Annotated in this window: 89 protein-coding genes and 2 tRNA genes (1 of these 91 only partly in view); 34 read left to right on the top strand and 57 right to left on the bottom strand. The window is 52.8% G+C overall.

Features of this window, described 5'->3' with window-relative positions:
- The first annotated feature begins 58 nt into the window (after window positions 1–58).
- Window positions 59–1207, top strand: a complete 1149-nt coding sequence (locus EI42_RS09685) for a Gfo/Idh/MocA family protein (RefSeq protein WP_111321305.1) — start codon at window positions 59–61, stop codon at window positions 1205–1207.
- Between the two features lie 44 nt (window positions 1208–1251).
- Here the strand turns inward: EI42_RS09685 and EI42_RS09690 are convergent, their stop codons facing one another.
- The 5 genes from EI42_RS09690 to EI42_RS09710 form a co-directional block, all read right to left on the bottom strand.
- Window positions 1252–2346 carry a Glu/Leu/Phe/Val family dehydrogenase gene (locus tag EI42_RS09690; protein WP_111321307.1) on the bottom strand — a complete coding sequence of 365 codons (1095 nt, stop codon included), beginning with the start codon at window positions 2344–2346 and terminating at the stop codon, window positions 1252–1254.
- A 156-nt stretch (window positions 2347–2502) separates the two neighbouring features.
- Window positions 2503–3693 carry a class I SAM-dependent methyltransferase gene (locus EI42_RS09695; protein WP_111321309.1) on the bottom strand — a complete coding sequence of 397 codons (1191 nt, stop codon included), beginning with the start codon at window positions 3691–3693 and terminating at the stop codon, window positions 2503–2505.
- Between the two features lie 205 nt (window positions 3694–3898).
- Window positions 3899–4861 (bottom strand): aldo/keto reductase, encoded by a 963-nt coding sequence (locus EI42_RS09700; RefSeq protein WP_111321311.1) that lies wholly within the window; start codon window positions 4859–4861, stop codon window positions 3899–3901.
- 119 nt (window positions 4862–4980) lie between these two features.
- On the bottom strand, window positions 4981–7857 hold the full coding sequence (locus tag EI42_RS09705) for a winged helix-turn-helix domain-containing protein (RefSeq protein ID WP_111321313.1): 2877 nt from the start codon (window positions 7855–7857) through the stop codon (window positions 4981–4983).
- Window positions 7858–8015: 158 nt separating this feature from the next.
- On the bottom strand, window positions 8016–8411 hold the full coding sequence (locus EI42_RS09710) for a DUF2267 domain-containing protein (protein ID WP_111321315.1): 396 nt from the start codon (window positions 8409–8411) through the stop codon (window positions 8016–8018).
- A 360-nt stretch (window positions 8412–8771) separates the two neighbouring features.
- On the opposite strand from EI42_RS09710, the gene EI42_RS09715 reads away from it, so the two are divergent.
- The 4 genes from EI42_RS09715 (at window position 8772) to EI42_RS09730 (ending at window position 14213) form a co-directional block, all read left to right on the top strand.
- On the top strand, window positions 8772–9683 hold the full coding sequence (locus EI42_RS09715; RefSeq protein WP_111321317.1) for an aminoglycoside phosphotransferase family protein: 912 nt from the start codon (window positions 8772–8774) through the stop codon (window positions 9681–9683).
- A gap of 527 nt (window positions 9684–10210) precedes the next feature.
- On the top strand, window positions 10211–12826 hold the full coding sequence (locus EI42_RS09720) for an NACHT domain-containing protein (RefSeq protein ID WP_170142508.1): 2616 nt from the start codon (window positions 10211–10213) through the stop codon (window positions 12824–12826).
- A gap of 89 nt (window positions 12827–12915) precedes the next feature.
- Window positions 12916–13146, top strand: coding sequence for a mersacidin/lichenicidin family type 2 lantibiotic (locus EI42_RS09725; protein ID WP_111321320.1), 231 nt, complete (start codon window positions 12916–12918; stop codon window positions 13144–13146).
- 92 nt (window positions 13147–13238) lie between these two features.
- Window positions 13239–14213, top strand: coding sequence for a threonine ammonia-lyase (locus tag EI42_RS09730; protein ID WP_111321322.1), 975 nt, complete (start codon window positions 13239–13241; stop codon window positions 14211–14213).
- 30 nt (window positions 14214–14243) lie between these two features.
- On the opposite strand, the gene EI42_RS09735 is transcribed toward EI42_RS09730, so the two are convergent.
- From EI42_RS09735 to EI42_RS09755, 5 genes are all read right to left on the bottom strand, one after another.
- Window positions 14244–15113, bottom strand: a complete 870-nt coding sequence (locus EI42_RS09735; protein ID WP_211326103.1) for a 3-keto-alpha-glucoside-1,2-lyase-like domain-containing protein — start codon at window positions 15111–15113, stop codon at window positions 14244–14246.
- Window positions 15114–16017: 904 nt separating this feature from the next.
- The gene (locus EI42_RS09740) at window positions 16018–16866 is read right to left on the bottom strand and encodes a class I SAM-dependent methyltransferase (RefSeq protein WP_111321326.1); all 849 of its coding nucleotides are present in this window, start codon (window positions 16864–16866) and stop codon (window positions 16018–16020) included.
- A 277-nt stretch (window positions 16867–17143) separates the two neighbouring features.
- Window positions 17144–18241 (bottom strand): YsnF/AvaK domain-containing protein, encoded by a 1098-nt coding sequence (locus EI42_RS09745; protein ID WP_111321328.1) that lies wholly within the window; start codon window positions 18239–18241, stop codon window positions 17144–17146.
- 359 nt (window positions 18242–18600) lie between these two features.
- Entirely contained in the window at window positions 18601–19824 is a 1224-nt protein-coding gene (locus tag EI42_RS09750) for an ATP-grasp domain-containing protein (RefSeq protein ID WP_246046376.1), read from the bottom strand.
- A gap of 52 nt (window positions 19825–19876) precedes the next feature.
- Window positions 19877–20161 (bottom strand): hypothetical protein, encoded by a 285-nt coding sequence (locus EI42_RS09755; RefSeq protein WP_111321330.1) that lies wholly within the window; start codon window positions 20159–20161, stop codon window positions 19877–19879.
- 208 nt (window positions 20162–20369) lie between these two features.
- On the opposite strand from EI42_RS09755, the gene EI42_RS09760 reads away from it, so the two are divergent.
- Entirely contained in the window at window positions 20370–21062 is a 693-nt protein-coding gene (locus EI42_RS09760) for an HAD family hydrolase (RefSeq protein ID WP_111321332.1), read from the top strand.
- A 53-nt stretch (window positions 21063–21115) separates the two neighbouring features.
- Here the strand turns inward: EI42_RS09760 and EI42_RS09765 are convergent, their stop codons facing one another.
- Complete coding sequence (locus EI42_RS09765) at window positions 21116–24235, bottom strand: alpha-mannosidase (RefSeq protein WP_170142510.1); 3120 nt, start codon at window positions 24233–24235, stop codon at window positions 21116–21118.
- Between the two features lie 161 nt (window positions 24236–24396).
- Entirely contained in the window at window positions 24397–25929 is a 1533-nt protein-coding gene (gene murA / locus EI42_RS09770; RefSeq protein ID WP_111321336.1) for a UDP-N-acetylglucosamine 1-carboxyvinyltransferase, read from the bottom strand.
- Window positions 25930–26172: 243 nt separating this feature from the next.
- Here murA and EI42_RS09775 point away from each other — a divergent pair, with 243 nt between their 5' ends.
- The 3 genes from EI42_RS09775 (at window position 26173) to EI42_RS09785 (ending at window position 29788) form a co-directional block, all read left to right on the top strand.
- Window positions 26173–26631, top strand: coding sequence for a M67 family metallopeptidase (locus tag EI42_RS09775; protein WP_111321338.1), 459 nt, complete (start codon window positions 26173–26175; stop codon window positions 26629–26631).
- A 99-nt stretch (window positions 26632–26730) separates the two neighbouring features.
- A complete protein-coding gene (locus EI42_RS09780) occupies window positions 26731–28248 on the top strand; it encodes a spermidine synthase (RefSeq protein ID WP_170142511.1) in 1518 nt (505 codons plus the stop codon).
- A 244-nt stretch (window positions 28249–28492) separates the two neighbouring features.
- Complete coding sequence (locus EI42_RS09785; protein WP_111321342.1) at window positions 28493–29788, top strand: adenylosuccinate synthase; 1296 nt, start codon at window positions 28493–28495, stop codon at window positions 29786–29788.
- 6 nt (window positions 29789–29794) lie between these two features.
- Here the strand turns inward: EI42_RS09785 and rsmG are convergent, their stop codons facing one another.
- The 10 genes from rsmG to EI42_RS09835 form a co-directional block, all read right to left on the bottom strand.
- A complete protein-coding gene (gene rsmG, locus EI42_RS09790) occupies window positions 29795–30514 on the bottom strand; it encodes a 16S rRNA (guanine(527)-N(7))-methyltransferase RsmG (protein ID WP_111321344.1) in 720 nt (239 codons plus the stop codon).
- Window positions 30515–30551: 37 nt separating this feature from the next.
- On the bottom strand, window positions 30552–31427 hold the full coding sequence (locus EI42_RS09795; protein ID WP_111321346.1) for a DinB family protein: 876 nt from the start codon (window positions 31425–31427) through the stop codon (window positions 30552–30554).
- 127 nt (window positions 31428–31554) lie between these two features.
- Complete coding sequence (locus EI42_RS09800) at window positions 31555–33711, bottom strand: VWA domain-containing protein (protein WP_111321348.1); 2157 nt, start codon at window positions 33709–33711, stop codon at window positions 31555–31557.
- Between the two features lie 12 nt (window positions 33712–33723).
- On the bottom strand, window positions 33724–35127 hold the full coding sequence (locus EI42_RS09805; RefSeq protein WP_111321350.1) for a MoxR family ATPase: 1404 nt from the start codon (window positions 35125–35127) through the stop codon (window positions 33724–33726).
- A gap of 313 nt (window positions 35128–35440) precedes the next feature.
- Complete coding sequence (locus EI42_RS09810; RefSeq protein WP_111321352.1) at window positions 35441–36709, bottom strand: sensor protein KdpD; 1269 nt, start codon at window positions 36707–36709, stop codon at window positions 35441–35443.
- A 17-nt stretch (window positions 36710–36726) separates the two neighbouring features.
- The gene (gene kdpC, locus EI42_RS09815; protein WP_111321354.1) at window positions 36727–37344 is read right to left on the bottom strand and encodes a potassium-transporting ATPase subunit KdpC; all 618 of its coding nucleotides are present in this window, start codon (window positions 37342–37344) and stop codon (window positions 36727–36729) included.
- Between the two features lie 64 nt (window positions 37345–37408).
- On the bottom strand, window positions 37409–39532 hold the full coding sequence (kdpB, locus tag EI42_RS09820; protein ID WP_111321356.1) for a potassium-transporting ATPase subunit KdpB: 2124 nt from the start codon (window positions 39530–39532) through the stop codon (window positions 37409–37411).
- 3 nt (window positions 39533–39535) lie between these two features.
- Window positions 39536–41269, bottom strand: a complete 1734-nt coding sequence (gene kdpA / locus EI42_RS09825) for a potassium-transporting ATPase subunit KdpA (protein WP_111321358.1) — start codon at window positions 41267–41269, stop codon at window positions 39536–39538.
- 22 nt (window positions 41270–41291) lie between these two features.
- Window positions 41292–41387 carry a K(+)-transporting ATPase subunit F gene (gene kdpF, locus EI42_RS09830; RefSeq protein ID WP_111321360.1) on the bottom strand — a complete coding sequence of 32 codons (96 nt, stop codon included), beginning with the start codon at window positions 41385–41387 and terminating at the stop codon, window positions 41292–41294.
- A 101-nt stretch (window positions 41388–41488) separates the two neighbouring features.
- Entirely contained in the window at window positions 41489–41929 is a 441-nt protein-coding gene (locus EI42_RS09835; protein ID WP_111321362.1) for a response regulator, read from the bottom strand.
- A 383-nt stretch (window positions 41930–42312) separates the two neighbouring features.
- On the opposite strand from EI42_RS09835, the gene EI42_RS09840 reads away from it, so the two are divergent.
- Entirely contained in the window at window positions 42313–44349 is a 2037-nt protein-coding gene (locus EI42_RS09840; protein WP_111321364.1) for an APC family permease, read from the top strand.
- A 9-nt stretch (window positions 44350–44358) separates the two neighbouring features.
- Here the strand turns inward: EI42_RS09840 and EI42_RS09845 are convergent, their stop codons facing one another.
- Window positions 44359–45063: a response regulator transcription factor gene (locus EI42_RS09845; protein WP_111321366.1), complete on the bottom strand. Its 705-nt coding sequence runs from the start codon at window positions 45061–45063 to the stop codon at window positions 44359–44361.
- Window positions 45063–46742, bottom strand: coding sequence for a sensor histidine kinase (locus EI42_RS09850; RefSeq protein ID WP_111321368.1), 1680 nt, complete (start codon window positions 46740–46742; stop codon window positions 45063–45065). Before EI42_RS09850 ends, EI42_RS09845 begins: the two co-directional genes overlap by 1 nt.
- A 149-nt stretch (window positions 46743–46891) precedes the next feature.
- Here EI42_RS09850 and EI42_RS09855 point away from each other — a divergent pair, with 149 nt between their 5' ends.
- Both EI42_RS09855 and EI42_RS09860 read left to right on the top strand, forming a co-directional pair.
- Window positions 46892–48220: a hypothetical protein gene (locus tag EI42_RS09855; RefSeq protein ID WP_111321370.1), complete on the top strand. Its 1329-nt coding sequence runs from the start codon at window positions 46892–46894 to the stop codon at window positions 48218–48220.
- Window positions 48221–48241: 21 nt separating this feature from the next.
- Window positions 48242–48439, top strand: coding sequence for a hypothetical protein (locus EI42_RS09860; protein WP_111321372.1), 198 nt, complete (start codon window positions 48242–48244; stop codon window positions 48437–48439).
- Between the two features lie 73 nt (window positions 48440–48512).
- On the opposite strand, the gene EI42_RS09865 is transcribed toward EI42_RS09860, so the two are convergent.
- The 6 genes from EI42_RS09865 to coaE all read right to left on the bottom strand — a co-directional run bounded on the left by EI42_RS09865 (window position 48513) and on the right by coaE (window position 56079).
- A complete protein-coding gene (locus EI42_RS09865; RefSeq protein ID WP_111321374.1) occupies window positions 48513–49220 on the bottom strand; it encodes an ABC transporter ATP-binding protein in 708 nt (235 codons plus the stop codon).
- A gap of 43 nt (window positions 49221–49263) precedes the next feature.
- Window positions 49264–50307, bottom strand: a complete 1044-nt coding sequence (locus tag EI42_RS09870) for an ABC transporter ATP-binding protein (RefSeq protein ID WP_246046375.1) — start codon at window positions 50305–50307, stop codon at window positions 49264–49266.
- 24 nt (window positions 50308–50331) lie between these two features.
- Complete coding sequence (locus tag EI42_RS09875; protein ID WP_137686242.1) at window positions 50332–52335, bottom strand: branched-chain amino acid ABC transporter permease; 2004 nt, start codon at window positions 52333–52335, stop codon at window positions 50332–50334.
- A 57-nt stretch (window positions 52336–52392) separates the two neighbouring features.
- The gene (locus tag EI42_RS09880) at window positions 52393–53409 is read right to left on the bottom strand and encodes a branched-chain amino acid ABC transporter permease (RefSeq protein WP_111321378.1); all 1017 of its coding nucleotides are present in this window, start codon (window positions 53407–53409) and stop codon (window positions 52393–52395) included.
- 159 nt (window positions 53410–53568) lie between these two features.
- Window positions 53569–54900 carry a branched-chain amino acid ABC transporter substrate-binding protein gene (locus EI42_RS09885; protein ID WP_111321380.1) on the bottom strand — a complete coding sequence of 444 codons (1332 nt, stop codon included), beginning with the start codon at window positions 54898–54900 and terminating at the stop codon, window positions 53569–53571.
- 573 nt (window positions 54901–55473) lie between these two features.
- Window positions 55474–56079, bottom strand: coding sequence for a dephospho-CoA kinase (gene coaE, locus EI42_RS09890; protein WP_111321382.1), 606 nt, complete (start codon window positions 56077–56079; stop codon window positions 55474–55476).
- 241 nt (window positions 56080–56320) lie between these two features.
- Here coaE and EI42_RS09895 point away from each other — a divergent pair, with 241 nt between their 5' ends.
- Window positions 56321–58117, top strand: a complete 1797-nt coding sequence (locus tag EI42_RS09895; RefSeq protein WP_111321384.1) for a tetratricopeptide repeat protein — start codon at window positions 56321–56323, stop codon at window positions 58115–58117.
- 5 nt (window positions 58118–58122) lie between these two features.
- Here the strand turns inward: EI42_RS09895 and EI42_RS09900 are convergent, their stop codons facing one another.
- Complete coding sequence (locus EI42_RS09900) at window positions 58123–60039, bottom strand: ABC-F family ATP-binding cassette domain-containing protein (protein ID WP_111321386.1); 1917 nt, start codon at window positions 60037–60039, stop codon at window positions 58123–58125.
- Window positions 60040–60654: 615 nt separating this feature from the next.
- On the opposite strand from EI42_RS09900, the gene EI42_RS09905 reads away from it, so the two are divergent.
- Window positions 60655–61038, top strand: coding sequence for a DUF6220 domain-containing protein (locus EI42_RS09905; protein ID WP_111321388.1), 384 nt, complete (start codon window positions 60655–60657; stop codon window positions 61036–61038).
- A 15-nt stretch (window positions 61039–61053) separates the two neighbouring features.
- Window positions 61054–61461: a cupredoxin domain-containing protein gene (locus tag EI42_RS09910; protein WP_111321390.1), complete on the top strand. Its 408-nt coding sequence runs from the start codon at window positions 61054–61056 to the stop codon at window positions 61459–61461.
- Window positions 61462–61500: 39 nt separating this feature from the next.
- Here EI42_RS09910 and EI42_RS09915 read toward each other — a convergent pair whose 3' ends face one another.
- From EI42_RS09915 to EI42_RS09975, 14 genes are all read right to left on the bottom strand, one after another.
- Window positions 61501–62478 (bottom strand): COX15/CtaA family protein, encoded by a 978-nt coding sequence (locus EI42_RS09915; RefSeq protein ID WP_111321392.1) that lies wholly within the window; start codon window positions 62476–62478, stop codon window positions 61501–61503.
- A gap of 364 nt (window positions 62479–62842) precedes the next feature.
- Window positions 62843–64099 (bottom strand): MFS transporter, encoded by a 1257-nt coding sequence (locus tag EI42_RS09920; RefSeq protein WP_111321394.1) that lies wholly within the window; start codon window positions 64097–64099, stop codon window positions 62843–62845.
- 471 nt (window positions 64100–64570) lie between these two features.
- A tRNA-OTHER gene (locus EI42_RS32435) sits at window positions 64571–64644 on the bottom strand.
- A gap of 9 nt (window positions 64645–64653) precedes the next feature.
- A tRNA-Ala gene (locus EI42_RS09925) sits at window positions 64654–64728 on the bottom strand.
- An 81-nt stretch (window positions 64729–64809) separates the two neighbouring features.
- Entirely contained in the window at window positions 64810–66462 is a 1653-nt protein-coding gene (locus EI42_RS09930) for an SDR family NAD(P)-dependent oxidoreductase (protein WP_111321396.1), read from the bottom strand.
- A 214-nt stretch (window positions 66463–66676) separates the two neighbouring features.
- Window positions 66677–68464, bottom strand: a complete 1788-nt coding sequence (locus tag EI42_RS09935; RefSeq protein ID WP_111321398.1) for a thiamine pyrophosphate-requiring protein — start codon at window positions 68462–68464, stop codon at window positions 66677–66679.
- 374 nt (window positions 68465–68838) lie between these two features.
- Window positions 68839–70317, bottom strand: coding sequence for a restriction endonuclease (locus EI42_RS09940; RefSeq protein WP_170142513.1), 1479 nt, complete (start codon window positions 70315–70317; stop codon window positions 68839–68841).
- A gap of 227 nt (window positions 70318–70544) precedes the next feature.
- Window positions 70545–72824, bottom strand: a complete 2280-nt coding sequence (locus EI42_RS09945; protein WP_111321402.1) for an LUD domain-containing protein — start codon at window positions 72822–72824, stop codon at window positions 70545–70547.
- Entirely contained in the window at window positions 72821–73396 is a 576-nt protein-coding gene (locus EI42_RS09950) for a LutC/YkgG family protein (protein WP_111321404.1), read from the bottom strand. Before EI42_RS09950 ends, EI42_RS09945 begins: the two co-directional genes overlap by 4 nt.
- An 18-nt stretch (window positions 73397–73414) precedes the next feature.
- Window positions 73415–74191 carry an SDR family NAD(P)-dependent oxidoreductase gene (locus EI42_RS09955; protein ID WP_111321406.1) on the bottom strand — a complete coding sequence of 259 codons (777 nt, stop codon included), beginning with the start codon at window positions 74189–74191 and terminating at the stop codon, window positions 73415–73417.
- 82 nt (window positions 74192–74273) lie between these two features.
- A complete protein-coding gene (locus tag EI42_RS09960; protein ID WP_111321408.1) occupies window positions 74274–75029 on the bottom strand; it encodes a hypothetical protein in 756 nt (251 codons plus the stop codon).
- A 168-nt stretch (window positions 75030–75197) separates the two neighbouring features.
- Entirely contained in the window at window positions 75198–76496 is a 1299-nt protein-coding gene (locus EI42_RS09965; protein WP_211326105.1) for an alpha-L-fucosidase, read from the bottom strand.
- Window positions 76497–76537: 41 nt separating this feature from the next.
- A complete protein-coding gene (locus EI42_RS09970; protein WP_111321412.1) occupies window positions 76538–77839 on the bottom strand; it encodes an L-fuconate dehydratase in 1302 nt (433 codons plus the stop codon).
- A gap of 31 nt (window positions 77840–77870) precedes the next feature.
- Window positions 77871–78626, bottom strand: a complete 756-nt coding sequence (locus EI42_RS09975; protein ID WP_111321414.1) for a FadR/GntR family transcriptional regulator — start codon at window positions 78624–78626, stop codon at window positions 77871–77873.
- A gap of 292 nt (window positions 78627–78918) precedes the next feature.
- Here EI42_RS09975 and EI42_RS09980 point away from each other — a divergent pair, with 292 nt between their 5' ends.
- Window positions 78919–79776, top strand: a complete 858-nt coding sequence (locus EI42_RS09980) for a PP2C family protein-serine/threonine phosphatase (protein WP_170142514.1) — start codon at window positions 78919–78921, stop codon at window positions 79774–79776.
- Between the two features lie 88 nt (window positions 79777–79864).
- Entirely contained in the window at window positions 79865–80491 is a 627-nt protein-coding gene (locus EI42_RS09985) for a TetR/AcrR family transcriptional regulator (RefSeq protein WP_170142515.1), read from the top strand.
- On the opposite strand, the gene EI42_RS09990 is transcribed toward EI42_RS09985, so the two are convergent.
- Window positions 80397–81491: a zinc-dependent alcohol dehydrogenase gene (locus EI42_RS09990; protein WP_211326106.1), complete on the bottom strand. Its 1095-nt coding sequence runs from the start codon at window positions 81489–81491 to the stop codon at window positions 80397–80399. The two genes, EI42_RS09985 and EI42_RS09990, sit on opposite strands and share 95 nt — an antisense overlap.
- A 316-nt stretch (window positions 81492–81807) precedes the next feature.
- On the opposite strand from EI42_RS09990, the gene EI42_RS09995 reads away from it, so the two are divergent.
- From EI42_RS09995 to EI42_RS10005, 3 genes are all read left to right on the top strand, one after another.
- Window positions 81808–82638, top strand: coding sequence for a 3-keto-alpha-glucoside-1,2-lyase-like domain-containing protein (locus EI42_RS09995; RefSeq protein WP_111321422.1), 831 nt, complete (start codon window positions 81808–81810; stop codon window positions 82636–82638).
- A gap of 227 nt (window positions 82639–82865) precedes the next feature.
- On the top strand, window positions 82866–83339 hold the full coding sequence (locus EI42_RS10000; protein ID WP_111321424.1) for a CBS domain-containing protein: 474 nt from the start codon (window positions 82866–82868) through the stop codon (window positions 83337–83339).
- Window positions 83340–83581: 242 nt separating this feature from the next.
- Window positions 83582–84004 carry a response regulator gene (locus EI42_RS10005; protein ID WP_111321426.1) on the top strand — a complete coding sequence of 141 codons (423 nt, stop codon included), beginning with the start codon at window positions 83582–83584 and terminating at the stop codon, window positions 84002–84004.
- A gap of 22 nt (window positions 84005–84026) precedes the next feature.
- Here the strand turns inward: EI42_RS10005 and EI42_RS10010 are convergent, their stop codons facing one another.
- From EI42_RS10010 to EI42_RS10025, 4 genes are all read right to left on the bottom strand, one after another.
- Entirely contained in the window at window positions 84027–85736 is a 1710-nt protein-coding gene (locus EI42_RS10010; protein WP_111321428.1) for an HAD family hydrolase, read from the bottom strand.
- Between the two features lie 150 nt (window positions 85737–85886).
- Complete coding sequence (locus EI42_RS10015) at window positions 85887–87209, bottom strand: alkaline phosphatase (RefSeq protein ID WP_211326107.1); 1323 nt, start codon at window positions 87207–87209, stop codon at window positions 85887–85889.
- A gap of 150 nt (window positions 87210–87359) precedes the next feature.
- Window positions 87360–87986: a P-loop nucleotide/nucleoside kinase family protein gene (locus EI42_RS10020; RefSeq protein ID WP_170142517.1), complete on the bottom strand. Its 627-nt coding sequence runs from the start codon at window positions 87984–87986 to the stop codon at window positions 87360–87362.
- A 138-nt stretch (window positions 87987–88124) separates the two neighbouring features.
- Window positions 88125–88751, bottom strand: coding sequence for a DoxX family membrane protein (locus tag EI42_RS10025; protein ID WP_111321432.1), 627 nt, complete (start codon window positions 88749–88751; stop codon window positions 88125–88127).
- 508 nt (window positions 88752–89259) lie between these two features.
- Between EI42_RS10025 and EI42_RS10030 the strand changes: the two genes are divergently transcribed.
- The 6 genes from EI42_RS10030 (at window position 89260) to EI42_RS10055 (ending at window position 97585) form a co-directional block, all read left to right on the top strand.
- Window positions 89260–89982, top strand: coding sequence for a response regulator transcription factor (locus tag EI42_RS10030; protein ID WP_111321434.1), 723 nt, complete (start codon window positions 89260–89262; stop codon window positions 89980–89982).
- Between the two features lie 167 nt (window positions 89983–90149).
- A complete protein-coding gene (locus tag EI42_RS10035) occupies window positions 90150–92174 on the top strand; it encodes a PAS domain-containing sensor histidine kinase (RefSeq protein ID WP_170142518.1) in 2025 nt (674 codons plus the stop codon).
- A 250-nt stretch (window positions 92175–92424) separates the two neighbouring features.
- Window positions 92425–93828: a cytochrome ubiquinol oxidase subunit I gene (locus EI42_RS10040; RefSeq protein ID WP_111321438.1), complete on the top strand. Its 1404-nt coding sequence runs from the start codon at window positions 92425–92427 to the stop codon at window positions 93826–93828.
- Window positions 93829–93844: 16 nt separating this feature from the next.
- Entirely contained in the window at window positions 93845–94858 is a 1014-nt protein-coding gene (cydB, locus tag EI42_RS10045; protein WP_111321440.1) for a cytochrome d ubiquinol oxidase subunit II, read from the top strand.
- 217 nt (window positions 94859–95075) lie between these two features.
- Window positions 95076–96383 (top strand): sensor histidine kinase, encoded by a 1308-nt coding sequence (locus tag EI42_RS10050; protein ID WP_211326108.1) that lies wholly within the window; start codon window positions 95076–95078, stop codon window positions 96381–96383.
- A complete protein-coding gene (locus tag EI42_RS10055) occupies window positions 96380–97585 on the top strand; it encodes a sigma-54-dependent transcriptional regulator (RefSeq protein ID WP_111321444.1) in 1206 nt (401 codons plus the stop codon). The genes EI42_RS10050 and EI42_RS10055 overlap by 4 nt, the downstream gene beginning before the upstream one ends.
- Window positions 97586–97619: 34 nt before the next feature.
- On the opposite strand, the gene EI42_RS10060 is transcribed toward EI42_RS10055, so the two are convergent.
- Together EI42_RS10060 and EI42_RS33170 are read right to left on the bottom strand one after the other, a co-directional pair.
- Window positions 97620–98183, bottom strand: a complete 564-nt coding sequence (locus EI42_RS10060) for a DUF305 domain-containing protein (protein ID WP_111321446.1) — start codon at window positions 98181–98183, stop codon at window positions 97620–97622.
- Entirely contained in the window at window positions 98180–98359 is a 180-nt protein-coding gene (locus tag EI42_RS33170; RefSeq protein ID WP_211326109.1) for a hypothetical protein, read from the bottom strand. Before EI42_RS33170 ends, EI42_RS10060 begins: the two co-directional genes overlap by 4 nt.
- Window positions 98360–98505: 146 nt before the next feature.
- On the opposite strand from EI42_RS33170, the gene EI42_RS10070 reads away from it, so the two are divergent.
- Complete coding sequence (locus EI42_RS10070; protein WP_111321450.1) at window positions 98506–99144, top strand: zinc ribbon domain-containing protein; 639 nt, start codon at window positions 98506–98508, stop codon at window positions 99142–99144.
- A 60-nt stretch (window positions 99145–99204) separates the two neighbouring features.
- Here the strand turns inward: EI42_RS10070 and EI42_RS10075 are convergent, their stop codons facing one another.
- Window positions 99205–102438 carry a bifunctional cytochrome P450/NADPH--P450 reductase gene (locus tag EI42_RS10075; RefSeq protein WP_111321452.1) on the bottom strand — a complete coding sequence of 1078 codons (3234 nt, stop codon included), beginning with the start codon at window positions 102436–102438 and terminating at the stop codon, window positions 99205–99207.
- A gap of 138 nt (window positions 102439–102576) precedes the next feature.
- On the bottom strand, window positions 102577–103206 hold the full coding sequence (locus EI42_RS10080) for a TetR/AcrR family transcriptional regulator (protein ID WP_111321454.1): 630 nt from the start codon (window positions 103204–103206) through the stop codon (window positions 102577–102579).
- A gap of 287 nt (window positions 103207–103493) precedes the next feature.
- Between EI42_RS10080 and EI42_RS10085 the strand changes: the two genes are divergently transcribed.
- Window positions 103494–103970 (top strand): ArsR/SmtB family transcription factor, encoded by a 477-nt coding sequence (locus EI42_RS10085; RefSeq protein WP_111321456.1) that lies wholly within the window; start codon window positions 103494–103496, stop codon window positions 103968–103970.
- A gap of 48 nt (window positions 103971–104018) precedes the next feature.
- Window positions 104019–106403, top strand: a complete 2385-nt coding sequence (locus tag EI42_RS10090) for a heavy metal translocating P-type ATPase (RefSeq protein WP_111321458.1) — start codon at window positions 104019–104021, stop codon at window positions 106401–106403.
- A 51-nt stretch (window positions 106404–106454) separates the two neighbouring features.
- On the opposite strand, the gene EI42_RS10095 is transcribed toward EI42_RS10090, so the two are convergent.
- Entirely contained in the window at window positions 106455–107366 is a 912-nt protein-coding gene (locus EI42_RS10095) for a phosphotransferase family protein (protein ID WP_111321460.1), read from the bottom strand.
- Window positions 107367–107617: 251 nt separating this feature from the next.
- Here EI42_RS10095 and EI42_RS10100 point away from each other — a divergent pair, with 251 nt between their 5' ends.
- Genes EI42_RS10100 through EI42_RS10120 form a run of 5 tightly spaced genes read left to right on the top strand, consistent with a single transcriptional unit; the run spans window position 107618 to window position 112499 of the window.
- The gene (locus EI42_RS10100; RefSeq protein ID WP_170142519.1) at window positions 107618–108568 is read left to right on the top strand and encodes a ferredoxin family protein; all 951 of its coding nucleotides are present in this window, start codon (window positions 107618–107620) and stop codon (window positions 108566–108568) included.
- Between the two features lie 15 nt (window positions 108569–108583).
- On the top strand, window positions 108584–109564 hold the full coding sequence (locus tag EI42_RS10105) for an ABC transporter substrate-binding protein (protein ID WP_111321464.1): 981 nt from the start codon (window positions 108584–108586) through the stop codon (window positions 109562–109564).
- Between the two features lie 5 nt (window positions 109565–109569).
- Window positions 109570–110619 (top strand): FecCD family ABC transporter permease, encoded by a 1050-nt coding sequence (locus EI42_RS10110; protein WP_111321465.1) that lies wholly within the window; start codon window positions 109570–109572, stop codon window positions 110617–110619.
- Window positions 110612–111649 (top strand): FecCD family ABC transporter permease, encoded by a 1038-nt coding sequence (locus EI42_RS10115; protein WP_111321466.1) that lies wholly within the window; start codon window positions 110612–110614, stop codon window positions 111647–111649. The genes EI42_RS10110 and EI42_RS10115 overlap by 8 nt, the downstream gene beginning before the upstream one ends.
- A 13-nt stretch (window positions 111650–111662) precedes the next feature.
- Entirely contained in the window at window positions 111663–112499 is an 837-nt protein-coding gene (locus tag EI42_RS10120) for an ABC transporter ATP-binding protein (RefSeq protein ID WP_111321468.1), read from the top strand.
- Window positions 112500–112633: 134 nt separating this feature from the next.
- On the opposite strand, the gene EI42_RS10125 is transcribed toward EI42_RS10120, so the two are convergent.
- Window positions 112634–113590: an ABC transporter permease gene (locus EI42_RS10125; RefSeq protein ID WP_111321469.1), complete on the bottom strand. Its 957-nt coding sequence runs from the start codon at window positions 113588–113590 to the stop codon at window positions 112634–112636.
- 541 nt (window positions 113591–114131) lie between these two features.
- A protein-coding gene (ulaA, locus tag EI42_RS10130; protein ID WP_111321471.1) for a PTS ascorbate transporter subunit IIC crosses the window boundary here: on the bottom strand, window positions 114132–115343 show its 3' portion. 198 nt of this gene lie beyond the right edge of the window; 1212 of the gene's 1410 nt are visible here — the last part of the coding sequence; its start codon lies beyond the right edge, outside the window; it ends in the stop codon at window positions 114132–114134.

The following is a 115343-nucleotide window of genomic DNA, read 5'->3' on the forward strand; positions in this document are numbered from 1 at the left end:
GGAGGCATGCATGCCTCCCTCATACGGCAGCATTTGATGAGGAAGGAGATGAGAGACGATGGCTCGCGATGTAGCAAATAGACGATTACGCGCCGGTATTGTTGGAGGCGGCCCGGGCTCCTTTATTGGCGCAGTGCACCGAGTAGCCGCTGAACTGGACGGACAGGCGAGCGTGATTGCAGGCGCGATGTCCCGAGATCCGCAAAAGGCACAGGAAGCCGCAGCCGCCTGGTATCTTCAGCGCTCATATGCCAGCTTCCAGGAAATGGCTGAAGCTGAGGCAAAACGCGAAGATGGCATTGACTTTGTCATTATTGCCACACCAAACTATATGCATTTCCCGGTAGCGAAGGCGTTCCTGGAACAGGGCATTCACGTGGTGTGCGACAAGCCAATGACCCTCACGCTTGAAGAAGCGCAGGAACTGGTCAAACTGGTCGAAAGCAAGCAGATTATTTTCGCGCTTTCGCATAACTACACGGGCTATCCCGCAGTGCGTCAGGCCCGCCAGATGGTGCGGCAGGGAGCGCTTGGTGACATCCGCAAAGTGCTGGTCGAATATATTCAGGATTGGCTCATTGAGCCGGTCGAGCGTTCAGGCAACAAGCAGGCACAATGGCGTACTGATCCGAGCAAATCGGGGGTCGCAGGCTGCGTCGGTGATATCGGCACGCATGCGGAAAACCTGCTTGAATTCATCACTGGCCTGAAAGTGACCTCGCTGTGCGCCGACCTATCCACGTTTGTTGAGGGGCGCGCCCTCGACGACGATGCCAATATGCTACTCCGTCTGGAGAATGGCGGCAAGGGCGTGCTCACCTGCTCCCAGATCGCTGCTGGAGAAGAAAACAACCTCTCCATTCGCATCTATGGCAGCAAGGCAGGCCTTGAGTGGCACCAGCAAGAACCGAATACCCTGCTCTTCAAGCCCTTCGGTCAACCACAACAGGTCTATCGAACCAACATGGGCTTTATGAGCGACGAGTCAAAGGCCCTTTCGCGCCTGCCCGCAGGACATCCCGAAGGCTTCTATGAGGCTTTTGCTAACATTTACCGGCTTGCCATTGCCGATATTCGGCGCCTTGAAAGGGGACAGCCGCTTGAGGGAGGCTACCCCACCGTTCAGGATGGCTTACGCGGTCTACAATTCATTGTCAAGGCCGTCGAAAGCTCACAACACGGTGCCACCTGGGTCTCTCTCGATTAACAGAAAAAAGAGCCGGTAAAGCGACAAATGCTTTACCGGCTTCTTCATCGAGTAAACGCGTCGGCACCATTCGCCACAGAACGCACCTGTTTCATCATCTCGATTCGCTTTCGTGCCAGCAGAGCCGCAGCACGATTCGTGGAAACATGCTGCTCTTTCGCCAGTGAGATAACCTGTTCTACCGCCTGATACAGTCGCCTGACCGCGGCTTCCGCACGTTGCTGCTTGTACCCACCGGGCAACAGACTATCAGCGCCGACAATTACCCCACCCGCGTTCACAATATAATCTGGTGCATACAGGATGCCACGCTGCTCCAGAAGCTCCCCGTCTTGCTCTTCCTGCAATTGATTATTCGCTGAACCACAGACAATCTCACAACGCAACGTAGGAATCGAGGTCTGATTGAGGACACCACCCAACGCACAGGGACTGTAAATATCAACTGGCAGCGTCGCGATCTCACCTGGCGCAACCACTGTCACCTGCTCATGTGTTGCGACACTCCTGACGCGCTCTTCGTCAACGTCGGCAATCGTAACCAGCGCACCGGCCTGTACCAGCAGTTCCACAACATGCGAGCCAACCGCGCCAACGCCCTGCACAGCAACGTGCCGCCCCTGGAAACGCTCATCACCGTAGACGGCCTTCAAACAGGCTCTCATCCCGGAGACAACCCCGAGTGCGGTCGCAGCCGCCGTATCGCCCGGCCCACCAAGCGCCTCGGAGTAGATCGTGACATAGGGGCATTCCTGCCGCAGAATGTCCATATCCTCAAGGGTTGTGCCAACATCCATCCCGGTAATAAACAGGCCATTAAGCCGCCGGATAAATCGCCCCAGGACGCGCAGCAAGGCCTCCGACTTGTCCCGCTGTGGATCACCGATCACAACACACTTACCACCACCCAGATTCGCCCCCGCCGCCGCACACTTATAGGTCATCGCTTGTGCCAGCCGCAACGCATCCCTGATCGCCTCCTCTTCCGTGGCATATGGCTTCATCCGAATGCCGCCAGCCGCAGGGCCAAGCGTCGTATCATGAATAGCAATAATCGCTTTGAGGCCGGTACTCTGCTCCTGACAGAAGAAGAGATGTTCATAGTCGCCCTGTTCCATCGCTTGAAAGATAGACGTCATTGTCTTCCCCTTCTTTTTGAGAACATGCCATCAATAAATCTCTCTCCAGATTGTACCCCCAGAAGCAGGTATTTCTCAAATCTGCCAGAAGAAAAGGAGAGCAACACAGGAACCGGTTACTCTCTTTTCTACTCAAGATATGCTGCTTATCACGGCTTAAAGATAGCGGGTAAACTGCTCACCCAGGAGCTTTTCGAGAAATGGCGTCACCTGCCAGAATGCTTTCAACGCCTTATATTCCTCGACAAACTGCGCCTCTCCCCGCTCAGCACGCCTGATTGCACGGATCATCAGGTTTTTAGCTGTATGCTCTGCCGAGATAAACTCGACCACATCCGTTTTATATCCCATGATGCGCAAGATTAACGCTCTGAAGGTATCGGTCAACAGATCAGCCTGCCGCTCCTTGAGAATGCCATAGCGCAGGACAGGCTTGAATAGTTCCGGAGGATTCGCTGTGATCTGCTTATTGAGATCATGATGACAGCAGGGCACAGCCAGAATCATCTTTGCACCCAGTTGAATGCCCTTTGCCAGCGCATCATCTGTCGCGGTATCACAGGCGTGCAGCGACAGCACGATATCCGGTCTCTGTTCGGGCTGATACTCGGCAATGGGCGAAGGAATAAACGACACATTGAGCCAACCAAGCTCTCGGGCAAGGGCGGCATTCTTTTCCATCAACTCGCGATTAATATCGACCCCGACCAGTTGCGCAGGCACTCTTCGCACGGCGTTGAGATAATGATATACCGAAAACGTGAGATACGATGAGCCACAGCCACAATCCAGAATGTGAACAGGACCATGCTTGCCCAGATGCTCCACCTCACCGGTATGTTCCAGCATCTTCAGGAACTCATTGACCTGATAGTATTTATCCCGCATATCAGGCTTGATATTGCCCTGCGCGTTCATGATCCCGACGCCCTGAAGAAAGGCCCGGGCACTCTCTTCAGCCAGCGGTTGCGGTTTCGGACGATCATGCTGTAGAGACACTTCCTGCTTCTGCTCAACAGCCTGCCGATGAATGATCGCTTTCCCTTTCTTTGTAATTTGAATAGAGATCTGCGCATCGGTCAGTTGCAGCGTAATATGCCGCAGAGGAAGGGCCAGCGCCTCATCTAGTTTCTGCTTGAACTCTTCATCCCGATAATTTTTGGTAATATCTTTCCTGGCATCGAAGTAAGAAAACTGCATATGCCTGGCATTCTTAATAAGCACAGGACGCATCACAATTTTCTGCCATCCGGCTACATTCTCGGCACACTTTGCAGTCAGCCGGACAAACTTCTCAGTGTCCTGTATCGCTTCACGTACTGTTGCTTGATAGGTCGTCTCACTCACCTTGCTGGCTCCTTCTGCACAAAGGGGATTTTGCGTTGAAAGACCCGTAACCTTTGTATATTCTCCTTGTCTGCAAGTAGGTCACGGCATATCTGCCCGCCCGATATTATAACACCCTTGTATAGAGCTCGCATGAAACGGTGCTACCAGCTCCCACACGATGAATAGCCGCAAGAGGCGGACTATGACAGCCCGCCTCGATAGCTCAGGCACTGGCAGCATTCAAGCGCTCAAGCTGTTCCGCACTCAAGCGAAGCTCAAGCGCCCCGAGGTTCTCCCGCAATTGCTCGCTTTTGCTGGCCGCACTGATCGGGATCACTCGTGGCGATCCCTGTAGCATCCACGCAAGCACCACCTGATTGCGTGTTGCCTCGACCTCTTCGGCGACCTCTGTCAGTACCTGTAGCCGTCGCTGGGTGTCGGGGCCCACATATTGCGCTGGCAACTCAACATCGTTGCGTGTGTATGAGCCGGACAGCAAGGGAGAATATGCCAGCAGCGAGAAGTCTGCATGCACACGACAATAGTCGAGCAACTCGTCATTCACACATAGCTGAACGCCGAAGTCAGCTCCCGGTTTGGGGCGCAGATAGCTATACCGCTGTTGAACACACTGAAACTCTGCCCACTGGTGAGCCCGGCTGACCTGCCGCGCCTCCTCTATCCGCCACGTCATGCGATTGCTACAACCAAGCATAGAGACTTTTCCTTCTCTTACCAGACGATCGAGCGCCTCGAGCGTCTCTTCCAGCGGGGTCGCGCGATCCTCCATATGGGTATAATAGAGGTCAATGTGGTCTGTTTGCAGACGCTTCAGGCTTCCTTCGATTGCCTTTATAATTGTCCGAGCTGAAAGCCCCTCGGCCTGATCTAAGCCGCCGCCCGGGACAGTCGGTCTGGCTCCCATCTTCGTCGCGACAAAGATCTGATCCCGATTGCGCCGCTCCTTCATCCAGTTCCCCAGGAGCGTCTCGCTTTCGTCGCCAGTTGCTCCCTCAACCCAGAAGGCATAATTATTCGCCGTATCAACAAAGCAACCGCCCGCCTCAACATAGTCATCCAGAAGCTGATAGGCGATTTCCTTCGGAATCCTTGTGCCAAAGAACATACACCCCAGACAAATCGCGCTTACCTGTACGCCTGTTTTTCCCAACGGAACCTGCTGCATTTTTCTGATCCTCCTGATATTTGGTAGGCGTATCATATCCCGCTTCTCCCTTCGCCACATCCGCCCGCAGCAGCAATTTCGGGATCATCCTATTCGTTCTGTTGGGTAAGTTTTGGATCTTACAGCAGATTCAGTTCTCGGGCCCGTGCCACCGCTTGCAGCCTACTCTGAGCCCCAAGCTTCTGACAGAGATGGCGTACATGCGACTTGGTTGTGCTGAGCGCCAGACAGAGCTCGTCCGCTATCTCCTGATTCGACAGACCCGCCGCCACAAGTCGCAACACCTCCACCTCCCGCTTGCTCAAGCGCTCCGTTTCTGCTCGCGGTACCACCTGAAATCGGGCGGCATAACGTCTGAGCACTGGATGCTCCAGAAGCACAAGTAGAGAATCATGCACATCGAGGAAAAGCCGCCGATACCCCGCTGTTTCCGCAGCAGCCAGCGCCTGACGGAGGAACGAAAGCGCCTGCTTCTGTCTGCTCAACTCGTTCAAGGCCAGCGCTTGCATCGTTCGGGCAAGCAGGGCATTTCTGAGATGCTTTTCCTCCTGGGCAGTCTCATACACGCCCTCAAGCAGCTGCACCACATCCTCATAGCGTCCCTCAGCCAGCCAGACCCGTGCCAGCAGGAGACGGAAGTCATCACGTTCTGGAAATGGAGAGTCATCAATCCCGAGCCTGTACAGAGCGCGCTTTGCACTCCCCACATCCTTCTGAGCGAGCGCTACCTGTACCGTCGTGGCCACAAGTTGATCATGCAACCACGGTACCTGTCCAACAATAGCCACCTGTTCGGCCTTCCACAGTAATTCCCAGGCATGCTCAGGCTTTTTGAGCGCAGCATAGATCAGCGCCTGGATGCAACAACCAGTCAGCACCGCTTTGATTTCACCGCTCTGCTCACCCAGTTCAACGCCCATTATTGCCTGTTGCAAGGCCGCTTCAAGCTCATTGCGCTCATAGAGCAGTTCGGCAAGCCCCACATGCACAACCGCCGTTACCGGGACCCGATCCTGCTCCCGCACACCAGCAATATGAAAGGCCTGAGCAAGAAGCGTCTGCGCCTCGACGAGCCTCCCCTGATTGACACAGTTCGCTGCCAGATAGCGACTTGCGAACAGAGCCGAGCGCAGGCTTCCCGCCGCTCGACTGCTGCGCAACGCCTCGGTTAGCAAGCGATAGGCCTCATCAAGATGTGCATATGCGCCTGCAAGCCCAAAAGCAATATCAGCTCGCAGAAGCGCACGCTCCATTGGCAGCAGCTGTAAGGCCTGTTGGGAGAAGTGTACTACAAGCTCATGCTTCTGCTGAAAGGCCGCAAGGCGTGCTCGTAGCGCGGCAATGTCTCCCTGCAACGATGCAGAGCCAGCAAGGCACGTCAGCAGCGCTTCCAGTTTCGATACCTCACCTTTACCACTCAATAGCAAGGTCCAGGCATACCAGAGATCCAGCAAGGGACGCCGTCCAGAGCCAATATCCGGTACACGCAATAGCCACCCCGATAACCGCCCGACCTCGCCGCGCTTCCAGATGAGTTCTTCACCATAACGCTCTATCAGCGCACAGGCATCCTCGATCTCGCCGGCAGACAGAAAGCCTTCTATCGCTTCATCCCATGCTCCCTGCTGAGCATGCCAGCGTGCGGCTCGCTCCTGAAGCAGCGTTACCTGCTCTGGAGCGCTTCGCCTGAGCTTCTCTTGCAGGAATTCAGCGAACAACGCATGATAGCGATAGTGCTGCCGCTCCTCATCCAGCGGGACCAGAAACAGATTCGCCCGTTCAAGTTCCAGCAACATTTCAGACCATATCTGGTCATTCCCGGTCGCAAGCACCGCGGTACAAAGGGCGGGTGTTAGCCTCGTCAAACAGGCAGTTGAGAGCAGAAAATGCTGTATATCGGGCTTCTGTTGCGCAAAGACCTCCTCAGCGAAGTAGGCAAAGAGCGAACGCTGACTGCCCGTGAAGCAATCCAGCACCTCCCCCGGTCGCTCCTGCCCCTGTAATGCCAGAGCCATCATATGCAGCCCGGCAATCCAACCATCCACCCGCGCATCTATCAAGGCATATTCCTCAGCCGTGAGCCGCTCACCCAGTGTCAACTGGAGAAACTGTTCCACCTCGTCAGTCTGTAACCGGAGATCTTCGGCCCGAAGTTCAACTAACTCCCCATACATTCTGGCTCGTCCCAGAGACAATGGGGGCACAGTACGACTGGAGAGAATCAGGTGAAGATCAGGAGGCATATGAGCAAGCAGAAACTCAAGCCCGGCATGAATACGCGGCTCTGTGATGACATGGTAGTCATCGAGCACCAGTACACCGCGTGGTTGATTGTTCAGCAAGGAAGCCAGCACCGTTTCAGGGCTCATCTGTGGGGTTGAATACAACTGCGTCGAAAGCGCCACCCCTCGACAGCGCAATAGCGCGTTCCAGATCGCATCCCAGAAACGAGATAACTCATTATGCCGCGCATCCAGCGTCACCCAGAACAGCGGAAGCCGCTCACGTTGTGCGGCATACCACATCGCGAGCAGCGTTGTTTTGCCAGAACCAGCCGGAGCCGTGAGCAGCGTGAGTTTGGCCTGTATACTGTGCTCAAGCCGCTGAAGCAGGGCGCGACGCTCAAGTAATGATTGATGATGCCTGGGAAGAGGGGGCGGCCCAAAACCAGAGAAAAGAACATCCTGTTCATTGTATTCGGGTTGCGACGATCCGATAAGCCGCTGCATTGCCTCATACAGACGCTCTAACGTCAGGTCTTCGCTGCGCCCGAGATACTTTTTCGAGAGCTTGCCCCGGCGGCTCTGATAGGCAATCCAGTACCAACCGCCACGCTTTCTCCGCTCTTTTCGGGCTGTAAATGATCCCGCCTCGTGGTGAAAGAGAAAGGCGTTGTTTGCTTCAAGCCATTTGAACCACAATGGAGAGCCAACCGGAATAGCACTGGTATTATCATGTAAAGTGTTGCGCTCAATACGCGGAGTTCTGTGAGCCATACACGCCCTATTCTACCAGAAAGATGATCCTGTACGAAAAAGCATAGCAGTTTGCTTTCACGTCTGTCAATCCATGCGCGGATGGCTCAGCCACAAAACAAAAAGAGAGAGGGAGAAAACAGATAGACGCTTCCTCCCTCTCTCATTGATCCAGGCGCTTATGGTTGCTTTGCACTACCAACAGCAAAGAGGCTACTATATTCTGGCGGCAACTGTGAACGAATATCGCGCAACTCTCCCTTTGTGATTGCCTCTTGCAGCACGCTCATGACAGCCTTTGCATGGAAGGTCGCTTTCGGCAGGTCAACCCCTTCCCGATCGGCAACACGCAGGAAGAACTCATCAAGATTGAACCGTTCACCCATACCAGCCAGACCGGAGAGTACATATTCAGCCATTTGCGAGGGGAGCTGAGAAGCCAGGTCTTTTGCTTCTCCTCCCGCCAGGCGTTCACCGAGCGTTTGCAAGGTCGCGCGTACCGCTGCCTCCGCATCGCCCCGTGAACTCATCCGTCCTCTATGCTGCACCTGGCCGATAAATTCATCATGTTGCATACTATACCCTCCTGCATCGGAACTCTCAACAATGGGATCCACTCTCTCTGAGGCACACGCATCACCGCTGCTCAATGTGACTCAACATTTATCGTCTGCTTGACAAAGCCACACCGAACCACGTATGCTTGAAGTACATCAGAATGTAGCCCACGAGAGGAAGCATAGCATGCATCAATATTGACGCTGATACCTGATAACCTATAAGCTCTGTCTTCCCTTCATCTACCCTCGTGTACATGAAGCGTTTTATTGTGTCCTCCGCCCCAACCGGGCCCGTGCCCCACCTACTGGCATTCCTCTCTGACTCACCTCACAAAATCAGCTTCATAGACACACGAAAAAGGAGAAACCAAACATATGATCATGCTTCCAGAAGAGTTTCACCATCACATCCTTAAGTATCATGAAGAAGAGGGGGCAGCGTGGCTGGAGCGCCTACCAACTATTCTTGAGACCTGCATTCAGCGCTGGAATCTCTCGCTTGAGCCACCTTTTGGTAATCTTTCCTTTCATTATGTTGTTCCTGCGACACAATCCGACGGCACGCCAGTTGTCTTGAAGGCCTGCGCCCCGACAGGAGAGTTTCAAGAGGAAGTTGCGGCTCTGCAACACTTTGCCGGTAAGGGCATGGCCAGATTGCTCGCCTTCGATTCCGATACAGAAACAATGCTGCTGGAGCGCCTGCTTCCCGGTACCATACTCAGCACCATCCAGGACGATCAAGCTGCAACTTCCGCTGCTGCTGCCGTCATGCGGAAGCTCTGGAAGCCAGTCTCATCCGATTATCCTTTTCCGACCATCCTGGAGTGGGGGCAAGGGCTCACCCGCCTGCGAGCCCACTACAACGGTGGTCATGGACCCTTCCCCGCTGCCCTGCTCGAAGAGGCGGAGGCCAATCTGACCGAGCTGGGTGCCTCCATGCCCGAACAGGTCTTGCTGCATGGCGACCTGCATCACGATAACATTCTGTCAGCCCACCGCGACACATGGCTGGCCATTGACCCCAAAGGCGTTGTAGGTGAACCGGCCTTTGAAATCGGGGCCTTTCTGCACAACCCGGGAACCCTGTTTGAGCGCCCTCATCCAGAGCGGATTATTGCACGCCGTGTCGATCAATTTGTAGATGAGCTCGGCCTGGATCGTAAACGGGTTCTGGGCTGGAGCATTGTACAGTCGGTGTTAGCCGCGTGGTGGGGCGTTGAAGACGCAGACCAGCTCTGGGAAGAAGCCCTGCGCTGTGCAGAGATCCTCTCGACCCTCAAACGCTGAATGTCCGATTTTACGCAGGAAGTGGCTCTCTTCGAGCTACTTCCTCTTCCACAGATCACACCTTTCTTTCTCCACATATATAGTGCAAGCAAGCGTTCAAGTATAACAGTGCATAAATGCACTATTGCCTGAAGATCTTAAATATGCTATACCTTTATATATACATATCTGTTTGCAAGAGTGTCTGGAAACAATCGAGCAGTGTGCAGCCAACAAACAATATCGACACGCTTCATCTTACAATAGATATTTTAACTGTAACTGCACTCTCGCAGAAAATAAAGTATAATAATAACAGAAATACTAACAGCAAGCATAGGGGTCAAGAATTGCTGTTAGCGAACGGTTACTCGTAGAGATAAGTGTTTGCACAAAAGATGCTTGCTTTCCTGCATCTTCATATCCGATGGAACTTCCAACCCGGCGCGCACCGGTTCTTCCTTTCCAGGTGCTCGCAAGCCTCGTATTCCCTGCACAGGAAGAGGCTTCAGGTTTTCAAGGATAGGGAATCTTTAGAGGGAGAACAGATGGAAGAAAAAGCATGGTCCAAGAAGAAACGTCACCCAAACCTGCAATTAAAAATGGAACGTGAACGCCGTTTCTGGACACTCGAAGATGTTGCCACGCGTATCAGCAACTTGCCAGATTTCGGACCAGGCGAGCCCGACCCGCGTACAGTCGGACGCTGGGAACGTGGCGTGTCTTTTCCGAGTCCACGCTATTGTCGAGCTTTGTGCACCATTTTTGAAAAGGAAGCCGATGAGCTAGGATTGATTCCTCCCTCTGTCGAGGCCAAAGGCACAAAGCCACTCGGACAAGCCGCAACGCCAAACCAGACCGATGCACCCGAGTCGGCCACTACTCAGAGTGCTCTTTCGCCGGATACGGCCATACCGGAGACACCCGATCTGGTAGAAGACCAACAGACAGAGAGCACCATTGCGCCTCAGGTCCTCCACGAGGAGCCGGACCCCAAAAACCGACTTCACCTGCTCAAACGCGTGCGTTCTTTCTGGATCGTTGGTGTCCTCGAGCACTCGCTGCACAATACGCCTCATCTGGCATTACGCCTGAAAACCCGGCCCGATGCGATCGACAACCCCTGGCAACATGTTATACAGGAATGTGCACAACCGTCCAGGCTTCTGCCCGCCGGGACAAGCATCTTGCATCTGTATGACGATGCCGATGGCTCCTTGCTTCTCCTGGGAGAACCAGGGGCAGGCAAAACGACGCTGTTACTGGAACTGGCAAGCCATCTCCTTGATCGTGCAGAAAGAGATGCCTCGTTCCCGGCTCCCGTCGTCTTCCACCTCTCATCCTGGAATAACAGGCACACAACGCTGACTGCTTGGCTTATTACTGAGCTACACGAAAAGTATCAGGTACCGCGCCATCTGGGCCAGCAGTGGATTGAACACGGACACATTCTGCTTCTGCTTGATGGGCTTGATGAGGTGGCCGGACCTCATCGCGCAGGCTGTATCGAGGCGATCAATGCCTATCAGCGCGAGCATGGCATGGTTCCAATAGTTGTCTGTAGCCGCCTGCATGAATACTTCGCGCTCCCTGTCCGGTTGCAACTGCGCAGCGCCATTCATGTTCAACCACTGTCACTTGAGCAAATCGACGAGTATCTTGCAAAAGCCGGGCCCAACCTTGAAGCCGCCCGCACCGCCCTCAGCAATGATCCGATGCTCCGCGAGATTATGGCGTCACCTCTGATGCTAAGCATCCTCACGCTTGCGTATCAGGAGACACCGCTTCCCGAGCTGGATCAGAAAAACTCACTGGAAGCTCATCGTACCCATATCTTCTCTGCGTATGTTCAGCGAATGCTTGAGCGTCGTAGCCTTGACACGCGCTACCCGACCTCCCGAACCATCTACTGGCTTGCGCAGCTCGCTCGCCATATGAAAGAGCACAACCAAACCATCTTCTATATCGAGACGTTACAGCCTGACTGGCTCCAGAACAGCAAATGGCAGCACATCTACACCTTTCTTGCCACCAGACTGATCGGAGCACTCATCGGCATTTTCGTCAGTATCATCATTAATCTTCTTCTCTTTACAGATACCCCCATCGATATCTTGATCGATGCCTGTGCCGGGGGCCTGCTTGGCTCTCTTATCAGCGGGAGTACTTACCAGACGCTCAGGAAGAGGCTTCCCTATTTTCTGCACAGGTTCATTCCAGCAAGCGACCCCGGGAAGCGCCGAGGACTGGTCAAAGGGAGTGTCTGGCTGCTTCTCCTGTATGCATGTAGCTGTTTTGTGTTTTATCTGGTCACGACGTTTCTGGGGCTGGGCTTCTTTTTGCACTATCCGCTGAGCTCTATGCCACCACATATTCTCAACTTTACGCTTACCACCCTGTTATTAAGTATTCAGCTTCCCGGCCTCGGAGAAACCATTCGTCCCACAGAGATCATACGCTGGTCACGGCAGGCGTTTACCACGCGCCTTCTGAATCGAACTCACGGGAAAAACGCTCTCTTAATCAGCGCACTGACAACCCTCATCATCGCACTAACCTTTGGCTTTATGCCCAGGCCCCTGCTGGACTGCCTGGCTCAGGGAACTGCTGTCGGGCTCAGTCTCGGGCTGAATTACTGGCTGCTGTTGGCAGTCTTTCAGGGGCTTTCCAGTAACACCCTTTCTGAAGAGCACCGGGCCACACCCAATCAAGGTATTCATTGCTCGATACGCAATAGTCTGATCGTTTGCCTTGTCAGCGTAATCACAGTTGCGCCGGTCTACATGTTCAGTAGTGTGCTAGCGCACCTGCTCTATACCAGGACCCTGACGAGTCACGAGCTATTCCTGCTTCTGCCATATAGTATCGCTCAGGGTCTGGCTATCGGCATACTGGCCGGGCTTCTCAACGGTGGTCTTGCCTGTATACAACATGGCATCCTGCGCGCCATTCTAACGCGACGCGGCATCATTCCCGCGCACTTTCCACACTTTCTTGAGTATGCAGCCGAGCGTGTTCTGCTCCGCAAAGTTGGCGGGGGCTACATCTTTATCCACCGCCTGCTTCTTGAGTACTTTGCCGGATTGCCCAAAAACACGCAATCCAGCATCTGCCTTGCAGAGCAGCACCTGGTAGAAAAGCAAGCGATGATACCGTTACGCTAAATCGCCCCTTGCTTTTCGTATAGATTGTTTAGCTACTCCTGATCCCATTTCCGGACAGGAAGCACATCATCAACAAAGGAGAAACGAATATGACCACTGAGATGATTGTTCAGGCATGGAAAGATGATACCTTTTTGACGGAGCTTTCCGGCGAAGAACAGGCCAAGCTTCCCGCAAATCCAGCGGGAGACATCCAGCTTGAGGAGCTACATCGGCTCTTGCAGGGGAACGGCTCTCAACTCCATCACCTCGATTACACCGTGACAACCTGCCTGTCGCTCTGTCATCGGGGGCTCCCCAACATGCTGAACACCTTCTAAAAGAGTTGCATGCGCTAGTCTCCTTTCGCGCACAACGACTTGTCTCCCGCGAGGTATGATACAATGCATATCAAAACTCCTGGAGGCAAGTCATGCCACACCGCTACCCATTCGCCCCGGAACTCACTGATACCTATCTCGATACAGTTTGGAGCAGGCTTAGGCCGCATCTGCGTACCACATTTCTCCTTCCGAGCCCGGCCCTGTCTGACCTGTGTGGCTGTGAAGTTACTCTGGCCTGTGAGACCTTTCAACACACGGGCAGCTTTAAATTTCGCGCCGCCTACAATCTGGTCTCCGAAACCGAGAAACAACAGATCATCACTGCATCCTCCGGCAACTTCGGGCAGGCCATTGCGTATGCGTGCAAGCTGCTCAAAAAGAAATGCATCGTCGTCATGCCTGCTACCTCCGCTCAAGTCAAGATCGAAGCAGTCAGATCTTATGGTGGGCAGGTCGATCTGATCGACACGAACCGCATCAGCCGGGCAGAGCGCGTCGCGCAGCTCATGGAACAGTACCCGCACGCATTACAGGCCTCTGCCTATGACGACTTCAGAGTCGTTGCCGGAAACTCCACACTTGGACGGGAAATCTTGCAAGCGGCTCCCTTCGATGCAATACTTGTCCCGGTAGGTGGCGGCGGCTTAAGTTCAGGGCTCGTCGTTGCACGCGACCGACTTCAGGCCACGACAGAGATCATCGGCGCAGAGCCACAACCGGGAGATGATGCCGCCCGCTCTCTGCGCTCAGGCCAGCTTGTAAAAAACGAGCGTGAGCCCGCCACTATTGCTGATGGAGCACGTACCATCAGCCTCGGTGAACTCAATTGGAATATCTTGCGGCACGGTATAGCGGATATTATCCCGGTTCCTGATGCCTCAACGCTTCAGGCGCTCCGTACCTGCTTCCGTACAGTGAACCTGAAGGTCGAACCGACCGGCGCACTGGCCATTGGCGCATTGCTCCAGGCAAAGACTCGCTTTGCCGGAAAGCGCGTCTGTTGTGTCGTCAGTGGGGGAAATGTTGATCCAGCGGTCTACGCGAAGCTGCTAGTAGAGGGATAGGGCGCGTTCCTTGCGCCTTATCCCATCAGGTCAGAGAGGAAAAAGAGAAAAATTCGAGAATTGGGCTTGCGCTCCTGAAGACGTATCGGGAAGATCAGAAACAAAGAGCGCAATTGATCCGCTTTTATATGACGAATCATCGATGGTTGCCAATGTATAGCCATTGACAATCAAGCTCATCGATGACCCCTTTGCCGCAATCACGATGTGGTTCATCTTGCCCATCGGACGAATGGCCCCGTGCGACCCTCCTTTCAGCATTGTCATCGTCTGACCGGTTTTATCAGCAGTATGATGCTTAAAGATCTGATAGGTTCCATCGCCGTAGAGCTCAAACCGATAGGATTGGGCGAGATCACTGTTCGGAGAAGCAGTACTCCGAATAAAGACGCCATAGCCGCCCCCACCCTTTTCTGATGCCCCTTTTGTTAGCGTCGCATCCACAAACAGCTTGAAGTCTCCATACTGCTTGGAGCCGGGAACCATGACCCACATCACTTTTCCATCGTCATGTTCAAGCGTCAGATAGCCATTGCCAGCAGATGCTGAAAACTTGTGTACAGGATCAGATGTTACATCCCATCCCTTATCGTTATTCTGGAACGCATCAGCAAAAAGTGGCTCTCCTGCGGGCGTGGGCACCGGCTTTACCGGGAACGGAGAATTCGCCTCTTCTAACTGCGGTTTCAGCACATATGTATATCCGGCAAAAGAACCACCTCCTAGCAGCACCAGCAGTGCCAGAACCACCCCGAGCACAACCATTGGTCGCTTCTTTGTTCTGGAAGAGGCGGAAGCCGACTTGCTGCTATGCTTATCGGTCGAAGGCTCAGTTAGTTTTGGGAATGTATCTGTACTGGGCAGCGAGGGCTGAGGTGATTTAGCCGGTATTGATGTCACAAGAAAAGAGGCGGCTTGCTGCTGAAGCATACCTGAGGAAGGCTGTGGAGCGACAGAAGATGTCGACAATGGCTGAGAGACATTCCACTGTACCTGCTTTGTTTGACCCCACTGTCCTGTGACTGAAGCGTGCTGTTGCCCCGCTTGTGTTCCAGAAGGAGGCGTAGCTGTGGTTTCCTGTGGAAGTGACTGTGACGAGAGATACTTGTTCCATTGAGATCCTGGTTTCGATTTGAACAGGCCCGATGTGTTAGGGCCTGACGATTGCTGCGGTGGCTGTTTCAATTGTCCCCAGGAAGCGCCTGCAAAGTGACTAAGTTTTAAACCAGAAGATGGCCTTTGTCCGGAGGAAGACCCAACCCCATACGGTGTGGACGCAGCGACAAACCCACAACTCTGACAGGCTCCCCCTCCGGCAGGGAGTATCGTACCGCATCGCTGACACTTCTGAATCGAATCACCTCCGAAGGGAGAAACAGGTGAGGACATATCAAAAACCTCCAGAACAACCTACAAATTCTCTTTTTTTCAAATGTTTTCATTTCTACAAGAAACATCGTCCTCCTCCCCTTGCCGTCACGCTCTTGAGAAAAATACCCTATTCTCTCTCCTTCTATCTTCCCATCCGCTGCGGTCTGCGTTTTCTTACTGGTAGCGGTTCATTTCAACCATTCTACAAGAGGCAAGATAGACCGTCAACACATACAAGACACCACATAGGAATATATTCACACATTATGAATAACGGCACCTGCCTATAGATGAGTTTTTAGCGCTGCCCTCGCGCTTTGAATCCTATAGATGCTAAACGTTTCTCTTGTTTGGCCTCAAGAGAGATGACCATAAAAAAGGCCTGCATCTCCCTGTCTCGACAGATGCAGGCCACCAGGAAGCAAAGCATGCTTCAAGGTTTCACGCCCCAGACTGTCTGGCAATACCAGAGACAACAGAATGTATCCTCTTCAGCCTCATCAAGCATGCGTGCATAAAGAACATCCAGTTCCTCCTGAGTACTCAAGCCACAACGTATGATAAGCGGCTGCAAGAGCTTGAAACCGGTACGCCAATCATCCATGATCGCGTCATGGGCTGGCATTCCCTTCGAGCCGTTGAGAGCGTGCGCCTGCGCTTGAATCCGGGTAAAACCCGCTTCTGCAAGCAGGCGATGCTGAACAGCGGTAATCCCGATAGAGATCCCTTCCGGAGAGAAACATTTCCCCGTACGGCGCAGCGCTTCCGCAAAGAGCCCGGTATACCGCGTCATGGCCGGGGCTGTTGTCACGCCTAGCTCGCTTTCATTGCTGCATAAAATGCCCCCGGGGCGCAAAATACGATAGCATTCCCGCAAGACAGGCACCCAATCATCAGTTCTTAAAAATGACGACATCAGACGTGTGTACACAATATCAAAGGATTCTGAAGGAAAATCCAGCTTCTGGCGGGCATCCATAATCTGAAAGCGTGCATTGCTCACGTCCTGGTCTGCCGCAATCGTATTCGCATAGGCAGTCATCGTCTGACTGATATCGATCCCCGTTACACTGAGATGTGGATAGTGACGAGCCACCTCCAGTACCCATTCACCCGGGCCACTCCCGATATCAAGCACACTCTGCGCTTTCTCCAATGCGCCCATATCTGGAAAGAGTCCAATAGCTTCGGTGAGCATCCGGGCCTGCTTGATGAGACGCGCCATTTCAGCTACATTCTCTGCATCCATCATATAGCTTGTAGGACTAGTTCCCTCACTCATTGTAGACAATTCCTTTCTTTACGGCATCCATTTCTTTTCTCAGTATACTATATTAAAAACCTATTTTGCCCTAGAGGTACATGACTACCTGTACTTTTATCTACACGGGCACACTTCTCGAAACACTGTATCCAATACAAAAAGCAAGAGAAGCTTGTCCTTAGCAGGCATGTCTACAGGAAAAAAAATAACCAGAAAGCGGATATACAGTCCACTTTCTGGCTCTCAGATGCGAGAAAAAGGAGAGCGGCCATATTCTACCGCTCTCGTCGTCTCTTCATCGCTCTTCCGGACGCTTCTTTTCCACGCCCTCACTCTTAATGTGCGGATGCCCTTCCCGCTGGATTCTCGGCTCCTCGTGCCTGACAGTTTCCGTGATGTCCTCTTCACCCTGCACTTCTCGCTTTTCCGCCGTCACTTCACCTCCAACAACCGTTTCTTTCGAGATATTCACGCGCTCTTCGCTGAGTGGAATGTGAATGGTCTCGCCCTCACCAATCTTCTCAGAGGTGGGATGCTCGCCAGAGACCGGATGCCGTTCAATAACGACCTCCTCGTGTGAGACCGGGACTTTGAAGTGCTTCTCTTCGCTGACAACTTCCTTCCCGATGGTCACTTCACCGCTTTCTACACGCTCCTTTCCCAGGTGGACCTGCTCCTCACGCAGAGGAATTGATTGTCCGGTTTCTGCTTGCGGACCTCTTTGCTGCGTCGTCTCCACGTCGCGCTGCTGGCTGATATTCCCGGGCCGTTGCGTCGTTTCTGCTCGGCCCTGTACGTTCCTCTGCTGCGCGATTCTGGCCTGCTCACGGGCGGCAGCTTCAGAAGTCCTCGTAGAGGGCCTCGTCTCCTCAGCCTCAGTCCTGTACCCTAACTTATGCTCGGATGCCTCTTCAGTGGCACCTCTTTGCGCCGACAACGGCTCTCCGGTGCGATTGACAGCACCCCTGATACCAGCTCCAGCAGTGCCTGCGGCTCCTGCTGCCCCTCTCTCACCCATTGTCGAACGCGTTTCCTGCTTTGCGGTCTCTGCCTGCTTGGTGGGATGTGCGTATCCGGTCGGAGCACCGCCAACAATATTATCCGCTCCGCAGGTAGTAAGAATACTGGCAGCCTGTTGTTCTCGTCCCTCGGCTCTGACCGAGAGGACCTGACGACCAGCACGGAACTCCTGATCATAGAAATCAGCCTGTGCTTCAGGAACGCCCAGATTCATCAGATCTCGCTTCAGGTCCACGGCCATCGCGCCGCCTTCATTCCACGCCAGACCAAGCTGATTCTGCTCAAAGCCGGCATCCCTCAAGCTTTCAAGCGCTTTCTTGGCCCCTGCCTCGTCTTGAAAGACTCCTATAACCAGAGGATGTCTGGCAGCCATAGCCTATACTCCTTTCTCTCAGCACAATGTAGCAAGAATGAAAGATTGTCATCTCCTTGTCCTGTAGACAGCATGAGCTAAATACATTCAGGAAAATCTCCCTTCAGCGCGCTCAGCCTGAACAATGACAAGCACCCATGCCATCTCTCCCCTTTACACGCGCACAGTTTATAGATTGATACACATGCATTTGAGTATAAATACTCTTACCATGAGCAATAGTGTTTCCCAAATTACAGGATATATCAAGAGGCAACAAAAAGCAGGGGCACGGCTCGGAAATGGCAGGCGCGCATCAGGAAGACAAGGGAGTGAGCATACCTGGCACAGCCAGAGCTCACCCCTCTTCACACCCTGTCCTAGCGCCTGGTTACCATCGGGATCTCACGGCGAATATCAAATCGTAAACAGGCATGTGCACGCCGGATCGCCGCTTCCACAGCCTCAGGCGTCTCTCCGCGCGAGAAGATAAAGCCCAGATAACTCGCGCCTTCAGGCAGCGGCACCAGCGGGTGATGCAGCTTGGCCGTAATCTCGACCCCGGTAATCAGCGGGACCGCCCGCGCCTCTTCCACACCATGAACGCCTTTAAGCATACCAGCGGCAGGAATCGGGATCATCATTACTCCGGCAGCATTTCCTGCCCGCTCAATCATGCGTACCTCTTCGCCAATGGCATGGCGCAAGATCAATTCTTCCAAACACATGCCCGTCCCAAATTCCAGCACAGAGGAGCACAACCCACCGATCGAGCGACCGGCAATTTCAAGCATCCAGGGTCCCTGCTCATTGATACGCAGTTCTGCATGAACCGGACCATGACGTAACCCGAGCGATGCAGCCGCCCGGGTCACACAATCTGCGATCGCCTCTTGTGTCGCCCGAGGAAGCCGTGAAGGGGTGACGTAAATAGTCTCTTCAAAGAACGGGCCATCCAGAGGATCTGGCTTATCGAAGAGCGCCAGCACTTTGAGCTGACCTTGCGTGAGCAGCCCTTCGAGGGCTACTTCACCTCCGGGAATAAAGTCTTCTACCAGAAAAGTGGTATGCTCCTCATCATAGCCCTCTTGCAAAAGAAGACGCTTGAGACGATAGAAGGCCGTCGTAAACTCCTCTGGATTGTTTGCGCGAATCACGCCTCGACTCCCCGAGAGACGGCGTGGCTTTAAGACGCAGGGATAGGTTACCTGGGTGGCAAGCTCGGAGGGATCGGAGCTCAACGGGAAATTACGAAAGACAGGGCAGGGCACGCCAGCCGCCGACATCAGCCTGCGCATAATCCACTTATCGCGGGCAGCTTCGGCAGAATCAGGCGTGTTATGTGCCAGATGGAGTGCAGAGGCCGCATGAGCCGCCAGTTCCGTCGCGCTATCATCGACGGAAAGCACAGCCGTCAGGGGGTGCACACGCGCATAGTCCACAATCATTTGCACAGATTTGTCGATATCAGTAAAATCAAGCCCGAGCGGCACATGCCAGTATTCCGCCAGTTGTTCGGGCATATCCACGCCGAATACCGGTTGAAGATCCAACCGCTCGGCAGCACTCAGAAACGCCCCGGCCCGATAGGTTGCCGGCGACATCAAAAGCAATACTCTTTTTTTCTCGCGCTTTTCTGTATTCATACGTCTTATCTCAATCCTGCGCAACATCCACGGGCAGCCCCTTCGCTTTCAGGGCCGCAGCCAATCCAAAAAGGCGGGCATCACCCTCCACTACCCAGATAATCTCACGGGGTGATGTCGCATATTTTGGGCGCTCCTCGGGGCGCTCCCAATGGCATTCATACGTTCCCTGCCAATCGCGATGCTTCACGCGTCCCTGATAGCTCCAGGGATCATGCATCGGACGCCGATTGACAAAGCCAAAACCGGCCCCCTCGATACTGGCAAAGTCTTTGCTACGGAAGATTACTTTCATTGACTCTTTATCTCCAACGGTCTTGACCGGTATAGAACAGGCTCACTTACTTCACTAAAGATAGCAAATGGGAGCAAACAAGGCAAGAGAGAACGCCCTCTGCTGACCTTCGTTATATAATAGGGGCAGTCGATCACGCCACCTTCCGCTTCGCCTCTGCCACGCGAAGCTGAAAGAGCGTATCAGTTTTCTGGAAAGAAGGCCCATCATGGACAAACGAGCACTCGTTTTTTGGATAGATGTTGATAATACACTACTTGACAACGATAAAGTCAAAAAGAGCTTTGACGAAGTGTTACGCGTTAACGTCGGGGAAAAGCTTACCCGGCGCTTCTGGGAGCTCTATGAGGAGATCCGGGCAGAGAAAAGCGTTATTGATATTCCGCTAACTCTCGAACGTCTGCGCGCAGAAACACCGCAATCCGAAATGGACGACTATACCTATCAGCATATTCACTCCATCTTCGAGCACTATCCCTACCGCGAAACGCTGTATACGCACGCACTTGATACCTTGCATCACCTCTCAACACTTGGCACTACTGTCATTGTATCAGATGGCGACCCGGTCTTTCAGGCGGAGAAAATCGTCAATAGCACCATTGCGGACGCCGTCGAGGGGCGTGTTCTGCTGTATGTACATAAACAGGAAAACTTGCAGGATATGATCCAACAATACCCGGCAGATCACTATGTAATGATCGACGATAAGCCCACCATCCTCGACGACATGCATCACTTGCTTGGCTCACAGGTCACCACCGTTTTTGTCAAACAGGGGAAATATGCCAGCCAACCACTTCCCGCGGGCTTCACACCCGATATTAGCGTTGAGCACATCGGTGACCTGCTCACCTTCAGCAAAGAACAATTTCTGCCGCACCCGACACCCCATAAGTAAAAAGGATGTGAGGGAGAAACACAGCTTCTCCCTCACATCCTGAAATGCTCCGACTAGATTTCCAGTTTGACACGGAACGTCTTAATCTCGAACGGGCGCACCTGGAACTGCAAAGCATTCCCCTGGTACGAGGCGTCCGCAATAGTTTCTTCCAGCAGGTTACATTCCTGAGCCGAGGCAATCGGTGCAGAGAAGGTAATAGAACCTTTACCACGCTGGTTGTGAGCCTCATAGAGACGCACAATAAAGCCATCGCCATCCTCAGCGGGCTTGACGGTATCGATGACCACATGCTGACAATCAGTCTGCATAAACGAATACGCCGCAATGCGTTCCTCCGCCGAAGAGGTCGAGGTGCTGCCGGTCACCGCCAGAACAGGAACGTTCAGCTCGTAAGCGCGGCGCACAACCTCTGCATCACGCCAGTCACCCCTGTGCGGAAGCAGGCTGTAGGTGAAGCGATGAATGCCCTGATCAGCAGTTGGGTCAGGCACGATACCAGACTTCAGCAGGGTCAGGCGCATGACATTATCATGAATGTCATGACCATACTTGGCATCGTTGAGCAAGCTGACGCCATAGCCCCCCTCACTCAGATCTGCCCAACGATGAGCACAGACCTCGAAGCGAGCCAGATCCCAGGAGGTATTGCGATGGGTCGGGCGTTGAACATTACCAAACTGAATCTCGTAGGTCGCCTGTAACGCATTGATGTCGACCGGGAACGCAGCTTTCAGCAGAGTCTGATGCTCGTGCCAATCAATTTCGGTTGAGAAATCAATGCGCGGCGAATTGCGCCAGAGCGAGATGCGCTGTTTCACAGTGGAGGCCATGAACGGGCGAATCACTTCCACGGTCACGCGAACCGGGCCCTCTTCAATCACCCGGATCTCCGACGCCTCGTGCAGCGGATATGGCTTCTCTTCATAGTAGAGATCGATATCCCAGGCATCATAGTTCATCGGGCGATCTTCGTACGCGATCAACTGGTTACCGTTCTGTCCTGGAACCAGGACATCACGCTCGGCAACCTTATCATAGATGCGGCTGATTTCGCCATTGGCAGCAAAGGTCAGATCATAGTACTGGTTGTGCAGCGCAATCAGGCCATCGGTAGTACGCGAAATGCTGCAAGGCACTTCGCTGGAAACGCTTGCTGCCTGATCGGCCAACACAGCGCCAACCGCCGGGATCTGCAAGCCATCAACCAGATAATACTTGTGGCCATCCCAGTCCTCGACCTGCTGTGCGGGCAGATTGTTCACCTGCAACTCCGCTGGAATCTGAACCGGGTCAGTACGCTGCCATGCCAGCGTGTTCATAAGCACAAGATCACCTTTACGCCAACCGAAGCGCTCACCCAGCACAGAGCAAGCCTCGTCGCGAACCTTCTCGCCAAGAGCGCGCGCCTCGGCGTGAATCCTGGTTGCGTCCTCGTACACTTCGGTAATCGAGGAACCAGGCAGAACATCATGAAACTGGTTCAGCAGGATACCGCGCCAGCCCTTGTTCAGCTCTTCCTGGCTGCCAGTCAGGCCAGCCCAGGTGCTCAACAGCTCTGCGTCACGATAAAGCAGCTCATTGCGGCGGTTTGCCAGCTTGGTTCGTCCCTGAGAGGTGTAGGTACCACGATGATACTCAAGATAGAGTTCACCGGCCCAGGTCGGCAACCTGGGATCATCCCAGACACGCTCATACAGATCGCGGAAGAACTTCTCGGAGCGATCCCACCGCACTTCAGGATAGCCGGGCAGACTCTTCATGGCCTCGGCACGCTCCATCTGGTGCTCATCCGGGCCGCCACCGCCATCACCCCAACCACACAGGTACAGGATCTCATCGTTGATTTTCTGCTGGCGATAGTTCTTCCAGATACCGACCATATCGCGAGCGCGGAACGGGCCGTTATAGGTGTAGAACCAACCACCATCATCAGAGACAGGAGCCGTGACAAAGTGCGTCAGAACCTCGGTACCATCGATACCACGCCAGCGGAAGGTATCATTTGGCATGCGGTTGAACTGGTTCCAGCTAATCTTGGTGGTCATAAAGACGGGGATATCAAAGCCCCGCATAATCTGCGGCAGCGCGGCGCTATAGCCAAAGACATCGGGCAGCCAGATGTTATTGGGTTTATAGTCAAACTCTTCTTTCAGGAAGCGTAGGCCCTGCATAATCTGCCGGACCAGCGATTCGCCAGAGGGCAGGTTACAATCAGGCTCAACCCACATGCCACCAACAAGCTCAAAGCGACCTTCCTTCACCCTCTGCTTCACGCGCTCAAACACTTCCGGCGCATCCTCTTTCACCCACTGCAATGACTGTGGCTGGCTATGGCTGTAGTGGTAATCGGGGTAGCGCTCCATAAGCGCGAGAACTGTGGAAATAGTATGCACAGCCTTCTGTCTGGTTCGCCAGTACGGCCACTGCCAGGCCAGGTCAAGGTGCGCGTGACCGGTTACAACAACGCGGGGACGGTTGCCATCTTCCAGCCCATCCCGCAAATGCTCTTGCAGATAGGCGATTGCCTCTTTTGCAGAAGCAACGAAGCGAGCGCTTGAATACCCTTCGCGCAGATCAAGCATATTGTACGCCGCATTGAGGCGCTCGATCAATGTATGACGAACAATGTCATTCTCATCCAGAGCAAGAGCAGCATCTAGAACGGTCTCGATCACATGATAGAGCTTCCAGGCTGTCTCATTGCGGTTATGAATGGTGAGGCCGCGGAAGGGAATCGGCTCTGAGGTATAGACCTGAATTGTCACCTCATGTGGCTGACCATCAGCGGCATGAGGAGGCAATTGAAGTTCTTTATGATAATAGTCAAAAGCGCCAACTGCGATCCCATCCAGGAATGCGGTCGCTTCCAGACGCAAGATAAGACCATCCGATGATGGAGAATCCCAATGGAGCTGAAGGATCACAGGATCATTCCGCATCGGCTCGGGAACCTGAAGCTCTGTCTTCAGCCAGACAGTAGCATGCTTCCTGCCCCAGAGCTGACCGACCTCAACCGGCTGCCACTCCTCGGACGCCGGAGATGGTGGGGGAGTCATAGGACCAGTGGCGGGCGCAACCAACACAGGAGAGAGCGGGTGCCGTTCTCCTGAGTATGCCTTGCGCAGGTAATTTGCAAGATGTGCTTGCAGCTTCTTCTCAGTAAAAGGCATATAAACCAAATCCTTCTCTAGTAGAAAAATGGCTCCTTCATTGTATCTTCCAGGCAAGCAGGCAGTAATGAATGTAGCCATTTTCTCTTATAGAGCCCTGGTACTATCCAGCCAGCAAGGCGGTCAGCACAGCGTTTCTACACAAGAAAATTTCTATCTATCTATTTACTCCTGCTCAAAGCAGAGAAGAGCTTTGTGTACTCACGCTCTTCCTGAATAGATAGGCCAAGCTGACTGAGACGACGAACGACCGCGCTGCATCCACGCTCAATCATCCATGCATTGTCAATGACCGTCTCTCCCTCTGCCGTCGCAGCCGCGATAATGAGCGCAGTTCCAGCACGAATATCATGAGCCGTGACCTGCGTTCCCCGCAATTGAGCCACCCCGGAAACGACTGCGACTCCCTCTTGAATCTCTATTGTAGCACCCATTTTCTGCAATTCCTGTACCGCAGAGAAGCGTTCCTCAAACAGCGTCTCACGCAGATACGACCTTCCTTCGGCCAGACAGGAAAGCGCCATAATCTGCGGCTGCAAATCGGTCGGATATCCTGGATACGGCCAGGTGATGACATTGACCGGCCGCAAGGGAGCAGTGCGCCGCACGCGAATTACCGAGCCATCCTGCCAGAACTCCACTCCCATTTGTTCCAATTTTGCCCGAATAACTCCCAGATGCCGCAAGTTTGCCCCAACCAGCGCCACATCACCTTGCGTCGCTGCTGCCACCATTGCCATCGATCCCGCATCCAATCGATCAGGCATAATCGTATATTCGACCGCAGAGAGCTCCTTCACACCCTCGATATGCAGCACGCCGGTTCCGATGCCCGAGATCCTGGCTCCCATGAGGTTCAAAAAGTGCGCCACATCGGCAATTTCGGGTTCCAGCGCCGCATTCTCAATTGTGGTCTCTCCCTCAGCCAGACAGGCCGCCATCATCAGGTTTTCGGTGCCGGTATGGCTTGGCGTATCCAGATAGAGATAGGCCCCCTTGTAGTCCTGCATCTTCATCGAGATGCGTTCGTTGTCTTCCGTTACCTCGGCTCCCAGACGAGCAAATCCCCGGTAGTGGAAGTCCAGTCGACGTTTGCCCAGCCTACACCCGCCAACCGTGGCAATAGAGGCCTTACCGGTTCGAGCCAGCACCGGTGCAAGGAAGAGAATCGAGCCACGAAACAGTTCGGTGAATTGAGCTGGAAGATCGCTCGTCTTAACGTCTGATGCATCGATAATAAGGACCTGGTCCTCTTCATGCAGCGTCACCTTCGCACCAAGCTCGCGAGCCAGAGAAATAGCGGCGAAGATATCTCGAATCAAGGGAACATTACGTAGAATCGTCTGCCCCTTTCGGGCCAGCAGCGAGGCAGCGATGATCGGCAGAGCTGCATTTTTCGCTCCTTGAATCACAACTGAGCCTTCCAGCCGCTGTCCGCCCTGCACCGTATAGCGCACCGCCTGACTGCTCAATACTCCATAAGGCGCTTCTTTAATAAATTGCTGTGGAGCAACCCTGAGCCAATCACAGAGCTGTAAAAACGTTTCAACATCTACCATCTTGCCATGCTCAACCCGAGAAAGGGTCGCCGGGCTGACATTGCCAATCTCTTCCGCCACCTCACGCAATCCGCGCTCGCCACGTTTTGCTTTTAATAACTCAGCCAGATAAAGGGTGTCCAGAAAACTTTTCATCGAAGAATCTCTATACGTTTAATCTATTAAACATTGTCTGATGTGTTAAACAGTATACAGTAGACGAAACAGAAAAGCAAGGGAACAAAAAAAAGGAGTGCGATGAAATTCCTGTTCAGATGGAGAAGCCCTTTACACCGGCAACCAATCAAGCTATGCTCTCTCATAGAGATACAATCAAAATAGGTGGAACTCGTACATTCATGACCCACAACACGTCCACAAGAAGAAAGAGCTTGACTGATGGCACGACAACGCGTCACCTTGAGTCTTCAGGCCTATCAGGAGATCCTGACCGATATCTACACACGGCCTCAGATTGAAGCCTGCGGGCTCCTTCTTGGCAGAATTGAGCAGGAAAAACACTGGCATGTATGCGGGGCAAAAGCACTCCGCAATATCTTTCAGTCACCAGTGTACTTTGAGTTTGCTCCGGAAGAACTCCTTGAGGCAGAACTAACCTATCCTGAACAGATCATCGGTGTCTATCATAGCCACCCAACCGGCTATCGCAAAGCCAGCCAGACAGATCGCACGAACATGCAGCGGGTCAACGTGGAACAGCAGATTCCCTGGATCTGGCTCATCGTCTGTGGCCCCTTTGAGCAGTCTCCGACAACACAGCATCCAATCCTTGCCTACTATCATGACGCCCACGCTGGCCTGCAACACCTCTCTCTCACGCTTGAACACCATCTCTGATCCCGGTTTGACAGCGGTCAGACGTATGTCTACAATAGCATACAGTGCTATTTTTTTATACGTGTGCGCCACACTAGCGGCATGGATGGGAGTTCATATTTGAAACGGAAACATATCTATCTTCTCATTCTGGTCTTCATCGGAGGCCTGAACAGTCTCGCGATCGAAATGTGTGCTCAACGCCTCTTAGGAGCGTATTTCGGCAGCTCTCTGTATATCTGGGCGGTACTGATCGGGCTCATTCTGATTTATTTAACTGTCGGCTACTATATTGGCGGCAAACTAGCCGATCGCTACCCCTCTGAAAAAGCGCTTTGCCTCAGTACTGCTATCTCCGCTCTCTTTATCACCCTGATTCCCTTTGTCAGTCAAAGCGTGCTTTCCTGGTCGATTGACGCGATCGCGCATATCTCAGTCGGCGCTTTTCTGGGTTCACTGCTTGGAACAGTGCTCCTCTTCGCGGTTCCGGTTATTTTGCTTGGTCTGGTCTCACCCTTCGCAATCCGACTTGTGACACAAGAGCTTGACCGCAGCGGGCGCATCAGCGGCTCACTCTACGCCATCTCAACAGCGGGTAGTATCCTCGGGGCCTTTCTTCCTGTACTCTGGATGATCCCCACTTTCGGTGTGCGCCGGAGCCTCCTTATTCTGGGTGCACTGCTCTTTCTTGCCTCGCTCTGGGGATTACGCCCCTACTGGCGGTTTGCCGTGGTGATCCCGCTGATCGCAGTCGTTCTTCCTCTGGGACCCTTGAAAGAGATTCCCAACCTGATATACTACCAGGAATCGTACTATAATTACATTCAGGTCACAAAGGAAGCAGATGGAAGCCATCGTCTGATTCTCAATGAGGGGCAGGCCATCCACTCCATCTATTACCCGGACCTGAAACAGCAACCCCTGACAGGCTGGTACTGGGACTACTTTCTAGCCGCGCCCTACTTCAATAAAGGCTTCAAGCCCGAACAGCTCAAACGGGTCGCTATCGTTGGTCTGGCAGGCGGCACGATCGCCAAACAGATCACCCAGGTGTACGGCCCTGTCGCAATCGATGGAATTGAGATCGACCCTGCGATTGTTGAGGTCGGACGAAAATACTTCGATATGAACGAGAAAAACCTGACGGTCTATGAGCAGGATGGACGCGCGTTCTTCTCAACCACGCAAGCCAAGTACGACCTTGTGGTGATAGACGCATTCCAGCAACCCTATATCCCGTTCCAGCTCACCACAAAGGAGTTCTTCGAGGAGATTAAAGCGCATCTCACACCAACCGGCGTCGTTGCAATCAATACAGGTCATACCGAGACAGACTACCGTCTGGTGCAGGCATTCGTCAACACCATGTCCACGGTCTACCCGAGCGTGCACACCTTTGACGTGCCCAATACGATTAATACCGAGGTCATGGCGACCATGCAGCCCACCAGCAGCGACACCTTCCGCGTCAATATGGCCCAATTCGACCGCTCTACAACAATGGGCATTGTCGCCAGCGAAATGCTCCCGGCGATGAAAGAGCGAGCACCAGATGGCGGCCTCGTCTTCACCGATGATCGTGCTCCAATTGAACAGATTACAGATCAGCTTCTACTGAATTACATTCAGGGACCATAACGTGTTTCTGTGCCATACACGACGCAGAATATTGTATGTACAATGAAAAGATTAAGTAAGAGAAGTGCAATCACTTCTTCGGTGTATTATAGTATTGACAGAACACCACCTCAAACAATAGAATAAAAGAAGCAATCAGAGTCAGAATAATGTACTGTTTTGCTTCTCCAGGTGGTATGCTAATACAGATTGCACCCACGTATAGCAGAGAAACACAACTAGAAAGCAAAGAGGATAGACGATAATGGTGGCAGTCGCAGTCATCGGCGCACAATGGGGAGACGAAGGGAAAGGCAAAATTGTTGACGAGCTTTCAATGAAAGCCGATTTTGTGGTGCGATATCAGGGCGGCACCAACGCCGGGCACCGTGTCGTACACGAAAAGGGGGATTTCTCTTTTCGGATTGTTCCCTCCGGAATACTCTATCCTAATACAATCTGTGTCATTGGCAATGGTGTTGTGGTTGATCCCAAAAGCCTCATCATGGAAATGGAAGAGTTGCAGCAGCGGGGAATCGATATTTCACGCCTCTACATCAGTGAGCGCGCTCATGTCATCATGCCGTATCACTTCGTCCTAGATAAACTGGAAGAGGAAGCACGGGGGACTGAAAAAATTGATAGCTCGTTGCGCGGTCTGGGGCCAGCATACGTCGATAAGCATGCCCGCAGTGGTATTCGCATGGCAGATCTGCTCGATGTCGATACCTTCCGCGCCAAGCTTTCAACCATTTTGCAGCAGAAGAATCGCATGATTACCCAGATCTATGGGCAGCCGCCACTCTCACTGGAAGAGATCCACGGCGAGTACTTCGGCTACGGGCTCAAGTTGCGACCCTATATTGCAGATACCCAGAAAATGCTGCGCGATGCCCTCAGCGAGCACAAGATTATCCTGCTTGAAGGCACACAAGGCGCGCTGCTCGATGTCGATTTCGGAACCTATCCCTATGTGACCTACTCTTCCACTCTGGTAGCGAATGCCGCTGCCGGTGCAGGTTTGCCCCCTCGCTCCATTGATCGCATTATCGGCGTCTACAAAGCCTATACCACGCGTATCGGCAGCGGTCCTCTACCAACAGAAATCTTTGATCCGGTCGGACTGGAAATGCGTAAGCGGGGGAAAGAGCATGGCCCCAATGACAGTCTCGAACGACGCTGTGGCTGGTTCGATGCTGTCGCAGGGCGCTTTATCTCAGAACTGAACGGTCTGGATGCAGCCGTCATTACCAAACTGGACGTTCTAGATACCTTGCCAACCATTAAAATCTGTACTGCGTATAATCTCCGAGGGCAGATTGTTCACAGCCTGCCCGCAACTCTGAGCGACCTTGCAGCCTGTGAACCCATCTACGAAGAGTTGCCGGGGTGGCAGTGCGATACCAGCAATATCAGCAACTATGAGCAACTCCCCCGGGAAGCTAAGGCCTATTTGAGACGACTGGAAGAGCTCCTTGAGACCCCTATCTATATGATTTCGGTCAGCCCTCAGCGTGGTCTGACCATTCAACTTCAAGATGTTCTGGCCCCCGAGAAATAGCACAGATCAGCGGCCTAGCGGTTTCTTCGCTATGGCCGCACCAGTCCGAGGATACTGAGCCGGGCAGCGTTTGCGCTGCTCCCAGACAAGCAACCTTCGTCCATCATCTAGCCCCGGAAGCTGAACCGGAACGTCCTCCTTGAACGCAGCTCCCACCATTGCGGCAGCACGCTTTCCGCTGGCAAGCTCTTCGCTCAGGTCGCCCTTTTTCGGCAACACAATCATACCCCCCACCTGACAGTACGGGGCGCAATATTCCAGCAAGACCGGCAGCGCTGAGACCGCCCGCGCCGTCACTATATCAAAGGAGGCACGATACTCGGGCTTCTGTCCCAGTTCTTCAGCCCGCCCGTGAATCACTTCGACGCCTTCAAGATGCAACATCTCTACCATATGCCGCAAGAACGTCACCTTTTTGTTAGTCGCCTCCAGCAGGGTGACCCGCCACTGTGGACGCACAAGCTTGAGCGCCAGCCCGGGGAACCCTGCCCCCGTCCCGATATCAAGCAAACGCGCCTCCTGCTGCTTACACACCAGCAACAGGGACAGGGAGTCCAGAAAATGCTTGATCAGGACCTCTTCCGGGTCTTTAATCGCTGTCAGGTTAAAGCGTGTATTCCAATCAAGCAGCTCGTCCCGGTAGCGCAGGAACAGTTCGACGGATCGTTCATCGATTCCAAGCTGTTGCAGGCCGGCAAGAAAATCATTGTATAAGCCTTCAGCCATCTCTCTCCTCAATCATCTTCATTCTCTCTTCTTCTGGCTACAGATCATGTGCGCGGCGAATAACGCGGATCTCATCACAGTGCTCCATCCAATGCCGTACCAGGATCCCGATCATCGCTCTGACGGATAGACGCCGCATATGCTCACCCTTTCCCAGAAAGACAAAGCGCTCCCAACTATCGGGCACCAGACGTACGATCTGTGCTATTCGCTGCCGATGAGCACGGATAAATGCCAGAGAAGGCTCAAGCGCACGTCGACCATACGCAAGCATTTCAGGCCAGAGCTTCTGATCATAGGGCCCCTCTTCAAGCGTCGCCCCGGATTGAGCCAGCGCGACCAGGATAGGCATCATATACAACCCCTCCACTTCTGCCAGATGGTGCACATTATAGCGTATTGACCACTCTTCTGGCGCCTTTTGGAGATCCAGTTCCGCCTCGGCCAGCCCCTCTAGTACCTGTGTCAGTTCTCGCATGCAACCCGTTTCATACCAGTCAAGCAGATGCTCAAGTGAACCCAATGCAATAAACTTGAGCGTGTAGCGATCCGGCATTTCAATACAGACATGCCGCTCCCCCCAGGGCCTCGTTTCAATCGAAAAGCCCGATGATATCCGCTGCCGGATGCTCTCTGCATCTCTGAGCCACGGTATCCCTTCCCCACGAAACCCGACCGTATCTCCCGGCTGAAAAACAAACTGCGTTCCGACCAAATACGCCTTCACATCCTCAACAGCAGCATCAGCCAGTAGCAGCGGGTCGCCGTCAGAGTCCAGCAGCAGCACCACCCCCTCGTCAAAACGCGCCTCCACTGTCTGAAAACCGACGCGTTCCACAAGAAACGAATGAAGCGCCTTCAGACTATGCACCTGCATAGCAATTGAAGGCGCTGGCGAGAAACCATTTACCACGCACACAGCTCCTTATAAGCAAGCAAAATAACGATGTTATCAAAGTATAGAGGAAAAATGAGCTTCCGGTAAGCCCCCAAAAAAAGAGAGCGGCGGATAGCAATAGTATCCGCCGCCCGCTGAAAGTCTAGTGCACAAATTTACGCTTACTGTTGAGGTAGTCAACCAGCAGGTATTCACCGAGGTTATCACGATCAGCATAGAACGTCCGTCCCCGGTTGATCTGGGATAGCTGGTTGACAAAAGCGATCATATAATCATCGTCGTACAGCATAAAGGTATTGATGGTAATGCCTTCACGCGTACAGCGCTGTGCTTCCAGCAAGGTCTGCTGTTCCGCGTAGGGACTCGGGAACGCAAACTGCCAGCCACCATAGCGCTCTTCATACCAGACGGTCGGGCCTCCATCGGTAATCATGATGATCTGCTTGTTGACGCCACGATGGCGCGCCAACAGTTGCCGCGCAAGCATCAGACCATGCGCCATATTAGTGCCACGGTCATTATCATAGCGACTGAGCTCAATCAACTCATGCGGCTTGTACTCACGCGCCACAAATGAGAAGCCCACCACATAGAGATTATCTCGCGGGAACTGTGAGCGAATCAGGCTTTCAAGCGCAATAGCGACCTTTTTGGCCGCCTGCTGACAACCGTTATACACCATACTCAGGCTCATATCGATCATCAGCACCGTGGATGACTGGGTTGAATACTCGGTTCGGTAGACCTCAAAATCATCCTGCGTGAGCCGGACAGGCGTTCCTGCCCCCTGACGAGTCACTGCATTCATCATCGTCTTTTCCAGATCGAGCAAGAACGGATCACCGAACTGATAGGGCTTACTCTCATCGGTTCGATCACCACCAGTGCCACGATAGGGAACCACATGTCGCCCGAAACCATCTCGTTTGAGCTTATTGAAGATATCCTGAAGCGCCTTCTGACCGATCTTCCGGATTGCCCGGGCCGTCAGTTCCCAACGGTTTCCGCGCTTCTCGATATAACCGGCCTCTTCCAGCATCTTCATCAACTCTTTCAACTGCTCAACGGACTGGTATTCTTCATCTCCTAGCAGTTCCTTGACTTTCTGGCTGTCAATCGCCTCCAGATCATCCAGACGACGGGCCTCCTGAAGCTCATCTTCCAGCCCCTCCATCTGCTGCATGCGCCCCATCATGCGCAGGGCCTCGTTCAGTGGCAGGGTTTCATTGCCTCTGAACGGGAACCGGGTGCGGATATCATCCATTGGAGCCAGGGCTTCCAGATGCGCAAACATCTCCATCATATCAACGCGAATCCGGTCATCTCCCAGCAGTTGATCTGACAACTGTTGCAGTTCCTCGCGTTGTTCAGGAGAGAGATTATCGAGAATGCCCTGCATCGCTGCCGACTGCATCTGCATCTGCTCGATCAGATCATCCAGAGAATTAACCCCCGGGAAGTACTGACCATGCTTTTGCATAAACGAATCGAAATCCGGCTCGTGTCCCTCGCGGCGCTCACGCAACATCTTATTCAGGTCGCGAATCATCTCGCGCAACCGGGTCACATCTTCCTGACTCATTGAGCGCAAGGATTGCTGCATTCCCTGAAAGAACTGCTGCATCATCTGCTGTTGCAAGCTATCCATCAATTCCTGAAACTTCTGGCGGGCCTGTGCATCCATAAAGTCATACTCGGAGAGCTTCTTCATCTGCCCCGGGATATCTTTTGGCAGGCTGTCCAGATAGTCCAGTTTGCGTTTTGCGATTGCTTCCAGCATGCGGCGCTTCTGCTCAGGAGACAGGCCATCACCCGACTGCTCCCCTTCAGAGGATTGCTGCCCTTCCTCACCCTGCTGCCCTGCACCTGACTGCTCCCCTTCAGAGGACTGCTGCATTCCCTCACCTTGCTGCCCGTTGCTCTGTTGTTCCTCCGCTGGCGACTCGGCGCCCTGGCGTTCAAGGCGTTGCTGAATCCCAGAGCGCTCCATCTGTTTAATCTCATCCAGCTTTTGCCGGAGATCATCCATCACGCCTGACGCCATGTTGTAGCGATTGAGCATCTCATTGCGCTGGCGGCGCAGGCGATCCATAAGCTCGCGCAAGCCCATTGCGCGGCGTCCATCTTCCCCGCGTACCCCTTCCTGCATCAGGCGTTTCATGGCCTGTTGCAGATTTCCATTTTCCAGGTAGTCATCTGAGAGGGCTTTCAGGATATCATCAGCATCGAGTCCCTCTAGCTGCTGCGTCCCATCCCAGCGTGAATACCCGTAACGTCTGCGAAAGAAGCGTTCTAGCATAAACCATGTCCTTTAGCGGCGATAGCGCACTTTTCCACGGACATCATCCTTATTGAGACGGCGATTCAGGTGCAATCCCTCAAGAATAAACTCGACGGATGATGCAATAGTCGCGGGGCTTCCCCGGCCTTTCAGACGGTCAATCGCTTTGCTAAGACCGCCAACCTTTGAAAGCTGATTCACATATTCCATCGCGGGCATGTCATCACCGACCTGAACGTGCAGCCCCCGCTCAAATCCAGCCAGCAATTGATCAAACTCACGCGCCTCAAAGTACTGGCCGAAAACGTTCAAAATTGCCATATTAATCAGCTTGCGCACAACGCGCTCTTCCTGCACATCGCCAATTGCATCCAGCTCAATCTTGCCACAGGTTGAGGCAAGGATAGCTGAAAGATCGCTCACCCGAGGCGCCACCTGACGCTCACCGAGGCGTAACGCACGGCGACTGGCGTTACTGAGCACATTTTCAAAGTTCGCCACCGAAACACGCACGCTTACCCCCGAGCGCTGGCTGATATCGGTACTTCGCCGCGCCAGATGGGTAATCTCCGCAATCACTTCTTTCATAAAGTCCGGAACGAGGACTTCCAGCCCCTCCGTCTCGAAGTGATTGCTCTCCGACTCCATAATCCGAATCTCGTGTTCAACATCTGTCGGGTAGTGGGTGCGAATCTGCGAGCCGATACGGTCCTTCAACGGGGTGATAATGCGACCACGATTGGTATAATCTTCCGGGTTCGCACTGGCAACAACAAAGGTGTCCAGCGGCAACCGGATTTTATAACCGCGGATCTGAACGTCACGTTCCTCCATGATGTTCAGCAGACCAACCTGAATCCGCTCGGCAAGGTCTGGTAGCTCGTTAATACAGAAGATTCCACGGTTTGTGCGAGGAATTAAACCGTAGTGAATCGTCAGCTCATCAGAGAGATACCGCCCTTCAGCGACACGAATCGGGTCAACTTCACCGATCAGATCAGAAATGGTGATATCGGGCGTTGCCAGCTTCTCGCCATAGCGCCGCTCTCGGGGAATCCACTCGATTTCTGTTCTATCACCCAGTTCCGCGACTTTATCGCGCGCGTACTTGCTGATCGGCTCGAACGGATTGTCATTTATCTCGCTCCCGGCAATAATCGGGACATATTCATCCAGCAAATTGACCAGGCTTCGCGCCATACGCGTCTTTGCCTGACCACGTTCACCGAGAAAGATAATATCCTGACCGGAGAGTATCGCGTTCTCGATCTGGGGTATTACCGTCTCTTCATAGCCGATAATCCCTGGAAACAACTCTTCGCCTTTCCGAATTTTCTCTATCAGATTCTTGCGCATCTCTTCCTTTATGGAGAGCACTTTATAGCCGCTATCGCGCAATTCACCAATTGTCCGAGGTCGAGTAGTAATTGTCATTCAGTGCATAACCTTTCTTGGGGGACCGGCTTTGAGACGCATGCCTGACTCTGAGGAATGTTGCCCTATCAGACATGGGTCCCACAATACAAGAAACTAGTGGAACCAGTACTAGATTCTACACAGTCCGAGAAGATAAATGCAAGTCAGGCCGGTTCAAGCTGGCAGACAAAGGGCTATCTACTAGCTCGTCAACGGGCAACTGAGGCCGAACGAGCGCCTTACCTGCGAAAAAAGAAGGATTTGACGACAGAGAGCAACGTCAAACCCTTCCCAGAGGTCGAAACAGCGGTTCAGAAGAGGGATACCAGCGCTACAGATCTGGACCCTCTTCTCGTTTCAGGGGTACGATGTGGATATCCACATCCGGATTCAGGCGGAGAAGACGATTGATCACCGATCCATAGAGCATTTCTTCAAACCGGGTATGCGCGGGCTGGCCGACAACAATCTGTGTCGCTCGCTTTTGTCGCGCGATCTCAGCCAGCAAAGCTGCGACATCATCCCCCTTAATGCGCAACACCTCCGCCCCCAGATCTTCAGCCAGCGTCATATGCTCCTCCAGGCGTTTCCGCGCCTCCGCACGATGCGCCTTGATCGCGCCGCGATACTTCACCAGCGCAAACAGACGGCGCAAGAAGGCCCGATATCCGCCAACCTCAATGGAAACTGCAACAAAGTCGGCATGCAGGCCATGTGCCAGCCGCCAGGCATCCCGAATAATCGAGCGGCTCTGCGGTCGATGGTCAAAGCCAACCAACACCCGTTCATTGGTCTCCCAGGTTGTAGCCTGCATTGCATGTTCATCGAGATATTGCTGTAACTGGGACTCGGTTTTATTGGCGGTCAATCGGAGCGCGATTTCGCGGAGCGCCGTCAGGTTCCCCTCACGGAAGAAATTATTCAGCGCGGTCTCAATGCGTTCTGGAGGGTAAATATTGCCGTGTCGCATCCGCTGGCGCAGCGCCCGAGGAGCGATATCGATCAGCTCAACCTCATCGGCCTGATCGAGCACCCAATCAGGCAACGTCTCGCGAACTGTGATCCCGGTAATGTTGGAGACAAGGTCATTCAGGCTCTCCAGATGCTGGACGTTCAAAGTGGCAATCACATCAATCCCTGCCTCCAGAATTTCCAGCACATCCTGATACCGCTTCTTATGCTTTGAACCAGCCGCATTGGTATGTGCCAGCTCGTCAACCAGCGCCACTTCAGGGTAACGTTTCAGAATGGCATCTGTATCCATCTCCTCAAGCAGTACCCCCTTATAGAGAATCTGCTTGCGTGGTATGATCTCAAGGTCTCCTATCTGGGCCTCGGTTTGGGAGCGCTTATGCGTTTCCACATAGCCAATCACAACATCGGTACCGCGTTCCTTGCGCCGCCGCCCCTCATTGAGCATGGCATAGGTCTTGCCGACACCAGCCGCCGCGCCCAGATAGACACGCAGACGCCCTCGCCTGCGTGTCTGTCCTATCTCGGTACTGACCTGCTCCTCCTCATCAAGATGATACCGCTTGAGCAACGCTTCAGGATCAGGACGACCATCCTCACGCTGGAACTCTGGTGGCAGATCTGTCATACGCCAATGTTCTCCCGCTATTGCTTGAGCGCGTCCAGGGCAAGATTCAGCTCAAGCACATTGACATGCGGCTCACCGAGGAAGCCCAGGAAGCGGCCCTGTGTATGCTCCTTAATCACCTGCTCAACCTGTGCTTCGCTGATTCCCCGGGCCTTCGCGATACGTGGTACCTGATACTCCGCACCCGCAAGGGTAATGTCGGGATCAAGTCCAGAGCCAGAAGCAGTCACCAGATCAACCGGAATCGGCGTTCCCGGCTTCACATCAGGATTCTCCTTTTTCAGCTCTGCAATACGCTCCTCAACCGCTTTGGTCAGATTCTGGTTGGTTGGTCCCTGGTTGGAAGCGGTCGAGTTCTGTGCATTGTATGGCTCACTCCTGGAGCTATCCGAGACGCTCACTGTCACAGAAGGGCGTCCGTGAAAGTACTTCGGCTCGGTCCAGTACTGCCCGATCAGGTCTGAACCGATAGGTTTCCCATTTACCATATGAATGCTGCCATTCGCCTGATACGGGAAGAGAAGCTGCGCCAGTCCGGTGACTATTCCCGGATAAATCAGGCCGGTGATTATTACCAGAAGAATTGTAATCAGGACAGCGGGACGAATATAGTTTTTAACGGCACTCACAACCATGATAGCGTTTCCTCTTATCCTCAGCGGTAGAGCAACCCTGCGGGCCGCTCTACCAGTTCTCTGTTCAGGCCAGATGTAACAGCACCAGGACCAGATCGATAAGCTTGATCCCGATAAACGGAACAATCAAACCACCAAGTCCATAGAGCAGGAGATTCCGCCGTAGCAGGGTTCCAGCTCCGAGCGCTCGATACTTCACGCCCCGTAAGGCCAGCGGGATCAGGATGATAATAATGATAGCATTGAAGATCACCGCTGAAAGCACTGCACTATGCGGCGTCGCCAGATGCATAATGTTGAGCGCATTCAACTGCGGGTAGGTGGCACTAAACATTGCCGGGATAATCGCGAAGTATTTCGCAACGTCGTTCGCGATACTGAAGGTAGTTAACGCGCCACGCGTCATCAGCAACTGCTTCCCTACTTCAACGACCTCAATCAGCTTGGTTGGGTTCGAGTCCAGATCAACCATGTTGGCGGCCTCTTTTGCGGCCTGTGTCCCGGTATTCATTGCCAGACCGACATCAGCCTGAGCCAGCGCGGGTGCATCGTTGGTTCCATCTCCGGTCATCGCAACCAGACGGCCACCGGCCTGCTGCTCCTTGATCAGCTTCATCTTGGTTTCAGGAGTTGCCTGCGCCAGGAAGTCATCAACGCCTGCCTCTTTCGCAATCGCCGCAGCGGTCAGTGGGTTATCGCCTGTGATCATGATCGTGCGAATACCCATACGGCGAAGCTGCTCAAAGCGCTCACGCATACCGCCCTTCACAATGTCCTTCAGCTCAATCACCCCAAGCAGACGCGCCTGTCCTTTCCCTGCACCTTGCGTCACCATCTCAGCAACCACCAGCGGCGTACTGCCGGAACTGGCGATCTCTTTGACCAGCGCATCCAGCTCTTTGCTGCGCTGCCCACCATTCTCAATCACATATGTATTGACGGCATCGGAGGCACCCTTGCGGATCATGCGGACACCACCACCCTCGTTCAGATCAACGCCACTCATCCGTGTCTGGGCGGTGAAGGGAATAAAGGTAGCTCCAGTCTCCTCGGTTGCGTGCAGCCCATAGCGATCTTCAGCCAGCTTGACAATCGAGCGACCTTCTGGCGTTTCATCGGCAAGGCTGGAAAGCAGTGCCGCCTGCGCAAGCTCTCGTTCATGAACGCCCTGTGCAGGAACAAAGCGGCTGGCCATACGATTTCCCAGCGTAATCGTCCCGGTTTTATCGAGCAGCAGCACGTCGACATCTCCAGCCGCCTCGACAGCACGTCCACTCATTGCCAGCACATTGCGCTGAACCATGCGGTCCATACCAGCAATACCGATCGCTGAGAGCAGACCCCCAATTGTTGTCGGGATCAGACAGACCAACAACGCAATCAGTGTCGTGATCGATACCGCGTTTCCTGAATAGATCGCAAACGGCTCCAGCGTCACGACTGCCAGCAAGAAGATGATCGTCAGACTTGCCAGCAGGATATTCAGTGCGATCTCATTCGGAGTCTTCTGGCGGGCCGCACCCTCAACCAGTGAGATCATACGGTCAAGAAAGGTTTCACCAGGGTTCGCGCTGATCTTGACCACGATCCAGTCAGAAAGAACTCGTGTGCCCCCTGTGACTGCACTGCGATCACCGCCGCTCTCACGAATGACAGGAGCCGACTCACCAGTAATCGCCGACTCATCAACAGATGCAACCCCTTCGATCACCTCGCCATCACCCGGGATCACATCTCCCGCCTCAACCAGGACAACATCACCCTTGCGCAACTGTGGTGCCGAAATCTCTTCATAGGAGCTGTCACGCGAGGCAGAAGCCAGGCGCTTCGCCATCGTTGTCGTGCGTGTCTTGCGTAGCGCGTCGGCCTGTGCTTTGCCCCGGCCCTCGGCCATTGCTTCGGCAAAGTTTGCAAAGAGCACTGTAAACCAAAGCCAGAGCGTCACCCCTAGCACAAACCACATCTCGGCAGCAGGACCGGTAATGATCAGGCGAACCGCCTCAATAGTCGTGATGACGCTCCCGATCTCCACCACAAACATCACCGGGTTCTTCATCTGCCAGCGCGGATCCAATTTCTTCAATGCATCCAGCATCGCCCGACGCAGAATCGCCCCATTGAAAATGGAACTCGCATTGTTCTTCTTCTGAGATTTCCACTCTTTAGATTCTAAAGTACCGATACTCATTGCTTAAAACACCTTGCCCGAAAGCATCAGTAAATGCTCGACAATTGGCCCCAACGAATAGGCGGGGAAGTAGGTCAAAGCCCCAACGATCACAACTGTACCTGCCAGCAGGAAGACAAAGAGCGGGCCCGTAGTTGGGAATGTTCCCGGTCCAGCGGGAACCACCTTCTTCTTGACCATCGAACCGGCAATCGCCATTGTGGGTACAATAATCAGGAAACGTCCTAACAGCATCGCGAAGCCAATCGTCCAGTTGTAGAACGGCGTGTTTACGGCAAGCCCTCCAAACGCAGAGCCGTTATTTCCAGCACCAGACGTGTAGGCATACAGGATCTCTGAAAGTCCGTGCGGTCCCGGGTTCGCAATCGAACTGGTGCCAATTGGCAGTACAGCCGCCACAGCGCTCATAATCAGGATAGTTGCAGGCATTACCAGGATTGCCAGGGCAGCCATCTTCATTTCTTTCTTCTCGATCTTCTTGCCGAGATACTCAGGCGTACGGCCAACCATCAGACCAGCAATAAACACTGCGATAATGGCGAACAGGAGCATCCCATAGAGACCGGAGCCGACGCCACCGAAGATAACCTCACCAAGCGCGATATTCGCCATCGGGATCATACCACCAAGCGGGGTATAGCTATCATGGAAGCCGTTCACCGCGCCACAGGAAGCAACCGTTGTCACGACAGCAAAGAGTGCGGATTGCGTAATTCCAAAGCGAACCTCTTTGCCTTCCATGTTGCCGCCCGCCTGCAAATCAGTTACAGACAGATTCGCTCCTGCCTTTGTCAGCAACGGGTTCCCGGCTTGCTCGGCTGACATGGCAACCGCAATACCGATCACAAAGAGCAGCGCCATTGCAGCCCAGATGGCCCATCCCTGCTTTGTATTGCCGACTGAGCGTCCAAAGGTGTATACTAGTGCGGCAGGAATGACCAGAATGGCCAGCATCTCAATCATATTCGTCAGCACATTGGGATTCTCAAATGGGTGTGCCGAGTTCGCATTGAAGAAACCACCGCCGTTTGTGCCAAGCTCTTTAATAATCTCTTGCGAGGCAACCGGCCCCTGTGCAATAACCTGTTTCACGCCCTCAAGCGATGTCACCTCAACATAAGGCTGAAAGTTCTGCACCACCCCCTGCGAGACCAGCACCAGCGCCCCTACTATACAGATAGGAATCAATATATAAAGCGTGATACGTGTCAGATCTACCCAGAAGTTCCCGAGTGCCTGAGCGCTCTTGCGCGAAAGCCCACGGATCAGAGCAACCGCTATTGCGATGCCAGCAGCCGCAGAAACAAAGTTCTGGAACGCCAGCCCTGCCATCTGGGTCAGATAGCTCATCGTTTGCTCACCACCATACGCCTGCCAGTTGGTATTTGTTGTAAAACTGGCCGCCGTATTAAAGGCCAGATTTGGCTCGACAGCGCCAAATCCCTGGGGGTTCAAGGGAAGCCAGCCCTGAATGCGTTGAAGCAGATACAGAAACAGCATACTGGCCAGGCTGAACGCAAGCATGGAGACGGTATATCCGGTCCATTTCTGCTCCTCATCAGCCTTCACACCACAGATCCGGTAGATCAGATTCTCTACGGGCCGCAGGACAGGCGTAAGCCAGGTCTTCTGACCATTAAACACGTAGTACATATACAGGCCAAGCGGCTTCGTGAGGAGCAGCAGAATGACCAGAAAAACAAGGACCTGCAAGATCGAGTTCACCATTACAGGCATAACCAAAACACCTCAACAACAGCTAAAATTTCTCCGGTGCAAGCAAAGCGACAAAAAGATACACCCCGAGCACCAGGGCAACAATACCAACCAGAACGTATTCAACGGGAGTATTCATTCTCTGGTAGTCCTCCTACAAGCGGTCACATGCATAGGTAAATGCAACACAGAGTAGAAAAAACACAACAGTCGCAAGAACAACGAGCAGATCCAGCATTCTCACGCCTCCTCATCTGCACGGCAAGGGATTGAATTTGAAGTATAATGACGATCAGATGCGGCCTCAGCAGCCAGCCGGAGTAACGCATCCATCACGAACGGCTTGGGCAAGTAGGCAAGGGGGCGAAATTCCGCCAGGCGTCGTGGACTGACGCGAACCGCTGAGAGCACGACCACTGGAAGCTTACCCGCATGGTTTCCCTCTGGCAGCGGTTGAAGCACTCGCTCCTGTAAGGCACATCGCAGCACATCCCAGCCCGTTTGATCTGGCAGGTTGATATCCAGAATAATCAGATCAAACGTCTGTGTCCGCAGGCAATGCAACGCCTGTTCCACGTCAGTGGCGCTCGTAGTCAGATGCCCACGAGCCCGCAGGTTCCGCATAATGAGCTGACAGAGCATTGCATCATCTTCAACCAGTAGCAGACGTGCCCCTTGCATACTCACCCCTTTCTAGCGCTTCATACTCCGAAAGAACTTCCGAAAGCCACATCAGAAACTATACCCCCTGTTCGCTCAAGGTGGTATAAAAAGAGTAAAGAGGATTCTCAAAATTTGCTCAAGATTTCTATGGAGAGGACCGAAAGCATTTGATCTTTCTCAATTGGACTCGTTCTTATCATGGAAGAGGATTCTCAAGTTGTACTCAAGAAAAACAGTAGAATCCTTAAAATTTTCTCAGAAATTGGCACGAAAAAACCTTACTTGTTCCGTTGGGCTATGCTAAACTATGTAGATACGTGACCAGAAGCGAACTCATGGTCAGAAGCGAGAAACGTCATAGGCAAAACACAACCATTCTTTTTAAAGGATGACACAACAACATGGCACAGGAATCTGTGGCACCAACAACAGCAGACGTAACACATGGAGACGAGCAACACGGCAAACAAAATGCTCTCGGCCCTATTCTTTGTTGGGCCGTCGTCTTTGCCGATATAGGAACCTCTATTTACTACACCCCGGGTATTCTGTATCACAACGTACAAGGATTGGCAGGCTTCTTTGTCTTTCTGACAATGGCCGTCTTTGTGCTATTGACGCTGAAATACACTGAGGTTTCTCACCGCTTTCCGCAGGGCGGTGGTGTCGTAACGGTTGCCGCTCATGCCCTGAACCCCTGGTTTGGCGCATTGGGCGGTATGTTTATTCTTGTAGACTACTTTTTGACGGCAACAATCAGCTGTCTCTCGGGTGTTATCTACCTGAGCGTCGTTTTTCCGGCCCTACATCCCTGGGCGGAATGGGTCACTATAGGTGTGCTCATCCTGCTTGGCCTGCTTAACTGGGTCGGTATCAGTGAGAGTGCCAAAGTCAGTTTGATTGGCGCGGCAATTGCATTTGTTAGCGATATCGCCATTCTCATCACGGTATTCACACACATCTCATTTGGTGAATTCCTGGCGCTCTTTCCCCGGATGTTCCAGGAATCTCATCTGACGTTTCCTGCTTTACTTGTGGGCTTCGGGAATGCCTTCCTTGCGTTCTCGGGATTGGAAAGTATCTCGCAGCTTTCCCCGGTAATGAAATTACCTCGGAAGAAAACCGCAGGGCTTGCAATGTTCCTGGTGGTGCTAACGATAGGTATAACCAGCCCACTGCTCACGACCCTCTCAACGATGCTGCTCAAAGATGCAGCTCAGGATCCCGTTCGCAATGAGCAGATCATCTCGCTCCTGGCCGGTCACTGGGGCAATACGATCCTTCAGGCAGAAGTCGCGATCAGTGCAGGTGCCTTGCTGATCTTCGCCAGTAATACCGCGATTATTGGCGCATACCACGTGTTTATGGCGCTGGCACGGATGGAATTTCTTCCATCTTTCCTGCTCAAGCGCAATAAGCTACGCAATACACCGCATTTCGCGATCCTGCTGGCGGTCGGTGTCCCTATTGCGGTCCTGATTCTGGTCCAGGGGAATCTGACAATTCTTGGCGATATGTACGCCTTCGGTCTCTTAGGCGCCTTTGCCCTGACCTGCCTGGGTCTGGATATCATTCGTGCCAGAGACTGGAAGAAGGCACGGGAAGCGGAGGAAGCAGAAGAATGGGGAAGATTACTCGGTCCTTCAGAACCATTGACTGGTACAGATGGGCAACGAGAAGTAACAACCACGCACGATTTACAGCTTTCGGGCACTCCACAGCCACAGCGCACCGGTGCACTAGCAGCCAATACCCAGGAAGCAGAGGTTATGGCTTCGGAGGCCGAAACCAAAAGCCTGTGGTTTAAGATTGATTACTTCCTGGGTATACTCACCACTCTTCTGGTAACGATAGCCTGGACTACCAACCTGGTAACCAAGCATCTGGCAACAATTTTCGGCGGCGTTATCACCATCATCGGTATGGGAGTAGCGTATCTGGTCTATATTCGCGCCAAGAAGGTAACAGGACGCGTCCCTGTGCCTATCGTCGTCACGCGGATCGAAGGACGCATCCCGAATTCAGTGCTCGCTATTCTTTTGCCGGATAACGAACACAACAAGGCGGTTATTCGCGCGGCTATCACCAACGCGGATCAGGAGAAGCCAATTATGTTTGTCTATCTGAGTAACCGCCAGCCACGCCAGCAAACGCCTCGGATGATGGAAATTGTTGATCCGTATCTGGAAGACACGCAGGCGAAACAGTACTTCGGTCGCGCCGAAAGCCTCGCACAGCAGGCAAAAGTACCACTGCGCCGCTATGTGTATCTCCAGGGTGGCCCTGAAAGCGTCACACACATCTGGCAAATCGTGAATCCGCATGATACGGTCATTGCTGCCTCGGATAACGACTATATCAAAGACATCAATCCTGACCGTATTCGTTACGAGCTTACGCCTTACGGGAAAGTGGCTCACCTGCTGAAGACGTGGTAAACGCTTGCTTTATTCTCGCTCTTCGCTACTAAAGCGATAGCCCACGCCTGAAATGGTAAGAATAAAGCGAGGATGAGCGGGGTCTGGCTCTATTTTGCGACGCAACTGCCCGATATATACGTGCAGATAATGCGCCTCAGAGCCATACCCTGCGCCCCACACCTGCGAAAGCAACATCTGCCGCGTCATAATCTTCCCTCGATTGTTCACCAACGCCTTTAACAGATCATATTCGGTTGGTGTCAACTTCACATCTTTCCCGTTCACCTGTACAGCCCGCAGGGCAAAGTCAATCCGGAGCGGCCCGGACTCAAAAACAGGCTCGGTCCCTGCCTGCACCTGTGCCGAATGCCGTAAGGCCACTCGCACCCGCGCCAGCACTTCATTGATCCCGAACGGTTTGGAAACATAGTCATCCGCTCCAAGATCAAGCGCCAGCACTTTATCACGCTCGGTATCTTTGACAGATAAGATAATAATGGGCAGATTGGATTGTTCGCGCACCCGCTTACATACTTCCAGGCCACTGATCCCCGGCAACCCGAGATCCAGCAGAACCAGATCAGGCCGGTGACGCATGATCTCATCCAGTGCCTCTTCACCACTTCCCGTTGTAAAGACCTCGTAGCCATGCGCCGTTAAACTGCGCTGCAATGCCCGCACAATCTCGATCTCATCATCAACGACCAGAATACGTGCACCGCTTTTACTCATTATCCCTCCTGTACTCCCTTTTCTAAGGGTAACGTAAACCGGAAAAGCGCGCCTCCGCCTTCCCGATTCTCGGCCCAGATTCGCCCTCCATGTGCCTCAACCAGCCCGCGACAAACCGCCAGACCCAGTCCAGAACCCATAATGCTGGTATTCTTGCGCTTTGTTTCCAGTACCCGGTAAAACTTATCAAAGATGCGCTCTATATCTGCCGGAGGAATGCCCGGTCCGTAATCGCCAACACTGATCAGGAGGTCTTGACTGCGAGCCTCAACAGAGACCTCAATTGGTGAGGCGGGTGGCGTATAGCGCACCGCGTTCTCGATCAGGTTGGTAAGCACCTGATCCATCTGCAAGTAGTCAATCTCAACCGGGGGCAACTCATCCGGGATCGTCGTTCGAACCTCGCGTCCTCGCAGCATGGGGCTTAAACGCTCCAGCACGTCATAGATCAGCTCATTAACGAGATACCATTCTTTCTCTGGCTTTAACGCGCCTCCCTCAATGCGCGACATATCAAGCAGATTCCCGACCAATCGATTCAAGCGATCTGCTTCCGTCTCAATCGCTTGCGCAAAACTACGCCGCTCTTCCGGGTTCCATTCCACGTCCTCCTGAAGCAAACTACTGGCAGCCGCTTTAATCGAGGCCAGTGGCGTGCGCAAGTCGTGCGACACCGAGGAGAGGAGCGCGGTTCGTAAGGCATCCGTTCGGCGCAATAATTCTACCTGCAAGTTCTCCTGTTGTAAACGCGCCCGATCGATGACCGCTGTCGCCTGATCCAAAAAGGTCCAGAAAAAGGTTTGCTGTGGATCTTTCCGCACATCGCTGATCCGCAAACTGCGTGCCAGCGAAAACCGCCGCGAATCATCCTCAACCAGCAGTCGCGCCACGCCTATCACGCGTACCCCCACACGAAGGGGCAACATGCGCACATATAGATTTCGTTGTCGCCCTTCGCGTAGATCACGCCGAAACCAGTAGGAAGAGCTTGAATGAGGCCCGTTATCTTCTAAATAGAGATCGACAATCTTTCCTTCGCGCATGGCCGACTCCGCCGTTATCGCCTCATCAGCGGAGAGCCGCATATGCTCGGCAACATGGCAGGCGTCGGCCCGCAAGGTCAACACCCCACGCTCATCGGGCAACAGAATAGCGCAATCACGCACTCCAGCAGACAAGAACACCTGTAGAATAGAGTCTGCCACCACCTGAAGCTGTCGTTCAAGATTCTCTTCATCCAACGTTGCTCGCACCAGATTATAAAGGGCTCGCGTTTCCCCCTCACGCTTTTTAGCCTCCTCCGCCTGTTGCCGTAGACGAGCAGCCAACTGACCGGTAATCACCGAGATCAACAAGCAGATAAAAAGCGCTAACCATTCTTCAAACCGATGAATAGTAAAGGTATAGATCGGATCAACGAGCAGATAATCAAACGAGAGAAAGGCAACAATGGTCGCGACCAGCGCTGCATAGAGCCCGCGGGTTGTTGCCAGAAGGAGTACCGCCAGCAGGTACAGAAAGGTGATATTCGGAATCTTCGGATACAACCCGAACAGGAGGATAATACCCGAGAGACACAGCGCACTCACCAGACCAAGCAGCGTATCGATCAAACAGCGCTCTTTTCTTTCACCCCTTCTCGCCCCTAAAAATAATATCTGCTCAATAGACTTCTTCATCACGTCACCAGCGCAATCACAGTTCTCTCTGCCTGTCAATCAGGCAGTTTCACTGCCAAGCATATCACACAACAATGGACAACGAAAAATCCTTCCTCGCCCCGAGAAAAACACTGACAAGAAGCACGCTCTATGTTATACTCAGACTCATGGGAAAGCCACGCGTTCTTCTTATCTTGCTGCTTCTGCTGGTCGGATTGTCAGCCTGCGCACCCGGGCACACAGGAACGAACGTCCTTGCGTATCTCCGTGATGGGAAAGTATGGACAGCAGATCCTGACGGGAATAACGCCTTTGCGGTGATTTCTCCAAATACGGAGGTCATCGGGTATAGCTGGTCGCCCGATCATCATATATTCGCGTTTCGCAGTCTGGACCCGGAGTTTGCCAAAACGCCGGCGGCCCGACAGATCGCACGTCATCCGCTTACGGGCCTGGTCGCTGACATGCCTGCACTGGTTCAAACCGTTGGCGTTGACGGAGGCTACCCTATAGCCGTAGCGTTCTCCAATCCGCATACGCAATATAGCAATCCAGAATGGAATAAGGCGGGCACACGCCTTGTCTTCCGACGCTCGCAGGTCTCGGAGTCGGTACCGCTGGAAAGCCGTACCTGGCTGGTCACCCAGAACGATCAGCCCGGCGAAATTGCCGCTCGCTATCTCCCCGGGACATACTCCATACCTTCACTCTCATACCAGAACAATCTTGTGGCGGCAAACTCCGAACAAGGCTTGTACACAAGTACGCAGGAAGCGACTGATCAGCACTTCTTGACTCGCGAAGTGCTGCCCGGACACCCACTCCCGGCCTCGCTGGAACGCGTTCTCTGGCAACCCAACAGCAATGATAGCAGCGTCCTGTATGCCATCAAAGCGGGACCACAAAAAGAGGGCGAACGTTTACAGGTTCAGCTTATCCTGCACACCCTCTCCTCTGGAAAGACCACGACCTTGACAACCTGTACCTGCACACAGTTCGCCTGGGCACCAGACGGAAAATCCATTCTGTATAGTGATAGCAATGACCTTTTCCTGCTTGATCTTCAGACAAAAGCAACCCTGACCTTGCCCAAAGCAGGCAATAGCGTGCCCTACTGGTCACCAGATAGCCGCTTCCTCCTGCTCGATGGCGACAACTCCCTGCAAATGGTCGAGCCTGCACAGAAACGGATCACCACCCTCTTGAGCGCCGAGCATTCCAAGAAGCAGGCATCATCAGTGATATTGTCTTCGCCTGAAGCACTCCTTCAGCCAGTGACAAACAATATCTGGTTCTCCAATAGCCGTCAGTTTCTCTTTCTTACCCGAGATCGCTTGCTCTGGCAGGGACACCCCTTGCAACAGGGAAACGGATTGTATACTATCACTATTGATACGACAGGCAACCCACAGGGTCAACCGGTACAGGCCGCAAGTGGCAACATCCAACAAGCCGGGTGGGCCTATCAGGATGCAAATACATCTTTCCTGTTTTAAGGAAAAGAAAGCAGGTGCATAGTGGATAAGGACAAAGAACGCTTCAGGATTATTCATTCAGCAGACTTTGAAGACGATGAAGAAGAATACAATGACATGGAGCTTCTTGAGCGCCTCGAATCGCTCCGAGAAGATATGGAAGAGCTTGGTGTATCCTCATTAGCGGATGTTGAGCGCCGCATTGAAGAGCTTCATCACAAATTGGAGCATCACTTCTAGTTTGAAACCAACTAACACAAAATGCCTGCCGAACATTTCCATTCGGCAGGCACAACGTTTCAGCCAGGGTATATCAAGCACCACCAAGATACGCCTGACGGACAAGGTCATTGGTCAGTAGATTCTTTGCAGTATCACTCAGAACAATCTTGCCTGTCTGTAACACATATCCTCTGTCGGCCAGCTTCAATGCCATCGAGGCGTTCTGTTCTACCAGAAAGATCGTCTTTCCCTCTTCCCGAATCCGTAAGATGGTCTCGAATACGGTCTCAACCATCAGTGGAGACAATCCCATAGACGGCTCATCCATGCATACCATACTGGGACGGGAAAGCAAGGCACGTGCCATTGCCAGCATCTGCTGTTCACCACCCGACATAGTCCCCGCCACCTGCTTCAGGCGCTCCTTGATACGCGGAAAGATTTCGCAGACATGTTCCAGATCACTTTTGAACTCCGCTTTACTTTTCCGCGTATACGCTCCCATTTCCAGATTTTCCAGCACCGTCATGCGAGAAAACACACGTCGTCCTTCTGGAACCAGCGCCAGACCAGAGCTTACGATTGCATCGGTCGCTTTTCTGGTAATATCTCTATCATTAAATATGATAGACCCGCTACGAGCTCGAACCAGCCCAAAAATGGTCTTCATGGTCGTGGTCTTGCCCGCAGCATTTGCCCCTAGCAAACAAACGATCTCCCCCTTGTTGACTTCAAGCGAGACGTCCTGTAAGACCTGACTGGGGCCATAGAATGTATTAATATTGCTTAAACGTAACATGCTCAAACCTCTTGATCTCTTCGTCGTTCAAGCCCAGGAACACCTATTCGGCCCCTGTTGCCGGTTCCTGTCGTTCATTGCCTTGAATCACTGATTGTTGTTTGCTAACTCTCGGTTCCTGAGACTCACTTGCCTCAAGCTCCGCATCCTGCTGCCCGGTCACTTCTCCCCCTGGTTCCTGGAGTTCACTCGCTTCCGAAGCTATCTCCTGTGACTCAGCGATCTCTATCCCTGATTGTTGTTGCTCGCTCGCTTCAGAAACTGCATCCTGCTGCTCACTCTCTTCAGCCGACTGTCCGAGATAGGCAGCGATGACGCGTTTGTCGCGGCGTACCTCTTCAGGCAGACCTTCGGCAATCTTTCGCCCATAATCCAGCACAGCGATCTTATCGGAGATGCCCATTGTCACCGTCAGCTTATGCTCGATCAGCAGGATGGTCAGGCCAAGTTCATCACGCAAGCGGCGCACATACTGGACCGCTTCTCGTGTCTCCGCCTCGTTCATTCCCGCTGTTGGCTCATCTAACAATAACAACTTCGGGCTCGCAGCAAGTGCGCGCGCGATCTCAACGCGCCTTCGATCAGCATAGGACAGGTTCACAACGTACTCATCTTGCCGATCGACCAGAGACGAACCAAAGAAGCTCAGGAGCGTAAGAGCCCGTTCACGAGCCCTCTGTTCCTCTCGCTGGACGCTCGGCCAGCGGAAAAGCGCCCCCAGTACGCCCGCTTTGAGCTGACTATGCTGGCCAACAAGGATGTTTTCCAGTACAGTCATATTATTAAACAGACGAATATTCTGGAATGTTCGAGCGATCCCACGTTCTAGCACCTGGTCAGGATTGAGACCGACAATGGACTTGCCAGCGAGCGTGATTTGACCCGAGGTAGGGCGATAGATGCCGGTAATCAGGTTAAAAACCGTCGTTTTTCCCGCTCCATTTGGTCCAATAATACTGACGATCTCCCGCGGATATACCTTCAGATCAACATCGCTGACGGCAACCAGGCCCTCAAACTTCTTGGTCACCCCGCTCAGCTCAAGCAAGGGCTCGCCATCTGGTCTCCTCATCTGTTCTTCAGACATGCGCCATCTCTCCTACAATACTGCTTATTCAACCCGCACCTCTTGCTCAAAATCGGGGCTCCCTGGAGCAGTCTCTAAAGCGCCTACATCTTCTTCGGGTTTATTTTCCGTATGGTGTAGCTCTCGCTTCCGGCGCGAGCTTGGCCAGAGGCCCTCAGGACGATAGAGCATGATCGCCACAAGCAGGACACCAAAGATCAGCCCTCTGATGTTATTCAGCGATGACAGGCCAGGAATCGCATGCAGAACATGGAGTGGGTTGGTGGGATTACTGGCAAGCGTATCGAGCTGAGCAAGCACCAGCACATTGATCGCATAGACAGCTATCGCGCCCAGAATCACGCCGGGGATACTCCCCAGGCCACCGATAACGACCATAGCCAGATAGATGATTGAGTCACCAAAACTGAAGTTGTCAGGCGTCACACTTCCCAGTTTTGCCGCCTTATACATACCCGCAATCCCGGCAAAGAAGGCACCGGCGGCAAAGGCGAGCAGCTTGGTCTTGGTCAGGTTGATGCCGGAAGAGGACGCTGCAATCTCATCCTCACGAATAGCAATCCAGGCACGCCCAAGCCGCGAATCACGCAGCCGTACATTCGCAAAGATGGTAAAGACAATCAAGGCCATGATCAGGTAATAGTAAGGTACAGGCGTGATCGAGCTCCAATCCACCCCAGGTGCGTTCGGAGAGAAGATACCAATCAAGCCATTTGCGCCATTGGTATACATATCCAGTTCCAGGAAGACAACCGGGATGATCTCACCGAAGCCGAGCGTCACAATCGCCAGATAATCACCTCGTAAGCGAAGCGTTGGTGCACCAAGTGCGACCCCCCAGAGCGCCACAATAATCGCGCCAATAATCAGCATCGGCCAGAACAGCCAACCGGCTGTAGCCTGGGCAATAGGTATCGACAACAATACTTGCAATTGAGGCGAGCCGACCAACCCCCAGATATAGGCACCGATCGCAAAGAAGGCAACATAACCGAGATCCAGCAATCCGGCAAACCCGACCACAATATTCAGGCCCAGTGCCAGAATCACATAATAGCCAGCATCGTTATAGCCAGTCAGCCGACCATCCATACCAAAGCCAAAAAGCAGAGGATCAAGGGCAGGATAAAACAGCACAAACGCAATAATCAGTACAGAATAGATCCATTTCGCACCCTTGCTCATAAAGGGAAGGTCATGCGGCACAAAGTCGCGCGCCTCTTCCTGTTTGCGTTCCGTCGAAAGCGTTTCGAGCTGCTGCTGCTTTCTCCAGATCGCGCGGCGAGTCGCGCCTTTCCCCTCCTCATTGCTCACCTGTGAGGAAAAGGTGTGATGTACCGCCAGACGCCCACCCCAATAACCGAGGAAATACCCGGCAATTGGAAACACAATCGTCCTGATCGCAATCCAGAGCCACAGTGTCGAGGAATTGAGTGCTCCACTGAGGTAGTAGATGATATCAGCGACCAGCATCACTACCGAGAACACCAGGCCAATCCAGAAGCCGCCAGCAGTTCCCCGTGCCAACATCGTCTGCTTACGCCCCTCATCCAGGACCTCAATCTCTGCCAGTGGCGGGGGCGGCGTATAGTGCAGCCACTGATGCACCCGAGGACGCAAAAACAGGTAGATCGCCCAGACCGGGACGCTGATCGCCAATCCCATAATCAGCCCGGTACTTCCAGAAAGGGCACAGATCAATAACGGGATGGTCACCACAAAAATGACGTCTGCCCAGAGTTCATACATGCTTCTGCGACCACTATCAGCGGCGACCAGATAGCCTCCGAGCATCAAGAAGGCAGGATACAATACCAGAAGAAAGATCGTGGTCTGAATCAGGGTAGACCACGTAAACGCTGTATAGCTGCTCTCTTGCGGTGAAACGTAGGTCAGGAAGACGCTGTTCAGCATCCCCTCACCGCTCCAAACAAGCGTGAAGATACTGAGAGGGACAAGCACCGCCACGACCCATTTTAAAAGCAGCTTGCGTGTTTCAAGATCAGGACGAAGCATTCTTAACGCCAAGATGCATCACCTCACTCTTTTCAAAAAATGATGACAGGAAAACGCTTCCTGCTGCTGTTATACTTTCTCGGGCGTGTGTTGTCCCAACAGACCAGAAGGCCGGAACACCAGAATCAGAATCAGCACAACAAAGATCAAAGCTCGATCCCAGGCTGCGCCACCATGCGGGAGCCCCCACCCGGTTTTAAGGGAATCGGGGATCAGAGAAACCAGATTGTAAATCAAGCCGAGCACGATGCCACCGAGCATAGCCCCCCGAATGTTCCCAATACCACCGAGGACGGCAGCAATAAAGGCAACCAAACCATATTGATACCCGATTGAGTAAATGGTTGCCCCATTTTTCAGGCCATAGATAAACCCGGCTGCCCCTGCAAGCGCCGCGCCTATCAGAAAGGTGACGGAGATGATAAGATCAACATTTACCCCCATAAGAGCCGCGGCCTCGCGATCCTGAGCGACAGCCCGCATGGCTTTGCCTACTTTGGTGCTGGACACCAGCCACTGCAAGAAGACCATCAAGACAATTGAGATCGCCAGGACAAGCAAGGTAATATTGTCGATTGTGACCGATTCGCCCGGTGTTGCCAGACAGGTCACATGGAAGGGGGAAACAGAGTCGATACGAATGGGGTAAATGCAGTAGTCAACACGGTCGAGGATCTGGGGGAAGCGAATGTAGTTAATGCCGTTCCAGAGCTTACCCACATCCTGCAAGATGAGCGAAACACCAATCGCGGAAATAAGCGGTGCCAGACGAGGAGCATTACGTAAGGGCCGGTAGGCAATACGCTCAATGATGACACCGAGCACCGCGCAGACTATCATCGCGCAGATACAGGCAACCAGAAACAGGCCAACTAGCCCGAGAAGATTGGGCTGCGTTTGATCGGTCACACCTAAGAGGGTCAGAACGGCGATCGAAACCATTGAGCCAATCATAAAGATGTCGCCGTGAGCAAAGTTGATCAGCTCAATGATGCCATACACCATCGTGTAACCGAGCGCGATGAGCGCATAAATTGAGCCTTGAGCAATACCTTCCTTGATGAGCTGGAAAATGTGTACAAGCATAGGCGGTATCCTACTATTCCTCAACAAAAGCGACGTTAAGAAGATGGAGGCAGGAGGGAAAAGCGCTGTATGGCTTCACATCCCCCCTGCATCACTAGAGAGTGTTGGTAAGTACGTGCGGATCAGCAAACTCTAAGGGGATTTTCAGAGCCTTCAGCCTTATGACGCCTTGCTAGCATCAAGCTGATCAACAAACTCGTATTTACCCTTTCCGCCGGATTCCTTGATCTGCCAGATGGAAATAACCTTGTTTGAGGTATCGCCATTCTGGTCAAAGGAGTGATGACCGGTTACGCCATCGTAGTTGGTCTTTGTCATGGCATCGATCACCGCCTGACGGAACTTCTTTGCACCATCGGTATCGTTCGAGTCTTTCGGGGTCACAGCTCCGCCATCCAGGGCTCGCTTGATCGCCTGAATGACAATCATCGCGCAATCATAAGCAGCAGCGCTGTAGGAACCGTACTCGGCCTCGCCAAATTCCTTGTTATAGTCCTCGATAAACTGCTTGGCGGACGGAAGAACAGTCTCGTTCACTTTCGCCTGACTGGCGAATGTCGGGCCGCCTTTCGCGCCAATCGTTGAGGCAAATGCATAGTTCTGAAGACCATCACCGCCGGCAAAAGGAATATTGCGGGTTGCGGGATCGTTCAGCACCTGACGCCGGAGCTGCGTGCCACCTTTACTGTCAGTACCACCGAAGAATATAACATCAGGGTTTGCCTGCTTGATATTGGCGACCGTGCTGCCATAGTCATTACTCGGCTGCTTGCTCTCACGGTTCCCGACAAGCTGCCCACCGGCTTTTGTCCATTCGCGCGCGAACACATCGGCAAGGCCTTTACCATAGGTAGAGGTATCATCAATGACATACGCCTTTTTGTAGCCCTTACCCATCAAGAACTTTGCCATTGCGAGACCCTGCAAATCATCGGTCGCGGCCACGCGGAAAAACGTGACTTTCCCGGTCGGACGCAGGCGAGAGACCTTATCATCAGCTCCGGTACACCCGATTTCAGGACCACTGCGCGTCAGACACTGGTTCGTGGTTGATGGAGCAATCAGGGTAATGGGGGCCTGGTTCGTCACCGGCATTTCTGCCTCAGCCACGGAACTGTTAAACGGGCCGACAATACCTGCGATAAGCGCATCACCAATAAGATCAGTTACATTCTTCTTACCTACGTCCGGGCTGTACGAACCGTTTGGTCCCACATCGTCCTTTGGCACAAACTGAAGGGTATAATCACCAAGCATCTTCTTGTCGTTCGCCTGCTTGATCGCCAACTGGACGCCATTCTGTGCCGGTTTACCGTTCGCGGTATCCAGACCGGACACAGGGAAGTCGCTGCCAATCTTAATGATTTTGGAACCACTTCCGCTTGGCGAGCCGGTATTCCCACCGGCTTGCGGGCCACAGGCCGCAAAAAGGAGCAGCATAAGCGAGCATACACTGCCCAGGGCAAAAATACGTGACCAGCCTCTCTGCATGTGTTGTTAGCCTCCTTAGCAGCTTTACAATTTTTACAAGCAATGCAGGGAACCCGGGGAAGCTAGAACAGAAATCCTGGCAAACGTGAGCGAAGCAGAAATGCGTTAGCCAGCATAAAACTCTACAGTTTCATGCTCTAGACTCCTCCTCTGGTAATTACGTTAAGAACCGATGAAATCTCACCTGATTTGTACAGGAATTCAGTACTGATTTTAGAAAGTAGGGACATATTTTATTGAACTTCTACAAGAAGTAATTGGATAACCTTAATCTACTACCTTTGGTCACGTATGCCTCTTATCTAATGATTGAACGAATTATAAGCACTATAGTTCAGCATGTCAATATACTTTTTTTCTTCCATAGACATAGCATCCAGTCAGGACAGAAGTGTGAAAGTCCTTCACAGCGTCCCGCACGCCTGGAGAGAAAGTAGCGATACTGATGACTCTCATGAAATTTTACCGGTCTTCTCGGGTATAGCTTCGACAGAAGAGGGAATATAGAATCAATATAGTATTTCTTTATTTTTCAGAGTGGGAAAGAGAAGAGGCAGGAAGTTCCCGCACACACTATGCCGGGAACTTCTCACAGAAGCGACGGAAAGCAGTAATCACCTGCTGACGTGTGTTGTCAAGCGATCCGCTGTTATCGATTACCTCATCTACCAGAGGGATTTTCAAGGTAGCAGGGGTTTGGGCATTGATTCGCACCAATGCATCAGCGGCGCTCAGGTTACTGCGCAGTTGCAGACGCTGCAACTGTTGTTCCTGCGAGCAAAGCACCAGCCATTTGCTCTGGCAGAAGCGTCCGGATTCGCCTTCCAGTAACTTTACAGCATCGATAATCGCGATACCAGAAGGGCTGACTTGTGCCAGTTCCAGGCGGAGCGCCTCGGTGACGGCGGGATGGACAATCCGTTCAAGCTGTTGTAGTGCTTGTGCATCCTGAAAGACCAGGTTTCCCAGTTTCTTTCGGTCAACGCTCCCATCTGTTGCGAGAAAATCATGTCCGAAAGCGCTGGCAATGGCGTGAGTTACGGGCTGTCCAGCAGTATAGAGCTGATGTACCAGTGCATCGGCATCAATGTAGCGCTCAGCGCCCAGTTCCAGTAACATCTTTCCAACCGCTGTCTTACCACAGGCAATATTTCCAGTTAGGCCAAGAGTGCGAGGCATTTGGCAGAGGCTCCTCTACATGATATGATGTCGGGGACACATTGAGTATACCATAAAAAAAATAGGTACCGCTCACCAGGGTGGTCAGGCCTGCAAAGCATACCGGGTCAAAAGCCCGCTACATTGTGAACGGGCCGCCAAAAGTACCTCTTACCGCGCTATATGTGGCATCCCCCTTTTTTGTAGCGTACAATGCCTAATAGGCTGCGAAAAAGAATCATACAAGCATTGAGGAGCTTCGATGGGCAGACGACTGGGACTCATTATAGGGATCAACACCTATCAGGACCCCACCTTTCAACCATTACAATTCGCAGAAAATGATGCACGAGCACTGGCCCAATGGCTCGTCAATAATCAGGGCGGCAAATGGTCTCCAGGAGACGTACAGGTCGTTCAGGGGCAACATGCAACCCATGAACTCCTGAAATCCCTGTTCACCCAAACCTGTCTGCAGGTTGCCCTCCCTGATGATCTGGTGTTTCTCTACTTCGCCGGTCACACCTATATTGATGAGAGAAGTGGTCAGGGCATTTTAGCTGCAAGTAATACATCATATCAGGACCCAACTACCGGCATTCCATTAATCACAATTGCACAGCAACTCTTTGCACAGAGTCAGGCAGGGCAAATACTCTTCATAATTGATAGTTTCCAAAGTGGCCGCCTTTGGAGCGCTCGCCGTGCCAGTCCATATGACTTCAGCCCTCTGTGCAGCCCTGCTGTTACCAGCGCTCTTCAGCAGCAGCCAAATCGCATGCTTTTCTTTTCCTGCCGCGGCAATGAGTTCGCGCCGGAAACAGGGATGCAAAAACTTGGCAGCTTTACTCATCGCCTGATAGCTGGATTGTGTGGGCCAGCCAATGACCCCACACTCGGGCGCCCAACAATTGAAAGCATCTATTCGTTCTTACAGGGCTCGCTGAGCGATCAGCAGAAACCGCAGATCATCGGCCAGATCAACTCGCCCGTTATTCTGGCAGGTGATCCGCTACCCGATCCCTCTCAAGAGCCGGTAGCAAGTAAGCCGCAACCGCAGGTTTATCACGATACTCCAGGTTCGCAATATCCACAGGGGGCATCGCTGGCAACTGCAACAACTGTACGGACGCAACAGAATGAGCCTTCAAGTGGGCCATTGGTCAACCATAGCGCCCTCTCGGCTTTTCAGAACACGCCGACCACGGATAACACCCAGGCAGTTACCCCTATGCTGGCTCAGGCCAAACAGCTTGTCCAAGCCAATCGCCTTGCAGAAGCGATCATGTACGTCGAGCAAGCTCTGCAAGCCTCCCCACAAGATACTGAGGCGCTGACACTCAAGGCGCAGGTCCTTGGAACGATGGGAAGGCTTCAGGAAGCATTCGCTGTGATCGACCAGATGCTTCAACAAGACCCTGAGAACGCGCTCGCCTGGAGTATGCGGGCGGTCGTTCTGAACAATGCAGGTCAATATCAGGCCGCGCTTGAGGCAATTGAACGCTCTCTGGAACTCAACCCGAACAATCTGGAAGCGTATAACATCAAAACCGGGATTATGGAACACCTGGCCACGACGCAATCACAGCATGGGAAGACAGGAGAGCTAGCGGCCAAGCTCATTGAGGAAAGCAACAAAGAAGAGGGCAGGACAAGACCTTTCTGGAAAGATGCAGCCCTCCAGATCGTCGGCCTGCTTATCGGAGTTGTGGGAATCGCGCTTCCGCTGGCACTGCCAGGCACACTGGCACTGGCGGGCCTGGTAGTGAGTAGTATTGGTTTTGCCCTCTACTGCATTGCCGCAATCCGTGGAGCCTATAGCAAAGGCATCGGTTCGGCCCTGCTGACTATTGTACTAAGCGTCCTTCTTGCCGCGCTTGTCGGGGGAGCAGCACGCTTTGGTCTTTCTCCGCTGATTGATCTGGTGCATAAGAAACAGGAGCTGTTGGGCGCAATCTTTTACGCGGCTGTTGCATTGGTCGCCGTCGCAATTCTTGCGCCCGTGCTCGCGATTGGAAGCTTTTTTGTTGGCATTCCGCGTCGTCGTAAAGGGAAATAAGGAGGCTAGCTGGCAACGTCTGCCAGCTCCTCCCATTCACTCAGGAGTGCATCCACACGCGCTTTTGCCTGCTCATAGTCCTCATTCAAACGCATCAACTCATCCGCATCGGCTTGTAAAGCAGCTTCAGATAGAGCGGTTTCCAGTTCTTTCACCCGGGACTCCGCCTTCTCTATCTCGCGCTCCACATCCTCAATGGTACGCGTTTTTGTACGAGTGCGCTTCTTATTCCGCGTGGGTGCCGCCTCTGGCTTCTTCTCAACGGTCTGCTTCTTCTCAACAGTGGGCTTATCGAGCACCAGAGGTCGCTTGAAGCGCCGATACTCGGTATAATTTCCCTGGTACGGGATCAGCACCCCCTCCTCAATCGCCCAGATTTTGGTTGCCAGGCGATCTACAAAGTAGCGGTCATGCGAGACAAAAAGCAATGAGCCCTCAAACTCGCTCATCACTTCTTCCAGAAACTGGCGCGATTGCAGATCCAGGTGGTTGGTTGGCTCGTCCAGGATCAGGAAATTTGCACCTTGCAAGGTTAACTTAGCTAACGCGACGCGGCTCCGTTCGCCACCACTCAGCGCATGGATTGGCTTAAAGACATCATCCCCTGAAAACAGAAAACGCCCGAGAAAGCTGCGTGCGCCCTCCTCGCTCAACGCGCTGACCTGTCGAATCTCATCGATAATCGTGCGGTCCATATCAAGACCAGAGTGCGTCTGCGAGTAATAGCCAATTCGCACATTATGCCCAAGCTGAATATGCCCGCCAAGCGCTGGAATCTCCCCGATAATCGTACGCAGCAACGTCGTCTTACCCGATCCATTCGGCCCAAGCAGCCCGATACGATCACCGCGCTCCAGTTCCAGATCAGCACACTGGAAAAGCGCCTCGCTGGGCTCGTGCCGCTTCTTGAAGCCGATTATCAGCTTACGCGCAGAGAGAACCATACGCCCGCTATCCATCACCGGACTGAGTTCAAAATGCATCTCAGCAAAGTCCTGTGGGCGCTCAATGCGTTCCATCCGGTCCAGCAATTTCTGGCGTCCACGGGCCTCTTTACTGCGTTGTCCGGCTTTATACCGCCGAATAAATTCTTCGGTTCGTGCGATATATGCTTGCTGCGCCTCATATTCTTTCAAACGCCGCTCCATCCGCTCTTCGCGCAGGCTCAGATACTTTGTATAGTTTCCCGGGTACTCCTCAATATGACCAAAGGCAAGCTCAATCGTACGCGTCACTACTTTATCCAGAAAATAGCGGTCGTGCGCAACAATCAGCATTGCTCCGCTCCAGGAAGAGAGATATTCTTCCAGCCATTCCAGAGACTCCAGATCCAGATGGTTTGTCGGCTCGTCCAGCAACAATACATCCGGTTCCTGCAACAGCAGCTTACCCAGTGAGGCCCGCGTCTTCTGTCCGCCACTCAACTGCGCAAAGGGAGCATCCTGTTGCTCACGAGTAAAGCCCAGACCATCAAGCACCTGCGAAACGCGATGTTCATAGGTATAGCCACCAGCATGCTCAAAGCGTGTCTGGAGCTCCGCATATTGCTGTAGCAACTGCTCATAGACGGCTGGTTGGGCCTGGGCTTCAGGAGCAGACATACGCTGAGCCAGCGCACTTAATTCCTGTTCCCACTGCCGCACCTGCGCAAAAACGGTCAGCATCTCCTCTCGTAACGTATTACCAGGCTGAAAATCCGCCATCTGCGACAGATAACCAATGCGGACATTGCGCGCGACCGCTATTTCTCCCGCATCAGGCTCCTCGCGTCCCGCCAGAATATTCAAGAGGGTAGACTTCCCTGCACCATTTGGCCCTACTAAACCGATCCGATCCCCTGGGTCTACTTGAAAACTAACATCAGAAAAAATGAGTTCAGCACCAAAGGATTTCGCCAGATTCGTCACTGTTACAATTGGCATTTTTACATCACCTAGCTAGACAAACATACCTGTAGACATTCTTTCCAGGGCAATAACGTTGAGTAGCGTATCATAATCGCTATCCCCCGCGCAAGAGAAGCCAGCCAGCACACAAAAAAGCAGCGCTCACTATCCCTTGCTTATGTGATAAAAGGATAAGGAAGAAATACCGGAGGACAAAAAGCGTGCAACCAGGCATTTGGACTCAAAAGCAGTTCCTGGCATCCTCGCCACAGCAGAACCGCGCTCCCAAACCATCCGCGCTCTTCTGGAAGAACATGCTGCTTCTGGCATTATAGCATACCGTTGATCGTATTTATACACCTTCTATAGAATATCTATCGGCCCTTCCCCTTGAAAAATTCAATCCTCACGCCGAAAACATCCATTCTGCTAGCCATCCAGAAAGAAGAATGGAAATACGCCTCTAGTAGGAACGATCCCCACCTGTAGACTGATCTCCATTCCCGTTCAGTGCACTATACTCAATACAAATCGATTTCAAATCCCTCTACCTCACTATAAAGCAATGCAAGAACAGGAGTTTTTCTACATGAATACGACAGCAACGACCCCATCTAATGGGGGCAGCCGATCAGTTCCTTTCAACTGGCAATGCGCTACTGCTTCCTGGTGGCAGCCATTCTGACAGAGCTTGGCATTGTCATACAGGTGTTTTTTGCCGGCGCGGGCATTTTCGCACAGGGCTCATGGTTTATGTATCATGGCATTCTGGGCAGTACAATCTTTCTTCTACCACTCTTACAGCTTGTCTTTGGTCTGCTTGGTAGGCTTCCCTGGAAGATCAACCTGCTGAGCGTACTGGTTGCCATCCTGATTATTGTCCAGCCCTTTCTCATCTACCCGTTTCGAGCCGCTGGTATTCCTATTGTTGCGGCCCTCCACCCGGTCAATGCCATGCTCATTTTTCTGTTAGCGCTCACCCAGGTCTTGCAAGGGCGGAAGTATACGCGCACGACCAACATCCAGCCAGAATAGAAGGGAAGAAGAACCATGCGTATTCGCTTCATACTTGCCCCAGCGCTGCTCGGCTTTCTGATTCTGACACTACTGGTCGCCTGTGGCAGCACATCAACTACGACCAGTACAGAGAAACAGCAATCAGCATCTGATAATGAAGTACATATGACAACAAACGACTTCGTGCAAAAATCGATCACTATTCACAAGGGAGAAAGCATCACGCTGATCGCAGATAACGCTGTTCCGCATTACATCTCAAACGGCACCTGGAACAACGGTTCGGCAAAGCCTAAAGCGGAGGCAGGAGCTCCCACCGCGAACAATATCACGATCAATGGGAACAGCACAGGCAAGCTTGGCCCATTCAATACCAGCGGTACATTTCAGTTCTACTGCACGATTCATCCGGGCATGAATCTCACGGTGATCGTCCAATAAAGAAAAAGGAGGCTACTGGGGTAGCCTCCGCCTCGTTGTTTATTGCGCTCCTCGCGCCGCAAGCTGCACATTTTCCACCGGACGTTTCTTCCAGGGCCACTCGACCAGAATACAGTTGTAACACAACACTGTAAAACAGGCGGAAATAATCGTTGAGTGCAACAGCGCCGCCATCAACTGCCCTCCCGACGCGATCGTCAGCCAGCCGCTAAGAGCCTGCGCGGTAAAGAGCGCAAAGGCAATCAGGCTTGTCCAGAAGATATCACGTCGTCCCTTCTGCAAACGAGCAACCAGAACAAAGAAGATCAGAGATAACAGCCACAGCGAAAGGGCACAAAAACGATGCAGCATCTGGATACCGGCCAGGGTCGAGAAATTGGGGAAAATTGTTGGGCCACAGCCCGGGAACTGGAAGCCACAGGCCATTGTCGCCTCAGTATGCCGCACCAGCGCTCCTGTATAAATAACAATATAGGTAATAACTGCTAGCAGCCATGCACCATACTGTACCACTTTTGCCGCGGGCTGCTTCCGCTCCCGCACTGGTGTATCAGCCTGCTGGCCGGGCTTGATCTGGAACAGTCGAATCGTCAAAAGAATGACGCTGGCAAACGAGATCAGCGAGAAGCCGAAATGAAAGGCAAGAAAGACATACTTTCCCATTGTGCCTTCAAACATCACCGTCAATGCACCTAGCGCGCCCTGTAAGATCACAAAAAACAGGCTCAGACCGCCAAAAAACTTGACGCGAAAATCATGACGGAACGTCAGCCAGGACCAGACCATCAAGATCAAAATCAAGGCTCCATCAAGCCCTGAAACAATACGGTGACTATATTCAAGGACCGTCTCAATCGGCATTGATTCTGGAATTAACTGGCCGTGGCAAAAAGGCCATGATCCTCCGCATCCTCGACCAGAGCCGGTTTTCGACACAATCGCACCCATCAGCACCATAATATAGGCACCGATCGCGGTTAAAATAGCAAATGCTCTCATCAAACGATGAAACTTCACGTACTCTTCCTCCTTAGAAACTGAGCAGGATACCAGAGGCACCAGAATCGTTCTTTCCTTTTCTCACGCGTGGTATCCTCTCATCCCCCCTCACAGGATAGCCTTTCTAGAGTCTTTATGCAAGCAGATACTGCAATGAATCTCATGACATCATAAAGGGTTTGAGGGCTCGATACACAATAGTCTATGTTCGGTACAGCAAGCAACACTCGAGCTCCCCGCCGTCCTTTTCTGGAGGTTAGAAACAGCATAAACACGTTTCACCTGCTGACAGGGAGAGATTCCTGCATCGAATTTTACCTCTCAAAGCAAGATGAAGACAAGACCAGGACCGAAGTTTCGATCTTCAGCCCTGATCCTGGAATCACCTCCGACGCAAGCGATACACCCCCACCAGCGCAGTCAGAAAGACCATGAACAGACCAATACCCATACATAACAACACCGGACGGGCTCCAAGCGGCTCTAACAGCAGACCACCCCAGATCAACGCCCCAACCGGCTCAATCCCGAATGTCAGGAAACGGAACGCACTGTTCACGCGCCCCTGTAGCCCATCCGGGATGACCGTCAGGCGATAGGCTACCATCGGCACGGCATAGAGTGTCCACATCGCTCCACAGAGCATCCGAGCCAGGAAAAGAATGACTGGATGCACAGGCAACGCAGCCAGAAGCAGGCTACACGCCATTCCAGCAATGGCGCCGACCAGTAGCCATCCGGTCCTGTAACGACGCTGAAACCAGGGAGCCGCCCACCCACCCAGTACCACCCCGATACCATTGGCACTGACAATCAAGCCAAGCCAGAGCACATCCAGATGCAAATCACGCTCTGAAAGCACAATCACCGCTAGATCCGACGATACCAGCAGAAAATTGATGAGCATCGTTAATAACGCAAGCGCCAGCAAAATACGCTCTGTAAAGAGGAAACGCAGCCCTTCTAGCATGTCCCGCCAAACTGAACGCAGAGGCCGCACCTCCACCTTGCTGTGAAACGGACGCTTGATACAGCCTAATGAGAGCGCAGACAGCAGATACGAGATGCTATCAAAGAGAAATGCCAGCATCGCACCCACAACCGGCGTTCCAGCAAGCCGGATCAGCAAAGATCCCAGGTTCTTTCCAAGCAGCGGGACACCATTTTCGGTCATCTCACTGAGCGAATAGGCCCGCGCCAGGTGCGCCGAGTCTACCAGACGCGGTAAAGCCGAGATCTGAGCCAGACTGAAGAAGACACCCGCCGCAGCCGCCACAAAAACCACAATATAGAGATGTACCACTTCCAGCGTACCGGTCACATAGAGCAGCGGCACAAGCCCCAGAACAAACCAGCGCACCAGATCAGCCACGATCATCACGAGCTTACGGTTCCAGCGGTCAACGAACGCCCCAACCGGCAAACTGAATAACAGATAGGGTAACAACGTGAGCGTCTCAACGATACCCGCTGCCGAAGCTGAATTCGTTAATGCCAGCATCAGTAGAATAGTCGCAAACTGTGAAAGAGTGGTCCCCATTGTCGAGACGACCTGCCCACCAAAAAGGAGCAGGAAATCTTTGTTCCGCCATAAAGAGCGTGACCGCTCCTGCCCTGTTTTAAGAAGAGATGATGACATATATAGTACTCCTTCGTGTTGAGATAAAATGAAATGTGTTCAAACACGAAGAAGCAGGGAGGAGCTCTAGCAAGAGCCAACAATAAGCTACGCCAGATAGGGGCTACCGGCGTACAGAGAGAGGTATATTGATCTCTATAGTGTTGATAGAGATATCGCGAAGGACGGCCAGTCGCGCTGGCTCAATTGGCTCAATAGAAAGGTATCAACGCAATTTTTCTCAGATCTAGATCAGATGTGGAAGTGATCCCGGCTTTCACCCCGTTTGCAAAGGGTAGCACCGAGTGCAAAGCTCACATGAGACAATAGAAGACGGCAGAGTTGGACCTGTTCCTCCTCCCCGGCAGACGCATCTACCGAGGGACTCTCATCCTCTATTGATCTACGAATTCCGCTAATGGCAGCATAACAGAGCGGCTTTCACTTCGTCAAGGGTAAGAAAGAAAACAACGACGAGAGGAAAAAGAGAAGTGGAGGCGACCGGGAGTCGAACCCGGCATCCTGCTTCCAGAGCCAAGAGCTGCGCTACCCTTACGCCTCACCCCAACGGCAGTATAAGGCGAAAGGGGGTTCGAACCCTCTATCTCCGTCTTGCAAGGACGGTATTCTCACCGTTGAACTACACCCCATGCTGATCGGATCAACTAATGAAGCAATTATAACCCGTTTCGTATTGTGCAGTAAGATTACATTTCTATACATCAAATTCACTACCAGGGAACCGAGACATAGTCTTTGTAGAAATGCCCGTATGTCAGCTTACCATCCACTATCCCCTGAAAGATTGGATCACAGACGCGTGCCGCCGCATCTACAAGATCAAGCGGTAAGATCAAGTGCTCATCCTGAATATCCACAGGCGTCTGCAACGAGATCCAACCGGGATCCACACTGTTCATATAAAGAGAATCTGCCGCCAGCTCCTCCGCCGAAGAATGGGTCAGCATATTCAGAGCCGCCTTCGCCATATTCGTGTGGGGGTGCGTTCCACGCTTCTTTTGCGCAAATTGCCCCTCGGTCGCAGTGACGTTCACGATAAAGCGATGCGGGAACTGGCTTCGTTTCATCAGTGGACGCAGGCGACTGATAAGCAGAAATGGCGCGGTAACATTGACAACCTGTACCTCCAGCATCTCTGCCAGTGAGATATCAGCCAGGCGTGCAGTCCAGCTATTCTGTTCTGCAACGGCAAGCGGACCAACCTCTTCCTGCGCGACCGGAGGCGCCTCTTTGGCCGACGATCCAGGGGGGGCCAGTAAAGCCCGAAAAGGCTCCTCTCCATCTTGCATCATAAACGCGACCGGAGGTAACATAGCCTGAGAACGCTCAACCAGCAACCGCTGTTCCGCTGAAAGCTCGGCTCGCTCACTTGCCAGAAGAGCAGCATAGGCTGAGGGCGGCTGTTTGACCGTTTGTGCCGCATTGTTAATCAGAATATCCAATCCCGGATAGGCCGAGGAAAGGTAGTTGATAAATTGTTCCAGCACTGGCAAGGAGCGGAAATCAAGGCCATAAATATGCAGCCGATCGCGCCATTTCTGAAAATCAGGCTCACGGCTGTAACGTCGGGCTGCGTCATAGGGAAAACGTGTTGTGGCAATTACCCGGGCTCCTGCCCGCAAGAGGCGTAAAGCGGTCGCATACCCGATTTTTATTCGTGCTCCTGTCACCAGCGCAATGCGCCCTGTCAGATCTCCGGGGATCGCCCGTTTCACATAGTTGAGATCACCACACTGCAAGCAGAGCCGCTCATAGAAGAAGTGATGGTGGGTATAATTCCGCTTGCAGACATAACAGGTATATGCCTTGTCAGACTCCAGGGTACGAGAAATATGAATAGTGCTCTGCGCAAAAGGAATACGATCCAGCACGGGATTACGATACAAGAGACCGTGCCCCTGCGCAAGCAAAAAATCGGGAAGCGACAGCATCTTCTGCCGCTTCAGACTGGCATCCAGTAACAACACAAGCACTTCCTGGCTCTGCGTTTGCGTATCTTTTAATGCCCGAAAGGCAATAATCCCTAATGGTAAGAACTTCCCAAGCCGACGCGCAGGCCTCTGTGTTGCCAGAATCTCTTCTAACTTCCGTTCGGGCAGCAGAGTTTTAGTGGAGGCGGTCACCCGCAAGAGCGCTTCCAGCCCTACCGTATCGAGCGCGTCAGCAAGCTGAACAGTGACAAGCGCCTGACGAATATCAAATATCCCTTCTTCCTCTCGCATCAACATGCTCTCAATCGTCCGATCATAGAGCACCAGATCAACACGAGATGAGAGCTGTTGCCGCTCGTTACACAAACGGCCAGACCCAAGCCCGTAGCTCTGTGGGAGTGGCTGGCGTAATTCAGCCCGCAGAAGCGCCAATGCATCAGGTTGTGTCAGATTCCTTATTTATACAAGAAAGAATAGAAGATAGGTGCAGGCGAATATCAGTCATCGGTCCTCAAAAACGCGTTTCTACCCGGAACAACATAGCTTCGCATAGACTACCATCCTGTATAGATGCATGTCAACGCCGATGATCATGCCAGAATCAAAAAGCCGGGCGCATTTCTGCAACCCGGCACAACCTAAAAGCCTACTTCTTCGTTGGCAGGACGCTTTTGACCAGCTCTTTTGCTGACTGCTTGATAATACCGCCCTCTTCGGGATCACCCTTCACAAGCGCTTCCAGGTAGTTCTTCGCTTGCTCAAACGTGATATGCGGCGGTAATGTCGGCACCTCACCAGTCACGCAGGCTTCATAGACTACCGGACGATCAGCCCTTAACGCCTCATCCCATGCGGAAGCAACATCTTCCGGCCTCTCAACTCGGATACCTTTAAAGCCAAGCGACTCAGCAAACTGTGCATAGGGGAAATCAGGCAAATTCTGGGTTGCTTCCAGCTTAGGATTACCGGACAGAATACGCATCTCCCATGTGACCTGATTCAGATCACGATTGTTGAGCACCATAAAGATGATACGGGGATCGCTCCAATTCTTCCAGTACCTGGCAACCGTTATCAGCTCGTTCAGCCCATTCATCTGCATCGCGCCGTCACCAGTCGTACAGATAGGGATGCGATCAGGATACGCGAACTTTGCGGCAATCGCATACGGAACCGCAGCCCCCATAGTTGCCAGGCTCCCTGAGAGCGAGCCCATGTTTCCCTCTTTCATGCGAATAACGCGCCCATACCAGTTCGCGGTTGTCCCGGCATCAGCAGTCAAGATTGCATTTTCAGGCAGCCGCTTTGAGAGTTCCAGGAAGACAAGTTCCGGGTTCACCGGATCGGCCTTCTCCTGTGCCCGGGCCTCGACCAGCTTCCACCAATCGGTGACATTCTTCTCGATTTTCTCGCGCCACGAGCGATCCTTTTTCTGCTGTAACAGTGGTAGCAGCGCCCGCAAGGTCTCGGCGCTATCACCTCTGAGGTTGACTTCCATTGGATAGCGCAGGCTCAAACGAGCAGGATCTATATCGATCTGCACTCCCCGAGCCTGTCCCTCTTTTGGCAGAAACTCGGCATAGGGAAAGCTCGACCCGATCATCAGGAGTGTATCGCACTCCATCATCATATCCCAGCTTGGCTTTGTACCAAGCAAGCCAATACAGCCGGTAACATAGGGCAGATAATCGGGGAGAACGGCTTTTCCGAGCAATGCCTTCGCAACACCGGCTCCCAGCACTCCAGCCACGTCCGCAACTTCTTTACTGGCACCCAGGGCACCGGCACCAACCAAAATCGCAACCTTTTTGCCCTCATTCAACACGGTAGCGGCTCGCTGCAAGTCTTCCTGTTTGGGAACAATACGAGGCTCCGAGTAGCCTATACCGGTATGGATGGTATTATGCGCGTGAGGCGGGTTCTCAACTGCCCCCATCTCTTGAATATCCTTTGGCAGAATCACGCAGGTTACGGTACGCTCTGCCTGAGCAATGCGAAATGCGCGATCTACCAGATGACGTACCTGCATCGGGCTGGAAGCCATATGAACATACTCACCGGCCACATCTTTAAAGAGGGAGAGCAGGTCAACCTCCTGCTGATAGTTGCCACCAATTGCCGGACGCGCCGCCTGACCGACGATAGCGACAACCGGTTGATGGTCCATCTTGGCATCATAGAGCCCATTAAGCAGATGAATTGCGCCGGGGCCGGAAGTAGCAAGACAGACCCCCACTTCTCCGGTGAACTTCGCATGCGCTGTCGCCATAAAGGCAGCCATCTCCTCGTGACGCACCTGCACGAAATCAAACAGATCTTTATGCCGCTCTAATGCACCCAGTATGCCGTTAATACCATCACCGGGATAGCCGTAAATACGCTTCACATTCCACTGTGAAAGACGCTCTAACAGAAAATCGCTGACTTGAGCCATAACGTAACTTACTCCTCCTAGCTAAAAGACCTTCTAGAGGTTCTCTCTTGTCAGGCATGCAGTCACACTGCATGCTCAAGCCCACTGACCAACGGTCCCTGATACCAGAGGATCCATCTATCAGGATGATGCGGCGGGCACAAATACTTCACCCACTTTCATCATAAACACTGTTCCCTACCACTTGATGTAAACCAGCACGAGGCTTTCTTTACCATGCAGTCATAGAGACGCGCCATGCTTGATTGCTTGAGAGAATACGGCCAGCTACATGAGGTACACGATTTCAGCAAGAGACATGTTACGTAACGCCGGATTGAGACCAGAACCAGCCATAAAAAAAGCTCTTCCGCAGAAGAGCCTGTTTGTAAGTCTCAGAGCCGATCAAGCACAACGTTTTCGTAGCCATATTGTTTGAAATAGGCCAGCAAGGCAGGCCCATCGATCAGCGTGATTGGCAAATCTCGGACAAAGTCCCTCGAATTATCACTGAAGCGACTTGTTGCAACAAGAAAGCCTTTCGTTGCCTTCTCTTTCAACATAGTTCCATAAAGAGCCCGAACGGTTTCTATTGGAACCATATTTGTATAGCGTTTCACCTGCACAACAAATTTGCCCCCACGCAGCGGATCAGGATCCTTAACCACAATATCAACCCCTCCATCACGGCTCGCCTGAGTCACTGATATTGTTACCCCATGTCCACGGAATATTTTCCGAAAAAGTTCCCCCACCAGATGCTCAAACTCCCGCCAATCGATGGTAGCAAGATTGATAAGCGGCTTCTCAGGAGAAAGTCCAGACATACCTGTCGGAGTCAAGGCAATGGACGCTCTGTTCAGTATCATCGCTTTTGACATCACTTGCCCCGTATTCTCGCCAAATATCCCATCCAGTCTACGTACACATGCTCTCGGCTGAACCAATTCCAGATTGATTGTTGCCAATACATCCCTTGTGATATCTAGCATAATAACATAGGTATCGACAGGGCGGCCGGTAGCAGGGTCAATACTTCTCACATAACCTCTCACCTGCAATACATTCACATGGGGAGACATCACATATAAAAATATGCGATGAGCGACAAGCAAAACCACCTGACAAAGAAGTTCTTCATAAAGCTCTTTATGCGCCTCGGGGCGGAATGGAACCGGCACAATCCTCTTTTGATCTGCAACATAGACATATCCCTGATACCATTTCAATTCCTGCATATCAGGAACACGTAACAGAATCTTTGCGGTCTGGTTCTGTATATCAAGCGTTGTATCATATTCCTGTATGAAATTTTCCGGAGCCTCCAGAGCAGAGAGTACCTCGTTGACTACATTGACAATGGCCTCACCTTCACCACGCTCAAAAGCTTCTTTCTGCTTGACATACGCTTCCCATGCCTGCTCCTTCTCCACCACAAATGCCTCAAAGTCCCGGCCATAATGTTCCATTGCCAGTTCATGTCTTTCTCTTCGTCGCTCTGTCAAACCAGGAAACAATCGTTCCGGCAAGGACCAATATCTAGGCACCTTATACATCTTTAAATATGTTTCAGGAACAGGTTCTTCTTTCCCAAAGGCAAAAGGAGGATATAGTTTCTTTCCTTCTTTCACTTCCTGTATTGCAGGCTTATCCTTCTCATAGCTCCGAAGAAGAAAACGTCTCAAATCTTCAATTCGCTTCTCTTCACAGGCAGTCAGATTATCGGCTTTTCTTCTCTGCTTTTCCGCTTCCCAGTGCTCACGCTGTTGCTTCACCTGCGCCTCAAGCTCTTCTTCTGAGTATGCTGTAACAACGTGCGATTCCATCAATTCAAAATCCCAAATACGCTTCTGGTACTTTTTTGTTGCACCCATCAGAATAACCCTTCCTCTCTCGCATACATAGAGCATCAGCACTCATAAAAGCTGGATAAGTCACCCAAATATCTTCTCCTCTCCTTTTCCAGCCCATCGTACTTGAAGAGTGATGAGTGCTGATCTGTTGGGAATCAGTATAGCATAAGGATGAGTTAAAAACATGTTTGTTCAGACATAAAAAGTTCCCCTGGATGGCTTCGCAGGGGAACTTTAAGAACAACAGCTTATGTCAGATGCTCGGCAATCAATTGAGCCAGATGCAACACTCGAATCGGTCGTCCTTCCGCGTCCACACCACCGCGCAAATGCATTAAACAACCGGGATTATCCGAGACAAGCAGTGCCGCTCCTGTCTGCTCCGCATTTGCCAGTTTCTGCTGCAACATCCGTTCAGCCAGGCGCGGTTGCTCAAGTGAGACGGAGCCACCAAACCCGCAACAAACATCCGATCGGGGCATTTCTTGGACCTCGATATCCAGAATCTCACGGAGAATCGTTCGCGCCTCGGAACGAAGGCCCAGGCAGTTACAGGACTGGCACGAATCGTGATAGGTTACGGTATCATTCGGCCCCGGCCGCCTGACCGAGAAACGAACGCCTTGCGCCAGCACCACACGCGCCATAAAGCCAGTAAAATCAATGACGCGCTCGGCAACGGCCTGAGCTCTACGCAGCCAACCAAGTTCATCCAGATCCTCAAAGAGCCGAATATAATCCTGGAGTACGGTCACCACACAACTTGTAGAGGCACTCAGAATATAGTCGACACCTTCGCGGTCTATCATCTGCTCAAGCGTCCTGATTGTCTGCTTTGCCATCTTTGCCCCGTTGACCGTATCGCCGGAGTTCAGCGCGGGGAGTCCACAACAGTTCTGGCCATGAGGAAAGATCACGCGCACACCCGCCGCTTCAAGCACCCGGATTACAGCCTCTCCCATCTCAGGATAAAGCCTATCCGTCATACAGCCAGCAAAGTAGGCCACAGTCAAGTGAGCCGATGTTCCAGACGGCTGCGCCTCCGAATACGCCTTCACCCGATCGCGAAGAGGCTTCACAGCCAGTGCAGGCAGACTCCGCCAGCGCGTCAATGCAGCCATACCGCCGATAAAAGGCAGGCGCGAAAACAGCCGGAGATTCCGCGAACGCACAAAACGACTTCCGCGCGTTGCCGGAAACTGAAAGAAACTCCCAAACCGCAGCAAGATATCAAACAGACGAGGACGAGCCATTATCCCGAAAACAGCCTTCTTGATTGGAGACAGACCTTTTTCCCGTACCACTTTCCGGCGCACATCCAGAATCAGCGAGGGCAAAGGAATCTCAACCGGGCACACGGTTTCACAGGCATTACAGCTCACACACAGGCTTTGCGGACCGGCTCCTGCCTCAATGCCATGATGGAAGGGCGTCACTACCAGCCCGATAGCACCACTATAGATATGACCGAACGCATGGCCGCCCACCTGCTGATAGGCCGGGCAGATATTCGCACAGGCTGCACAGCGAATACACCGCAGCGCTTCCTTGAAACGAGGATCAGCCCGCATCTCGCTCCGCCCGTTATCCAGTAAAATAATATGCATCTCCCGCTCAGGAGAAGAAAGCCCGGTAATAAACGTGGTGTAGCTGGTAATCGGCTGCGCGGTCGCACTACGAGCCAGCAAACGTATCTGCGTCATCGCGTCAGCAAAGGTCGGCAGCAGCTTATCATAGCCCGCCATCACCACATGGACTGGAGGCAGTGACGTCACCAGACGCCCATTTCCCTCGTTGGTCTGCATCATGACGGTGCCGCCTTCTGCAATTAACGCGTTCGCACCACTGACTCCCATGCTCGCCGTTAAAAACGCCTTACGATGCTCTTTGCGGATGACCGCGACCTGTTCGGCCACAGCTTCACGCGAGATCTCACGTCCGGTGGCTCGTGACAGCGTCTCGCCAACCTGCTGCCGCGTTTTGTGAATAATCGGCATGACCATATGCGAAGGGCGCTCATGCTCAAGCTGTGCCACCCACTCACCCAGATCGGTTTCAATCGCGGTGACGCCACGGGCCTCTAAGTAGGCATTCAGTTCCGTCTCCTCACTGACCATTGTCTTTGACTTCACCACAAGCTGAATGCCCTTGCGCTGACAGAGTTCATAGATATAGCGGTTAGCATCCTCAGCGGTTCTGGCCTCATAGAGAAAGGCGCCAGCGGCTTCAGCCTGCTGCTTAAATTGTGCAACCAGTTCTTCTTGGCGCTCAATCGCTTCATCTTTCGCCGCCTTCAGGCGTTCCCGCAGCCGCTCAAAACGGAACTCTTCCCCATATTCCTGTTCTGCTGTAGCAAAAATCTTCTCGCGAGACTCACGCCAGGAAGGCGCAAAGCGTTCCAGCGCACGCTGCAAATTTTGATCGTTCAGGGCACGATCCAGCCGCTGAGGGAAGGGCAGATGCTCATGTCCATTCTGAGCCGCTCTCTGCTGGATAACAAGCAATTCCTTTTGATAGCGAATCGTCATGGCTGGACCTCCTGGTGAGCTACAAGCAGAACACACAATGCCTTAGGCCCCTGAACGCCGATTGTCAGGGTACGCTCGATATCCGCGGTACGACTGGGCCCGCTAATCAGCGTCATATGGTGTCGTTGTGTGGGTCCAGGGCGCGTTAGTTGATACAGGCGCTCTCCAACCTGATCCAGGCCCGGAACAAGATCCTCGACTCGCACCAGCACAAAATGGGTCAACGTCAGCATACTGACCGCCCGGGCTGCAAGCACATTATCCGCAACCAGCACAGAACCCGTCTCAGCCACGGCCAACTCAGCCGCCGAAAGGCCTGCCGGAGCATCGGCAATCCCGGCAGGGGTCTCAGCCTCACTGATCTGAATTTCTTTCGCGGCAAGCAGAGGAAGAAGCGCTCCCCAGAGAGCGCAATCAGCAAATCCAGGTGGAACAACCAGGGTACGCCCGGTTAAAGCGCTATGAGAGGCAATTGTGTTAGCGGCGGCAGCAAGGTCTTCAACAAGCCAGCATTCGCCTCCACTGGCAGTCAGACGATGCTGGAAACGAAGATATAGTTCTTGCGCATCCATGCGGCTCCCTCTTTTCTCTTACTTCGCAGTCCAACCGCCATCAATCACCAGGGTAGAGCCGGTGACAAAAGCAGCTTCATCCGATGCAAGATAGAGGGCAGCATGCGCAATCTCATCGGGTCTTCCCATACGTCCAAGTGGCTGACGCGCCCCGAGCTGCTGAATCATCTCTTCCTTGTTATCAGGGTAATGGCGATTTAAATAACCCTCAACGAACGGCGTATAGACGGTCCCGGGACAGATCGCGTTTGCTCGTATGCCCTGTGAGACAAAGTCGATCGCCACGGAACGAGTCATACTGATAACCGCGCCCTTACTGGTACTATAGGGGAAACGGCTCTCGACGCCGATCATACCAGCCGCCGACGCAATGTTCACCAGCACACCCCCTTGAGGCTGCTGCTGCATCATCTGGGAGATGGCATATTTAGAACAGAGAAAGACACCCATTGCATTGACGCTCATCACCCGATTCCAGTCCTCCGCGGTCGTCTCTAAGATCGAACCAACATGGCTGATCCCCGCGTTATTCACCAGAATATCGATCCGCCCCTGCTCCTGTGCTACACGCTCAAACGCAGCCTTCACCTGTTCCTCATTGGTAACATCCAGGCGCAGGGCGAATGCCTGCCCCTCTTGCTCCAGGATCTCCTGCACCACTGTTTGAGCAGCCTCTTCATTGATATCTGCAATATAGACACTGGCCCCCTGTCTGGCATAAAGCAAAGCAATTTCTCTGCCGATGCCGGAACCGGAGCCAGTGACGAGCGCGACTTTATGGTCCAATCTGAACATTGATTTTCTCTGCCTTTCCAGCTTATGGGAAGCCTTCAAAACGCAATAACAAACGTATCCTCTCCCTTGATCTGAGGCCACGTTATTCCGCGCGCAACTCTCCCTGTGAAAAGAACTCTCCGCGATGAGCACGCTCATACTCTGAGAGATCATCCAGTGTCACAACAGCAAGCGCCCGGTCTTCGCAGGTAGCGTCCATCTCAAAGCCGAAACTCTGCTTGTGCACCTCAATTCGCGTCGCGTGACGTAACTGAAGCAGGAACCAGCGCGCCGAAGCAAGAGCACCCTGCAAGCCACATCCACGCGTGCCAATTAAGCGATCAACGATAGCGCCTGTCCCATCTCTGGCAATTAAAATATAACCATTTCGAGTCTCTTTCTCTTCGCGCTGCCAGTACCAGGGAAGCCAACTTGTTCCTGGATCTGAAGCAGAGAGCCAGAAAAAATAAATTCCACGGGTCGTAATAACACGATAGACTCGATATGTGCAGTTTCTATCCAGGCGCCTGTGTGGCTGTACATCACCGTCAAACGGTCGCCAATCGGATGCCTCCAATTCCTCAGCAGAGAGTCCTATCTGCACTGCGAACGCGTGAACAGCCTCGCGCCCCCGATCTGCGAGCAGACGGTCTTTATGCCAGGGGAGCGCTTCAATGATGCTATCATCAATCTCGTTGATATTGGCATAGCGCAAATCGCGTTCATATTGCACATGCCCGGCATAGCAGCGCCACTGTGGAATACGCATCCAGACCTTGCCCGCCATCAGTACCTCTCTATAGCGAATGTAGACGCCTCTTTTACAGTCCTTTCGCTGGCATTTCAGCACCTGTTCCATAGATGAACACCTTACTCTCCCATCTGCGTACCATAACTCTTTCTCACAGATTACACCACATGTGCGTTAAAAACAACAGCGCTGTGTAACACGGGAAGAGTAAGCCCGGTGGCCCCCGCAGAGGCCACCAGCACTTACAAGAGGCGGGAAGGCAATGGTAACGTGTACTTATTCCTTCAAAAAAAGCTCCACGACAGGAATCAGCACATTCGGGCGCAACGCCGGCACATGGAGCACCAGCGTCTCTTCATCGCCTCCAATGTAGGCACCGCCCCATTGTCCAGCAACGCCGGTGAAGCGCACCTCGGAGGCATCGTGAAGAAACTGAGCATACTCGACCTTGCTGAGCAGACCATCAAGCACAAGCGGTCCCATCGGCCAGCTATAGATATGCAGGTAAAGCCGATTGCCCCGCTGCGTCAGACGGCAATTATCCGGCGCCTTGAACTCGCTTGCCGTCGCCCCATAGATCGAGCGACTGTGCAAGCGCATCCATTCTCCAATGGCCTGAAGAGAGGCGACTGCACGCGGCTCAAATTCGCCGCGCCCATTCGGACCAACATTCAACAGCAGGTTACCACCATTGGAGACGGTATCGATCAGCATGCGCACCAGGACATCCGGGGTCTTCCAGTTCTGGTTATCGCGATGATACCCCCAGCTCCCGTTCAGCGTCTGACAGGCCTCCCAGACGACACGGCGCCCGTTGATCGTCACCCATTCGCGCGGCTGGATCTGTTCTGGCGTATCAAAGTCCGCCTCTTCGGGCATCTCCAGACGATTGTTAATCAAAATATCAGGTTGCAGTTCACGCACCAGCTGGATCAACTTTTCGGACTGCCAATCCTCGCGTCCTTTGCCTTTTGACCAGCCCCAATCCTCATGCGAGTAGGAAAAGTCAAACCAAATAATGTCGATCTTGCCATAGTTCGTCAGAAGCTCACGCACCTGCCCATACATATACTCGCGATATTTCGCCATATCACGATGCTTGTTCTGCTCCCGAAACGCAAGATCATCACGCTGTGGATGAATTCCATCAATGGGAAATTCTGGATGATACCAATCGAGTAGCGAATAGTAGAAGCCAACCTTCAGCCCTTCAGCGCGAAAAGCCTCAACCCAGGGACGCAAGAGGTCTCGTCCATAGGGCGTCTTTGTTGCTTTATAATCGGTCAGGGCAGTATCCCAGAGACAGAACCCATCGTGATGCTTAGCCGTAATAACGGCATATTTCATGCCTGCCTGTTTTGCCATGCGCGCCCACTCACGCGGGTCATAGAGGTCCGGGTCAAAATGATCGAAATAGCGCTGATACGCCTCATTGGTGATTCGTTCATGGTTTCTCACCCACTCGTGCCGCGCCGCCGCAGCGTAAATTCCCCAGTGAATGAACATCCCCAGACGATCATGGGTAAACCAGCGCACACGCTGCTCTGCGTTTGTGGCGTCTGTCTGTAACATCATACACTCCCTGATAAACTGTGAGCCTTTTTTCAATGGAACACTCAGGCTTTCTGCCAGACCGCTCCATCTGGATATGCATATGCATCCAGCGTCTCTGGAAGCATCGTCGCGCTATAGCCAGGGGCCAGGGGCGCCTTATAATGTCCGTTCTCAATCACAACCGGATGCACAAAATGCTCATGCAGGTGATTGGCGAATTCAAGCATACGATCCTCAAGCGAGGCACTGACACAAATATAGTCAAAGATCGAAAGGTGCTGCACATATTCACAGAGTCCTACACCGCCCGCATGAGGACAAATCGGGATGCCAAACTTTGCCGCCATCAAAATAATTGCCAGCACTTCATTGACCCCGCCAACCCGGCAAGCATCAATCTGACAGAAGTGGAAGGCCTGAGCCTGAAAGAGTTGCTTGAAGATCACGCGATTCTGGACGTGCTCGCCAGTAGCCACCTTGATCGGCGCGATGGCTTTCGCGATGGTTGCATGCCCAAGCACGTCATCGGGACTGGTTGGTTCCTCAATCCACCAGGGATTATAGGGTGCCAGCGCCTTCATGTGGGCGATCGCCTGGTCAACATCCCAGACCTGATTGGCATCAACCATCAAGCGACGCTCGGGGCCAATTTCCTCTCGCATGATACGAATACGTCGCAGATCATCTTCCAGATTGGCACCGACCTTGAGCTTAAAGTGCGTCCAGCCTTTTGCCAGCGCCTCTCGTAAAAGCTGGCGCATCTGCTCATCGCTGTAGCCAAGCCAGCCAGCCGAGGTGGTATAGGCCGGATAACCACGCCGCCGGATCTCTGCTTCACGCTGCGCCCGGGTTGGCTCGTTGCGCCGCAAGAGCGTCAGCGCTTCCTCTGGTGTCAGCGCATCCGTAATATAGCGGAAATCGATACAGGACACCAATTGTTCTGGCGAGAGATCAACAAGGAGCTTCCAGAGGGGTTTCTGTTCCGATTTGGCCCAGAGATCCCAGACCGCATTCACCAGCGCAGCCGTTGCCAGATGAATCACGCCTTTTTCCGGGCCCACCCAGCGTAACTGGCTTTCAGCGGTTAGCGAACGCCAGAAGGCCGCCATATGAGAAGTTATCCCTTCCAACGTCCGACCAATCACCAGCGGGGCAAGTGCCTTAATCGCCGCAACACAGATCTCATTGCCGCGCCCGATAGTAAACGTCAGGCCGTCTCCCTGCAATGCTGGATCGTTCGTTACGAGCGTCACATACGCCGCCGAATAATCAGGATCGGGATGCATCGCATCTGACCCCGCCAGTGATCGCGACGTCGGGAAGCGAATATCACGAGCCACCACATCCGTTATGGTCAGGGGCATAGGTATTATCGCTCCTTACTACACAAAAAAATCAGGGCTGCTCACCACCACCATAACTTGTAAGCAACCGCCGCACCTCGTTTTGATAATCAGCCTGTACAGTGAGAATATGCGTTTCCATTGCCTTCACAGCGGCCTCTGCATCTCCCTGTTTTATTGCTGTCAGCACCGCTGCATGCTGCTCGGCAGAGAGCAACAATGAGCCAGGCGTTCCCCCGATGACGAGTTTCAGCGCCCATCGTTGCAAACGAAACGTCTCATTCACGGTATCGACCAGGAATTGATTGTGAGAGGCACGAGCAATACCAAGATGAAACTCAATATCACTCGCAATAAACTGGTCCCATTGACCGGCCTCTGCACTGCGCTTATTCTGTTCAACCGCGTTTTCCAACGCACGCAGTTCAGAAAGCGTGACTCTTTCCGCAGCCAGCCGGGCAGTCAGCATCTCCTGCAATCGCCGGAATTCCAGCAGGGAAAGCATATGGTCATGATCAACTGGCATGGAGAGAACAATAGCTGCGGTTGCCAGTGGTTGCTCTGTAGAGGTTACGTAAATACCACTCCCGCGCCGAGTCCGAACATAGCCCCGGGCGGTCAGTAATTTGATAGCCTCGCGCACCATTGCACGACTTACACCTAATTGTTCCCCAAGGCTCGACTCCGTGGGGAGACGATCGCCAGGTTTCAAGCCAGTAGTCTGAATCAGCTCAATGATCCGATCAGCTACCGTTTCATATCCTGGTCGGTAAGAAGTTTCTACTATCGCTATATCTTTATCGGTCATATTAATAGCTACAACTTCGTAAATAAATATGACTCATCGCTTTTTCGATTGTACCATAAGCAGTTGCAGAAATGCAAGAGAAACTGGCATCTCATGCGAAATTCGAAGACCTCTTCCTTAAATTAGTCTGACTCATTTTCTCATCCTGAACAGGTACATTTCTGCCTGAACGCGAAGGCCATTGGCCCTCTTCTCTTTTGCCTGCCCCAGTTGAAGCAAACACACAAAAAGCGGAGTAATATTAACAATAGGTCCAGGAACAACATCCATTTACATGAAGGAGCAAACGAGCATGATGAATGGTCAAACGATCGCGTCTTTTATCTGGACGGGATACAGTCGCGGCAAACGCCCAGAACGCAACGAAGACCGCATTCTTCTGAAGAAACGGCGTGGACTTGCCGCCATTTTCGACGGTGTTGGTACCGCAATGGGCGACGTCGGCTCCACGCTAGCGGCTGAGACGATCCAGCAACACTGGCGGCAACAGCCCACCCTCTCTGCCCTGCCCTCACTACCTGAGAACATTGAGCAACTGATCCAGCACGCTCACCAACGCATTCATGAGGAACGCGACCGCCGTCAACAACAGAACGCTGATGGTAATCCTGTTCGCATCGGCACAACGCTCGTGCTTACCCTGCTCTGCCCCCAACGCACCGAACAGGGCTATCCGCTTATTTACGCTCATATTGGCGATAGCCGCCTGTATCGCTATCGCGAAGGCATACCGCTGGAACGATTGACACTGGATGACAGCTATATCAATCACATGGTGACACAGGGAGCACTTTCAGCAGAGGCAGCCCACCGCATCGATCAAGCCACCAGCCGCGAGCAACTTTCCACGGAAGAGATGACCTATTTTGAACAGCGCAATCGTATCACGCAAGCTCTTGGAACCGACAAACCGCTGACCATCCACCTTGAGCAGACCTTTCTGAGCCCCGGTGATCGCTTGCTCCTCTGCACCGATGGCGTGCACGACAATCTCACCGATCAGGAAATCACACAGGTCTTGAGCCAGACAGCCTATACGAAACTCGCCCGCAAGCTGGTACAGGCGGCGTACCAACGCTCTTTGGAGAAGGAACCACTCCGCGCCAAAGCCGATGATATCAGCGCGATTGTGATTACCTGTCGGTGCTAGCAATACCCGTTAAAACTGGAAGCCTGTTCTCTCTCTCATATTTCTGCTACAATGTGGACAATCAGAGTTGGAAATGAGGAAGGTAGCTATGCAGCCCGAAGGCCGCTCAATGCGTGAAAACATTCTGGCAGCAGCCGTACAATTGTTCTCTGAATACGGCTACCATGCAGCGCCACTCCGCGATATTGCCCGCCTGGCCGGAATACAGGCAGCCAGTATCTATCACCATTACCCCAGCAAGCAAGCGCTGCTCGTTGAGATAATGGAAAAACATATGCAGCAATTAAATAGCAAGCTGGAGCGCATCCTGCATGAGTATCATGATCCACTCGATCGTCTGCGCGAGGCAATAGCGAACCATATTCGCCTGCATACCAGTAACAAAGCTGAATTCTTTATTATTGATACCGAGTTACGGGCGTTGGAAGGGGAGCATCGTACACGGATTATCGCTATGCGTGACACCTACGACGCTATGATTCAGGAGATCTTGCGAGATGGCATGGAACGCGGCGTCTTTCACCCAAGCGATGTAAAGGTAACGTCCTATGCCATCATTGCCCTCTGCACCCAGGTCTCTTCCTGGTTCCGTCCCGGCGGTCGTTTAAGTGTCCAGCAAGTTATTGATATTTATTACCAGATGGTAAGTCAGGGGCTTGTGCGAGTTCCCGAGCATAAAGATGAGCAAAAGCGGGAGGAATCAGTGCGTACTTGACGCCCTGTTTTTGCAGCAGCAATTGAAGCGCGTCAACAGCAGCTTCCAGCGGAAGATACGCGGAAATTAAACGGGTCACATCGACCTGCTTGCTCAGAATCAGCTCAAGCGCCTGAGCAAAATAGGTAGGCGTATGGTGAAAGACCCCCTTCAGTGTTAACTCGCTGTAGTGAAGTGGCCGGGTGGCAAACTGCACGTGAGAATCAGATGGGCAGCCTCCGAACAGATTCACCAGTCCACCGGGGCGTACAACCCGCGTTGCCAGCGTCCAGGTCTCAGGGGTGCCAACCGCTTCAATCGCGACGTCCGCACCGCGCTGGTTCTCGGTCTGCTGACGAATCGCTTCACACTGCTCATCCATTGACATGCCGGTCACATCCAGCACAATATCTGCGCCAAAAGTACGACCCAGAGCAAGCCGCTGCTCACCTCTTCCGGTCAGAATAACACGCGCACCGCGCAGCCGGGCAACGGCAACCAACAAGAGCCCAAGCGGCCCGGCCCCGAGGATTACAACGGTATCGCCAGACATAATCTCGCTAGCCTCAACGCCATGCACTGCACAGGCCAGTGGCTCGGTCAATGCAGCAGCAACAAATGAGGTGCCTGTGGGCAACACATACAGATTATGTTCGACAATGCGGGCAGGCACAAGCAGGTATTCGGCATATGCCCCGTTCAACAGTAACAGATCTTCACAGAGGCTATAGCGCTTACGTCGACAGTAGAAGCACTGAAAACAGGGGGCTGAGTTCGCAACGGAGACCGCATCTCCTTCATGGCAGCGCGTCACTCCCGGGCCAACAGCCGCCACGATACCCGAAACTTCGTGCCCAAAACCGCCAGGACCATTTTGAAACAGAAGCGGATGGCCGCGTCGATACGTCTTGAGATCAGTGCCACAGGTCGTAGCCGCGGCAACCTGGATGACAATCTCCCCAGGCCCCGGCTGCGGTACCGGGCGCTCCTCTAAACGAACATCCATAGGAGCATAGAACATTGCAGCGAGCATGAAAACACCTAGCCCTTCACTTTCCGATACAGATTTTGGAATTGTTATATCATATCTTGCTGCATATTGAAACCGCCGATACATACAAACAGCTACAACTAGCAAGCATGAAGCAAGGCCATAAAAAAAGAAACGGAACAGCTCCAAATTCGTTTTAGAGTATAGATGATATTTGTCTGTTCCCAACAATGCCTCATTTTTTGGCATTCCGTCCAACGAAGATGCATTGTGATACGTAAGACAAAGTGTATTTCCCTTTGATTATCAGGAATACAAACAAACAAACAACAGGTGATACATTACAATGGTGGAAGAACATCTGCAACCCAAGCAGGACACGAAATATCGCCGTAAATGGAGACTTATTCTGCTCTTTGTCTGTCTCCTGGTGCTGATCGCGGGAAGCAGTATCTATATGGTCGTTCGCGCGACAGGGAAACAGGAACAGCAGGAAAAGGCCAAACACATTACACCGACCGTTGCTCACCCCACAGAAACACCCACTGCAACTGTCACCCCATCAGCGCTCTTTTCAGATGACTTCAGCGAGGCAAATAAAGGCTGGCTTATCAGCAACAATGATGGCTATATCCGCTCCGTTTCCGAAGAGGGTCTGCTGATCGGTAATACCAATCACCGCATCACAACAGAAAGTATTCCGGTCTATTCACCATTCACTGATTTCGAGCTCACCACAACCTTTGTATTTCAAGCTGGCGACGATAATGATAGTATTGGCCTGTATTTGCGTGGCGACAACAATCTTGACCATAATTATCGCATCGAAATATATGGGAATAATACATATACCATCGCCAGAGAATCCTGGAATGTCAAAAACCATAGCCCGGAAGAAACAATGCTTGTGGATTACACGACCAGCAAGGCGCTCAAACCACGCGGTCAGGCCAACACGCTGCGCGTGACAATGCAGGGTTCAACCCTTCAGCTTTTCATTAACGGGCAACACGTGCAAACCGTTGAAGACTCCGAATATCAACAGGGACAGATTGCGCTCTTCGTCCGCAATGGCTTTAGCTCTGGAGGCGCACAGGCACTCTTCCAGCAGGTTGAAGTCTATCCGCTCCCCACTCCGGATACAACCGCAACGCCAACCCTCGATAGTACGCCATGATGGGCAAACAAGGGCATGCAGAAGGAGAGCATGCAATCTCTCCTTCCCTGCCAACACCTCTCTCCTGCTCACACGGTAACATCTATCAAACACAATAGATTACAATGAAACATGATGTCATATTTGAACGTGTACATATACAATATTCATAAGCACAGGAACTATATGTTACAATAGAAAGAGAAGCTACCTGTTCTCAAGTGAGCAAGAGGAGAAATGCAGAGTCAATGAGAGTAAAACATGTAATGACCCCGAAGGAGAAGGTTATTACGGTCAATGAAGACCAGACTCGACAGCAAGCAGCCCGGTTGTTATCAGAACATAATATCAGTGGCTTACCTGTCGTCAATCATGAACAGATCGTTGTTGGCATTGTCACAGAGTTTGATGTCATCGCCAAAAAAGGACGCCTTGTCCGCGATATTATGACACGCGGCATCATCAGCGTCACCAGTGAAACAGATCTGGAAGAGGTCCGAAGAATACTTATCAGTGAACGGATACGCCGTCTACTGGTCATCGATCAAGGCCGCTTAGTTGGTATTATCAGCCGCTCAGACCTTATCAAAGAAGTGGCAAAACATTATGTTTGCCCTATTTGTGGTGAGCTGATGCATATGCCAGACCCCCCGCGCGAATGTCTGCGCTGTGGGACTCAAGAGAACGCAACAGAACCTGAGCTTGTTGCACCAGGCTTCTAAAGCCAGTTCGTTGCGTCATTCCGCACGAGGTATATGAGGACAGATCATGCTTTTTTTACAGGCTAGCCAACAGTCCTCATGCTCGTATCCAGGATCCGCAGAGAGAAAACGAATAACAGTCGAACAGGTAGCATTGCCGCAACCACTGTCGGTTGCGGCTTGCCATTTATCCCCGGTCTCAACGCAGATACTACCCCGATCTGTATACTACCTATAGAGAAGAGAGATCGGGAGAGCAGGAAATGACACAGCCGCTTCGTATTTTAGTTGTCAATGATACCCAGGATATTCTGGATATGTTCCGCATTCTGCTGGAAGAAGAGGGCTATGAGGTTATCCTTTCCTCTTATCCGCTTCAGAAGGTTGGCGAGATAGAAAAACTTCATCCGGACCTGATCATCCTCGACTTTATGTTCGGTAGCGAGAAATCAGGCTGGCAGATGCTTCAGCTTCTCAAAATGCAGCGCAGTACAGCCTCCATTCCAATTGTACTCTGCACCGCTGCTCAGAATGCAGTACGCGATCAAGAAGGATATCTGACCGCCAAAGGGATTCGGATCGTCTATAAACCCTTCGATATTGATGAGCTACTCATAGTGATCAAGGAAACCCTGGATGCACAGAAGAACGCCCATACAGTCAGGAAGCACGAGGAAGCACCATAGCAGCCCGGCAATATAACCGTATTCAGTCAGGCAGCGTATACCGCTTATCAATCGCGGCACGGATCCGCTCTCTGCTCTCCTGTGCGGAAAGCTGCATATCGCGTTCGACTTCCTCAGCTTCTCGGGCCAGATCAGGATCTTTAATATCCTCCCGGAACCAGTGCGAATAATCTCCTTTGCGCAGATGAAACAGCCAGGTCTCATCATCAATACCCTGAGCAATCTGCATAAAGATGATGAGATTCTGCGCCCGCAGGTTCAGCCTTCCCTCGGGACCGCGGAAGTAGAAGCTCTTTTCGCCAACATTCCCTTCTGCGTATTTTCGCCGATGCCGCAGGTGCTCTTCTTCAGGGTGAGCAGGCACAATCTGCACCGCGGGCGTCGTCGCATCACGGAACCAGACCAGTGCCGCACCCGAATCTATGGTTGCGGGCAGCGGTCCAATCTCTGACAGGCCAAGCGCGCTGCAAAACTCACGCAAGACGGAGGGAGCCTGTGCCCCCACGAATATGGCAACATCTATCAATTCCAGGACGCGGCGAGCTATGCTTCCTGGATGCGCCGTAATAAATAGGAGATTGAACAGGTCACGCATTTCGATGAATGTAGCTGCATCAAACTCGGGCGAGAATATATGATGAGCCTCATCAAAGATCAGCCAGTGAGGATGACCCAGACGTATCTGAAGCTCTCGTAGCGAGGGCAGCAGGTTCCGGGCGATCATCGGCCTATCACTCAACGGACAACCGAGCAGGTTCATAATGGCCTCTTGCTCTGGCTTCTCCAACAGTTGCAACATTTCCTGGGCAGTGGGCTCTTTCTGACTACTGCCAAGAGATGTGGCCGCCTGAAAGGTTTCATAATCACCCTCAGGATCGATCAAGCAAAACTGATAACACTGATCAATAAGCTGCTCTAGCAAACTCATTGCCAGTGTAGACTTTCCGCTTCCAGATGCTCCCGCAATCAGCATATTTGTGCGATTGACATTCAGGATTAGCGGCTCATTGTTCTTCTTTGTCCCGAGTACAAGCTTGCATCTGGCAACCCGTCCATCAATCTCGCGAAGGTCATCAGCAACTAGCTGATCAACCAGCTCCACCACCCCATTACCGTGATCCGCCTTCGTCACATAGTCGGCTCGATCCTTCAAAGCAGGCAGAGCGTTTGAGACCGCGACCGAGCATTCACACAGTGAAAGGAAGGAGTGATCGTTTTCAGCGTCCCCCACACCTACCACATTATGCGATGAGATCATGAGCGTATCGAGCACTCGCTTGAGCCCGGTGCCCTTGTTAATACCTGCCGGGAGCACCATTACTGCCCCCTTATTAAAGATCACCTGATGCTCCAGACCCAGTTCATGAATAGCTTCTATCACCGTTGTCTCATACGGGCTATGCGTCGAAACAATGACTTCTCCGACTTCTAGAGGCGTGACCCCCTTTGACCGCAACAGTTCAACAAATTGTGGTGGCGGTGCCTCTGCCAGAAGCTTCTTTGTCCCGCTGGCAGGCGAATAGAAGAGGGCACCATTTTCCGCAACAACCCAGGTGAATAGATCCAGACGAGGAAAGATCCTCTGTATATCTTCCAGCAGACGTCCGGTAATCAAAAGGAGCTTTCGACCCGATGCAACAACGCGTTCCAATGCATGTATTGTCCTCTGGCTGACTATCCCATCTTTTGCCAACGTACCATCATAATCGCAGGCAAGGATCATATAATGCATAGCTGTTCTCGTCCTCTCCGTTTAGACTGCACCACAAGAGAAATCACAACACATTCTCCTGGATACAACACGGTTCCTGCTCTATCATGGTGTCAACGATAAAAAGGGCCGAAAAGTCCTTGTCAGGTCCCTTCGGCCCAAGCAGTACGATTAGCGAAGCTTCAGTGTCTCTACAATCAGATCGAAAATGTCTGTTTGATTCAGCACTCCACTCACCTTTTGCGCGTTAGGCCCTATAGCAGCAATCCGCACCTGTGTTCCTGTATGGGACTGCGCTTTCCCCTGTGGTGCCGTTGCATAGCTGACATACAACAGAGAGCCATCCTTTGTGATCAGCTTGCTAAAGGCTCCGGGCTGCTTCGAGTCCTCTGGCTTTTGAATAATCTGAGCTGTTTGCCCGTGATCAGCCATAACCAGAATCAAGGTCTCCGGGTGGGTCTGGGCAAAATCCAGTCCCACTTTCACGGCGGAATCAAAGGCTATGGTCTCGCCTATTTGTTGACAGGGACTCATAATGTGGCTCTGTTTGTCGATTGAGGCACCCTCAACTTGAAGCAAAAAGCCCTTCTCGCTGCTTTTTTGCAGGAGTTCAAGGGCCTTTAAGGTCATTGCCGCCAGTGAGGGTTCATTGGCAGGCCGTTGATTCTGCTGGCAGGTCTGGGGGCCGCTTCCAGGATAGGGGCGCGCCGCTTCTCCTTTCCATTCCAGACTCATATCAGCATCGTGGAACAGGCCAAGCACATGCTTTCCCTGCGCTTTCTGCATGCCCGCCGTATCGGTCACTACCGTATAGCCCCGTGTCTGCGCGACCTCCATCAGCGTCTTATTACCGTTCTCAATCACCTGGGAAAAGCGCTTTTTTCCCCCCCCAAGTAGCACGTTGACCTTATGATCGATCTCCTGTTCGGCAATCGAACCAGGACCACCCGCACTTTTCTTATCCTTCGGGCAAGCCTTCATCTCGGCTGGGCTACGACAATCCCGATCGCTGACGTGCGCCACTGCCGCCGCAGGTGTTGCGTCTGTCAGGTCCGCCGTGGTGATATCACCGGTTGCGTAACCTGCCTTCTGCGCCAATTCAAGCAGGGTGGGCAGATCCTCATCTGTACCTGGCGTTGTCGAGATCCGTCGATTGCTTGTCTTCTCTCCGGTTGACCAGCCAGACGCACTGGCGGCTGAACTGGTTACATACTCGGGACGGTGAGGCTTTTCTTCCTGCACCGCATAGGTGGTTACAGAGCCGACAAACGGCAGACGATCCAGAGAGAGCCTGCCCGCCGCCCCTACAGCATAGTTCCGGGCAAGCGTGATCTCGGAATCGCCCATACCATCTCCAAGAAACAGAATGACTTTTTTTGCCTGCTTATAGGTCTTGCTCTCTGCCGTTAACAAACTCTTTGCAAACAAAACCGCTGGCACTGCGATGGTTACCAGAATCGTCACCAGCAAACCGATGGTTCGTGCTCTCCTCAACCACACGTTCTCCTCCTCGCGATTTCACAGCACTCGATCATTGCCCTACAAAGCGGATTCCCACCCCTACAAAAACATCATATTACCAGTATACCCGCTTTTCTTGATTTAGAGCAAAGTACAGTAAAAGCACAAATACATCTCTATTCTTCAATATGCATGTTCTGGCAAGCGCTCACGTATCCATGTCGCAACCGCCTGCACCGTCTCTTCAAGAGAGTGCTGGCCGGTGTCATACAACGTCACGCGCTCAGGTGAGGTCGCAGCCTGTTCTCGAAAATACTGTTGGAAGGAGATCATGCGCTCGATCACTTCCGGCGCATGCGTTTGGCGCCAGGCGGGACGATCATGCAGCCGTTGCGCCAGCAATTCATCATTACAGACCATTGCCAGTGCATGTATCTCTGAAAAGAAACGCCCTTCAGGAGAGGATGCGCACCGTTCGGGCAAGAGCGAGCCACACAGGACCACAGCCAGTCCCGATTGCTGAATGTTCTTTGCCATCCGCAACCAGACAGAGACATAATCTTCGTCGCTCACATTGGTTGCTCCCCAGAGGATATCTGTTTCCAGCACAACACATTCACCGCGCAGCTCTGACGCAAGCGCGAGACAGATCGTCGTCTTTCCGACACCGCTGGCTCCCGTAATGAGAAACAGTGGTAGTTGCACAAAGGGATAGTGATACTGACAAACCGGGCAGATCGCAAAGGGCCCGGTCCGGTCTATCACTTTTTCAACGCGATACTCTCCACAGCGTGGGCACACATTAAACATCGAATAGCTCTCCTTCTCCATGCGACTCCAACAGGAACAATGTAGCATACAAAGAGTGTAGCAAGCAAAAAAAGATCTCCCGAGCGGATCAGAAGATCCGCTCGAGAGATCCATACCCCGTTCACACACACGAACCTATCAGGCTTTGCTCTTCTCGACAGCTCTCGCTTCTTTCCGTTGAGCCAGCGATCCCGTCCAGGGCGTCCCGAGCAGTGGCAGGAGATAACGGTCAACACCGTAGTATCCTGCGATGCGCCATGCCAGAATGAGGAACACAGAGAGCACGGCCAGAACCGGGTTCACGCTGACTGCCCCTGCCAGCAGGAAGTTCAGGTTCATGAAGAATCCGAAGAAGGCGGCAATACCGGTCAACGCCCCGACGATCAAGCCCAGTCCTACCAGGAATTCACCAAACGGGATGACATACGAGAAGACATGCGCGTTGGGCAGTACTGCGTGTTCAAGGAACCATGCATACCAGCTCTGCACCGCAGGATGTGCCCCTGCCGCGTTCTTGAGCGCACCCTGGATAAACCCATGCATTGCCGCATCGCCACTAGTCAGCCAGGATGTGCCTTCGGGCTGTCCAAACAGCGTATACCCGGTTAACTTCTCCCATCCGGCGGAGATCCACTGATAGCCAACATAGAGGCGCACTAGCAGCCAGAGCCAGGCAACACGCGTATCCGAAAACAGGAACCGCACCACAGGGGATGCTGGAATATTCATCGCTGATTTTGGCTGTACTTTTTGAAAAGTATACATGATATCTATTCGACTCCCTTCTGCACGAAGATTGCTTGCAGTCTCATCTGCGGTTCCGTTCCGCAGTTTGTATTTCTTCCTTGTCTCTGGCCTTAGTATGCACTCTGTAGCTCACAGCACCATCTCATGCCTGTTGCTTTTCCTCTCAAGCGCATCACAAAGGGGAAGGCATCACTTTTTCCCTGAAAAGCACCATCGTTCCGGGGAGAGCAGTACCATAAAAACACGTTCCCTATCCTGAAGCACTTCTTCTTCTATTCTGAAGGAATTTGTGAGCGTTTTGTGATGCCAGAATGCACCACAACAGTACATCAAAAAACAAGAATCCGTATAATGGGAATGTCCATCTCGCAGGGAGTCAAACAGACAATCATCATAGGAAAAGGGAGACTATAGCATGCCTGGCGACTCCCATTTTTCAGAGAAGATGCCCTATCCTCAGACGCTTGTAGCAGGAACTATAAGACGACCGAATAGATAGATCGAAACAATTGAAGGAGAGCGACCCATGTCTGTCAAAAAAACAACCATACTGGTAGCGGATGATGACCCCCAGTTGCTTCGTCTGGTATCGCGCAACCTGGAATTTGAGGGCTATGATGTACTCGCCGCAAGCGACGGACAGCAAGCCCTGGAACAGATTGAAAAACACGCTCCGGCTCTGGTCTTACTGGATGTGATGATGCCCAGGCTCGACGGCTTCACTGTGTGCCAGCGCGTTCGCGAGTTCTCCTCTGTCCCTATTATCATTGTCACTGCTCGCGGTCAGGATCAGGAGAAGGTGAAAGGGCTGGATCTTGGCGCTGATGACTATCTCACTAAACCCTTCAGCGTCGATGAGTTGCTTGCTCGCGTTCGGGCTGTTCTGCGCCGCACGCAGCTTTCTACCCAGAACGATGGAACAGGTCTGCGTACTATTACAACCGTTGGGGATATCACCATTGATTTCGCGCAGCACCTCGTTACCATCTCAGGGAAAGAAATTTCTCTCTCCCCAACCGAATATCGCCTGCTTGAGTATTTAGCACAAAACACCAATCGCATTTTGACACAGGATCTCTTACTTGAGCATGTCTGGGGGCCCGAATATATCGGTGAAAGCCATATGCTTCAGGTCAATATCAATCGGTTACGACGCAAAATCGAAAAAGACCCAGCTCACCCCTCCTATATCAAGACCAAGATCGGGGTAGGCTACGTGCTAACAGAGCCAGGAAAGAAAGCAAAGTAAAGAGCGTCCGGCAGGGTTACCGTGATGTAGCCCTGCTCCTATCAGAACAGATCGCAAGCCGGGCAAAAAGCTCCGCAGTCTCATACTTGATTTTTACCTTGTCCGGCTATTACTCTTTAAAGAGGTTAGATACTCATACTCATAGCCTGCTTGAAGGAGAAATGTTCATGTCTGAAGAGAACCAGGGCTCCTCTGCCCTTTCCGAGCAAGGAACAATCAGCATCTCGTCCAGAGAGCTCGGCCCCCTGCTCGATGTGCTCCCAGATGCACTGGTCATCGTCAACCAACAGGGAACCATTGTTCTGGTAAACAAGCAGGCTGAAAAAATATTCGGCTATACCCAGGCCGAGTTACAGGGACAAACTATTGAGAAGCTGATCCCACAACGCTTCCGACAACTTCATGTTGCGCACCGACAGCACTATTCAAAGGCTCCCAGAACGCGCCCGATGGGACTGGGATTGCAGCTCTATGGCACCCGCAAAGATGGCTCCGAATTTCCTGTTGATATCAGCCTGCGTCCACTTCAGCTTGACGACCAACCGCACGTGATTGCTGCCATTCGCGATGTCACTGCACAGCGCCGGGCGCAGCGTGAGCGTATGCAGCAGCTTCAGCAGATTCAACGACAGAGCGAGATCATCAATCTAGCCTACGACGCTATTCTGATTCGTGACCCCATCGGGCGTGTACTTTTTTGGAATCATGGAGCAGAACGACTCTATGGCTGGTCCACACAGGAGGCTCTGGGGCGCATCGCGAACACACTGCTGAAAACGCGCTTCCCGGATGGGAAAGCAACAGTCAATGATGATCTCGAACAGAAGGGCAAGTGGGAAGGCGAGCTAATTCATAGTGACCGAAACGGCAATATGCTTATTGTTGAAAGCCGTCAGGTACTTGTCCGCGATCAGGCAACCAATGAGCCAAGCGCCGTCCTGGAAATTAACCGAGATGTGACGGAACGCCATCGCCAGGAACAGAAGCAGCAGGCAGTGCATGCCGAGACGCTGGCCCGGCTCTCGTTCCTGCGCGAAGTGCTCGACGCCCTGCCAAACGGTATCCAGATCGTATATGGGCCGAAAGCGCGTCTGCTTCTCGCGAACCGGGCCACCCATCGAATGTGGGGCGCGTACTGGAAGCAAGATCAGCCGATGGAGGACTTTCTGAAGCAGCATAATATCCATGTGCTCGATGCAAATCAGCAAGAGATGGCTCTTTCGTCCTTCGCCACGCTTCGCGCTGCCCGGAAAGGCGAAACCGTCCTGTATCATCAGGAAACCATCCGCCAGCCTGACGGGACCAGCCTCCCCGTTCTGGTAAATGCGATCCCTGTGCGGAAAAAGCAGGCAGATATTTCATTTCTGCTCCAGTCCGACACTGAGTCCGTGGAGCAGCAACAACTTGCGATTGTTGTCTATCAGGACGTCACCCCCTTAAAAGAAGCCGAATATTTGAAAGATGAGTTTATCGGGATTGTGGCGCATGAGCTACGCACGCCGCTGGCGGTCCTGATGGGCTATGCAGATACGCTGCTGGTCCAGTCCGCACGCGGCCATGGCGCACCTCTGGCCGACTGGCAACAGGACGCCCTGCAAGACATTAAGCAGGCAACCGAGCGCCTTGTAACCCTGACTGATGGCTTGCTTGATGTGACACGCCTGCAAGCCGGGCGTCTCCTTCTGCACTGCACCGCCACAGATCTGGATGCGCTGGTACAGCGTGTCGCTTCGCACCTGCAACAGACAACATCACAGCACCAACTCGAAGTACATCTGCATACGCCCGCGGCCATTGTCTATATGGACCCACAGCGCATCGATCAAGTCTTAACCAATCTGATCGAGAACGCCATCAAATACAGCCCACAGGGTGGCCCTATTTGGATCAAAGTGCGCACCAATCCAGAGCAGCAAACCGCGATTGTCAGCGTGCAGGATCGTGGCATAGGTATCCCGAAACGACAGCAGGGGCAAATCTTTGGCCGTTTTATGCGCGCCGATAACGCTCAAGCCTGGGGCATTACTGGAACCGGCCTGGGGCTCTATCTCTGTCGCCAGCTTGTCGAACGGCATAAAGGGCAGCTCTGGTTTGAGTCAGAAGAAGGGGTTGGCTCAACCTTCTTTATGTCGCTCCCGCTACTCAGCCTCCGGGATGAAGAAACGTCTCCACCCACTACCTCAGCAAACTAGTAGACAGGTCGGGAGTCAGATGCAATACTCCCGGCCCTTTTCCTGCCCGGATGTGACCGAACTGTGAGACCCTCATCTCCATTTGAGAGCACTCCGTGAGTATTCACGCCTATAGTATCTGGCAGAGATGAATTTCTCTGCCAGCAGTCGCATTTTAAGAGAAATGATCCGCTCTTCACAGGAGAGGGGAGGTTTCTCCCTGCGTATAGAACCGGTCAGGTTTTTCGACGTTTAAAGAGGTATTGAGATTATGGATGCACTCACTCTTGCCAGATGGCAATTCGCAATAACAACGGTCTATCACTTCTTTTTCGTCCCCTTGACAATCGGCCTCTCGCTTATTGTTGCCATTATTGAAACAATGTATGCTCGCACAGGCAACCTGCTTTATAAGCGTATGGCGACATTCTGGGGGCGGCTTTTCCTCATTAACTTCGCGATGGGCGTGGTCACCGGGATCGTTCAAGAATTTCAGTTCGGCATGAACTGGTCCGATTATTCGCGCTTTGTCGGTGATATTTTCGGCGCTCCCCTCGCAATCGAAGCGCTGCTCACCTTCTTTCTGGAATCAACCTTTATCGGCCTCTGGATCTTTGGGCGGGATAAGCTCCCCAAAATGGTGCTTGCTGCCTCGATCTGGCTGGTGTTTATTGGAACCGTGCTTTCCTCTTTCTGGATTCTGACTGCGAACTCGTTCATGCAGAACCCGGTCGGCTTTGTAATGCATAATGGCCGCGCTGAGATGCATGATTTTGTCGCTCTGGTCAGCAATCCGAATCTCTGGAGCCAGTTTCCGCACGTTGTGCTTGGCGCACTGACCACAGGCGCATTCTTTGTCCTGGGAATTAGCGCCTATCAACTTTTGCGCCGAACAAAGCAACAACAGTTTTTCCGCACCTCGATCAAAGTAGCTCTGCCAGTTGCCATTATCGCAACCATACTTGTCGCAGGCACAGGACACATGCAGGCACAGTACAAAGTGCAGTCGCAGCCCATGAAAATGGCTGCTGCCGAAGCGCTCTGGCATGCGGAAGACCCTGCTCCGTTCTTGCTGTTCTCTTTTATCGATGAAAACAACAAAAAGAATACGTTCTCGCTTGAGGTGCCCGCTGGCCTCTCACTGCTTTCCTATAACTCGCCTTCCGGTCAGGTCATGGGCATTCATGAATTGCAGGCCCAATATGAGCAAACCTATGGTCCGGGCAATTATATCCCGCCCGTTGCGCTGACCTTCTGGACCTTCCGTGCGATGGTTGCTGCTGGCATCCTCATGATCGTCCTTTCGCTGTTGACCCTCTTCTTTATGAAGCGAAAGAGTCTGGAAAAACATCGCTGGTTCCTGTGGGTTCTGTTGTTTGCGCTGGCCCTGCCGTATATCGCTAACTCGACCGGTTGGATCATGGCAGAGGTGGGCCGTCAGCCCTGGGTCGTCCAGAATCTGTTGCAGACCGCCTCAGCAGTTTCGCCAACGGTGAGCGCGGCTTCAGTGCTTACCTCGCTGATTGCCTTCACCTTGCTCTACGGTGTGCTGGCAGGGGTCGATGTCTTCCTGTTGAGCCGTTATGCCAATAAGCTCGAAGATGAAACGCCGATCACCCCGAAAGAGCAGTCCAGGCCCAATGAACACATCCTGTTGGCCCCAAAGCTCAGTTAGAAGGAGGTAATATCTGATGACGCTCAACGTATTATGGTTCATTCTGATCGGCGTTCTCTTTACAGGCTTCTTCTTTCTTGAAGGGTTCGACTACGGCGTCGGGATGTTGCTACCCTTCATGGGTAAAGATGATGCCGAACGCCGCTGCATTCTTCAGACTATCGGACCTTTCTGGGATGCAAACGAAGTCTGGCTCCTGACCGCCGGTGGCGCGATGTTTGCCGCCTTCCCGAACTGGTATGCGACCCTCTTCAGCGGGTTTTATCTGGCACTGTTACTGATGCTGCTTGGTTTGATCCTGCGCGGCATCGGGATTGAGTACCGGAACAAGATGCCCGGGCTGCGCTGGCGGCGCTTCTGGGATACGATGATCTTTGTGGGAAGCCTGCTTCCGGCCCTGCTATGGGGTGTCGCGATCACAAATATTATTCGGGGTGTTCCCATCGATGCCCGGATGAACTATGTGGGAAGCTTCTGGGATCTGCTGTCGCCCTATGCCTTGCTCGGTGGCGTGCTCTTTGTGATCCTGTTCCTGCTTCATGGTGCGGTCTTTGTCAGCCTGAAAACAAACGGCTACCTGCATCACCGTTCCCTCACTGTTGCGCGTTTGCTCTGGGTGCCCACCGTTGTGGTCACGCTGGCCTTTGCGATCACCGGACTGCTGACAATCCCGGCATTCCAGCATAGCCCGGTCACGCTTCTCGGGATGGGGCTTCTGGCGCTGGCACTTGTACTCAGCGGTCTGTTTCTCTGGAAAGAGCGCAGTGGCATGGCATTTATCATGATGGCCGTCACCATTGTAATGATGACGGTGACCGTCTTTCAAGGGCTCTTCCCGAACGTGATGATTTCCAGTCTGAACCCGGCATGGAACCTGACCATCTACAATGCGTCGTCGAGCCCCTACACCTTAACCGTCATGAGCTGGATTGCCCTGACATTGGTTCCGTTTACGTTGATCTATCAGGCCTGGAACTACTGGGTTTTTCGTAAACGCATTGCGCCGGTCCATCAGCAAGCAGGCTACTAACACATTTCCACCTTCTGACTAAATCCCGGGGGGCAGGTCCGCTTCTACACCTGCCCTCTTTTCTTCTTGTGGCATATGCCTCACTTCTGCGGCATTTCCTGCACACCAAAAGCGCCGCCTTTAACCTGCCTCAACAACGGTTGCGCCTTCTCCCATTGCTTGCTATGCTGCAAAGAGAGAGCATATCTCAGAGAGAGGATAAGCAGCGATGAGGCATTTGAGCGCAAACGAACAACGAAACTGCTGGCTTCTGGCCGGTGTGCTACTCCTGCTGGCAGCCATCACGGCCCTCCATTATTTGACCAGCGTCCACCTGGTTCCCTATCATGTTGTCTATCGGAGCCTCTACTTTCTCCCGATCGCGATGGCCGCGGTGCTCTGGGGAGTCAGGGGCGGGCTGATTACGGCCTTGCTTGTCACTGCTCTCCATTTACCCTATATGCTTTTTATCTCTCATGAAACTTCCGACTCCTTGCTTGACAACATCCTTGAACTGATTCTCTTCTATGGAGTCGCGCTTCTGGCAGGAATTCTCTCTGCAAGGCAGCAGCAGCAACGCCGCGAAGCGCTCCGCATGCGGACATACATTGACGGCATTCTCGCCAGTTTGCCCATCGGAGTAGCAACCATCGAGCCCACCGGAAAGATAGCACTTCAGAACCCGGCAGCCGTTCACCTGATTGGTAAAGAGGTGCATGATTTCCCCTATCCCATACAGCAGGGCTACAGTGAGTGTCAGTGGCAGGGCCGCGCCCTCGGCATCCATCGTTCAACCCTGTCTAGCGCCCTGGGTGATGTGATTACGATCGAGGATCTCAGCGAGCAGAGACGGCTTGCGGAGAAGATTCGTCAGGCAGAACGTCAGGCATCACTGGGAAGACTCGCAGGAGGGCTGGCCCACGAGATCCGTAACCCACTTGGCATCCTGCGAGCAACGGCGCAACTGCTCGCCACACGCTTGCAGAATATACCTGAGGTTACACGCTATACTCAGGTCGTCACCACCGAGTCAGACCGCATAGATCGTCTGATCAGTGAGATACTCTCATATGCGCACCCGCGCTCACTCTCTCTGGAAGCAGTTGCGCCTGGGCCATTCCTGGAACAGCTTCTTCAGGATTGTCAGCCCTACGCGGAACAACACTCTATCTTGCTAGAGATCGAGCGGCGTGACAACCTGCCTATCATTTCTGCTGACACCGAGCTTTTGCGTCAGGCCCTGCTGAATCTCCTGCTCAACGCGATTCAGGCAAGTTCACCGGGACAGACCGTCACCCTCTCTGCGCAACAGGCAGATACAGCGCTCTGCTTTGCGATCTGTGATCGTGGTCCTGGCATCCCTGACACGATTAAGGGGCGCATCTTTGACCCGTTTTTTACTACTCGCGATGAGGGAACAGGGATGGGTTTGGCAGTGGTCGCACGTATTGTCTCTGATCATCAGGGAAGCATTGAGCTGGAAGAGAGACCAGAAGGTGGCACCCGGGCCCGGCTCTGCCTTCCTCTACAGAAGGAGCAACCATGAGCGAATATGTGTTAATCGTGGATGATGAGGCAAATATGCGCTGGATCCTCTCCGAGGCACTTCGTACCACCGGATTTGAGCCCGAAAGCGTCGCCAGCGGACAGGAAGCCCTCGCGAAGATGGCCGAACGTACGTACCAGCTTGTGTTGCTGGATCTGAAACTGAAAGGGATGGATGGTCTGGCAACGCTGCGCAAACTACGTGAACGCTGGCCTGAAGTAGTGGTCCTTATGCTGACGGCCTATGGCACTGTTGCCAGCGCCGTCGAGGCCATGCAGTTAGGCGCCGCCGATTACCTGCGAAAACCGTTCGATATCGAAGAATTACACTTCAAGATTCAGCGCGCGCTTGAGCGGAAGGCTCTGCAAACCGAGGTACACCACCTGCGTAATCTGAGGAAAACCACTCAGGAGCCTGTCGGAAGTCATCCGCGCTGGCTTCAGGCTGTAGAACAGATTCGCTCGCTCACACGATTGACCCCCGATCTCCTTTTCCTCGGTGAGCAGGGGAGCGGCAAAGCCCATCTTGCACGCTGGTCTCATCAACTCAGCACACGCTTTGAAGCGCCTATCGTCGAGCTGGATCTTCAGCATCTTGCAGAGGCACAACTTCAGCAGCTCCTGCAAGGAGGGCGCATGCTGGTGGGAGCAGGGACGCTCCTTCTTCGTCACGCCCATACACTCGCTGAGCCCGCCTTAGAAGCGCTTATTCGCCTTTTTCCAGCGACAGAACCAGCCACACGCCCGCGCCTGTTGCTGACCAGTGAACGCCCTCTGGCACTATTTCAGCACCTGCCGACCATTCCAGTACCGCCACTGCGCGACCACCGGGAAGATATCCCGCTGCTTGTTCAGCACTTCACCCGGCAACCATTCACACAGACAGCATTTCAGGTACTGGAACATTACGCCTGGCCCGGTAATATTGCTGAACTCCGGCTTGTGGTTGAGCGAGCTGCGGTGCTGGCGCAGGGTGCACTCATTACTGAAGGGCATCTACCGGAGCGGGTGCGCCAGGCTCCGCCGGCTGATCAGCCGATCCGCCTGCCACTGGAGGGACTCAATCTGGAAGCAGTGGAAATCTCGCTCATTCGTCAGGCGTTGGAGCGCACCGGCGGCAACAAAACTCGAGCGGCAGAGCTGCTCGGGCTCACACGCCATACACTGCTCTACCGCATTGAAAAATACCACCTGGAAGATTGAAAAAGCATGGGGGAAAGTGCTTCCCCCACCTTTCCTAGTGATGTTGTTCTCCCTCCGACGATTGCCCATACCAGCTCTTTTCCCACTGCTTCATCTGATCTATTTCCTTCTGCTGGGCCGTGATAATGGAGTTCGCCAGGTTTTTGATCTCCTGATGTTCTGCCTTCTGTTGCGCCTCCTTCGCCATATCGATCGCCCCCTGATGATGAGAGATCATCGCGGCCAAAAAGCGCTGATCAAAGGGCTTGCTGGTATCATCAGAGATCTTCATCTCTCCCATATGCATATCAAGCCCGTTGGTCTGGGCAAGCTCCGGATACCACTGCTTGCGCCAGTTCTGCATCTCGGTAATCTCTTTTTGTTGATCGGTCACAATGGAGTTCGCCAGATTTTTGATCTCCTGATGCTCTGCTTTCTGCTGCGCCTCCTTCGCCATGTCGATCGCTCCTTGATGATGCTTCACCATACCATCGATGAATTTCGCATCAAAGGGCGCGTTACTGCTTCCCGGAGGAGCGCCCTCCTGTGATGTGCCACCACAGGCCGCCAGCAGGACTGCCAGTACAACACCAAGAAGAACAAGAGAAAAACGCTTCATCTTTTTGTCACCTCTATCTGTTTATTCATTGCCGCATACTCGCGCACACAGGGGAGCGTATCACGCATCCAAAAAAGAGCAAAAACAACCCTGATTTGAGCATAAAAACCATCCCCAACCGTAGCAAAAGCAACACCGATGCTGTATTTGCCGCACTCTCTACCAGCCCCTTCCACCTCAAAAGATGAGCGTCCATCTCGTGCTCGTTGCAAAGAGAAGAGAAGCACCTGCTATTCTCGAACAAAATGTCTCCTGCATCGTAATTATTCTGTCAACAAATCTCATCTAAAAAGTGATATAGAACAACGAGAGGTTGTATAGAATGGAAACTCGCTTCTATCAAGCACGTGATCTCGATATTGAACGCATCGCAAGGGACGTAGAGGCTATTTTTCATGCCCAGGGATATCAGGCACAGCGGATCGGCAATCGCGAACAGATGATTGTGCAAATCCGCAAGGGAGGCGATCTTGAAGCGTTGATAGGTATGCAGGCGGCCCAAACCATTACGCTCAGGAGCGCACCCGGGGGCATTGTAGCAGCCATCGGAGAGGGACAATGGATCGATAAAGCAGCCATCGGTGTCATGGGACTCTTCCTCTGGCCGCTCTTCCTGACAGCCGGGGCCGGCGTGCTGCGTCAGGCTTCGCTGGAAAGCCAGATTGTCTCAACGTTAGACTCCATTATCCTGCAACATCGGTCAGATGTACATATCGGTCCGGTACCTCCGCACATGCAGGGCTATACACAGCCTCATCCACAATCGCAGCCTGCCCCCCATGGAAAGCTAGAATGTAGCAACTGTCATGCCGAGAATGACTACGATGATTTCTACTGTTCCCAGTGTGGAAAGCCATTGGCTGTGCGGCAGCAACATTGTCCACAGTGCCACGCAGCGGTCAAGGCGGATGCGGCATTCTGCACGAAATGCGGCACAACACTCCCAGCCTCCAAGAAATAAAAAAAGGGGCTGCCATGCAGGCAGCCCCTCCGGCTCAAGAGCGAAAAGGATCGAGTGAATTTAACTTCCCCAGACATCAACGAGATAGCGCTTCTGCTCGGTCAATTGCTGCATCCACAGTTCCGCAGCCTGAGCACTCACCCCCATCTTCTCCTGATAGAGCGCAATGAACGTCCTTCTGACATCTGGAGCCATCTTATTTGCATCCCCACAAACATAGACAACAGCGCCCTGTTGCAACAGGTCCCATACTTCCTGCTTCCGCTCTTTCAGCTTGTCCTGCACATAGACCTTTTTATCTGGATATTCACGCGAGAAAGCGACCGAGAGCGAGGTCAGGCCTCGTCGCTCAAACTCCCTCAATTCATCCTCATAAATGAAGTCCTGTTGCGCATGACGGCAGCCGAAAAAGAGCAGCGATGGTCCCACGTTCTTTCCTTCATCCTGAAGCGCAGCTCGCTCCTGTAAGAAGCCGCGGAATGGCGCGAGACCGGTTCCTGGTCCTACCATAATCAGGGGCGTTTCAGGGCTTTCAGGCAGCCGGAACGCCGACTTGCTATCCCGCACAAACGCGTAAACGGTATCGCCTTCCTGCATCCGCTTGAGATAATTGGAGCAGACTCCCAGGTACTCACCGCTGCCGCTCTTTGCCTCACCCTGCACAACTCCAACCGTGATGGTACAACGACTCGGATCTTGTAACGGAGATGAGGAGATCGAGTAGTACCGCGGCCGAATCGGGGCCAGCATTTCCAGATAGATTGAGAAAGGTAACGTACAGGCCGGATATGTTTCAAGCACGTCAATGAGCGACTTTCGCTTGAGCAACACTTCCGAACGATAGAGCGCAGCGCTGGTCTCATCGTCTCCCGAAAGAGCAACCAATTGCATCTTCTCGGGCGGGCATTCTGTATATTCGACCAGCCGCTTGAGCTGCGAGCGCGTGGCGACGTCTTGCAGCTCGACATAATCGGCCAGCAAGTCATAGACACGGATCGGCTCATCGACCGGAATATGCGTTTTACGCGTATCGGTCTTACGCAACCGGATTTTCGCCTCCGGATCAAGCTGGAAGTGCGCGGCCACGCGCCTGATCTGGGCATCGTGATTTCTAGCGATAATGCCCAGGTGATCCCCCGCACGATAGGATACCTGCTCGGGAAGTGCCAGTTCTATATGGCGGGTTGAGCGCTCCGAGGGCGTCGGACCATCTTTTGTATGAAGCTCCCGATTTGCCAGTACCCGCATCGGCAGCGCTCCAAATGAGGCCACAAACGGGTTAGGAGCCTGCACGTCTGAGAGGACCTCAACCTCAAAAAGAGGTTCCTGAGCGCTCCGGCTCTGTTCGTCCATTTCGAGTGAGAACGTCTCACCAAGCGCTTTCCAGAGCCCCTGATACCACTGCTGGAACTGACCATCAAAGTCATCGCTGGCATCGCCCTCACCACGCTGATACAGCCGCTTCGCGCCATAACGCTCCAGGGCATCATCAAGCTTTCGCGGGATCGCCTGAAAGGTCGCGGCCCACTCGCGGTTTCCACACCCAAAGACGGTATAGCGAACGCCATCAAGCTCGCCGTCGTGAGCATACTCATCCAGCCAGCGGCAGAATTCGACGGCGTTATCAGGAGGCGTACCGTTATAGGAGGCCGTCACCACCACAACAGCGCCTTCTCGGGGCAATTTCCCGGCATACTCGTCCAGCCCGGCAACAGAAGTACGGAAGCCGTACGCGGTGCCGTCCTCGGCAATATGCTCTGCGATATCCTCGGCAGTGCCCAGATTCGAGCCATAGAGCACCAACAATGGCGTATTATGCTGCTTGATTGTCTTCGGCCTTGCTTCAATCCGAGGCTGTTCAATCTGCACGACCGGACTCTGCACCGCATGCGTTGTTCGTTTGCGCACCTTCATGCGGAACCCCTCTGGTTTCAGGGTCAGGATCTGTTTAATCCGCAACTGGTAATTCAGATGATCGATCAGTTCAAAGCGCTGAAGGAGCATCCCCATTACCAGTGTCGCTTCTTGCATCGCGAATTGACGACCAATACAGGCCCGCTGACCATTGCCGAAGGGCTTATAGGCATTGGCCGGGCGCTTCTGTTCCGCTTCACGGCTAAAGTGCTCGGGGTTAAAGCTCTCCGCATCCTCACCCCATACGCTCTTATCCCGATGCAGCATCGGAATCAGGATTGTGATTTCCTTCTCTTTTGGCAGGAAGTACTTGCCACCGATTATCGTATCTTCATACGGATAGACAAAGAACGCGGGAGCCGTCGGCCAGAGCCGGAGTGCCTCTTTGAGGATCTGCGAGACATAGTGCAACTGGTTGATCTGCGCAAATGTCGGCAAGACTGTCGGATCGGGGCCAAGCACGCGATCCACTTCCTCATAGGCCTTTGCCAGTACATCGGGATGCTTCAATAAGAAGTAGAGCGCAAAAGAGAGCAGGCCGCTTGTCGTCTCATGTCCGGCGATCAGGAACGTGATGATCTGATAGCGAATATTGATATCATCAAGCCGTTCCCCTGTCTGCTTATCGACTCCCTCCAGCATATAGCTGAGCAGATCCTTTTTCCCGTTCTCCAGTGGGCCTCTCTCCTTGCGCTCCCTGATGAGCTTATCTACCATCGCGTTCATAAAGTCAATATCGCGCTGGAACTGTTGATGTTCCCGCACCATCAATTTATCTTGCAAGGGAAGCCGCCGTAAGCGGACCATTGCTTCGGTCAGCGAGCGGACCATTGCATCAACAAACGGATGCATATCTTCTCGATAGAAGGAGTTAAAGCGATAGTCAAAGCCACACAGGCCGATGGTGTCGAGCGTCAGGCGCGTCATATCACCGGGGACATCAATATCATCATCGGCGTTCAGACGCTCCCACTTCTCCATCAACTGTTCAGCAATATCAAGCATCATCGGGAAGTAGCCCTGCATCGCTCGCTGACTGAAATTCGGCAAAAGAATATTATGCGCCTTTTGCCAGTTTGGTTCCTGGGTCATTGCGGTAAACAGACCATCACCGCCGAACTCCCTGACATTGCGCAAAGGCGCGGACAGTTTCTTGTCGAAGCGCTTTTCGTCCGAGAGCTCATCCACCAGTTCAAAGCCAGAAACGATTACGGGGCTTCTCCCAGGCACCTCTAACTGAAAAATTGGACCATATTTGCGCGCCAGCTCCATCATACCAAGAATGGGCTTCTCGCCATCAACATCAAACAGATTCCCTACAAACGGTTTCGCGGGCGGTCGAGGAATAGGTACCGTTCCCTGCTTTTCAACAATATGCATAGTTTCTCTGCTCCTTGCCTGATTGGAGAACATCGAAAGTAAAACAGAACACGTATTTCTTTTTATTAAGAGAATTGGAGAGGCTTGAGCGTGCAAGGGCCATGCTTTCGGTCAAGCCTTCTGGACAGGTAAAAACATTTATGGCTTTTCGGTGCGAAGTTGTGCAGAAAAGACGTGTGGCGGCAGGCCGAAACGTAGCAGCCGCACCACTTGATCGGTCATCTCATCTGGATCAGGAACCTCATTTTCAAACCACCACATCACGCTTTGAATCACAAGCCCTGTAATCAGATGTGCCAGCAATGACAGGTCAAATCCCTGCACCGCTTGTCGCCGATGAATGTCTTCAAGCGTTGTCAGAATGAGCTGCGATAACAGATTTTTCGCAGTATAGATGCTGGATATGGCTTCTTCACCTGTCAGCACAATCCGGAACAGGGCACGTCGTTCGTACGCGAGCTGTAATATGACTCGAATAAGAGCATCCAGTGTAGGTCCTTTCGGGTCCTGACGAAGAGCGTCCGTAGCATGCTGCATCACTTCGCAGAATCCTTCTCGGAGCACGGTAGTGAAGGCCTCATCTTTATCGCGAAAATAGAGATAAAAGGTACCTACCGCGACACCCGCTTTTTCAGCGATTTCAGCAATGCTCGCATCATGATAGCCGCGTAACGCGAAGACTTCTTGCGCCGCTGCCAGTATTTCAGCACGTGTCCGTGCTCTGCGCCGACTGTACCGGCGTTTTCCAGAAACTGAATCTTCATTCATAAACTGAATTATAATTCATTTTTGCAAAAAGTCAAGAGTATCTTTTCAAGAGGAGCGAGGGACAGGCAGAAATTCAGAGAAGCAGTTTTATTTTCCCTCTTGTATCAGCACATCTCAATGAGAAGTCTGCAAGCATACAAATGCCTGAAAACGCACGACATGCCCTCCTATACCACGCCTTCCGACACTCTCTGCCTGATCGCCCCCTTGTCAACAACCTATTTTTGTGGTATAAACGATTTAGCAACTGTTAAATCGTTTAAGCGTTTCATCGAGGGAGCAAGGTCATGAATAGTCCATTGGAAGACCAGCCCAATCAGCCAAAACGCAAGGCTCGCGCCTCCCGGCAAGCAGAACAATGCCAGGTCCACGGTGCAAATCAAGAGCGCGTGGAGCGAGGGCGGCAACTGCTGATTGAAGAACAAACCGCCTTCGAGGTTGCGGAAATTTTTCGGGCTCTGGGCGACTCAAGCCGCGTCAAAATTGTATACAGCTTGCTTAAACAGGAGCTCTGCACCTGCGACCTTGCAGCGATCACCGGAAGTTCCGAATCCTCTGTTTCACAGCATTTGCGTATTTTACGTCAACTCCGGCTGGTAAAGAGCCGCAGACAGGGAAAACAGGTCTTTTATAGCCTGGACGACGCCCATATTCGGACCTTGCTGTTGGTCTGTCTCAATCACGTACGCGATGATAACGGCCAGCAGCACGAAGGACTGGGGAAAGTACTGGCATTATTTGAGCAGGAGACGCCTGCTCGTTAAAAGTTCAGCAGCCGTAAGGATACTCCTTTCGTAGAATGGGGAAATAGTATGGCAATTCAAACAACTGAGCTTGACCTTGCCTCTCTAGGAGCCGATTCCTGCAAAGACTGTGTGCAATCTCTCCTTCTGGAGATGACAGGAGTCAAGAAAGTCACATTGAAAGATTGTGGCTGCCATCTGAACATAGCGTATGATGCGCAGCGCTCCACGCCAACCCAACTGCAAACGCTGCTTCTCGCCGCACAGCAAAAACTTATCCCGGCCATTCGGCATGAGAAGCTTCAGTTGACTGGCGTTGATTGTGCCGAGTGCAGCCGTACGCTTGAACGAGGAATTCAGAATTTGCCCGGCGTCCTCCATGCTCAAGTCAACTTTGCGAACGCGCAGGCGCTTATTGCCTATAATCGAGAACGCTGTACACCCGCCCAGATTACGCGCTGCGTGCGTGAGCTAGGCTTCGGCATTCAGGGAGAGCAAGCAAGTCATCAGCATATCGGCTGCGCCTGTGGCGAAGAACACACCCATGAAGAGCATGCCATCCAGTCCACTCCCTCACGCCTGCTGGCTCTCTGGCAGCGTGTACAGCTCTGGTTCCCAACCGCCGCCGCCGCCAGTTTCTGGGTCATCGGTTTTCTGCTCCCCTCCCTCAATGCGCCCACGCTGGCAAGCACGATTTGTTTCATTCTAGCAATCATTATTGGTGGATATCGTGTTGCCCGTAGCGGCTATTTTGCCCTGGTTCGCAGCAGGACACTGGATATCAACATTCTGATGACGATCGCTGTTATCGGAGCCGGCATCATCGGGCAGTGGGAAGAAGGGGCTGCGGTTGTGATTCTCTTCTCTCTGGGCGAGATGCTGGAAGAAAGCTCAATGAACCGCGTGCGCAAGTCGCTACATGCATTGATGGACCTTGCTCCACGAGAAGCAACCCTGAGAACGTCAGCGGGAGAACGTCGTGTCCCGGTAGAACAGCTACAGCCCGGAGATACGATTCTTATTCGCCCGGGAGAACGCATTCCAGCCGACGGCCTGGTGAGTGCGGGCATGACCCTGGTCAATCAGGCTCCCATTACCGGTGAAAGCATCCCGGTTGAGAAGCTGACCGGTGATGAAGTCTATGCGGGCACGATTAACCAGCATGGCTCGCTCGAAGTACAGGTGACGAAATACGCGCAAGATTCGACACTGGCGAAGATCATCACGCTGGTGCAAGAGGCGCAGGGCTCGCGAGCACCCATTCAGCGCTTTATTGATCGCTTTGCCCACTACTATACGCCCGCTATCGCTATCTTTGCCGTGCTCCTGGCCGTCATTCCGCCAGTGGTGCTACAGGAACCCTTTGTTACCTGGCTCTATCGTGCGCTGGTGCTGCTGGTAATCGCCTGTCCTTGCGCACTGGTCATCTCAACGCCAGTCGCAATCGTGTCGGCTGTCAGCCGCGCCTCTCGCGCTGGAATCCTGATCAAAGGTGGTGCTTTCCTTGAGATCTTGAGTAGCCTGAAAGCTATTGCCTTTGATAAAACGGGTACCATCACACAAGGCCGTCCGGCAGTCACCGATGTCGAACCGCTTAGCGACCTTTCAGAGGAGCAACTGTTACAACTGGCCGCCGCTGTTGAGATACATTCAGAGCATCCGCTTGCCAGCGCCATACTGGAAGAGGCAAAGGCTCGTGAGCTCAACTGGAACGAGCCAGAAGCGTTTCAGGCGCTCCCCGGTCAGGGTGCACAGGCACTGGTTGAGCAGCAAACCATTCTGGTTGGCAAACCTGCGCTCTTTGCGCCCCTCGAACCAACCATTGAGCAACGTGTGATCGCGCTGGAGGAAGCCGGTAAAACGGTGCTGATTGTAGGTGTAGAAAAGCAGCCGGCTGGCCTGATCGCCGTTGCTGACCAGCTTCGCCCGGAGGCCGCCGAAGCACTGCAAGATCTGTATCAATCCGGAATTGCGGCTACCACAATGTTAACGGGAGATAACGAGCGCACTGCCCGGGCCGTTGCGCGTGCCGTTGGTGTGACCGATGTCGCGGCAAATCTCTTACCAGAGCAGAAGTTGAAGGCTATCGTGCAACTGAACGAGCGCTATCAGCGGGTCGCAATGGTTGGGGATGGTATCAACGATGCCCCGGCGCTGGCGAAAGCATCGGTCGGGATAGCAATGGGGGCAACAGGAAGTGATACGGCTTTAGAGGCCGCAGATGTGGCTCTGATGACCGATGACCTGCGCAAGCTGCCATTTCTGCTGCGGCTCAGTCGGGCAACGATGCGAACCATTCGCGTCAACATTACCTTCTCGCTGGTCATTAAAGCCGTCTTCTTGCTGCTGACCATTGCCGGTATTGCCAATCTCTGGCTTGCTATTCTGGCTGATACAGGGGCCGCGCTTCTGGTAATCGCGCATAGTCTACTTCTGCTTCGGTCTCGCTCTTGAAGGAAGAAAACAAAGGGCCCTGTCTTTTGTGGCAGGGCCCTCTTTAGTAGTCTACAAGGAGAGCTCGGTAAGAATAGCCTGCTTCAACATCTGATAAACGTCGGTCTGTCCTCGTTCCGCGAAAAAGAGCAACGCCACCAGCGAGATATAGCAATGATAACACTGTATCCGTTCCTCAAGAGCTGGAATGGAAGTCTTGCAGAATTGCGAGTAATCCTTGAAGGCCCGAAAGAAACTCCCGCCAAAATCCCAGAATGAGCCCCATGAGACATCAAACAGGTAGTCACCATAGGAGGCACTCCCCCAATCAAGCACAGCGCTGATTTCGCCGCCATCGGTCAGCACATTATCAAAGCTGTAGTCTCCATGAATCAGATAGCGTTCCTGAGGACAGAAGGTGCTGAGCGCTCTCATATTCTCATAGAGCCGGGTACATAGCCCACGATCCAGGCAAGTGGTACGATATGCCCGCTCCATTCGTTCGGCCTGCTCCCCTTGATTCACCGAGAGCAAATAGTCCGTCCAGCTCGCAAACATCCCGTTCCCCTCACGATCCAGGGGACCATAGCCACGACTCTCACTGACATCACAATGATGAATACGGTCCAACATCTCAATCATGCGCGGAAGCAGTTGTGTCACTTCAGCCTCAGGCAACTCCATTAGCATCTGGCCGGGCATCCTTCGCGAAATAGCATAGGCAAAGTCCCCCCGCTCCCCAAGCGCGATCATCTCCGGTACAGGAATCCCCGTGTGTGCATAACGCCGATAGATCCAGGCATCGCGCTGAAAAAAGATCGCCTGCTCGTTCACACGCAGGATATAGTCCGGACCACCCTTCGTTGACACGATAAACGCCTTCGAGACCTGCCCCGATCGCACCGGTTGAATGGCCTTTATTTCCTCCGAAATCCACTTCCCTGCAAGGGCTGCCAGTTCTTCAGGTGCAAACTCGCTCTTCATCAAACAATGCGCTCCTCTCGCTTATATTGTCCTATCTCTTGCACCCCACTCTACCACAGGCAAGCAACACCTTCAAAACCCTGCTATAATTATATTGAAAAATGCGTATATTCAGACAGGCAAAAACCACGGCCTCTTGACGAATGCAATTAGGGTGTGCTAATATCCGACTAAAATAGTAAGGTTTTAGCGCCCCGAAGTGAGCACGCAAAAGCCTTACTCGAAGAAAGCAAAAGCCCAGGAGCTTGACAGTGATAGAGAGAAGATTTTGCGCTCAGATTTCACGAGAAGCGGCCGAACCCTTTATCGGCACCGCCGTTCATATCGATGCGTGGTTGTTGCTTGAATACACAGGACCCTGGAATTATTATGCGGTTGAAGACAGCGCTCTCCCGGAATCGGTCAAGGGGTGGATTGCCTCGCTTAAAGAGGCCTATCCGCGCTTTCGCACCCAATTTATCAGGCAGAACACCCGAATTCAGAAAACCATTACCTGCTTCTTTGTCATCGCACAAGAAGGCAGGCAAGCAGTCTACAAGTTCCAGTTCGGAAGCTATGAAGATCTGCTCTCCATTAATTTCTCGGCAATTCTTTCCGGTCACGCATCATATAACTCCTATCTCTCACAAGATCCTATTTTTCTTGTCTGCACCCACGGTAAGCATGACCACTGCTGTGCCAAGTTCGGAATGCCAATCTATAACGAACTGACACGACTGGTTGGCGCTCAGGCGTGGCAAACCTCACATGTGGGCGGAGACAAATTCGCAGCCAATCTCGTCTGTTTCCCACACGGGCTCTACTATGCACGTGTCACCATCAGTGAGCTTCCGCACATTGTCGCGGCCTATCGCAATGGTGAGGTCTATATCCCAAAGCTGCGGGGGCGCTCCTGCTACAGTCCTATCGCACAGGCGGCGGATTGCTTCTTGCGAGCCCAAACGAGGTCCACGGCGCTAAATGCTTTCAAGCTGGTAGATATTCAGGAGGTAGAAACGGATACCTATACCGTGACCTTCTCCTCTCATACAGACCACAGCATTCATATGCTCACCCTGTCCGTTGAGCTCAAGAATGTTGCCTGCTTCTCTACCTGCAAAGGAATGCACCAGAACCGCATCACCTATACACGGCTTCAGAAGCATGATGTGCTTCTGCCAACCATGCATTCACCATCACAACTCGCATTACACTTTGCTTAGGAGTTTCTATATATTATGTTGAGACATCTATCCGCCACAGCAGGACATCGTTTTCCGAACTGGCGGTTTCATAGTCTGGCGCTCTTATTTTGTCTCTTCTCTCTTCTTATTTCAGCCTGTGGAGGGCAATCCGCCAATACCAACGCCTCCAACACCGATACCGGTGACCGGGTCATCAAACATGCAATGGGCGAAACCAAAGTGCCAGCCCATCCCAAACGGGTCGTAGTGCTGGATACAGGTGAGCTCGACAACGCCATTGCATTGGGTATTACGCCTGTTGGTGCGGTCTCCGCATTCCCGGATGGAAAACTATTGACCTACTGGGGTGACAAGACCAAAGCCATCACGCTTGTTGGGACGATCGCGCAGCCAAATCTGGAAAAGATCATGTCTCTCTCTCCTGATCTGATCCTGAGCAGCAAAGTTCGCCACGAGAAGATCTATAAAGAGCTCTCCGAGATTGCTCCTACCGTCTTCACTGAAACCGTCGGCGCACCCTGGAAAGAGAACTTCAAGCTCCAGGCTGAGGCTCTGAACAAGATAGACGAATACAATCGCCTGATGAATGCATACAATCAGCGCCTGACCGAGTTCAAGCAGAAGATGGGAGCCAAACTATCCAGCACCCATGTTTCAATGGTGCGCGTTCTCTCTGATCGGGTCCGTATTTATCAAAATAAATCCTTTGTCGGTACCCTGCTCAAAGATGCAGGTCTGCCACGCCCTGCGGTTCAGGATAAAGACGACTTCTTTATTGAGGACAGCAGCTATGAGCGCATCAAAGACATGGATGGTGATGTGATCTTCCTGATGAACTATGGAAACAGCGAGGATCGGCTTGAGGAGTTGACACATCAGGCACAATGGAAACAGCTCCAGGCAGTCAAAAGCGGGCGCGTCTATCGTGTCTCCGACGACATCTGGGCCCTCGGGCTCGGCATTGGTGCGGCAGACAAGGTCATAGACGACCTGTTCACCTATCTAGCAAAGTAGTTTCTATGGCTTATAGTAAAGGCTTAACAACAATCCAGAATGGACCATTTCGTAAGCAGCCGCTCCCGGGTTTACTCCTGGGAGTATTGCTGCTTGCACTCGCTGCCTTCACCAGCCTCGCTATCGGTTCCGCGAACATCGATCTTTCGACCGTTCTGCACGCGCTCTTCGCCTTTAGCGGAACCCCGGATCAGTACACTATTCGAGATATCCGTGTTCCCAGAACGTTAATTGCGATCTGTGTCGGGGCAAGCCTGGCTGTAGCCGGTGCATTAATGCAGGCAGTCACACGCAACCCACTGGCCTCACCAGGCACAATGGGAGTCAATGCCGGGGCCTCGTTCCTGGTTGTAGCCGTTGCCTTCTTTATGGGTGGAACCTCGCTTCAGATTTATTCGGGGTTCTCACTGCTCGGCGCAGCGGGAGCCGGACTGCTGGTCTATTTCCTGAGCTCACTTGGACGCAAGGGAATGACACCCATCAAGCTTGTCGTTGCCGGCGCTACCATTTCGACGCTCTTTTCATCGCTTTCACAGGGTTTCCTGACTATTCGTGAAAGCGCATTAGACGAAGTCCGTTTCTGGCTGGCGGGCGCGGTTGCCGGACGCAACATGTCCCTCTTCCTGCAAGCGCTTCCCTATATGGCAGTGGGTCTACTTATCTCTCTCATCATCAGCAAGCAAGTAACCATTCTCAGTCTGGGTGACGACGTTGCCCGTGGCCTGGGGATACGGGTTGGCGCGATCAAACTGGTCGCCGCTGCAACAATCGTCCTGCTTGCAGGTGGTGCGGTCTCCATTGCCGGGCCAATTGGCTTTGTCGGCCTGGTGATTCCGCATATTGTCCGGGCACTGGTAGGTACTGAGTATCGCTGGATCATTCCCTATAGCATGATATATGGCGCGTTATTGCTGCTGCTCTCGGATATCGTCGCTCGCATTATTTTCCATCCTGGAGAAGCTCCGGTTGGCGCAATTACAGCACTGGTCGGTGCCCCCGTCCTGATCTGGCTGGTCAGACAGCAAAACGCCAGAAAGGGGAAAGAGAATGCGTGATTGGTTTGTCTTCCGCTCAAAAGCGCTTCCCCTGTCGTTTCGCGTCAAAAGAAATGTGCCACTGGTGTTGCTGATCCTGCTGGTACTGATCCTGGCCGTCTCGGTTATCTCTATCAGTGTTGGTGAATTTCAGATCTCGATACCGGATGTGCTTGCGACCCCTTTTGGCGCAGGAGATAAACGGTTCACCTTTATCATCATGCGGCTCCGGCTTCCACGAGCCCTGATTGCGATTTTTGTGGGCATGGCAATCGCCGCCTCGGGCGCTATTTTACAGGGCTTAACCCGCAACCCGCTGGCCTCTCCTGATATCATTGGTATCAGTCACGGAGCCAGTTTAGCCGCCGTCGGCCTCATTATTTTTGCAAGCTGGATCTCGATTACCTTCGTTCCCGTGGCTGCCTTTCTCGGGGCGGGCGTGGCAGCACTGCTTGTTTACCTGTTGGCCTGGCGCAAAGGCAGCTCGCCTATTCGTCTTATTCTCGTGGGTATCGGCCTTTCCGCAATCGCCTCAGCGCTGGTCCAGATCATGATTTCCACCTCGGAGATCTTTCGGGTCAATCAGGCACTGGTCTGGCTGGTAGGAAGCATCTACGGGCGCAGTTGGGGTGAGTTCTGGGCATTGGTACCCTGGCTGGTAATCTTTCTACCGCTGGCCTTTTTCCTGGCGCGTCATCTTGATGCTCTGCATCTGGGTGATGATCTGGCCCGCGGACTTGGAAGCAATATCGAACGCTTACGCCTGATTCTGTTAATCACCGCAGTAGCGCTGGCTGGAAGCTCGGTCGCAACTGCCGGGACCATCGCCTTCGTTGGCTTAATGGCCCCCCATATCGCGCGGTTGCTGGTTGGTCCCTCACATAACGGCCTGCTTCCGACAGCCTCTCTGCTCGGAGCTTTGATTGTCGCACTCGCCGACCTCCTGGGACGCGTGCTATTCGCTCCTATCGAGGTTCCTTGCGGTGTTATTACAGCCGCGATCGGCGCACCCTACTTTATCTGGTTATTACTCAGGAGCCGCAATCTATAGGAGGTTTTTCTTGATGAGCGCACTGCAAGCAAAGGATATCACCGTTGCCTTTGACAAAGTTCGAGTACTTGAAGATTTAAATGTAGAGATCCCAACAGGAAAAATTACCGCGCTGGTCGGAGGAAATGGCAGCGGCAAAACAACACTTTTACGAGTACTCTCACGCCTGTTGAAGCCAACCGGAGGCACAGCCTATCTTGATGGAAACGCAATCGCTCATCTCCCTCCCCGAGAGATTGCACGGCGTCTGGGCATCCTGCCACAATCTCCTGTTGCTCCCGAGGGTATGACGGTTCGCGAGCTTGTAGCCCAGGGGCGTTACCCCTATCAGACGTGGTATCGGCAGTGGTCAGAGGAAGATGAGGAGATGGTACAGAAGGCTCTGGAAACCACCCATCTGACCGAACTGGCTGAACGCCAGGTAGAGCATCTCTCGGGCGGCCAGCGCCAACGGGTCTGGATCGCGATGGCGCTGGCACAAAACACGCCGATTCTGCTGCTTGATGAACCGACAACCTATCTGGATCTCGCGCACCAGGTCGAAATTCTGGACCTGCTGGACGAGCTGAACGCCAGAGAGGGACGCACCATCGTCATGGTTCTTCACGACTTGAACCAGGCTTGCCGCTATGCTCATCACATCGTGGTGCTTCAGAAAGGAACAATTGTCGCTTCAGGCGATCCCTGTGAAGTGATAACAGAAGAACTGGTACGCGGAGCCTTTGGCATTGAGTGTCGTCTGATTGCCGATCCTCTGACCGGCACCCCGCTCTGTGTCCCATCCATGCGACGCACGAACTGCGATAACTGTGTCATGCGGACGATCCCCCCAAAGGTCAGCGTCTCCTGAGGATCGAGAGATCCATAAATCAGGATCTCTAAAATAGAGAAAAGAATAAATGCCTCTTTGTCAGGCGCTCCCACAACGGGAGCCAGTACAAAGAGGCATCTTTTTCTTCTGGATGGTCGTTCTCCGCCGATATATTATTCGACCTTGATCCGAGGATCAACAACCGAGTACAGCAGGTCCGAGATCAGGTTACCGACCACAGCACAGGAAGCAAAGAGCAGGGTTGCTGCAACAATCACCGGATAGTCGCGGTTATTGATCGCGTTCAGACCAATACTACCAATGCCAGGGATGTTGAAGATCTGCTCGATGAAGAAGGAACCTGTAATCAGGAAGCCAACAGAAACGCCGATCAGCGTTACCAGAGGAATCAAAGCGTTGCGGAACGCGTGACGATAAATAACAACTCGCTCCGACATTCCTTTCGCGCGTGCCGTACGGACATAGTCCTGTCTGAGCACTTCCAGCATAGTGCTACGGGCATAGCGTACAAAGCCAGCAAAGCTCAAAGCCGCGTATACGACAATCGGCACAATTTTATACTGCAAGTCTTCCCATCCATACTGCCAGGGTTGACCCCAGTTCGCGACAGGCCAGGGGAAACCGGCTTTATTCAGCCAGACAATGAAGACCTGAGCAAATACTGCGAGGATGAAAGATGGCAGCGCCCACGTTAACAGTGAAAGACCAACCACCAGCGTATCTATCCAGGTGTTTGCTTTCAGCGCTGCAAGAATTCCCAGAGGAAGCCCGACACAAATCGTAAGCAGGAAGCCCCAGAAGCCCAGTTCGGCAGAAGCAGGGATACCCTGAACAATCATTTCAGATACCGGGCGCCCGATCTCCTGATATGAGAGACCGAAATCCAGCTTCAACACACCGCCCATATATTCAACATACTGCTGGAGAATGGGCTTATCCAGCCCATACTGGTGTCTGAGCTGCTGATAGACCTGTGGATCCTGGTGCTGACCCATCATGTTCCTGATAGGATCACCCGGGGCAAGTCTCCCCATCATAAATGTGATGAAAGAGATACAGAGAACGACAAATAGGAAACCTATCAGGCGTTTAATAAGAAATTGGACCATCCCTATCTCCTTGTGATAGTTATCAGCTTTTTGTTAACTCGGCTGACAGTGCTCTATTGTATATACGCATGCAAGCTCAAGATTCTCTCAAGAGAGACGCCCGAGGGTGCGCGCCTTTCGCCAAGAAAAACATGCTGCCACACGTCAGCCCTGATTGTGACTCTTCGCTGATGTTTGATTATCTTTTACCTATCCTTCATGGAATACAGGCTTTTCGCTCTTTCCATGATGATAGTGCGATAATCTTTCTATTAGGATAGGCACCTCTTCAAATGAGGTTGATATAGAAGAGCAAGAGGGAGGCTTGCTCACGACCACTTCCTATCTCCATCATAACAGAGGGATCTTTCGATAAGAAATGGTCAAGAATATAACACAGAGTATATCACGGATGCGCTAAAAATGAAACGCCGCCTCTTTGCTCAGACACCGGTTACCCACTCCCGCAGCGCTGGATTAGCGAAAAAGAAAAAGGGTATCTCCCGTGAGAGCATACCCTTTTCTTCTTACCATCTGCGTTCCTCTGGCGAGTTGCGCCTAACTATGCGTTCTCAACCACGGCCTCTTCAGCCTCTTCCGCTTTGCGCTTTCCGCGGATGGTGATAAGGCTTGCCAGGCCAACCAGAACAACCAGCGCCACAATCACGATCACGTACAGACCGATCACTCCTGTGCGTGAACCAAGACCGGACAGAATACCAACCAGCGCGAAATCAGCGTCACCGAACGTGGTATTGCTCAGACCCAATGAGCCCATAAAGGCCAGCAGAAGGGCAGGCAAAAACGTAATCAGCAAACCATTGATGAAGGCGCCCAGAATCGCACCAAAGCGGCCACCTGTCGCGTTACCGTAGACACCAGCGGTACCACCATCGAAGAAATGGGGTACCATACCGGGGATAATCAACGCCAGCCCGAGTGGGCCCATCAGGAACAGACCAACAATACCACCGACCAGGCTTGAAATAAAGCCAAAAACGACGGCATTGGGAGCAAATGTAAAGGTGGTCGGGCAGTCTAGCGCGGGCAGGGCATTCGGTACAATGCGCTCCGCGATACCCTGGAAGGCAGGCACAATCTCCGCCAGGATCATACGCACGCCCATCAGGATGATTGCCACACTTGCACCAAAGGTCAGCGCTTGTGTAAAGGCATACATCAGGTAATTGCTACCACCGGCCTGAGAGGCGATCGCAGCCGGTCCAGCGATAATGGCCAGGATCAGGTAGATCACGATGACAGTCATCGTGGTCATAACCAGTGAGTCGCGCAGGAAGCTGAGCTGCTCAGGCACCTCAATTTCCTCGGTAGAGCGGCTCTTGTCCTTCATTACCTTGCCAACCCCTTTACCGATCAGACTGGAAATGATGTATCCGACCGTGTTAAAGTGCCCCAGAGCAAAGCCTGCTCCCTCGGTCACCTTCTGAGTAAAAGGGTGGACAAGTGCAGGCAGCACTGTTGCAGCAGTACCGAGCAGAAGCGCACCCAGAATGATCTGGTTCACGCCAGTAATACCAGCACTTCCCAGCACCACTGCCAGCAGGGTCGCCATAAACAAAAGATGATGCCCTGTCAAAAACACGAATTTTGCAGGAGTAAAACGCGCCAGCAGGATATTGACCACAAAACCGAGAGCCATAATCGCGGCTGTCTGGGTGCCAAACGCCTTCTGCGCCAGACCAACAATGGCCTCATTCGTCGGCACCACCCCATGCAGGTGGAAGCCAGCCTGTACCATCGCTCCCAGTGGGGT

The organism is Thermosporothrix hazakensis, from assembly GCF_003253565.1.
GTDB lineage: Bacteria > Chloroflexota > Ktedonobacteria > Ktedonobacterales > Ktedonobacteraceae > Thermosporothrix > Thermosporothrix hazakensis.

What these genes read in the sequence shown, in the direction of transcription:
- EI42_RS10020 (WP_170142517.1), bottom strand. Translation starts at nt 87,986, where the DNA reads ATGTTTAATGTGTGCCCACGCTGTGGAGAGTATCGCGTTGAAAAAGTG.
- EI42_RS09725 (WP_111321320.1), top strand. Translation starts at nt 12,916, where the DNA reads ATGACCACTGAGATGATTGTTCAGGCATGGAAAGATGATACCTTTTTG.
- EI42_RS10040 (WP_111321438.1), top strand. Translation starts at nt 92,425, where the DNA reads ATGGATGCACTCACTCTTGCCAGATGGCAATTCGCAATAACAACGGTC.
- EI42_RS09690 (WP_111321307.1), bottom strand. Translation starts at nt 2,346, where the DNA reads ATGACGTCTATCTTTCAAGCGATGGAACAGGGCGACTATGAACATCTC.
- EI42_RS09745 (WP_111321328.1), bottom strand. Translation starts at nt 18,241, where the DNA reads ATGGCTGCCAGACATCCTCTGGTTATAGGAGTCTTTCAAGACGAGGCA.
- EI42_RS09805 (WP_111321350.1), bottom strand. Translation starts at nt 35,127, where the DNA reads ATGACAATTACTACTCGACCTCGGACAATTGGTGAATTGCGCGATAGC.
- EI42_RS10085 (WP_111321456.1), top strand. Translation starts at nt 103,494, where the DNA reads ATGAATAGTCCATTGGAAGACCAGCCCAATCAGCCAAAACGCAAGGCT.
- EI42_RS09835 (WP_111321362.1), bottom strand. Translation starts at nt 41,929, where the DNA reads ATGCAAGGGGCACGTCTGCTACTGGTTGAAGATGATGCAATGCTCTGT.
- EI42_RS09710 (WP_111321315.1), bottom strand. Translation starts at nt 8,411, where the DNA reads ATGCAACATGATGAATTTATCGGCCAGGTGCAGCATAGAGGACGGATG.
- EI42_RS09840 (WP_111321364.1), top strand. Translation starts at nt 42,313, where the DNA reads ATGGCACAGGAATCTGTGGCACCAACAACAGCAGACGTAACACATGGA.
- EI42_RS09760 (WP_111321332.1), top strand. Translation starts at nt 20,370, where the DNA reads ATGGACAAACGAGCACTCGTTTTTTGGATAGATGTTGATAATACACTA.
- kdpC (WP_111321354.1), bottom strand. Translation starts at nt 37,344, where the DNA reads ATGGTTGTGAGTGCCGTTAAAAACTATATTCGTCCCGCTGTCCTGATT.
- EI42_RS09785 (WP_111321342.1), top strand. Translation starts at nt 28,493, where the DNA reads ATGGTGGCAGTCGCAGTCATCGGCGCACAATGGGGAGACGAAGGGAAA.
- EI42_RS09730 (WP_111321322.1), top strand. Translation starts at nt 13,239, where the DNA reads ATGCCACACCGCTACCCATTCGCCCCGGAACTCACTGATACCTATCTC.
- EI42_RS10070 (WP_111321450.1), top strand. Translation starts at nt 98,506, where the DNA reads ATGGAAACTCGCTTCTATCAAGCACGTGATCTCGATATTGAACGCATC.
- kdpA (WP_111321358.1), bottom strand. Translation starts at nt 41,269, where the DNA reads ATGCCTGTAATGGTGAACTCGATCTTGCAGGTCCTTGTTTTTCTGGTC.
- EI42_RS09950 (WP_111321404.1), bottom strand. Translation starts at nt 73,396, where the DNA reads ATGGATGCGCAAGAACTATATCTTCGTTTCCAGCATCGTCTGACTGCC.
- EI42_RS09940 (WP_170142513.1), bottom strand. Translation starts at nt 70,317, where the DNA reads ATGGGTGCAACAAAAAAGTACCAGAAGCGTATTTGGGATTTTGAATTG.
- EI42_RS09775 (WP_111321338.1), top strand. Translation starts at nt 26,173, where the DNA reads ATGGCACGACAACGCGTCACCTTGAGTCTTCAGGCCTATCAGGAGATC.
- EI42_RS09855 (WP_111321370.1), top strand. Translation starts at nt 46,892, where the DNA reads ATGGGAAAGCCACGCGTTCTTCTTATCTTGCTGCTTCTGCTGGTCGGA.
- EI42_RS09905 (WP_111321388.1), top strand. Translation starts at nt 60,655, where the DNA reads ATGCGCTACTGCTTCCTGGTGGCAGCCATTCTGACAGAGCTTGGCATT.
- EI42_RS09865 (WP_111321374.1), bottom strand. Translation starts at nt 49,220, where the DNA reads ATGTTACGTTTAAGCAATATTAATACATTCTATGGCCCCAGTCAGGTC.
- EI42_RS09910 (WP_111321390.1), top strand. Translation starts at nt 61,054, where the DNA reads ATGCGTATTCGCTTCATACTTGCCCCAGCGCTGCTCGGCTTTCTGATT.
- murA (WP_111321336.1), bottom strand. Translation starts at nt 25,929, where the DNA reads ATGAAAAGTTTTCTGGACACCCTTTATCTGGCTGAGTTATTAAAAGCA.
- EI42_RS09755 (WP_111321330.1), bottom strand. Translation starts at nt 20,161, where the DNA reads ATGAAAGTAATCTTCCGTAGCAAAGACTTTGCCAGTATCGAGGGGGCC.
- EI42_RS09850 (WP_111321368.1), bottom strand. Translation starts at nt 46,742, where the DNA reads ATGAAGAAGTCTATTGAGCAGATATTATTTTTAGGGGCGAGAAGGGGT.
- EI42_RS10075 (WP_111321452.1), bottom strand. Translation starts at nt 102,438, where the DNA reads ATGCATATTGTTGAAAAGCAGGGAACGGTACCTATTCCTCGACCGCCC.
- EI42_RS09990 (WP_211326106.1), bottom strand. Translation starts at nt 81,491, where the DNA reads ATGTTCTATGCTCCTATGGATGTTCGTTTAGAGGAGCGCCCGGTACCG.
- EI42_RS09900 (WP_111321386.1), bottom strand. Translation starts at nt 60,039, where the DNA reads ATGCCAATTGTAACAGTGACGAATCTGGCGAAATCCTTTGGTGCTGAA.
- EI42_RS09705 (WP_111321313.1), bottom strand. Translation starts at nt 7,857, where the DNA reads ATGGCTCACAGAACTCCGCGTATTGAGCGCAACACTTTACATGATAAT.
- coaE (WP_111321382.1), bottom strand. Translation starts at nt 56,079, where the DNA reads ATGCCTCGCACTCTTGGCCTAACTGGAAATATTGCCTGTGGTAAGACA.
- kdpF (WP_111321360.1), bottom strand. Translation starts at nt 41,387, where the DNA reads ATGAATACTCCCGTTGAATACGTTCTGGTTGGTATTGTTGCCCTGGTG.
- EI42_RS10095 (WP_111321460.1), bottom strand. Translation starts at nt 107,366, where the DNA reads ATGAAGAGCGAGTTTGCACCTGAAGAACTGGCAGCCCTTGCAGGGAAG.
- cydB (WP_111321440.1), top strand. Translation starts at nt 93,845, where the DNA reads ATGACGCTCAACGTATTATGGTTCATTCTGATCGGCGTTCTCTTTACA.
- EI42_RS10035 (WP_170142518.1), top strand. Translation starts at nt 90,150, where the DNA reads ATGTCTGAAGAGAACCAGGGCTCCTCTGCCCTTTCCGAGCAAGGAACA.
- EI42_RS10010 (WP_111321428.1), bottom strand. Translation starts at nt 85,736, where the DNA reads ATGCATTATATGATCCTTGCCTGCGATTATGATGGTACGTTGGCAAAA.
- EI42_RS09740 (WP_111321326.1), bottom strand. Translation starts at nt 16,866, where the DNA reads ATGAGTGAGGGAACTAGTCCTACAAGCTATATGATGGATGCAGAGAAT.
- EI42_RS09685 (WP_111321305.1), top strand. Translation starts at nt 59, where the DNA reads ATGGCTCGCGATGTAGCAAATAGACGATTACGCGCCGGTATTGTTGGA.
- EI42_RS09975 (WP_111321414.1), bottom strand. Translation starts at nt 78,626, where the DNA reads ATGACCGATAAAGATATAGCGATAGTAGAAACTTCTTACCGACCAGGA.
- EI42_RS09980 (WP_170142514.1), top strand. Translation starts at nt 78,919, where the DNA reads ATGATGAATGGTCAAACGATCGCGTCTTTTATCTGGACGGGATACAGT.
- EI42_RS10110 (WP_111321465.1), top strand. Translation starts at nt 109,570, where the DNA reads ATGGCTTATAGTAAAGGCTTAACAACAATCCAGAATGGACCATTTCGT.
- EI42_RS09750 (WP_246046376.1), bottom strand. Translation starts at nt 19,824, where the DNA reads ATGTCGCCGGCAACCTATCGGGCCGGGGCGTTTCTGAGTGCTGCCGAG.
- EI42_RS09970 (WP_111321412.1), bottom strand. Translation starts at nt 77,839, where the DNA reads ATGCCCCTGACCATAACGGATGTGGTGGCTCGTGATATTCGCTTCCCG.
- EI42_RS09960 (WP_111321408.1), bottom strand. Translation starts at nt 75,029, where the DNA reads ATGGAACAGGTGCTGAAATGCCAGCGAAAGGACTGTAAAAGAGGCGTC.
- EI42_RS10000 (WP_111321424.1), top strand. Translation starts at nt 82,866, where the DNA reads ATGAGAGTAAAACATGTAATGACCCCGAAGGAGAAGGTTATTACGGTC.
- EI42_RS10125 (WP_111321469.1), bottom strand. Translation starts at nt 113,590, where the DNA reads ATGGTCCAATTTCTTATTAAACGCCTGATAGGTTTCCTATTTGTCGTT.
- EI42_RS10025 (WP_111321432.1), bottom strand. Translation starts at nt 88,751, where the DNA reads ATGTATACTTTTCAAAAAGTACAGCCAAAATCAGCGATGAATATTCCA.
- EI42_RS09870 (WP_246046375.1), bottom strand. Translation starts at nt 50,307, where the DNA reads ATGTCTGAAGAACAGATGAGGAGACCAGATGGCGAGCCCTTGCTTGAG.
- EI42_RS10005 (WP_111321426.1), top strand. Translation starts at nt 83,582, where the DNA reads ATGACACAGCCGCTTCGTATTTTAGTTGTCAATGATACCCAGGATATT.
- EI42_RS09720 (WP_170142508.1), top strand. Translation starts at nt 10,211, where the DNA reads ATGGAAGAAAAAGCATGGTCCAAGAAGAAACGTCACCCAAACCTGCAA.
- EI42_RS09765 (WP_170142510.1), bottom strand. Translation starts at nt 24,235, where the DNA reads ATGCCTTTTACTGAGAAGAAGCTGCAAGCACATCTTGCAAATTACCTG.
- EI42_RS09700 (WP_111321311.1), bottom strand. Translation starts at nt 4,861, where the DNA reads ATGCAGCAGGTTCCGTTGGGAAAAACAGGCGTACAGGTAAGCGCGATT.
- EI42_RS10115 (WP_111321466.1), top strand. Translation starts at nt 110,612, where the DNA reads ATGCGTGATTGGTTTGTCTTCCGCTCAAAAGCGCTTCCCCTGTCGTTT.
- EI42_RS10055 (WP_111321444.1), top strand. Translation starts at nt 96,380, where the DNA reads ATGAGCGAATATGTGTTAATCGTGGATGATGAGGCAAATATGCGCTGG.
- EI42_RS10030 (WP_111321434.1), top strand. Translation starts at nt 89,260, where the DNA reads ATGTCTGTCAAAAAAACAACCATACTGGTAGCGGATGATGACCCCCAG.
- EI42_RS09935 (WP_111321398.1), bottom strand. Translation starts at nt 68,464, where the DNA reads ATGGCTCAAGTCAGCGATTTTCTGTTAGAGCGTCTTTCACAGTGGAAT.
- EI42_RS09895 (WP_111321384.1), top strand. Translation starts at nt 56,321, where the DNA reads ATGGGCAGACGACTGGGACTCATTATAGGGATCAACACCTATCAGGAC.
- EI42_RS09715 (WP_111321317.1), top strand. Translation starts at nt 8,772, where the DNA reads ATGATCATGCTTCCAGAAGAGTTTCACCATCACATCCTTAAGTATCAT.
- EI42_RS09885 (WP_111321380.1), bottom strand. Translation starts at nt 54,900, where the DNA reads ATGCAGAGAGGCTGGTCACGTATTTTTGCCCTGGGCAGTGTATGCTCG.
- EI42_RS09985 (WP_170142515.1), top strand. Translation starts at nt 79,865, where the DNA reads ATGCAGCCCGAAGGCCGCTCAATGCGTGAAAACATTCTGGCAGCAGCC.
- EI42_RS09845 (WP_111321366.1), bottom strand. Translation starts at nt 45,063, where the DNA reads ATGAGTAAAAGCGGTGCACGTATTCTGGTCGTTGATGATGAGATCGAG.
- EI42_RS09955 (WP_111321406.1), bottom strand. Translation starts at nt 74,191, where the DNA reads ATGTTCAGATTGGACCATAAAGTCGCGCTCGTCACTGGCTCCGGTTCC.
- EI42_RS09965 (WP_211326105.1), bottom strand. Translation starts at nt 76,496, where the DNA reads ATGATGTTACAGACAGACGCCACAAACGCAGAGCAGCGTGTGCGCTGG.
- EI42_RS09945 (WP_111321402.1), bottom strand. Translation starts at nt 72,824, where the DNA reads ATGACGATTCGCTATCAAAAGGAATTGCTTGTTATCCAGCAGAGAGCG.
- EI42_RS09800 (WP_111321348.1), bottom strand. Translation starts at nt 33,711, where the DNA reads ATGCTAGAACGCTTCTTTCGCAGACGTTACGGGTATTCACGCTGGGAT.
- EI42_RS10080 (WP_111321454.1), bottom strand. Translation starts at nt 103,206, where the DNA reads ATGAATGAAGATTCAGTTTCTGGAAAACGCCGGTACAGTCGGCGCAGA.
- EI42_RS10120 (WP_111321468.1), top strand. Translation starts at nt 111,663, where the DNA reads ATGAGCGCACTGCAAGCAAAGGATATCACCGTTGCCTTTGACAAAGTT.
- EI42_RS09810 (WP_111321352.1), bottom strand. Translation starts at nt 36,709, where the DNA reads ATGACAGATCTGCCACCAGAGTTCCAGCGTGAGGATGGTCGTCCTGAT.
- EI42_RS09920 (WP_111321394.1), bottom strand. Translation starts at nt 64,099, where the DNA reads ATGTCATCATCTCTTCTTAAAACAGGGCAGGAGCGGTCACGCTCTTTA.
- EI42_RS10060 (WP_111321446.1), bottom strand. Translation starts at nt 98,183, where the DNA reads ATGAAGCGTTTTTCTCTTGTTCTTCTTGGTGTTGTACTGGCAGTCCTG.
- EI42_RS09995 (WP_111321422.1), top strand. Translation starts at nt 81,808, where the DNA reads ATGGTGGAAGAACATCTGCAACCCAAGCAGGACACGAAATATCGCCGT.
- EI42_RS10090 (WP_111321458.1), top strand. Translation starts at nt 104,019, where the DNA reads ATGGCAATTCAAACAACTGAGCTTGACCTTGCCTCTCTAGGAGCCGAT.
- kdpB (WP_111321356.1), bottom strand. Translation starts at nt 39,532, where the DNA reads ATGAGTATCGGTACTTTAGAATCTAAAGAGTGGAAATCTCAGAAGAAG.
- EI42_RS09880 (WP_111321378.1), bottom strand. Translation starts at nt 53,409, where the DNA reads ATGCTTGTACACATTTTCCAGCTCATCAAGGAAGGTATTGCTCAAGGC.
- EI42_RS10105 (WP_111321464.1), top strand. Translation starts at nt 108,584, where the DNA reads ATGTTGAGACATCTATCCGCCACAGCAGGACATCGTTTTCCGAACTGG.
- rsmG (WP_111321344.1), bottom strand. Translation starts at nt 30,514, where the DNA reads ATGGCTGAAGGCTTATACAATGATTTTCTTGCCGGCCTGCAACAGCTT.